This window comes from Photobacterium kishitanii, from assembly GCF_003026355.1.
In the GTDB taxonomy this organism is placed as follows: Bacteria; Pseudomonadota; Gammaproteobacteria; order Enterobacterales; family Vibrionaceae; genus Photobacterium; species Photobacterium kishitanii.
In genome coordinates, this window is record NZ_PYON01000010.1 from 1 (window position 1) to 115343 (window position 115343).

Annotated in this window: 114 protein-coding genes and 1 pseudogene (1 of these 115 running past the window's edge); 55 read left to right on the forward strand and 60 right to left on the reverse strand. The window is 42.0% G+C overall.

Going from position 1 to position 115343, the window contains the following annotated elements; translation table 11 throughout:
* The 9 genes from C0W29_RS12485 to fkpA form a co-directional block, all read right to left on the reverse strand.
* Positions 1–719: GTP-binding protein (locus C0W29_RS12485; protein WP_146145933.1), on the reverse strand; the 719-nt coding region annotated here is incomplete at its 3' end.
* A gap of 100 nt (positions 720–819) precedes the next feature.
* Complete coding sequence (fusA, locus tag C0W29_RS12490) at positions 820–2925, reverse strand: elongation factor G (protein ID WP_036789570.1); 2106 nt, start codon at positions 2923–2925, stop codon at positions 820–822.
* Positions 2926–3014: 89 nt separating this feature from the next.
* On the reverse strand, positions 3015–3485 hold the full coding sequence (gene rpsG, locus C0W29_RS12495; RefSeq protein ID WP_005371760.1) for a 30S ribosomal protein S7: 471 nt from the start codon (positions 3483–3485) through the stop codon (positions 3015–3017).
* Between the two features lie 95 nt (positions 3486–3580).
* A complete protein-coding gene (gene rpsL, locus C0W29_RS12500) occupies positions 3581–3955 on the reverse strand; it encodes a 30S ribosomal protein S12 (protein WP_004399892.1) in 375 nt (124 codons plus the stop codon).
* A 176-nt stretch (positions 3956–4131) separates the two neighbouring features.
* Positions 4132–4425, reverse strand: a complete 294-nt coding sequence (gene tusB / locus C0W29_RS12505) for a sulfurtransferase complex subunit TusB (RefSeq protein WP_036789563.1) — start codon at positions 4423–4425, stop codon at positions 4132–4134.
* Between the two features lie 7 nt (positions 4426–4432).
* A complete protein-coding gene (gene tusC / locus C0W29_RS12510; RefSeq protein ID WP_045045811.1) occupies positions 4433–4789 on the reverse strand; it encodes a sulfurtransferase complex subunit TusC in 357 nt (118 codons plus the stop codon).
* A gap of 10 nt (positions 4790–4799) precedes the next feature.
* Positions 4800–5192 (reverse strand): sulfurtransferase complex subunit TusD, encoded by a 393-nt coding sequence (gene tusD / locus C0W29_RS12515; RefSeq protein ID WP_036789557.1) that lies wholly within the window; start codon positions 5190–5192, stop codon positions 4800–4802.
* Complete coding sequence (locus C0W29_RS12520; protein WP_045042411.1) at positions 5189–5911, reverse strand: helix-turn-helix transcriptional regulator; 723 nt, start codon at positions 5909–5911, stop codon at positions 5189–5191. The genes tusD and C0W29_RS12520 overlap by 4 nt, the downstream gene beginning before the upstream one ends.
* Before the next feature lie 188 nt (positions 5912–6099).
* Complete coding sequence (gene fkpA, locus C0W29_RS12525; RefSeq protein ID WP_045045812.1) at positions 6100–6963, reverse strand: FKBP-type peptidyl-prolyl cis-trans isomerase; 864 nt, start codon at positions 6961–6963, stop codon at positions 6100–6102.
* 191 nt (positions 6964–7154) lie between these two features.
* Between fkpA and C0W29_RS12530 the strand changes: the two genes are divergently transcribed.
* Positions 7155–8132 carry a WD40 repeat domain-containing protein gene (locus C0W29_RS12530; protein WP_045045813.1) on the forward strand — a complete coding sequence of 326 codons (978 nt, stop codon included), beginning with the start codon at positions 7155–7157 and terminating at the stop codon, positions 8130–8132.
* Positions 8133–8142: 10 nt separating this feature from the next.
* A complete protein-coding gene (locus C0W29_RS12535) occupies positions 8143–8364 on the forward strand; it encodes a SlyX family protein (RefSeq protein ID WP_036789545.1) in 222 nt (73 codons plus the stop codon).
* 142 nt (positions 8365–8506) lie between these two features.
* Here the strand turns inward: C0W29_RS12535 and slyD are convergent, their stop codons facing one another.
* The 4 genes from slyD to kefG form a co-directional block, all read right to left on the reverse strand.
* A complete protein-coding gene (gene slyD / locus C0W29_RS12540) occupies positions 8507–9103 on the reverse strand; it encodes a peptidylprolyl isomerase (protein ID WP_036789535.1) in 597 nt (198 codons plus the stop codon).
* A gap of 83 nt (positions 9104–9186) precedes the next feature.
* Complete coding sequence (locus tag C0W29_RS12545; protein WP_036789533.1) at positions 9187–9396, reverse strand: YheV family putative zinc ribbon protein; 210 nt, start codon at positions 9394–9396, stop codon at positions 9187–9189.
* A gap of 16 nt (positions 9397–9412) precedes the next feature.
* A complete protein-coding gene (kefB, locus tag C0W29_RS12550; protein ID WP_107174184.1) occupies positions 9413–11218 on the reverse strand; it encodes a glutathione-regulated potassium-efflux system protein KefB in 1806 nt (601 codons plus the stop codon).
* Positions 11211–11786, reverse strand: a complete 576-nt coding sequence (gene kefG, locus C0W29_RS12555) for a glutathione-regulated potassium-efflux system ancillary protein KefG (protein ID WP_036789527.1) — start codon at positions 11784–11786, stop codon at positions 11211–11213. Before kefG ends, kefB begins: the two co-directional genes overlap by 8 nt.
* Positions 11787–12046: 260 nt before the next feature.
* On the opposite strand from kefG, the gene C0W29_RS12560 reads away from it, so the two are divergent.
* From C0W29_RS12560 to C0W29_RS12575, 4 genes are all read left to right on the forward strand, one after another.
* Positions 12047–13969 (forward strand): ABC transporter ATP-binding protein, encoded by a 1923-nt coding sequence (locus tag C0W29_RS12560; RefSeq protein WP_036789525.1) that lies wholly within the window; start codon positions 12047–12049, stop codon positions 13967–13969.
* 64 nt (positions 13970–14033) lie between these two features.
* Positions 14034–15029, forward strand: a complete 996-nt coding sequence (locus C0W29_RS12565; protein WP_045045814.1) for a hydrolase — start codon at positions 14034–14036, stop codon at positions 15027–15029.
* Between the two features lie 66 nt (positions 15030–15095).
* A complete protein-coding gene (locus C0W29_RS12570) occupies positions 15096–15308 on the forward strand; it encodes a YheU family protein (protein WP_036789521.1) in 213 nt (70 codons plus the stop codon).
* Between the two features lie 143 nt (positions 15309–15451).
* Positions 15452–16321, forward strand: a complete 870-nt coding sequence (locus C0W29_RS12575) for a phosphoribulokinase (protein WP_036789518.1) — start codon at positions 15452–15454, stop codon at positions 16319–16321.
* 57 nt (positions 16322–16378) lie between these two features.
* On the opposite strand, the gene C0W29_RS12580 is transcribed toward C0W29_RS12575, so the two are convergent.
* Positions 16379–16783, reverse strand: a complete 405-nt coding sequence (locus C0W29_RS12580; protein ID WP_045042327.1) for an OsmC family protein — start codon at positions 16781–16783, stop codon at positions 16379–16381.
* 382 nt (positions 16784–17165) lie between these two features.
* On the opposite strand from C0W29_RS12580, the gene crp reads away from it, so the two are divergent.
* Positions 17166–17798, forward strand: a complete 633-nt coding sequence (crp, locus tag C0W29_RS12585; protein ID WP_036789513.1) for a cAMP-activated global transcriptional regulator CRP — start codon at positions 17166–17168, stop codon at positions 17796–17798.
* Between the two features lie 182 nt (positions 17799–17980).
* On the forward strand, positions 17981–18175 hold the full coding sequence (locus C0W29_RS12590) for a hypothetical protein (protein ID WP_230850438.1): 195 nt from the start codon (positions 17981–17983) through the stop codon (positions 18173–18175).
* A gap of 70 nt (positions 18176–18245) precedes the next feature.
* Here C0W29_RS12590 and C0W29_RS12595 read toward each other — a convergent pair whose 3' ends face one another.
* The 8 genes from C0W29_RS12595 to rpe all read right to left on the reverse strand — a co-directional run bounded on the left by C0W29_RS12595 (position 18246) and on the right by rpe (position 26414).
* The gene (locus C0W29_RS12595) at positions 18246–19040 is read right to left on the reverse strand and encodes a DUF1338 domain-containing protein (protein WP_045045815.1); all 795 of its coding nucleotides are present in this window, start codon (positions 19038–19040) and stop codon (positions 18246–18248) included.
* Positions 19041–19080: 40 nt separating this feature from the next.
* Complete coding sequence (astD, locus tag C0W29_RS12600) at positions 19081–20541, reverse strand: succinylglutamate-semialdehyde dehydrogenase (RefSeq protein WP_045045816.1); 1461 nt, start codon at positions 20539–20541, stop codon at positions 19081–19083.
* A gap of 13 nt (positions 20542–20554) precedes the next feature.
* Positions 20555–21571, reverse strand: a complete 1017-nt coding sequence (gene astA / locus C0W29_RS12605; RefSeq protein ID WP_045045817.1) for an arginine N-succinyltransferase — start codon at positions 21569–21571, stop codon at positions 20555–20557.
* A gap of 95 nt (positions 21572–21666) precedes the next feature.
* Positions 21667–22890, reverse strand: coding sequence for an aspartate aminotransferase family protein (locus C0W29_RS12610; RefSeq protein WP_045042331.1), 1224 nt, complete (start codon positions 22888–22890; stop codon positions 21667–21669).
* 348 nt (positions 22891–23238) lie between these two features.
* Positions 23239–23814, reverse strand: coding sequence for an aminodeoxychorismate/anthranilate synthase component II (locus tag C0W29_RS12615; RefSeq protein ID WP_045042332.1), 576 nt, complete (start codon positions 23812–23814; stop codon positions 23239–23241).
* Between the two features lie 104 nt (positions 23815–23918).
* Positions 23919–24938, reverse strand: a complete 1020-nt coding sequence (gene trpS, locus C0W29_RS12620) for a tryptophan--tRNA ligase (protein ID WP_036789501.1) — start codon at positions 24936–24938, stop codon at positions 23919–23921.
* A gap of 103 nt (positions 24939–25041) precedes the next feature.
* Entirely contained in the window at positions 25042–25740 is a 699-nt protein-coding gene (locus C0W29_RS12625; RefSeq protein ID WP_036789499.1) for a phosphoglycolate phosphatase, read from the reverse strand.
* The gene (gene rpe, locus C0W29_RS12630) at positions 25740–26414 is read right to left on the reverse strand and encodes a ribulose-phosphate 3-epimerase (RefSeq protein WP_036789497.1); all 675 of its coding nucleotides are present in this window, start codon (positions 26412–26414) and stop codon (positions 25740–25742) included. Before rpe ends, C0W29_RS12625 begins: the two co-directional genes overlap by 1 nt.
* Positions 26415–26615: 201 nt before the next feature.
* On the opposite strand from rpe, the gene C0W29_RS12635 reads away from it, so the two are divergent.
* Positions 26616–26813, forward strand: a complete 198-nt coding sequence (locus C0W29_RS12635) for a DUF2970 domain-containing protein (protein ID WP_045045818.1) — start codon at positions 26616–26618, stop codon at positions 26811–26813.
* Positions 26814–26822: 9 nt separating this feature from the next.
* Here the strand turns inward: C0W29_RS12635 and dam are convergent, their stop codons facing one another.
* The 9 genes from dam to pilM form a co-directional block, all read right to left on the reverse strand.
* Complete coding sequence (gene dam, locus C0W29_RS12640) at positions 26823–27659, reverse strand: adenine-specific DNA-methyltransferase (protein WP_036789494.1); 837 nt, start codon at positions 27657–27659, stop codon at positions 26823–26825.
* A gap of 108 nt (positions 27660–27767) precedes the next feature.
* Positions 27768–29267, reverse strand: coding sequence for an SPOR domain-containing protein (locus C0W29_RS12645; protein ID WP_158260025.1), 1500 nt, complete (start codon positions 29265–29267; stop codon positions 27768–27770).
* A gap of 23 nt (positions 29268–29290) precedes the next feature.
* A complete protein-coding gene (gene aroB / locus C0W29_RS12650) occupies positions 29291–30370 on the reverse strand; it encodes a 3-dehydroquinate synthase (RefSeq protein ID WP_045042338.1) in 1080 nt (359 codons plus the stop codon).
* Between the two features lie 23 nt (positions 30371–30393).
* Entirely contained in the window at positions 30394–30912 is a 519-nt protein-coding gene (gene aroK / locus C0W29_RS12655) for a shikimate kinase AroK (protein ID WP_036789489.1), read from the reverse strand.
* Positions 30913–31298: 386 nt separating this feature from the next.
* Positions 31299–33020, reverse strand: a complete 1722-nt coding sequence (locus C0W29_RS12660; protein WP_080895402.1) for a type IV pilus secretin PilQ — start codon at positions 33018–33020, stop codon at positions 31299–31301.
* 13 nt (positions 33021–33033) lie between these two features.
* Positions 33034–33549, reverse strand: a complete 516-nt coding sequence (locus C0W29_RS12665; protein WP_045042339.1) for a pilus assembly protein PilP — start codon at positions 33547–33549, stop codon at positions 33034–33036.
* 7 nt (positions 33550–33556) lie between these two features.
* Positions 33557–34144 carry a type IV pilus inner membrane component PilO gene (locus C0W29_RS12670; RefSeq protein WP_045042340.1) on the reverse strand — a complete coding sequence of 196 codons (588 nt, stop codon included), beginning with the start codon at positions 34142–34144 and terminating at the stop codon, positions 33557–33559.
* On the reverse strand, positions 34141–34749 hold the full coding sequence (locus C0W29_RS12675) for a PilN domain-containing protein (protein WP_045042341.1): 609 nt from the start codon (positions 34747–34749) through the stop codon (positions 34141–34143). Before C0W29_RS12675 ends, C0W29_RS12670 begins: the two co-directional genes overlap by 4 nt.
* Positions 34746–35726 carry a type IV pilus biogenesis protein PilM gene (pilM, locus tag C0W29_RS12680; RefSeq protein WP_045042342.1) on the reverse strand — a complete coding sequence of 327 codons (981 nt, stop codon included), beginning with the start codon at positions 35724–35726 and terminating at the stop codon, positions 34746–34748. Before pilM ends, C0W29_RS12675 begins: the two co-directional genes overlap by 4 nt.
* Before the next feature lie 148 nt (positions 35727–35874).
* Here pilM and C0W29_RS12685 point away from each other — a divergent pair, with 148 nt between their 5' ends.
* Positions 35875–38478 (forward strand): penicillin-binding protein 1A, encoded by a 2604-nt coding sequence (locus tag C0W29_RS12685; protein WP_045045182.1) that lies wholly within the window; start codon positions 35875–35877, stop codon positions 38476–38478.
* Positions 38479–38558: 80 nt separating this feature from the next.
* On the opposite strand, the gene oxyR is transcribed toward C0W29_RS12685, so the two are convergent.
* Positions 38559–39470 carry a DNA-binding transcriptional regulator OxyR gene (gene oxyR, locus C0W29_RS12690; protein ID WP_036789471.1) on the reverse strand — a complete coding sequence of 304 codons (912 nt, stop codon included), beginning with the start codon at positions 39468–39470 and terminating at the stop codon, positions 38559–38561.
* A gap of 159 nt (positions 39471–39629) precedes the next feature.
* On the opposite strand from oxyR, the gene C0W29_RS12695 reads away from it, so the two are divergent.
* Positions 39630–40358 carry a glutathione peroxidase gene (locus C0W29_RS12695; RefSeq protein ID WP_045042344.1) on the forward strand — a complete coding sequence of 243 codons (729 nt, stop codon included), beginning with the start codon at positions 39630–39632 and terminating at the stop codon, positions 40356–40358.
* Positions 40359–40446: 88 nt separating this feature from the next.
* Here C0W29_RS12695 and argH read toward each other — a convergent pair whose 3' ends face one another.
* The 4 genes from argH to argC all read right to left on the reverse strand — a co-directional run bounded on the left by argH (position 40447) and on the right by argC (position 45565).
* A complete protein-coding gene (gene argH, locus C0W29_RS12700; protein WP_045045183.1) occupies positions 40447–42324 on the reverse strand; it encodes an argininosuccinate lyase in 1878 nt (625 codons plus the stop codon).
* 98 nt (positions 42325–42422) lie between these two features.
* The gene (locus tag C0W29_RS12705; RefSeq protein ID WP_045045184.1) at positions 42423–43628 is read right to left on the reverse strand and encodes an argininosuccinate synthase; all 1206 of its coding nucleotides are present in this window, start codon (positions 43626–43628) and stop codon (positions 42423–42425) included.
* Positions 43629–43761: 133 nt separating this feature from the next.
* Complete coding sequence (gene argB, locus C0W29_RS12710) at positions 43762–44541, reverse strand: acetylglutamate kinase (protein ID WP_045045185.1); 780 nt, start codon at positions 44539–44541, stop codon at positions 43762–43764.
* A gap of 10 nt (positions 44542–44551) precedes the next feature.
* Entirely contained in the window at positions 44552–45565 is a 1014-nt protein-coding gene (argC, locus tag C0W29_RS12715) for an N-acetyl-gamma-glutamyl-phosphate reductase (protein WP_045045186.1), read from the reverse strand.
* 627 nt (positions 45566–46192) lie between these two features.
* Here argC and ppc point away from each other — a divergent pair.
* The gene (gene ppc / locus C0W29_RS12720; protein ID WP_045045187.1) at positions 46193–48823 is read left to right on the forward strand and encodes a phosphoenolpyruvate carboxylase; all 2631 of its coding nucleotides are present in this window, start codon (positions 46193–46195) and stop codon (positions 48821–48823) included.
* Positions 48824–49235: 412 nt separating this feature from the next.
* Positions 49236–49802, forward strand: a complete 567-nt coding sequence (locus tag C0W29_RS12725) for a PadR family transcriptional regulator (protein ID WP_036789459.1) — start codon at positions 49236–49238, stop codon at positions 49800–49802.
* Positions 49803–49902: 100 nt separating this feature from the next.
* Here C0W29_RS12725 and C0W29_RS12730 read toward each other — a convergent pair whose 3' ends face one another.
* Positions 49903–52317 carry a bifunctional aspartate kinase/homoserine dehydrogenase II gene (locus C0W29_RS12730; protein ID WP_045045188.1) on the reverse strand — a complete coding sequence of 805 codons (2415 nt, stop codon included), beginning with the start codon at positions 52315–52317 and terminating at the stop codon, positions 49903–49905.
* The gene (locus C0W29_RS12735; protein ID WP_045045189.1) at positions 52317–53483 is read right to left on the reverse strand and encodes an O-succinylhomoserine (thiol)-lyase; all 1167 of its coding nucleotides are present in this window, start codon (positions 53481–53483) and stop codon (positions 52317–52319) included. Before C0W29_RS12735 ends, C0W29_RS12730 begins: the two co-directional genes overlap by 1 nt.
* Before the next feature lie 308 nt (positions 53484–53791).
* Between C0W29_RS12735 and metJ the strand changes: the two genes are divergently transcribed.
* On the forward strand, positions 53792–54109 hold the full coding sequence (gene metJ, locus C0W29_RS12740) for a met regulon transcriptional regulator MetJ (protein WP_036789456.1): 318 nt from the start codon (positions 53792–53794) through the stop codon (positions 54107–54109).
* Between the two features lie 119 nt (positions 54110–54228).
* Here metJ and rpmE read toward each other — a convergent pair whose 3' ends face one another.
* Positions 54229–54441 (reverse strand): 50S ribosomal protein L31, encoded by a 213-nt coding sequence (rpmE, locus tag C0W29_RS12745; RefSeq protein ID WP_045042350.1) that lies wholly within the window; start codon positions 54439–54441, stop codon positions 54229–54231.
* 265 nt (positions 54442–54706) lie between these two features.
* Between rpmE and priA the strand changes: the two genes are divergently transcribed.
* The 7 genes from priA (at position 54707) to rraA (ending at position 62568) form a co-directional block, all read left to right on the forward strand.
* On the forward strand, positions 54707–56908 hold the full coding sequence (priA, locus tag C0W29_RS12750) for a primosomal protein N' (RefSeq protein WP_045045190.1): 2202 nt from the start codon (positions 54707–54709) through the stop codon (positions 56906–56908).
* Between the two features lie 156 nt (positions 56909–57064).
* Positions 57065–58114 carry a DNA-binding transcriptional regulator CytR gene (gene cytR / locus C0W29_RS12755; protein WP_258179295.1) on the forward strand — a complete coding sequence of 350 codons (1050 nt, stop codon included), beginning with the start codon at positions 57065–57067 and terminating at the stop codon, positions 58112–58114.
* Positions 58115–58282: 168 nt separating this feature from the next.
* Positions 58283–58882, forward strand: coding sequence for an SPOR domain-containing protein (locus C0W29_RS12760; RefSeq protein ID WP_045042352.1), 600 nt, complete (start codon positions 58283–58285; stop codon positions 58880–58882).
* Positions 58883–59065: 183 nt separating this feature from the next.
* Entirely contained in the window at positions 59066–59593 is a 528-nt protein-coding gene (hslV, locus tag C0W29_RS12765; RefSeq protein WP_036789451.1) for an ATP-dependent protease subunit HslV, read from the forward strand.
* A 10-nt stretch (positions 59594–59603) separates the two neighbouring features.
* Positions 59604–60935 carry an HslU--HslV peptidase ATPase subunit gene (gene hslU / locus C0W29_RS12770; protein WP_045042353.1) on the forward strand — a complete coding sequence of 444 codons (1332 nt, stop codon included), beginning with the start codon at positions 59604–59606 and terminating at the stop codon, positions 60933–60935.
* 150 nt (positions 60936–61085) lie between these two features.
* Positions 61086–61994, forward strand: a complete 909-nt coding sequence (locus tag C0W29_RS12775) for a 1,4-dihydroxy-2-naphthoate polyprenyltransferase (RefSeq protein ID WP_036789449.1) — start codon at positions 61086–61088, stop codon at positions 61992–61994.
* 88 nt (positions 61995–62082) lie between these two features.
* Positions 62083–62568: a ribonuclease E activity regulator RraA gene (gene rraA / locus C0W29_RS12780; protein ID WP_036789448.1), complete on the forward strand. Its 486-nt coding sequence runs from the start codon at positions 62083–62085 to the stop codon at positions 62566–62568.
* Positions 62569–62667: 99 nt separating this feature from the next.
* Here the strand turns inward: rraA and zapB are convergent, their stop codons facing one another.
* The gene (zapB, locus tag C0W29_RS12785) at positions 62668–62910 is read right to left on the reverse strand and encodes a cell division protein ZapB (RefSeq protein WP_036789682.1); all 243 of its coding nucleotides are present in this window, start codon (positions 62908–62910) and stop codon (positions 62668–62670) included.
* 601 nt (positions 62911–63511) lie between these two features.
* On the opposite strand from zapB, the gene C0W29_RS12790 reads away from it, so the two are divergent.
* The 7 genes from C0W29_RS12790 to tpiA all read left to right on the forward strand — a co-directional run bounded on the left by C0W29_RS12790 (position 63512) and on the right by tpiA (position 70200).
* Positions 63512–64363: an MIP/aquaporin family protein gene (locus C0W29_RS12790; protein ID WP_045042355.1), complete on the forward strand. Its 852-nt coding sequence runs from the start codon at positions 63512–63514 to the stop codon at positions 64361–64363.
* Positions 64364–64461: 98 nt separating this feature from the next.
* The gene (gene glpK / locus C0W29_RS12795) at positions 64462–65985 is read left to right on the forward strand and encodes a glycerol kinase GlpK (RefSeq protein WP_045045191.1); all 1524 of its coding nucleotides are present in this window, start codon (positions 64462–64464) and stop codon (positions 65983–65985) included.
* Between the two features lie 204 nt (positions 65986–66189).
* Positions 66190–67197, forward strand: coding sequence for a class II fructose-bisphosphatase (glpX, locus tag C0W29_RS12800; RefSeq protein WP_045042357.1), 1008 nt, complete (start codon positions 66190–66192; stop codon positions 67195–67197).
* A 206-nt stretch (positions 67198–67403) separates the two neighbouring features.
* Positions 67404–68021 carry a helix-turn-helix transcriptional regulator gene (locus C0W29_RS12805; RefSeq protein WP_045042358.1) on the forward strand — a complete coding sequence of 206 codons (618 nt, stop codon included), beginning with the start codon at positions 67404–67406 and terminating at the stop codon, positions 68019–68021.
* A gap of 13 nt (positions 68022–68034) precedes the next feature.
* On the forward strand, positions 68035–68778 hold the full coding sequence (locus tag C0W29_RS12810) for a ferredoxin--NADP reductase (RefSeq protein ID WP_036789435.1): 744 nt from the start codon (positions 68035–68037) through the stop codon (positions 68776–68778).
* 132 nt (positions 68779–68910) lie between these two features.
* Entirely contained in the window at positions 68911–69207 is a 297-nt protein-coding gene (locus C0W29_RS12815) for a DUF3135 domain-containing protein (RefSeq protein WP_045042359.1), read from the forward strand.
* A 222-nt stretch (positions 69208–69429) separates the two neighbouring features.
* A complete protein-coding gene (tpiA, locus tag C0W29_RS12820) occupies positions 69430–70200 on the forward strand; it encodes a triose-phosphate isomerase (RefSeq protein WP_036789417.1) in 771 nt (256 codons plus the stop codon).
* 141 nt (positions 70201–70341) lie between these two features.
* On the opposite strand, the gene pfkA is transcribed toward tpiA, so the two are convergent.
* Together pfkA and C0W29_RS12830 are read right to left on the reverse strand one after the other, a co-directional pair.
* Positions 70342–71304 (reverse strand): 6-phosphofructokinase, encoded by a 963-nt coding sequence (gene pfkA / locus C0W29_RS12825; protein ID WP_036789415.1) that lies wholly within the window; start codon positions 71302–71304, stop codon positions 70342–70344.
* A 508-nt stretch (positions 71305–71812) separates the two neighbouring features.
* Complete coding sequence (locus C0W29_RS12830; RefSeq protein WP_045042360.1) at positions 71813–72286, reverse strand: CpxP family protein; 474 nt, start codon at positions 72284–72286, stop codon at positions 71813–71815.
* Positions 72287–72486: 200 nt separating this feature from the next.
* Between C0W29_RS12830 and C0W29_RS12835 the strand changes: the two genes are divergently transcribed.
* The 3 genes from C0W29_RS12835 to C0W29_RS12845 all read left to right on the forward strand — a co-directional run bounded on the left by C0W29_RS12835 (position 72487) and on the right by C0W29_RS12845 (position 75112).
* On the forward strand, positions 72487–73179 hold the full coding sequence (locus C0W29_RS12835; RefSeq protein WP_045045192.1) for a response regulator: 693 nt from the start codon (positions 72487–72489) through the stop codon (positions 73177–73179).
* Positions 73179–74552: an envelope stress sensor histidine kinase CpxA gene (gene cpxA, locus C0W29_RS12840; protein ID WP_045042362.1), complete on the forward strand. Its 1374-nt coding sequence runs from the start codon at positions 73179–73181 to the stop codon at positions 74550–74552. The genes C0W29_RS12835 and cpxA overlap by 1 nt, the downstream gene beginning before the upstream one ends.
* A gap of 95 nt (positions 74553–74647) precedes the next feature.
* Positions 74648–75112, forward strand: a complete 465-nt coding sequence (locus C0W29_RS12845; RefSeq protein ID WP_036789404.1) for a tRNA (cytidine(34)-2'-O)-methyltransferase — start codon at positions 74648–74650, stop codon at positions 75110–75112.
* 79 nt (positions 75113–75191) lie between these two features.
* On the opposite strand, the gene cysE is transcribed toward C0W29_RS12845, so the two are convergent.
* The 4 genes from cysE to C0W29_RS12865 all read right to left on the reverse strand — a co-directional run bounded on the left by cysE (position 75192) and on the right by C0W29_RS12865 (position 78254).
* Positions 75192–76028, reverse strand: coding sequence for a serine O-acetyltransferase (gene cysE, locus C0W29_RS12850; RefSeq protein ID WP_373455694.1), 837 nt, complete (start codon positions 76026–76028; stop codon positions 75192–75194).
* Between the two features lie 154 nt (positions 76029–76182).
* Positions 76183–77196 carry an NAD(P)H-dependent glycerol-3-phosphate dehydrogenase gene (gpsA, locus tag C0W29_RS12855; RefSeq protein ID WP_036789400.1) on the reverse strand — a complete coding sequence of 338 codons (1014 nt, stop codon included), beginning with the start codon at positions 77194–77196 and terminating at the stop codon, positions 76183–76185.
* An 18-nt stretch (positions 77197–77214) separates the two neighbouring features.
* Complete coding sequence (gene secB / locus C0W29_RS12860) at positions 77215–77685, reverse strand: protein-export chaperone SecB (protein ID WP_036789397.1); 471 nt, start codon at positions 77683–77685, stop codon at positions 77215–77217.
* Positions 77686–77816: 131 nt separating this feature from the next.
* Entirely contained in the window at positions 77817–78254 is a 438-nt protein-coding gene (locus C0W29_RS12865) for a rhodanese-like domain-containing protein (protein ID WP_036789395.1), read from the reverse strand.
* Between the two features lie 373 nt (positions 78255–78627).
* Here C0W29_RS12865 and gpmM point away from each other — a divergent pair, with 373 nt between their 5' ends.
* The gene (gpmM, locus tag C0W29_RS12870; RefSeq protein WP_036789394.1) at positions 78628–80169 is read left to right on the forward strand and encodes a 2,3-bisphosphoglycerate-independent phosphoglycerate mutase; all 1542 of its coding nucleotides are present in this window, start codon (positions 78628–78630) and stop codon (positions 80167–80169) included.
* Between the two features lie 82 nt (positions 80170–80251).
* Entirely contained in the window at positions 80252–81469 is a 1218-nt protein-coding gene (envC, locus tag C0W29_RS12875; RefSeq protein WP_235869020.1) for a murein hydrolase activator EnvC, read from the forward strand.
* A 49-nt stretch (positions 81470–81518) separates the two neighbouring features.
* Here the strand turns inward: envC and C0W29_RS12880 are convergent, their stop codons facing one another.
* Entirely contained in the window at positions 81519–82202 is a 684-nt protein-coding gene (locus tag C0W29_RS12880) for a TetR/AcrR family transcriptional regulator (protein WP_045045193.1), read from the reverse strand.
* Between the two features lie 305 nt (positions 82203–82507).
* On the opposite strand from C0W29_RS12880, the gene lpxM reads away from it, so the two are divergent.
* Both lpxM and C0W29_RS12890 read left to right on the forward strand, forming a co-directional pair.
* Entirely contained in the window at positions 82508–83461 is a 954-nt protein-coding gene (gene lpxM, locus C0W29_RS12885) for a lauroyl-Kdo(2)-lipid IV(A) myristoyltransferase (RefSeq protein WP_045042366.1), read from the forward strand.
* Positions 83448–84635 (forward strand): O-antigen ligase family protein, encoded by a 1188-nt coding sequence (locus tag C0W29_RS12890; RefSeq protein WP_158260026.1) that lies wholly within the window; start codon positions 83448–83450, stop codon positions 84633–84635. The genes lpxM and C0W29_RS12890 overlap by 14 nt, the downstream gene beginning before the upstream one ends.
* Positions 84636–84669: 34 nt before the next feature.
* Here the strand turns inward: C0W29_RS12890 and C0W29_RS12895 are convergent, their stop codons facing one another.
* From C0W29_RS12895 to C0W29_RS12905, 3 genes are all read right to left on the reverse strand, one after another.
* Positions 84670–85758, reverse strand: a complete 1089-nt coding sequence (locus C0W29_RS12895) for a glycosyltransferase (protein WP_045045196.1) — start codon at positions 85756–85758, stop codon at positions 84670–84672.
* Positions 85755–86852 carry a glycosyltransferase family 9 protein gene (locus C0W29_RS12900; RefSeq protein WP_045045197.1) on the reverse strand — a complete coding sequence of 366 codons (1098 nt, stop codon included), beginning with the start codon at positions 86850–86852 and terminating at the stop codon, positions 85755–85757. The genes C0W29_RS12895 and C0W29_RS12900 overlap by 4 nt, the downstream gene beginning before the upstream one ends.
* Before the next feature lie 89 nt (positions 86853–86941).
* Positions 86942–87658 carry a glycosyltransferase family 25 protein gene (locus tag C0W29_RS12905; RefSeq protein WP_045045198.1) on the reverse strand — a complete coding sequence of 239 codons (717 nt, stop codon included), beginning with the start codon at positions 87656–87658 and terminating at the stop codon, positions 86942–86944.
* Between the two features lie 169 nt (positions 87659–87827).
* On the opposite strand from C0W29_RS12905, the gene C0W29_RS12910 reads away from it, so the two are divergent.
* Positions 87828–88919, forward strand: coding sequence for a glycosyltransferase family 4 protein (locus C0W29_RS12910; RefSeq protein ID WP_045042370.1), 1092 nt, complete (start codon positions 87828–87830; stop codon positions 88917–88919).
* A 49-nt stretch (positions 88920–88968) separates the two neighbouring features.
* Here the strand turns inward: C0W29_RS12910 and C0W29_RS12915 are convergent, their stop codons facing one another.
* Positions 88969–89988, reverse strand: a complete 1020-nt coding sequence (locus tag C0W29_RS12915) for a WavE lipopolysaccharide synthesis family protein (protein ID WP_045042371.1) — start codon at positions 89986–89988, stop codon at positions 88969–88971.
* A gap of 247 nt (positions 89989–90235) precedes the next feature.
* Here C0W29_RS12915 and C0W29_RS12920 point away from each other — a divergent pair, with 247 nt between their 5' ends.
* From C0W29_RS12920 to waaA, 5 genes are read left to right on the forward strand one after another with little or no spacing between them, the layout of a single operon-like run.
* Positions 90236–90619 carry an HAD-IIIC family phosphatase gene (locus C0W29_RS12920; RefSeq protein ID WP_045042372.1) on the forward strand — a complete coding sequence of 128 codons (384 nt, stop codon included), beginning with the start codon at positions 90236–90238 and terminating at the stop codon, positions 90617–90619.
* Positions 90610–92196: a hypothetical protein gene (locus C0W29_RS12925; RefSeq protein ID WP_045045199.1), complete on the forward strand. Its 1587-nt coding sequence runs from the start codon at positions 90610–90612 to the stop codon at positions 92194–92196. The genes C0W29_RS12920 and C0W29_RS12925 overlap by 10 nt, the downstream gene beginning before the upstream one ends.
* A complete protein-coding gene (locus C0W29_RS12930) occupies positions 92193–92912 on the forward strand; it encodes a glycosyltransferase family 2 protein (protein ID WP_045045200.1) in 720 nt (239 codons plus the stop codon). Before C0W29_RS12925 ends, C0W29_RS12930 begins: the two co-directional genes overlap by 4 nt.
* Before the next feature lie 51 nt (positions 92913–92963).
* Complete coding sequence (gene waaF, locus C0W29_RS12935) at positions 92964–93998, forward strand: lipopolysaccharide heptosyltransferase II (protein ID WP_045042375.1); 1035 nt, start codon at positions 92964–92966, stop codon at positions 93996–93998.
* Positions 93992–95275, forward strand: a complete 1284-nt coding sequence (gene waaA, locus C0W29_RS12940) for a lipid IV(A) 3-deoxy-D-manno-octulosonic acid transferase (protein WP_045045201.1) — start codon at positions 93992–93994, stop codon at positions 95273–95275. Before waaF ends, waaA begins: the two co-directional genes overlap by 7 nt.
* On the opposite strand, the gene C0W29_RS12945 is transcribed toward waaA, so the two are convergent.
* On the reverse strand, positions 95272–96000 hold the full coding sequence (locus tag C0W29_RS12945) for a 3-deoxy-D-manno-octulosonic acid kinase (RefSeq protein WP_045045225.1): 729 nt from the start codon (positions 95998–96000) through the stop codon (positions 95272–95274). The genes waaA and C0W29_RS12945 overlap by 4 nt on opposite strands.
* A gap of 89 nt (positions 96001–96089) precedes the next feature.
* Here C0W29_RS12945 and C0W29_RS12950 point away from each other — a divergent pair, with 89 nt between their 5' ends.
* From C0W29_RS12950 to coaD, 3 genes are read left to right on the forward strand one after another with little or no spacing between them, the layout of a single operon-like run.
* On the forward strand, positions 96090–97157 hold the full coding sequence (locus C0W29_RS12950; RefSeq protein ID WP_045045202.1) for a glycosyltransferase family 9 protein: 1068 nt from the start codon (positions 96090–96092) through the stop codon (positions 97155–97157).
* Entirely contained in the window at positions 97154–97930 is a 777-nt protein-coding gene (locus tag C0W29_RS12955) for a glycosyltransferase family 2 protein (RefSeq protein ID WP_045045203.1), read from the forward strand. The genes C0W29_RS12950 and C0W29_RS12955 overlap by 4 nt, the downstream gene beginning before the upstream one ends.
* Before the next feature lie 6 nt (positions 97931–97936).
* The gene (gene coaD, locus C0W29_RS12960; protein ID WP_045042378.1) at positions 97937–98419 is read left to right on the forward strand and encodes a pantetheine-phosphate adenylyltransferase; all 483 of its coding nucleotides are present in this window, start codon (positions 97937–97939) and stop codon (positions 98417–98419) included.
* Positions 98420–98471: 52 nt separating this feature from the next.
* Here coaD and C0W29_RS12965 read toward each other — a convergent pair whose 3' ends face one another.
* From C0W29_RS12965 to radC, 6 genes are all read right to left on the reverse strand, one after another.
* Positions 98472–99476, reverse strand: coding sequence for an NAD-dependent epimerase (locus C0W29_RS12965; RefSeq protein WP_045045204.1), 1005 nt, complete (start codon positions 99474–99476; stop codon positions 98472–98474).
* Between the two features lie 134 nt (positions 99477–99610).
* The gene (gene mutM / locus C0W29_RS12970) at positions 99611–100420 is read right to left on the reverse strand and encodes a bifunctional DNA-formamidopyrimidine glycosylase/DNA-(apurinic or apyrimidinic site) lyase (protein ID WP_045045205.1); all 810 of its coding nucleotides are present in this window, start codon (positions 100418–100420) and stop codon (positions 99611–99613) included.
* A 22-nt stretch (positions 100421–100442) separates the two neighbouring features.
* On the reverse strand, positions 100443–100940 hold the full coding sequence (locus tag C0W29_RS21565) for a hypothetical protein (protein WP_045045206.1): 498 nt from the start codon (positions 100938–100940) through the stop codon (positions 100443–100445).
* Between the two features lie 252 nt (positions 100941–101192).
* On the reverse strand, positions 101193–101360 hold the full coding sequence (gene rpmG, locus C0W29_RS12985) for a 50S ribosomal protein L33 (RefSeq protein ID WP_005371942.1): 168 nt from the start codon (positions 101358–101360) through the stop codon (positions 101193–101195).
* 13 nt (positions 101361–101373) lie between these two features.
* Complete coding sequence (gene rpmB, locus C0W29_RS12990; RefSeq protein ID WP_036789338.1) at positions 101374–101610, reverse strand: 50S ribosomal protein L28; 237 nt, start codon at positions 101608–101610, stop codon at positions 101374–101376.
* Positions 101611–101781: 171 nt separating this feature from the next.
* Complete coding sequence (gene radC, locus C0W29_RS12995) at positions 101782–102456, reverse strand: RadC family protein (protein ID WP_036789337.1); 675 nt, start codon at positions 102454–102456, stop codon at positions 101782–101784.
* 237 nt (positions 102457–102693) lie between these two features.
* Between radC and coaBC the strand changes: the two genes are divergently transcribed.
* From coaBC to slmA, 3 genes are all read left to right on the forward strand, one after another.
* Positions 102694–103908 carry a bifunctional phosphopantothenoylcysteine decarboxylase/phosphopantothenate--cysteine ligase CoaBC gene (coaBC, locus tag C0W29_RS13000; RefSeq protein ID WP_045042383.1) on the forward strand — a complete coding sequence of 405 codons (1215 nt, stop codon included), beginning with the start codon at positions 102694–102696 and terminating at the stop codon, positions 103906–103908.
* A gap of 9 nt (positions 103909–103917) precedes the next feature.
* Entirely contained in the window at positions 103918–104376 is a 459-nt protein-coding gene (gene dut / locus C0W29_RS13005; RefSeq protein ID WP_045042384.1) for a dUTP diphosphatase, read from the forward strand.
* A 233-nt stretch (positions 104377–104609) separates the two neighbouring features.
* Positions 104610–105200 carry a nucleoid occlusion factor SlmA gene (gene slmA, locus C0W29_RS13010; protein WP_036789332.1) on the forward strand — a complete coding sequence of 197 codons (591 nt, stop codon included), beginning with the start codon at positions 104610–104612 and terminating at the stop codon, positions 105198–105200.
* Positions 105201–105293: 93 nt separating this feature from the next.
* Here slmA and pyrE read toward each other — a convergent pair whose 3' ends face one another.
* The gene (gene pyrE / locus C0W29_RS13015; protein WP_045042385.1) at positions 105294–105935 is read right to left on the reverse strand and encodes an orotate phosphoribosyltransferase; all 642 of its coding nucleotides are present in this window, start codon (positions 105933–105935) and stop codon (positions 105294–105296) included.
* Positions 105936–106093: 158 nt separating this feature from the next.
* Positions 106094–106810 (reverse strand): ribonuclease PH, encoded by a 717-nt coding sequence (gene rph, locus C0W29_RS13020; RefSeq protein WP_036789329.1) that lies wholly within the window; start codon positions 106808–106810, stop codon positions 106094–106096.
* A 257-nt stretch (positions 106811–107067) separates the two neighbouring features.
* On the opposite strand from rph, the gene C0W29_RS13025 reads away from it, so the two are divergent.
* The 8 genes and pseudogenes from C0W29_RS13025 to C0W29_RS13055 all read left to right on the forward strand — a co-directional run.
* Complete coding sequence (locus tag C0W29_RS13025; protein WP_036789327.1) at positions 107068–107931, forward strand: YicC/YloC family endoribonuclease; 864 nt, start codon at positions 107068–107070, stop codon at positions 107929–107931.
* A 211-nt stretch (positions 107932–108142) separates the two neighbouring features.
* Positions 108143–108769 (forward strand): guanylate kinase, encoded by a 627-nt coding sequence (gmk, locus tag C0W29_RS13030; protein ID WP_036789325.1) that lies wholly within the window; start codon positions 108143–108145, stop codon positions 108767–108769.
* A 51-nt stretch (positions 108770–108820) separates the two neighbouring features.
* Positions 108821–109099 (forward strand): DNA-directed RNA polymerase subunit omega, encoded by a 279-nt coding sequence (rpoZ, locus tag C0W29_RS13035; protein WP_036789323.1) that lies wholly within the window; start codon positions 108821–108823, stop codon positions 109097–109099.
* An 80-nt stretch (positions 109100–109179) separates the two neighbouring features.
* Positions 109180–110090 (forward strand): annotated as a pseudogene (locus C0W29_RS22010) (RelA/SpoT family protein); the annotation flags it as partial.
* Between the two features lie 12 nt (positions 110091–110102).
* The gene (locus C0W29_RS22015) at positions 110103–111218 is read left to right on the forward strand and encodes a TGS domain-containing protein (RefSeq protein WP_412973448.1); all 1116 of its coding nucleotides are present in this window, start codon (positions 110103–110105) and stop codon (positions 111216–111218) included.
* A gap of 124 nt (positions 111219–111342) precedes the next feature.
* Entirely contained in the window at positions 111343–112071 is a 729-nt protein-coding gene (gene trmH, locus C0W29_RS13045) for a tRNA (guanosine(18)-2'-O)-methyltransferase TrmH (protein WP_036789319.1), read from the forward strand.
* 2 nt (positions 112072–112073) lie between these two features.
* A complete protein-coding gene (recG, locus tag C0W29_RS13050; protein WP_045045207.1) occupies positions 112074–114155 on the forward strand; it encodes an ATP-dependent DNA helicase RecG in 2082 nt (693 codons plus the stop codon).
* A gap of 273 nt (positions 114156–114428) precedes the next feature.
* On the forward strand, positions 114429–115343 hold the 5' portion of the coding sequence (locus tag C0W29_RS13055; RefSeq protein ID WP_045042387.1) for a uracil-xanthine permease family protein. It continues 495 nt past the right edge of the window; 915 of the gene's 1410 nt are visible here — the first part of the coding sequence; the start codon lies at positions 114429–114431; the stop codon falls past the right edge of the window.

Genomic DNA, 115343 nt, shown 5'->3' on the forward strand with positions numbered 1-115343 from the left:
CCAACTTTAACGATACCTTGCTCAATACGACCAGTTACAACAGTACCACGGCCTTGGATTGAGAAAACATCTTCGATTGGAAGGATGAATGGTAGATCGATAGCACGCTCTGGCTCTGGAATGTAAGAATCTAGCGCTTCAGCTAGTTCAACAATCTTCTCTTCCCACTGAGCTTCGCCGTTTAGCGCGCCTAGTGCAGAACCCATGATTACTGGGCAATCATCACCTGGGAAATCGTACTCAGAAAGAAGTTCACGAACTTCCATCTCTACTAGCTCAAGTAGTTCTTCATCATCAACCATGTCACACTTGTTCATGAATACGATGATGTAAGGAATACCAACTTGACGACCAAGTAGGATGTGCTCACGTGTTTGTGGCATAGGACCGTCAGTTGCAGCAACAACTAGGATACCACCATCCATTTGAGCAGCACCAGTGATCATGTTTTTAACATAATCGGCGTGTCCAGGACAGTCTACGTGTGCGTAGTGACGAGTAGGAGTATCGTACTCAACGTGAGAAGTTGAGATTGTGATACCACGCTCGCGCTCTTCTGGAGCGTTATCGATAGATGCGAAGTCTTTAGCAACACCACCGTACACTTTTGCAAGTGTAGTACAGATAGCAGCTGTTAGAGTTGTTTTACCGTGGTCAACGTGACCGATTGTACCAACGTTAACATGCGGTTTTAGACGTTCAAATTTTTCTTTAGACACGATTGTGTTCCTTCCTAGTTAAGATACGCCCCCTACTAGGTCGGGGACGGCTCTGAAGTTTGTATTTTATGCGCCAATAGCCATTGACGCAATAATGAAATTAAATACGTTCAGCAATAATTTTATCAGTAACGTTCTTTGGCATTTCAGCGTACTCGCTAAATTCCATCGAATAAGACGCACGGCCTTGTGTTGCTGATCGTAAATCAGTTGCGTATCCGAACATTGCTGATAGTGGAACTTGCGCACGAATAATTTTAATACCCGCGTTGCCTTCTTCCATACCTTCGATCATACCGCGGCGACGGTTAAGGTCACCAACGACATCACCCATCCAATCTTCTGGCGTGGTAATTTCAACTTTCATCATTGGCTCAAGCAAAACTGGAGTTGCATCTAGTGCACCTTGTCGTAATGCCATTGAACCTGCGATTTTAAATGCTATTTCGCTTGAATCAGTGTCGTGGTAAGAACCATCAACTAACGTCGCTTTAACGTCAATCATTGGGTAGCCTGCTAACACGCCACTCTTCATTTGTTCTTCGAGACCTGTAGCAACCGCACTAATATATTCTTTAGGTACGCTGCCACCAACAATTTCATCTACGAATACGAAACCTTCACCTGGCTCTGATGGTTCAAGATTCAGCCACACATGACCATATTGGCCACGGCCGCCGGTTTCACCAGCCTGACGAATAAATTTACCTTCAACTTTAGTCTTACCACGAATGGTTTCACGATAAGCAACCTGAGGTTTACCTACGTTACAGTTGACGTTAAATTCACGTTTCATACGATCGACGATGATATCAAGGTGAAGCTCACCCATGCCAGAAATTAAAATCTGACCTGATTCAGCATCGGTTTCGACGCGGAAAGATGGATCTTCTGCTGCTAATTTATCTAGCGCGATTGTCATCTTATCTTGGTCGGCTACAGAGCGTGGTTCAACCACAATCTGAATAACGGGTTCAGGGAATTCCATGCGCTCAAGAATCACTTTATGATTTTGATCACACAAGGTATCGCCTGTTGTCGCAAATTTAAGACCAATGGCTGCAGCGATATCGCCAGCGCGCACTTCTTTGATCTCTTCACGTTTATTGGCATGCATCTGAACGATACGGCCTAAACGCTCGCGTTTTTCTTTAATCACGTTGTAAACAGTATCACCTGAATTAACAACGCCAGAGTATACGCGCATGAAAGTCAATGTACCTACGAACGGGTCGGTTGCGATTTTGAACGCTAGTGCTGAGAATGGTTCGTCATCACTTGAATGACGCTCAACAGGGTTACCATGTTCGTCTTCACCTGTAATTGCTTTTACTTCAGTTGGTGAAGGTAGATAATCAACAACGGCATCTAGTACGGCTTGAACACCTTTGTTCTTAAATGCAGAACCACAAGTTGCCAATACGATTTCGTTGTTTAGGGTACGTTGACGAAGACCTGCCTTAATTTCAACTTCAGACAGTTCACCTTCTTCAAGGTATTTATCCATTAGTTCATCATTAGCTTCTGCTGCTGATTCAACTAAGTTCATGCGCCACTCATCTGCTAACTCTTGCATGTCAGCAGGAATATCTTCATAGGTAAAACTAGTACCTTGATCAGCATCAGACCAGTTAATGGCCTTCATCTTGATCAGGTCAATTACACCTTTAAATTCATCTTCAGTACCAATATTTAATTGCAGTGGCACTGGTGTTGCACCAAGACGGTGTTTGATCTGCTCGATAACGCGGAAAAAATCTGCGCCCGTGCGATCCATCTTGTTGATAAAAACGATACGCGGAACTTCATATCGATCGGCTTGACGCCATACAGTCTCAGACTGAGGCTCTACACCTGAAGCACCACAGAACACAACTACAGCACCATCTAACACACGTAATGAACGTTCAACTTCAATGGTGAAGTCTACGTGTCCAGGAGTATCAATGATGTTGATTCGGTGCTCGTCGAACTGCTTGTCCATACCGCGCCAAAAGGTGGTCGTTGCAGCAGAGGTGATCGTGATACCACGTTCTTGCTCCTGCTCCATCCAATCCATAGTAGCAGCGCCGTCGTGTACTTCACCAATCTTATGAGATAGGCCTGTATAAAACAGGATGCGCTCAGTAGTGGTTGTTTTACCGGCGTCAACGTGAGCACAAATACCGATATTACGGTAGCGCTCGATGGGCGTTTTGCGAGCCACGATTGTATCCTCTTACTAAGGTGAACCTTAGAAAATGGTTTAGGCACAGCAGGATAACCTGCTGTGCCCAAGCGGTATTACCAGCTATATTACCAGCGGTAATGTGCGAACGCTTTGTTCGCATCTGCCATACGGTGAACGTCTTCACGTTTCTTAACAGCAGAACCTTTGTTGTCAGCCGCATCAAGCATTTCGCCTGCAAGACGCTGAGCCATAGATTTTTCACCACGCTTACGCGCAGCTTCAACCAACCAACGCATAGCTAGTGCATTACGACGTACTGGACGTACTTCTACAGGCACCTGGTAAGTTGAACCACCCACACGGCGAGATTTAACTTCTACCGCTGGACGTACATTTTCAAGAGCTTTTTCGAATACAGCTAGGTGTTCTTCACCAGAACGCTCAGCCATAGTTTCTAGCGCAGAGTAAACAATTTTTTCTGCAGTAGATTTCTTTCCGTCAACCATTAGGATGTTAACGAATTTTGCCAGCAATTCTGATTTGAATTTAGGATCTGGAAGGATCTTACGCTGACCGATTACGCGACGACGTGGCATGGATTATCTCCGTTGTCTTCTTCAGGTTATCCAAAACTTTTCAGTTTCTTCAAAATTAAATAATTTTAGTGTTTGGCCTTACTTAACGGAATCCATTAAGACTTAGGACGCTTCACACCGTACTTAGAACGACCTTGTTTACGGTCATTAACGCCTGCACAGTCAAGTGCACCACGAACAGTGTGGTAACGAACACCCGGTAAGTCTTTAACACGACCACCGCGGATTAGAACAACTGAGTGCTCCTGAAGGTTGTGACCTTCACCGCCGATGTATGATGTTACTTCAAAACCGTTTGTTAGACGAACACGACATACTTTACGTAATGCTGAGTTCGGTTTTTTAGGTGTAGTAGTGTAAACACGAGTACATACACCACGTTTCTGTGGGCACGCTTCTAGTGCTGGCACGTTGCTTTTTACAACTTGCTTAGCACGTGGCTTACGTACCAACTGGTTAATAGTTGCCATTAAATAGCTCCTGATTGTTACTTTCGTAAGGTGAAAAATCTGCCTCCCAACAACAGGAGGACGCGAAATTTTAGGCATCGCACCTAAAGGTGTCAAGATCTAACCAACGATCAATTAAGTGATCATTTCTTAAACAGTCACTTTTTTGTTCATATATCGTTACTAATAATGGCTTTTCATGCCCATTTCATATGCTTGTCATGTCGTTCAGTCAACAAAACAAAACCTTTATAATCAATAACATCTAGATCTTTATCACATTTATCCTGCAAACCACGCGCAATAATATCGGCTTCCAGTAAATAAATTTTTACGCCAATATTTTTTATTAAATCAAAGTAAATATTTTCGCTCATGGCGACAATTACAGCGTCTTCGAGCAATAAGATCTCATCACCAGGGCAAATAAACTGTAAACATTGTGCCAATGAGTGGCTTTGAAATGGTGAACGGGTCACGGTATGTAACATCGGCACCTCAAAAAGTTAGAATTTGACGACAACGATGTAATGCTGCCACCAACTCGATATGAGGGCTAACAATGACATCAATTAATAAGTCTTCACGACATAATCCACGCTCGACTAATGACTGTTGGCAAACATAAATATTTTCGATGTCATACAGTGGCAGCATTTTAAAGGTCGCAATATAATTACGACTCAAAATAACATCTGGTTGCTGATTACGAACCAACTGCATAACACCATCACCAATAAAAAATACGCTTAATGCTTCGGTATATGCAGAAGCGGCTAATAGTGCATCGAGCCCTTCACGACCACAGGTCGTGCCATGAGGTGGCTGACGAAAAACAAATCCTAAGTCACTCACTCACTTAACCTCAAAATTGAATAACGCGATCAGCACTGAGTAAAACTTCAGTAAGACCACCTAACCCTGCCTGCTCAAAGCCTGACGCTAAATTATGGCTTGGTAATTGATTTTGTTGTGCTTCTTGTTCACCAATAATGCCACGACGTAACGCTGCTGCTACGCAAGTATGTAATTCGATCTGATGTGTCTGGGCTAATTGTTGCCATGCGGCCACAAGATCAAATTCATCTGATGCTGGTGCTGTGAGTGCATTACCATTTAAAACACCATCTTGGTAAAAAAATACCCGTGTTAATGTATGACCGAGCTCAATAAGTGTAGATGAAAATTGATAAGCAGAGCGTGCGGCTTGAGTACCATAAGCAGGGCCATTAACAACAATGGCATAAGTTAAACTCACTTGTCACCATCCTCTGTTTTTCGCTGACGAATATAAAGATATACGGTATGTTTAGAAATATTCAACCGATCAGCAACACGATTAATCGCATCTTTAATGTCAAAAATACCTTTATCAAACAGCTCCATCACTATCTGACGATTTTTAGCATTATTAGAAACATTTTTATCGGCATTAATTTCTTCGATAGTGCGTTCAACCGTTTGATCCACCAATTCATCAACATCACTGGCAAAGTTTACTTTTGATGCCGCTTGCTTGGCTTCATCAGTTGGCATAAACGATTGCAGAATCTGAGTAAATGGCACGTCAAGATTAACGTTAATACATAGCAAACCAATCACTTTGTTATCGCCATTACGAATCGCGATAGTGATTGATTTCATTAAATCCCCCCCTTTAGCGCGGGTGAAATAAGCACGAGAAAAATTACGCTCTGAATTTTGAATATCACGTAACGAACGCAATGCAAGATCAGTAATCGGTGATCCCACCTTACGGCCAGTATTTTGTCCATTCGCTATTTTGATTGCCGAGGTATTTAAATCTGCTAAGGAATGCAGAACAATTTCGCAAAATGGCCCAATCAATGCGGCTAAGCCATCAACAACGGCTTCATATGCACGCAGAATATTTTCGTCGTGTTCAGAAAAAATGCGTCTGTCAACGATGTCACTATCAACAATTATCTCTGTTCCAAAATTATCTACTGAAATCACGATACCACCTTCCATTTTGCTGCTTATCTACAATGCGATCGCCCTGATCTATCACCACAAGCATTCAATATAATTGATAAAATTTAAAATCTTCTAAGTAAGTTTATCAGATAATTGAACAAAAAAGACCCGACATATGCCGGGTCTGGATCAACTGTTACGCTGTTTTGTCATTAAAAAGTGACAATTTACTGCGCTTTAGTCGCTGTCGTTGATGCTTTTACTGCGTCAACGGCAGGTTGCTGAGCTTGCTTACCACCTTTAATGCTTAATAATTCTACTTGGAAAACTAAAGTAGAGTTAGCAGGAATGCTTGGGTTAGCTTGCGCGCCGTAAGCAAGTTGTGGTGGAATAACAAATTCAAATTTAGAACCAACAGGCATTAATTGCACACCTTCAGTCCAACCAGGGATCACTTGGTTTAGTGGGAACGTTGCTGGTTGATTACGTTGGTATGAGCTATCAAAAACAGTGCCATCAGTTAGCATGCCTTTGTACTGAACTTCAACGGTATCAGTTGCAGCAGGTTTTGCACCTGTACCTTCTTTCTCGATTTTGTACATTAAGCCAGATTTAGTGGTAATAACACCGGCTTCTTTAGCAAATTTAGCGCGGTACTCGTCACCTACTTTAATGTTCTTTTCAGCTTCAGCTTTCGCTTTCTGCTCTACAATCTTAGCAACACGTTGATCAAGTGATTGTAGTGCTTGCTGAGTTTGCTCTTGTGTCATGCGACTTTTGCCTGCAAACACGTCTTCAACACCCGCAAGTACATCTTGGCGATTAAGATTTAGACCTAACTCTTTTTGTTGATCAAGGTTAGCTGATAAGTATTGCGCCAGTGATGCACCAATTGCATAAGCTGCTTTTTGATCTTCAGTTTTAAATTCAACTTTAGCAGCATCTGTTGTTGCCACAGCAGCTGAAGCCGTTGTTTGCTCAACTTTTGCAGGTTCAACGGGCTTGTTGGTGTCTGCTTTATTATCGTCCTGACAACCCACAGCAAGGAAGATTGTTGCTGCTAATACAGACATCTTTAAAATAGGCTTCATGTATTTCTCCATCAGTCATTGAGGCCATGCCTCACTTTTAAACTGTGTTTATTAGTATGAGTATGAAAACAAAATTATATCAATATACTACTACCACTCTGATTAAGTAACTGTAAAAACTAGCACTGCAATTATTTAATCAGATTCATTTCTCTTATCTAGTTACCCTAAGCAAGCGGAACCAGAGCTTAATGTACAAGAAATTTTTGTCAGTTAGTCTATTTTTCTCTACTTTTGCCTTAAGCAGTTGTTTTTTCTTTGATTCAGAAATCCAACGTTGGCATCTTGCTCAACAAGGTAGTACTAGTTTTAGCCTTAGCCGTGATGGCCGTTTTGCACTTGTTAGCACCAAGCTACAAGGTATCGCGCTATGGGATTTACAGCAAAACAAAAAGTTAGCAGATTTTGGTTCTCAAGATCAATATCACAATAGTGTGATAACCAGCCAAATATCAGATAACAATCGCTATGCAATAACCGCAACAACTCAAAATTTTGCAGTATGGGATCTGGGATGGTCACAGGCCCATGGTTTATGGTCAATTGATGATGCTGCCATTCAAGATGTTGCCATTGCCAATAATGGTACTGAAGTGCTATTGGCATTAACGAATGGTAAAGCGCTGTTTATTGATCTGACTGATGGCCGGCGGCTCGAATTTTTAGCTCACCGTGACAAGGTCAATAGTGTGGCACTTTCTGGCAATGGCCGTTACGCACTTTCTGGCGGTAATGATCATCAAGCTTATTTATGGGATACCCACAGTGGCCAAATCATTTATTCATTTAAGCATAGCAGCCGCGTCAGCCAAGTTGCACTTCAGCGGGATGGAAAATTAGCCTTTTCCACTACAGCTAATAATGACAGCATTATTTGGGATTTAACTACTGGTAAGAAAATCACTCAATTAGCAACCAAATTACGCTACCAAACCCTCTCAAGTGTACGATTTTCGGATAATGGGCAATTGTTAGTGACGGGAACGCCCTCACGCCGAGTAGAATTATGGCGCACAGATAACGGCAAAAATATTGGTTCTTGGCGAGCAGAAGTACAACCAGGGGCTCGACCCGCTACGGCAGTGGTGTATGATGTTGCTATTAGCCCTACAGGTAATGTCGTCGCTGGCTCATCAGCTGGTTACGCTCAAACCTGGTCAACCGACTGAAAGATATCCCATGAATGAGATACAACAACTGCAAAGCCGTCTTGATGAACTTGAGATGAAACTCGCTTTTCAAGAGCAAACCATTGATGAATTAAACGAAGCGCTAACTAAGCAGCAATTTATGATTGATCGAATGGAAGTACAACTGAAATTTATGGTCGGTAAAGTTAAAGGTATGCAAACCTCTAATATGGCCAGTGAGTCGGAAGAAACACCACCACCACATTATTAAGTAAAGGTTCGAGGTTCGAGGTTCGAGGTTCGAGGTTCGAGGTTCGAGGTTCGAGGTTCGAGGTTCGAGGTTCGAGGTTCGACAAGATAAAAAACAAAAAAGGAAGCCGAGGCTTCCTTTTTTATGATCGCGATAAACGCGATTAGTGAGAACAGCCGCAGCCGCCCTTACCTTCACCACAACCTTCTGCTTTAGCGTGATCGTGATCACCACCACCACAGCAATCATCATCGCCGTGATCGCCACAACCACCTTCACCACCACAACAACCGCCACCTTGGTGTAGATGACCGTGTTCGATTTCTTCTTCAGTTGCAGCACGTACAGCAACAACTTCAACGTCAAAACCTAATGTTTGACCAGCTAACATGTGGTTGCCATCAACAACAACTTCGTCGCCGTCAACTTCAGTTACTTCTACAGGGATTGGACCTTGATCAGTATCAGCCAAGAAACGCATACCAACAGTAATTTCATCAACACCTTGGAATACATTTGCAGGAACACGCTGAACCATTTCGTCCATGTGCTCACCGTAAGCCTCTTCAGGAGCAACAGTTATCTCAAACTTGTCGCCTGCCACATGGCCTTCAAGCGCTTTTTCCAGACCAGGAATAAGGTTGTTATGACCGTGTAGGTAATCAAGAGGTACTTCAACTGTTGATTGATCGACAACGATACCTTCTTCAGTTTTCACTTGGTAAGCTAAGCTTACTACTGTGTCTTTAGCGACTTTCATGTTTACTCCAAAATTTAAGCTTGGGGTGATAGTTTTTGTCCCCGTATCATACAGGATAATACCATTGAGATGCCATTATCACATTAGTCTGGTTTAAAAATCCCTATCACTTGGTGTTTAGTTGTTGAAGAAAGCTGTTCACTCTCTTGCACTGATTGCGGTAAACGGGTGTCGATATGCTGACATTCGACACATTCAATATGCTCAACATCATTTTGTTGCCACCAGCGTAAAGTATCCTGTGCTTGGCAATTAGGACATATAGCACCAGCAATAAATCGTTTTTTGATCATCCTAACCACTCCTTGATTAATCCCAACCTTGATGGCGTTGCTGCTCACCACGCATTTCTCGATCAAAAATATCTTCGAGCTCTTTGCGGGCCTCTTTTTGACGTGATGCTAAATTAACCTCTTCACTATGTTGAGGCAGCAGATCCCGTAATGCTTGGCTATCTATTCTTCGAAAATGAGCTTGGGCACGGTTGGCTTTATAAGGATGCATGCCTAAAGATATAAGGGCTTGGCGACCTAAATCAAGGGCACCTTCAAATGTTTCACGAGAAAAGCACTCAACCCCATGACTCAATAATTGGTGCGCTTCTACACGACTTCGAGCACGTGCCATTAATTTCAATTGCGGAAAATGTTGTTGGCAAAGTGTCACAACCTCCATCACTTCAGAGGGGTCATCGGTACAGATAACCAAAGCTTCAGCATTATCAGCCCCAGCCGAGCGTAATAAATCTAATTGGGTTGCATCACCGTAATAAACTTTATAGCCAAACTTACGTAAAAACTGAATTTGACTAGGATCTCGCTCTAAAACTGTCACTCGAATTTTATTAGCAAACAGTAATCGCCCCACAACCTGCCCAAAACGACCAAAACCGGTAATTATCACTCGAGGTTGGCGATCAATGACATCCGATGGCGGTTGATGATTATCTTCAGCTTTAAAACTACGCACATACCAACGTTTTTGTAATTGCAAAATGAGCGGGGTGGTCATCATAGAAAGACTGACAACCACTAATAATAACGGCGCTAATTCACCACCTAATAAGCCACCAGCTTTAGCGGCGGTAAACAACACAAACGCAAATTCTCCACCTTGACTCAAAATAGCCGCCATTTGACTGCGAGATTTTTCCCCTACGCCAAATAAACGTGCGAGCAGATACAACACCCCAGCTTTAATCGTCACTAATGCAATAACAACGGCTAAAATTTGTAATGGGTACTGCCATAGCAATCCGAGGTTAACTGCCATACCAACCGAAATAAAAAACAGTCCCAGTAATAACCCTTTAAACGGTTCAATCGCAATTTCAAGCTCATGTCGATATTCACTTTCTGCCAATAATACCCCAGCAAGAAAAGCGCCTAATGCCATTGATAAACCTATCATCTGCATAATCAGTGCAATACCAACCACCAGCAATAAAGCCGCGACATTAAACAATTCACGGACACCACTCATCACCACATAACGAAATAACGGTCGCAATAAAAAATGTCCGGCAACGAGAAAAGTACCAATTCCACCCAGCATCCAGATGCCATCAAGCCAATTACCGCCCGCATTACCCGCCAGTAACGGTAATAGTGCTAACATTGGAATCACCGCAATATCTTGAAATAACAACACTGCAAATCCTGATTGACCAGTTTCGCTGCCGCTTAATTGTTGTTCGTCTATCACTCGTAATGCAATCGCAGTTGACGATAATGCCAACCCCATGCCAATCACAATCGCATCACGCCAACCAAGAGCTGGAAAAAAACGACTACAGCCCAAAGCAATTATTGCGATTACTACCGTAGTAATAACCACTTGGCTGCCACCCAAGCCTAAAATCGGTTTACGCATTTGCCATAGTTTTTTGGGGTTAAGCTCTAAACCAATTAGAAACAGTAATAACACCACCCCAAATTCAGAGAAGTGTAAAATGGCATCCACATCAGAAATTAATCCTAACCCCCACGGGCCAATGCCTATTCCTGCAATTAAATATCCGAGTACCGACCCTAGCCCCAATCGTTGTGCCAGTGGTACCGCAATAATCGCCGCCCCTAAAAAAACCACCATTACCAACAAAAAGTCATTATCCATGGTTAACTCCTGCTGCTAACGGTAATTGGGGCGCATATTGATGAGGATTAACTAACCACTGGTGGTACATTTTTGCATGCTGCTGCCGTTCAGCCTCAGGAATGCGCCGCGCCCAATGCAACACTAACGGCGATAACCACTGCATACGACAAAGATCAGCACATAACGCAAATGGTTTTAAAATGTCATCAATACTGCAACGATTATAACCATCAGGACTATAAGCCTCTGCCGCTCCCCCCGTGGTGATCACTGAGCGCCAGTATTTACCCGTCGTCGCTTTCCCCTCTCCATGGGCAAAGCCTTTACTTAATACGCGATCAAGCCACTCTTTGAGTAATGCTGGGCAAGAGTACATATATAATGGATGCTGAAAAATAATCACATCGTGCGCCATCACTAACGCTCGCTCAGCAACTTCATCAATAAAAAAGTCAGGATAAGTCGCATATAGATCATGCACTGTGACATGCGGTAAATGTTTTATTTCATTTAATAGCGTCTGATTCGCAACGGATTCTTGAGGATCAGGATGCGCAAAGATAATTAATATTTTTAAATCGGTCATACTGTCCTTATACGTGTAGTTTAATAAGGCGAGTAACGCCAACCTAAACTATAACCACCATAAATTGTTAACCATCATACCTAATTGTTACTTAATATGGGTGTTTAGTTGATATTTCTATTTTAGTCTGACTTCCATCACGACCATGCCAACGTGGTGTTAACTTGGCGTCAGGTTAGCCACTGGTTCAAGTTTGAGTTAGACTCCTGAGCATGATTCTTGTTTAATTTTGTGGAGCGGGCACGTCCCCGGCGCTATCGATGATTATCTTTTCAGATATCCAACTTCTACGTGGTGGTAAAGTTCTGCTTGAAAATGCCACAGCGACTATTAACCCAGGGGACAAAGTTGGTCTTGTGGGTAAAAATGGTTGTGGTAAATCAACCCTGTTTGCATTACTCAAAAATGAACTTAGTTTAGATGGCGGCAACTGTCAGTTTCCAAGTAACTGGGAGTTAGCATGGGTAGCTCAAGAAACGCCCGCCCTTGAACGCGCAGCAATTGAATATGTGATTGATGGCGATCGTGAATATCGTGAACTAGAGCGCCAATTAATTGCAGCAGAACTCGCAGATGACGGTAATAAAGTCGCTGAGTTACATGGCAAGATCGATACTATTGGTGGCTATAGCATTAATGCCCGTGCTGCAGAATTATTGAATGGTTTAGGTTTTTCACAGCATCAAATGCAGTGGAACTTAACTCAGTTTTCTGGTGGTTGGCGCATGCGTTTAAACCTTGCCCAAGCACTACTCTGCCGCTCTGACCTATTATTACTCGATGAGCCAACTAACCACTTAGATCTTGATGCCGTAATGTGGTTGGAGAAATGGCTCCAAAGCTATCGCGGTACCTTAGTACTGATTTCTCATGACCGTGATTTCTTAGATCCCGTCATCAACCGTATTATTCACGTTGAAAACCAAACCATGAACAGTTACACCGGTAACTACTCATCATTTGAAGTCCAACGTGCTGAGAAATTAGTATTACAACAAGCGATGTTCCAAAAGCAGCAGAAACAAATGACGCACATGCAGTCATATATCGAGCGCTTCCGTTACAAAGCCAGTAAAGCACGCCAAGCCCAAAGCCGTATTAAAGCCCTTGAACGAATGGAAAAAGTGCTACCCGCGCAACTTGATAATCCATTTAGTTTTGAATTCCGTGAACCAAGCGCACTGCCTAATCCTATTTTAATGATGGATCATGTGGCTGCCGGTTATGATGACTTATTGATACTAGAAAAAATTCGTTTAAACCTCGTCCCTGGAAGTCGAATTGGCTTACTGGGTCGTAATGGTGCGGGTAAATCCACCTTAATTAAAATGTTAGCTGGCGATTTACCCGCCAAAGCCGGTGATATGGCTTATTCACAAGGGGTTAAAATTGGTTACTTTGCCCAGCATCAATTAGAGACCTTGTATCTTGATGATACGCCGGTTCAACATATGGCACGTATTGCGCCTAACTCAACTGAACAGCAGTTACGTGATTACTTAGGTAGCTTTGGCTTTATTGGCGACAAAGCCCTTGAAAAAGTAGGACCATTTTCTGGTGGTGAAAAAGCACGCTTGGTATTAGCGTTAATTGTATGGCAACGCCCAAACCTATTACTGCTCGATGAGCCGACTAACCACCTTGATTTGGATATGCGTCAGGCATTAACCTTTGCGTTGCAATCTTATGAAGGGGCAATGGTAATTGTAAGTCACGACCGTTACTTACTGCGTGCCACGACTGATGACTTATATCTAGTTCATGATCGTCAAGTGGTGCCATTTGATGGTGATTTAAATGATTACCATAAATGGCTTACTGAGCAGCAACGCAATGAACGCCGTGAACAACAAGCAGCAAAACCTGAAACCAGTAAAGATAATAGCGCTGCTTCACGTAAAGAACAAAAGCGTTTAGACGCGGAATTCCGCAAGCTGACAGCACCAATTCGTAAAGAAATCACCAAGCTCGAAAAGCAAATGGATAAGCTTAATGAGGTCATTACTGCCGCAGAAACGGCATTAAGTGACAGCACGATTTATGAACCAGAAAATAAAGCGCAGATGAATGAACAACTCAAACTTCAAGGCAATGCAAAATCCGATCTTGAAGATATAGAAGTCGCATGGATGGAACTGCAGGAACAATTAGAAGAAATGGAAAGCCAGCTTAACGCTGAGTGATCATTTAACGCCGTAGCAATGATGTTATTACTACGGCGTTTTTATTTGAAGAAAGGACATTGACATGCAGCCATTTACTGCCGCAATTGGATTGCGCAATCCCCACCTGCAAACCTTATTGCCTCGATTTATTCGTCGCCAACCATTATTCACGCCAACGACGCAACGACTTGAAATGCCTGATGGTGATTTTGTTGATCTCGCTTGGACAGAGCAACCTAATCTTAATAATCACCACCAACCGCTGATGATTCTATTACACGGTTTAGAAGGTAGTTTTAACAGTCCTTATGCTAATGGCTTATTGATGGCAGCTAAGCAGCAAGGTTGGCTCGGAGTGATGATGCATTTTCGAGGTTGCAGTGGTGAATTAAATCGCCATCCGCAAAGCTATCATTCTGGTGAAACCAACGACGTCCATTTTTTTATTCAATGGCTACGCCAACAATTTCCGCAACGACCGTTTATCGCTGTCGGCGTTTCCCTTGGTGGTAATGTCCTGATTAATTATCTTGCGACCTACCCCAACAACGAACTAATTGCAGCCCAAGCGATCTCACCACCGTTGAATCTAGCCTCATGCTCTGATCGTATTCAACAAGGGTTCTCGCGTATTTATCAACGCTACTTACTCACATCGCTCAAACGAACCATAGCCAAAAAAATTGACCGTCAACCTCACACGATGCCAGTTAACCGGCAACAGTTAGCCTCAATTAGCAGTGTGTGGCAATTTGACCAAGCCATTACGGCACCACTACACGGCTTTAAAGATGCTGATGACTACTACCACCACTGTAGTGGTTTGCGTCTGCTGGCCAATATCTTGCAACCCTTACGAATTATTCATGCTGCAGATGATCCATTTATGTGTCGTGATGTGATTCCTGCACAACCATTGCCAGCTAATATTCGTTATGATTTATCGGCAACAGGGGGACATGTTGGTTTTATTGGTGGCAGTTTGCTTAAACCACAGTTTTGGCTAGAGCACACCGTACCAGAGTGGTTTCAATACCAATTAACGCAACACCAATCAACATCAGCTTATAATGACTGAGTTTGTTTCAATCACGTTTAAGAATATACTGCAGCTATTATTTTATTAATCATTTAAGAAGTTGTAATGATTATTCCTTGGCAAGACATCGCTCCTGAAACCCTAACCAATCTCATCGAACAATTTATTTTGCGCGAAGGTACCGATTATGGTGAAGTAGAAATCAGCCTTAGTGATAAGGTCGCTTATGTTCGCCGTCAACTGCAGACTGGTGATGCGGTTATTGTTTTCTCTGAATTACATGAGTCAGTCGATATTAAACTTCGCAATCAAATGTAAAAAAAAACAATATTTATCATTATAAAAATTCGCCCTCGCCAGCACTTTTATCACTTAAAACCGACATTTACGCAAAGCTGTAGTAACATTTATTATTGTTCTTTTTTTGTTATTAACATGTAGTAATCACAACAAGGTGAGTTATGTCGGTAAAACACCCTATTATTGCAGTCACTGGTTCATCAGGTGCTGGAACGACCACAACATCTGAAGCCTTTCGCAAGATGTTTAATATGATGGACATCAACGCTGCATGGCTAGAGGGTGATAGCTTCCACCGCTTTACTCGCCCTGAAATGGATTGTGAAATCCGCAAAGCGAAAGAACAAGGTCGTCATATCAGCTACTTTGGTGCAGAAGCCAATGACTTTGAACAATTAGCTCACTTTTTCAAACAATACTCTCAAGATGGTAGCGGCAAGTTTCGCCGTTATCTGCATACCTTTGATGAAGCCGTACCTTATAATCAAATGCCCGGTACTTTTACCCCGTGGCAACAATTGGCTGAAAATACGGATGTGTTGTTTTATGAAGGTCTACATGGGGGGGTGGTTGATGGCGATATCAATGTGGCTCAACATGTTGATCTACTTATCGGCATGGTACCGATTGTTAACTTAGAATGGATTCAAAAAATTATTCGCGACACCCGTGATCGGGGCCATTCTCGTGAAGCAGTAATGGAATCAATTGTGCGCTCAATGGATGACTATCTTAATTACATCACGCCGCAATTTTCTCGTACTCATATTAACTTTCAACGGGTACCAACTGTTGATACCTCAAATCCTGTCAGTGCCAAAGGGATTCCAAGTTTAGATGAAAGCTTTGTGGTGATCCGCTTTCGTGGCTTAAAGAATGTCGACTTTCCGCATTTATTAGCAATGATTCAAGGTTCATTTATGTCACGCCATAATACTCTAGTTGTCCCAGGCGGCAAAATGAGCTTTGCGATGGAGCTAATTATGCGGCCTTTACTTGAACAACTGATTGAAAATGGCCAGATCGGCTAATCGTTACTTGCGTAATTAACGGTCACTAGTATCAGTAACCGTTAATAATGATAGTGTTTACGCCACAACAATCTCATAGCTGTGGCTCAGCTCGACCCCTTTACCTAACATTAAACACACTGAGCAATATTTTTCGAGTGAGTCAGCAACCACTTTACTGACTAATTGAGGCTCTAAATCATGGCCACTAACCACGAAGTGTAAATTTGCATGAGTAAAAATACGTGGCGCTTGCTCACGACGCTCAGCAGAGATATTCACTTCACAGCCAGTGATCTGCTGTTGTAAATCTTGTAATCCACTCACAACATCAACCGAGCTACAACCACCAGCGGCCATTAACACTAATTCCATCGGACTTGGTGCTTTATCACCACCATTACCATCTAAAACAACACTATGGCCTGATGATGACTGACCAACAAAAGTCATATTTTCAACCCACTTTACTCGTGACTGCATCTCTATCTCCTTTCGCTATATTATTCAGATATTAACTCTATTTTTGTTGATAATCTCATCAATGTAAACGCTATTTATTCCGGCTAATGCTAATTACGTTGCATATTTAAACCACCCAAATTAACTAACAAACCCACATTAAAACTATGCTTTTGGTGACTAACTCACAACGATGTGATCATGTGCACACTTATCTCTCATAAATGAGCGAGTCAGCTAGATCAATATCAAGAAAAAACCCTAAAAAAAGGATACAATCTTAACAAGTTCAAGTTAGCTTGCAGCCCAGCAGCTGAGTGAATAACCCCGCCAGCAAACAGTTTTGTTGAGTTATCTTCACAGAACATATTGTTGGGCAACATATGCAGAGGAAGTTAGTAATATGGTTCCAGGTAAACCGCAGACAGATCCAACTTTAGAGTGGTTTCTTTCCCATTGTCACATTCACAAATATCCATCAAAGAGCACGTTAATTCACGCTGGTGAAAAAGCAGAAACTTTGTATTACATCGTGAAGGGTTCTGTTGCTGTATTAATCAAGGATGAAGAAGGTAAGGAAATGATCCTTTCTTACCTAAATCAGGGTGACTTTATTGGTGAACTCGGCTTGTTCGAAGAAGACCAAGAGCGTACCGCTTGGGTTCGTGCCAAAAGCCCTTGTGAAGTTGCAGAAATTTCATTTAAGAAATTCCGTCAGTTAATTCAAGTTAATCCAGATATTCTAATGCGTCTATCTGCTCAAATGGCATGTCGTTTACAAGTGACAAGTCAAAAAGTAGGTGATCTTGCATTCCTTGATGTAACAGGTCGTATTGCACAGACGTTACTTAATCTTGCAAAACAACCCGATGCAATGACACACCCAGATGGCATGCAAATTAAGATCACTCGTCAAGAAATTGGCCAGATCGTAGGTTGTTCTCGCGAAACAGTGGGTCGTATTTTAAAAATGCTTGAAGAGCAAAATCTTATTTCTGCTCACGGCAAAACAATCGTGGTTTACGGTACACGCTAATTATTAGTCGTACCTTAATCGCCGATGAAACCGCAGCTTATACCTGCGGTTTTTTTTGATCTCAACGCTCTCTAAATAGCACCATAAAACAAACATTGACGGAGTTAGTATTACGGTTAAATTTTAATTTGTAATCACATTCATTCATGCTACATTTCGATTACAAATGGATTTCTTAATCAATGATGGTCAATATGGATATTGAACGCTTTTCTACTAACAGTTTCACCACCGTACCAGGGGTGTTAACTAACCAGCCCACAACCATTGAAATGACAGGGTTTAGCGATAGCCGTTGCTACCTTGAACAACAAACAGGATTACGTCGCTGCCCAGCGGATGAATCAGGCGTTTGGGGTTCACCACTAGATAACTAGCTAGCAATAACAGCACTGATTTAACTAAGTGCTGTTGTTATTACTGCCATTTTCACTATCAAGTACTCAGTTAACTATTGGTACTTTCAAATATTTTATCTGCCGAGGCTGTAACAAAGCCGCTATACAATTCACCATTCGGTTGTGGATAGCGTTTAGCAAACTCGTAAAATCCACCAGGGATCTTATAAACCCCATCTCGAAAACTAACCCCAACCTCATCAGCCATCGTTGCCGATTGCTCTAACATTACCGTCGCATCACCTTTTATGTCTCCGCCTGTCTGATTAATCACAAACTGGTTATGACGCAATAAATGGTTTACCTCTTCTAAACAAGTAAATTGCTCGAGCTGATTAATACTTACCGTAAAATGATTAGCACCAAAACCGTGCGCCGCAACCCAAGCTGCATACTCACTTTCAGCCGCTAAAAATTGATAGGTTGAAAAATCAAGTTGCCATGGACGACCGCCATAAACAAAATCAGGCTGGCGAAAATAATCATCATCGACCTGATCTAATAAACCGCGCACTGCAAGTTGTAATTCGGCCGAACAGCCGCCCAACTGCAATTCACTAATAAAAACTTTGGGTAGTAAAGGGTTTTGGTGAGCAAAATATTCGGCATACAGCTTTTTAGCACTAAAATGATATTTAGCTTGCGGTTGATAACCTAAAGCAATAAACGGAGCAGCAACAACCGCTAAACCACACTTAGGTAATCCAAAGCTACGTAACGCGATATGATCATTTAATAATGCGACATCTTCGGTTAATAATCGCTGTATTTGCACCGCTGATGGACATAATCGCTGACTATAATCGTGCCACAAGCTATCAAAAAGTTGCGTAATCGATTCCATAACCTACCCGCTTATTTAAAGCATAATTACTTTATAGATATTAGTTCAAGCTCACACCAGGCGCTAATTGCGATGGTAATTGTAATTGTTCCCCTTCAACAGATGCCATTGGATAAGCACAGTAATCCGCAGCATAATAAGCACTTGGACGCAGGTTACCTGATGCACCAGGACCACCAAAAGGAGCATCGCCACTGGCGCCAGTTAAAGGCCGATTACGATTAACGATCCCGGCTCGAATATGTTCAATAAAATAATACCATTGTTGGACATCGGTTGATATTAACCCTGCGGCGAGCCCATAACGCGTTTGATTAGCACTCACCACCGCTTGGGTAAAATCATGGTAACGACTGACCTGTAATAGCGGCCCAAAATACTCTTCATCCATCAGCTCCGTAATAGCACTGACATCAATAATAGCCGGTGTAACTAACGCACCTTGCCCTCGTGTTGCGGCTAACAAAGCAACGCCACCCGCGTTTATTAATTGCTGCTGATTGACAATAATTTGATCGGCAGCCACATTTGATATCAATGGCCCCATAAAAGGTGCCGGTGTTGCTAATGGATCCCCCACTATCAATTGCGACGCGACTGTCACCAACCGCGCTAACAATTCATCCCCCGCTTTTCCTGCCGCTATATATAATCGCCGCGCACAAGTACAGCGCTGTCCCGCACTTAAAAAAGCTGACTGGATGATGGTATACACTGCCGCATCAATTGCGCCATATTGTGGGCCAACAACCAATGGATTATTACCCCCCATTTCTAAAGCCAACATTTTTTGAGGCTGCCCTGCAAATTGCTGATGCAATAAATGTCCAGTGTGAGCACTACCAGTAAACAATACTCCAGCAACCCCTGTTGCCGCAGCCAAAGCCATTCCTGTTGAACGTCCACCTTGCACTAAATTAATCACCCCAGCAGGGATACCCGCCTGCTGCCACAACTCACACATCAGTTGTGCCGTTTTTGGCGTCAGTTCAGACGGTTTAAACACCACTGTATTCCCTGCCAGAAGTGCTGGAATAATATGGCCGTTGGGTAAGTGAGCTGGAAAGTTATAGGGGCCAAATACCGCCATGACACCCAAAGGACGATGGCGGACAATCATGGTTGTATCGGCTTGTTGCCGTTGGCGCGTACCAGTACGCTCATGGTAAGCCTGAAGTGATAATGCTACCTTAGCAATCATGGCTGCCACCTCAGTGGTACTTTCCCATAACGGCTTACCTGTTTCAGTGGCAATAGTACGAGCAAGTTGTGGCTGATGTTGCTGCACTAATTGAGCAAAGCATTCTATTACCGCCAATCGCTCACTAAGAGTGGTATTACGCCAAGTTAAAAACGCAGTTTCTGCGGTGGTAACAGCGACTTCAACTTGCACTGTCGTTGCAGCCTTACCTTGCCAAACCACACTACCATCATAAGGATTGAGTGATTGAAATTGCTCACCAGCGCCTGCTAGCCATTGGTTATTAATCCATAAGCTCATTCGTCTCTCCTTATTATGATAGTGCAACTAACCGCACTTCATCACCAATAGCGATATTAAGTGCGGTAGCAACATCTGCAGCCATCGTCACTTGCCCTTGTGAATTAACCAACAACGGTGCAGCTACCGCTCGAAACCCGGCTAACTCACAATTGGAGACTAAATAATATTGCTCACTCGAGTGCTCGCCAATATTCACTCGACACCGCTGCGAGTGACGAACTGTTTCTATATTACGCACATCACATTCAACACTCGGACCTGCGTCAAAAATATCGACATAACCACGACAGCAAAATCCCTCTTGTTCTAATAGTTGTAATGCTGGGCGAGTATCGACATGGACTTGCCCTATCACCGCTTGCGCTTCTTTACTAAGTAAATTGACATAAATCGGTAATTTCGGCATTAAATCAGCAATAAATCCTTTGCGTCCAATCCCAGTAAGATAATCAGCATAGGTAAAATCAATCGAAAAGAAACTGTCTTTAAGCCATTGCCAAAAAGGAGAATTACCCTGTTCATCAGACACACCACGCATTTCAGCAAACGCAATCTCAGCAAACCGTTGCCGATGTTCAGCCATTAATAAAAATCGTGATTTAGACAATAAACGGCCGTTGATGCCTTGGCGCCACTCAGGTAATAAAAATAAACTACAGAGTTCAGTCTCTCCCGTATATTGGCTCCCCAACGTCAGTACCTTCACCGTGTTGTGTACCCCTAAGCGGCGTGAAGCATGGGTGACAGTACTTAAGTGATAATTATAAAAAGGCGCATCAAGACCCACTGTTGCCTCAATCGCGGTAGTACCCACTATTTGGCCACTGACACTATCAACAGCAACCAATAAATAGCTTTCTTGTCCGGGTGAAGTCACTGTCGCGTTAAAGCTTGCTTGAGAATGGTTAATTCGAGCACGGAGTATAGTTTCATTAATAGGTAGGGAGGTAAAACCATGACCCGATGCTTCAGCACATAGCATCAGCGCAGGATAATCAGCAGCAGTAATAGGACGAATAATGAGCATTACATTTCCTCCTGATGCAGGCAATGACAACAGCCATTGCCTGGGTATAAATTGGTATCAAGGTTGCTATTTATCACCTAAGCAACCCATCACAATTAAGTCGTCGCGTGATATAACTTCGCAATCGCAGTTTCTAAACGCAGCATTCCTTCATCAATATCGGTTTTATCAATCACTAACGAAGGGGTGAAACGTACGACATCGGTGCCAGCGACTAAGACCATTACGCCTTCATTGCCCGCTGCAACCAAAATATCTCGTGCTCGACCCTGCCACTCTGGGGTTAGCACCGCACCCAGTAATAAGCCTTTACCTCGAATTTCACTAAAAATAGGATAACGTCGATTAATTCGTATCAATGCCTCACGAAACCACTGCTCGCGCTGTTTAACCCCCGCTAATACTGCTGGTTGGCTGATTTCATTGATTACCGCCTCAGCAACAGCACAGGCCAGTGGGTTACCGCCATAGGTCGAGCCATGAGTACCCACTTTTAAATGAGATCCGAGTGCTGTTGTCGTCAGCATTGCCGCCACAGGAAAACCGCCACCTAAGGATTTAGCAGTGGTAAGAATATCAGGGGTGATACCTAAACCTTGATAAGCAAACAACTCGCCAGTACGACCATTTCCGGTTTGGACTTCATCAAAAATCAGCAGCGCATGGTGTTGATCACACAACTGACGTACCCGCTGCACAAACTCCAGACTTGGGCTAATCACTCCCCCCTCACCTTGCAAAGGCTCCATCATCACGGCACAGGTTTTATCAGAAATTAACTCAGCAATCGCAGCTAAATCATTATAAGGAATATGAGTCACTGCTTGTGGTTTAGGTCCAAAGCCATCGGAATAACTACTTTGACCACCAACAGTAACGGTAAAAAATGTCCGGCCATGAAAGCCGTGATGGAAGGCAATAATTTGATTTTTCTCAGCACTAAAATTATCAACCGCATAACGACGGGCTAATTTTAATGCTGCTTCATTCGCTTCTGCGCCAGAATTGGCAAAAAAGACTTTTTCAGCAAAGGTTAATTGGGTCAGTTTATCAGCGAGTCGCAGTGCTGGCTCATTGGTCATGACATTACTTAAATGCCACAACTGTTGTGCTTGCTCGGTCAATGCCGCCACCATCAGTGGATGACAATGACCTAAACAACTCACCGCAATCCCGCCAGCAAAATCAATATACTCACGTTGCTGTTGATCCCACAACCGCGAACCTTGACCTCGAACAGGAATAATATCCATTGGCGCATAGCAAGGTACCATTACCTTATCAAACAACGATCGTTGTAGTTTATATTCAGTTGCCATCACACTATCCTTCTGTGCTTGATGCCTTATTATTAGTATTTACATTTTATTAACCTTTGCCAACAATGACAGCTGTTTTTATTCACACCAAAGTGTTAACTAATAAATACACTACAGATAGTTATGCATTATTTACGCTAGATTATTAACCCGCATTGATGACCAACACCCTTTCCTAAGCGGAAATAGTTGTCACCACTCGCATAAAGTTGCAATCGAGACAGCACAGCAGCTGTCTTATAAATAAGTAATATCGATAACTAATAAGAAGTTCAATGACAAAATCATTGATAACAAGAAGAGTAACGTACTTACTACTACCGTAATAAGCACGTAAAAATAGCAGTATTAGCGTTGCAGAAAGTTAGCCAATAACGCATGGCCTTGCTCAGTCAAAATACTTTCAGGATGAAATTGTACTCCTTCCAGTGCTAAGGTCTTATGCCGAATACCCATGATTTCATCAAATTCACCATTTAATTCAGTCCATGCGGTGATCTCAAAACAGTCAGGTAAAGTCGCAGCCTTAACCACTAACGAATGATAGCGCGTAACGGTTAAGGGATTATTAAGCCCCTCAAATACACCGCAATCAGTATGGTAAATCGGTGAAGTTTTGCCATGCATCACTTGCCGTGCCCGTACCACATCACCGCCAAAGACTTGCGCTAACGACTGATGGCCAAGACAAACCCCAAGGATTGGTAATTTACCCGCAAAATACTCAATCGCTCGCAATGAAACCCCCGCCTCATTGGGTGTACATGGCCCTGGCGAAATCACTAAATGGGTGGGCGCTAAAGCTTCAATGGCCGCGATATCAATCTCATCATTGCGGGCAACAACAACCTCTGCCCCCAATTCACTGAAGTATTGATAGAGGTTGTAAGTAAATGAATCATAGTTATCAATAATTAACAGCATACTACAACTAAGCTCTTATTTTTAACTGTCGGCGACAGCTATTAACTAGCGACAAAAAAGCAGAGCCTAAGCCCTGCTTTTTTAATAATTGTTATTACTAACGCTTATGGGCGAGCAACAAAACCAACGGCATGGTAAGCTTTTTTCAATACTTCAGCAGCGCGTGCTGATGCTTTATCTGCACCGGCTTTCATCACGCTATCAAGGTAAGCACGATCATGACGAATACGTTGGTATTCCGCTTGTACAGGCTCTAGCATTGCAACTAACGCCTCACCCACATCTTTCTTAAATGGACCGTACATATCAACACCAGCATACTGAGCTTCAATCTCAGCAAATGTTTTGCCAGTAGCACCAGAATACAGACCCATTAGATTTGAAATACCTGCTTTTTGCTCAATATCATGAGCAATACGTGGTGGCATTTCTGCATCCGTTTGCGCTTTATTGATTTTCTTTAAAATTGACTTAGGATCTTCAAGTAAAGTAATAACGTTCTTACGGTTATCATCTGACTTCGACATTTTCTTGGTCGCATCTTGTAAGCTCATCACGCGCGCACCAACCGTTGGAATATACGGTTCTGGTACTTGGAAAATTGGGCTTTCAGGAGTGCTGTAAAGATTATTAAAACGGGTCGCTATATCACGCGCTAGCTCTAAATGTTGCTTCTGATCGCTACCTACTGGCACTTGATGAGCACCATACAATAGAATATCTGCAGCCATTAGCACTGGGTAACCAAATAAACCCGCATTAACATCATTCGCATGACGAGCTGATTTATCTTTAAACTGTGTCATACGGCTTAGTTCACCCATTTGGGTATAGCAATTTAATAACCAACCAAGTTGCGCATGCTCAGGAACATGAGATTGTACAAACAACGTACTTTTTTGCGGATCAACACCAACAGCTAAACAGATAGACAAAGCATCTAAAGTTGCTTCGTGTAAAGCTTTAGGATCTTGACGTACTGTGATGGCATGTAAATCAACCACACAGTACTGGCAATCATAATCATCCTGCATCTGTTCCCACTGACGCAGCGCACCAAGGTAGTTGCCGATACTCAATTCACCAGAAGGCTGTACGCCACTTAATACAATGGGTTTACTCATGATCAGGCTGTCCTGTTAATATCTTTAATTGTATTGACGAAAGGTACTAATAACGCCGTTATCAGTACCTAATGTTATTGTTTTTAGTGTACACCGTAATGTACTAGCAGCCTAGTTTAACCACATCAAGTAATTGCTTGAAGTGATCACAAACAACATCTGGCTGACTATCACTGATTGGCTGACCATAGTTATAGCCATAAGTCAGTCCTAATGAACGGCAGCTAGCGGCTTGTGCGGCAAGAATATCGTTACGCGAATCGCCGACCATCAGTAGTTGAGTCGCAGCAATATGGTGTTTCTCCATTAGCCAATGTAGCGCAAAAGGATCTGGCTTTCTCAATGGGAAAGTATCACCGCCAATCACATCCACAAAATACTCACTCAAACCATGTTCTTCAAGCAAATGCGGTACAAATTGTGAAGGCTTATTGGTTACGATAGCCATAGCAACACCCGCTTGATGTAAGCTGGCTAACGTCGTTTTTACATCGGCATACAAGGCACTTTTTTGGTGGCCACCAGCAGCATAATAATGATCAAATAACTCACGCGCTTGACGCTGTAATTGCGGGTCAATTTGAGGGTCAATATCAACACTACGGCTTAATGCTCGGCCAATCAAAATATCAGCACCATTGCCAATCCAAGTTGTCACTTGTTCAACAGTGACACCTTTGCGACCAAGGTGACGCATGGTCAAATCAGCAGCATCGGCTAAATCAGGTACGCTATCAAGTAAAGTACCGTCTAAATCAAACGCAATAAATTTAATATTTTCAATCATGTTTTCAGGGATCATTAACGCTTAGCCTCAGCTAACTGTGCACGCATTTTATCAATCGCGACTTTATAATCAGGTTCATTAAAAATGGCAGAGCCAGCAACAAACATATCAGCACCAGCGGCAGCGATTTCACCAATATTATCAACGTTAACACCACCATCAACTTCTAGGCGAATATCACGACCTGAAGCATCAATACGCTGACGTACTTGACGTAATTTATCTAAAGTACTTGGAATAAATGACTGGCCGCCAAAGCCTGGGTTAACCGACATAATCAAAATCATGTCAACTTTATCCATAATATAATCAAGATGATGTAATGGCGTTGCTGGATTAAATACCACCCCAGCTTTACAACCATGTTCTTTAATCAGTTGCAGAGTACGATCAATATGATCGGTCGCTTCTACATGAAAAGTGATCATCGTTGCGCCAGCTTTGGCAAAATCAGGAATAATACGATCGACAGGTTTTACCATTAAATGGACATCAATCGGTGCCGTAATCCCGTAGTCGCGTAATGCTTTACAGATCGGCGCACCAAACGACAGGTTTGGCACAAAGTGATTATCCATAACATCAAAATGGATAACATCAGCACCCGCAGCCAATACCTTTACTACATCTTCACCTAAACGGGCGAAATCAGCAGACAAAATAGATGGAGCGATCAAAAAGTCCTTCATGTTTAGCCTCTCTACACTAGCGATAAAAACAACAGGCTCGGTTTACCAAGCTTTCAAATTGCTGTCAGTCTACCCGATCCCCTAGGTGTTGTCTTACTGGATTTATTTATTGCTGCAGTTAGCCATAGTTATCACTGTGACCAGCGACAGAGGCACTACAATCAACAATAACGTCAGCAGAAAAATGAGGAAAGGAAGTTTATGATTCAGAACGCTGGCACAATATGGAGCATAATAAAAAGTGTTCTAGCAGCATTATTTGGAGTGCAATCCCAACAACAACGCCACCAAGACTTTAATCATTCAAGTCCATGGCCATTTATTATTATTGGTGGGATCATTATCGCGATATTGGTAATCGTATTAATTGCTATTGCCCATCAGGCAACAGCATTATAAATCAAGCATTTATTCGTTATCGGTGGTAACTGGTGTTTTAAATAATGCCAACAATTCATCGACTTTATTGCGACCACTACCATTACGACTAATGGTGCGTTTAACCCTTACCACAGACAAATCAGCCCCGGTATATAAACGGCGGGTTAATGGCGTATCATGATTAGAAATCAATACCGCAATATCACGCTCAGTCGCGGCTTTCTCTGCGACATTGGCTAGGGTTGCCTGATCATCCAAACTAAAACCATTACCAGAATAAGAAGTAAAATTAGCCGTAGTAGATAATGGCGCATACGGTGGATCACAATAAATCACACTGCCTTTGCGAGCCCGTGAAAATGTTTGGCTATAGCCTTCACACACAAAAGTCGCACGTTTGGCTTTTTCAGAAAAATAATACATTTCAGCTTCTGGAAAATACGGTTTTTTGTACGATCCAAAAGGTACATTAAACCCGCCTTTTTTATTATAACGGCATAAGCCATTAAAACCGTGGCGATTTAAATATAAGAAATAAATTGAACGCTGATAAGGATCAGTGCTGTTATTAAACTCTTCTCGAATACTTAGGTACGCTGCTTTAGTATTATATTCAGGCGTGAATAATCGGCGTACATCTTCAATGTAACGCTCAGGTTCTTGCTTAATTATATTATATAAATTAATCAGATCTGGGTTGATATCCGCTAATAGGTACTGCTCATAATCAGTATTTAAAAATACCGAGCCAGCCCCCACAAAAGGCTCAACCAATTTACGCGCGGGCGGTAGGTGTCGTTTAATATCCTCGACTAGAGAGTACTTACCCCCAGCCCACTTCAGGAATGCACGATGCTTTTTCATTAAGCTGACCCACCACCACTTACAAGAATGTCACGAAAGGTCGCGGATTGTACCTCATTTACACCCTATGCTGATACCAATTAGCATAAATAACTACCATTAATGGCTTTATTTTAAGCGATTCATTTCTTGTTGAATATGTCGGTAAGGTTTCAGCCACGGTTTTAGCTGCTGTAATGATGTTGGCAATTGTGTTTTTGCAGTGCGAGCTTGCTGAGCCGTGGCATAATTACCCGTCACGACAATGAACCACGACTGCTGATTACGTTCAGTTTGGTAGATCATTGCAGCTGCCACATTATGGGTCATTATAAACTCTGCTGCAGCGGCAAGACTGCGAGTCGCTGCAAGTTGTAATGCATAATGATCTGGCTTTACTGCTGCCAATTGCTGCTCATTAGCGGCTAATTTAAGCGACCAATCTAACTTAGAGGCTGGTGCCGATATTACAGCGGCAGACAATGGCTGCGTGTCAATAATCGCTGGCGTACTTTCAGCTTCTGTAGCTTCTGTAGCTTCTGTAGCTTCTGTAGCTTCTGTAGCTTCTGTAGCTTCTGTAGCTTCTGTAGCTTCTGTAGCTTCTGTAGCTTCTGTAGCTTCTGTAGCTTCTGTAGCTTCTGTAGCTTCAGAATGACCTTTCAAAGCATGATCGTCAATCATGGCATCAATTTGTTGTTCAGAGATTACTATCCGTTCATGAACAGTCTCTTCTTGGCGACCAACGGTTAAACCTTGCGTATTCACTTGTGGTGGTAATGGCTCTTTATCAATCGTCACAACAGCCGCGGCTGATACAGGAGCATTCGAAGCAACAGTAGTTGAAGACTGACTATCTACCGAGCGAGGAGCCATGAACCAATAACCAATAGCAATTAAAACAATAAGTACAATAACGATCGCTAACGGTAATAATAATCTTTTTTTGGAATTCAAACTCATGCTTATACCTTCAGCTTGAGAGGGACGTTGCAACACAACTGATCGTGGAAGCAGCATTAATAACCGCTGTTTTAACGTTGGTCGAGAAGGTGTATCTGACTCATCGTTAGCAACCAATATTTCGCTAAATAAAGCCACTTCTTGATGACTAAAATCATCAATCTCCAACTCTAGCGGAATAATATCAGAATCATGGCTAACATGAGCTAAAGTTTGGTTTAACTCGCCACGATTAGCAAATAATATGATATTAAGTTGTAGTTGTGGATGTGGATTGGCATACAGTGATAATGCCCATAATTCAGCAATTAAGCCGTCACTAAGTAAATGTGCATCATCGATCACTACCATCAGTTTATGTTGATGGTGAGCTAATAAATGCTCCGCACTTTGGCATAATGAATCATGTTCATTAAACATAGCTTGGCTAACAAATTGCTGTAACAATAAGGTTCGATGTTGAGCATCAGTATACCCAGGCTGGCACATCAATAATATTTGACGACAGTCAGTGGCATAATGTTCAAGGAAAGAGTGTGCAAGCCAAGTTTTACCTGAGCCTTGTGCACCAGAGAGGTGAATAAGATGAGAGCCAAACCGAGTCAGAAACCGTACTCGAGTCAGCAACTGGATCTGACTATCCAGATCCAGTTTTTTTGCTTTCGTCATGCTGGTCATCAACGTGCTACAACTTAACGGCCAATAACATCCTGAAGCACATCAAAAGGTACATCAGCCACAACTTCTGCACTACCAATCGCCGTCGGTAATACTAAGCGTAGCTGACCTGACAATACTTTTTTATCTCGCATCATATGCTTAATAAAATCGTCAAAAACCATAGTTTCAGGCGCAACAACGGGCAAGTTTGCTCGCTGATGCAATGCAATAATCCGCATCACATCGGCATCACTGATCAATCCCTGCTTTGCTGCAGTATGTGCTGCGAGAACTGTACCTGCTGACACCGCTTCGCCATGCAGCCAGTTACCGTAACCCATTTCTGCTTCAATAGCGTGACCAAAAGTATGGCCAAGATTGAGTAACGCCCTTACGCCTGATTCTTTTTCATCGGCAGCAACAACATCAGCTTTAATTTGACAGCAACGGCTAATGGCGTAAGACAACGCATCATTATCCAATGCATGTAAGCGCTCAATGTTATTTTCTAACCAAACAAAAAAATCATAATCGGCAATAATGCCGTATTTGATAACCTCAGCCAACCCTGCAGCTAACTCTCGTTGCGGCAATGTATGTAAACAATGATTATCAATAATCACCGCTTTAGGTTGGTAGAAAGCACCAATCATGTTTTTACCCAAACGGTGATTAACCGCAGTTTTTCCACCGACAGATGAATCCACTTGTGCTAACAATGTTGTTGGCACCTGAATAAAATCAACCCCTCGCTGATAACTTGCCGCAGCAAAGCCAACAATGTCACCAATTACGCCGCCACCTAAGGCAACTAAAATCACATCACGGCCATAATTACCTTCCAGTAAAAATGTCATAATACAATTGAACGTATCGAGGGTTTTGTACTGTTCACCATCAGGCAGAGAAAGTAGTGCCACTTGGCACGATAATGAACTGATGGTAGCCATTACCTGATCCGCATATAACGGGGCAATAGTGTCATTGCTGACCACAACTACTCGTTTACCTGCAGATATCGCAGATGCAAACAACGCCGAGTTGTCGAACAACTCGGCGCCAATTGAAATAGGGTAGCTTCTGTCATCTAGATTGACATTGATCCGTTCCATGGTCAGCTTCTCTTTTTAATTAATTAACGCTCTTCCAGCATCTTGATGATTTGGTTAGCAACTACTTTCGCACTTTGATCATCAGTACGAACAACGTAGTCAGCAACCTCTTCATACAATGGGTTACGCTCTGCTGCTAGCTCTTCAAGCACTTCACGAGGCGTGTCGGTTTGAAGTAATGGGCGTTTTTTATCACGTTGAGTACGAGCTAATTGCTTTTCAATAGTCGTCTCTAGATAAACAACAATACCACGAGCAGACAGGCGATTACGGTTCTCTTTATTAATAACAGAGCCGCCACCCGTTGCAAGAACAATACCTTGCTCTTGTGTTAGGTCATCAATCACAGTTTCTTCGCGAACACGGAAGCCGTCTTCGCCTTCAACATCAAACACCCAACTAATATCAGCGCCAGTACGTTCTTCTATCACGGTATCTGAATCAAAGAATTCCATATGCAGCTGTTGTGCAAGGTGTCTACCAATTGTGCTTTTGCCGGCACCCATAGGGCCAACCAAGAAAATATTTCGTTTTTCAGCCATTTTTAGCAATTTACGCGCGGTTAATAAAACGACACCACCCGCAGGCTCTATTAAAATAAGCCCGAGGCGCCAAGTTCCTCACATATATTTCGTGATAAGACAGAAAATTATCTCAGGACTGACTACTATTTTGCAATAGCTAGTCGACATCAATCGATATTTTATTAAGCCTGTCTTACCCACAGAGGTTGCCATAATGGCTTACCCGAGGTCTGAGGTCAATCGTATTAAGCTCGTAAATATCCTAATAATAGCTCAACAACACTCTTAACACCCAAGCAAGCTAAAAGCATAACTCAATGAAAAAAAACAACTTTAACACACAACCACCCTGCTACAACATTGATTAGAACGGTTGTCAGTAAAATGGTTCGATAAGTGAAAAATTATTGCATCACAATTTTTGGCGTCACAAAAATCAATAATTCACGTTTTCCAAGTTCTTCCATTTTATGCCTAAATAATGCACCAAGCACTGGAATATCACCAAGAATAGGCACTTTACGAACACTATTGTTAACCTGATTTTGATAAATACCGCCCAATACAACCGTTTCACCATTATTGACTAACACTTGGGTACCAATACGCTGAGTTTTAATTGCCACCGCAGTACCAACTCCTGTTGGAACTTCCTCACCTTTACTGTCTTGAGTTACTTCCAAATCCAATACCAGCTTATTATCTGGAGTGATCTGAGGCGTCACCATCAGGCTTAAAACTGCCTTTTTAAAATCAACCGACACAGCGCCACTTGAGGACGCTTCTAGATACGGAATCTCGGTGCCTTGTTCTATATAAGCGGTTTTTTTATTAGTCGTCATTAACCGTGGACTAGAAATAATTTCGGCTTTACGCTCTGACTGCAAGGCTGATAATTCTAAATCTAACAGTACATTACCCAATTTTGCCACTTGAAAGGCGATACTTGCAGCCCCCCCTTGGGTTGCACCTAAATTAACATTAAGAAAATCATCAACCGTAGTATCATCTAGCAAGCCAGAACTACCTAGGTTGCCTTCAATGGAACCACCGATGGCCGTATCGCCATCGATACTTGATACACCCCAGCGAACACCTAATTCATCAATATTACCTTCATCAATAGTGACAATACGTGCTTCAATTTGAACCTGCTTCACGGGAATATCGAGGGCCACTACTATCTCTTTAATGCTGGTGATACTTTCAGGAGTATCTTTAATTATCAATGCATTAGTTCGTTCATCAACATGTAACGAACCACGTTCAGACAGCATTCCAATCCCATCACTAGCGCCCCGCAATAATTCTGCAATATCAGTCGCTTTCGCGTAGTTAATCTGAATCAGCTTCGAGCGTAAGCTAGCTAATTGTTGCTGTTTACGAGCAGTTTCCATCACTTGATGATCATTGGCGGCTAATTCTGTTTTAGGTGCGACCAATAATACTGAGCCACGAACACGTTTATCTAACCCTTTGGCTTGGAGGATAATATCCAGCACTTGCGGCCATGGCACGTTATCTAAACGCAACGTCACATTACCACTGACGGTATCTGCCACCACTAAATTAAAATCGTTATAGTCGGCAATTAACTGTAATACGTTACGGACAGGAATATCTTGAAAGTTAATTGAAATGGGCTTGCCCTGATAAGAAACCTTAGTTTGAGCTGCCGTTGATGTCGATTTGGGTTGTACTCGCTGAGTTATAGTAACCTCTAAATTATTTCCTCGAAGACGATAATCATAATCGTAGCCCGCTGCTAAATGAAACACCAACCGTGCACCACGAGGGATGTTACTGGTATCAATGCTATTAACAACCGTCGCGAAATCAACCACATCTAAAGTATGTATTTGTTCATTGGTCAACTGAGTATCAAATATATCCAGTTGTAACTGCTTGCCTTGACGACGAAAATCAACCAATGATTGAGGCCGTTGTAACTTGAGAGTTAATACACCTCGACCTTTACCATCACGACGAAAGTCAATCTTTTGAACTTGATTAGTGATGCCACTTATAGGCGCTGCTGTCACACTGGTGATGGTAACTCCCCCCCAGCACATTAACCATACACTGACGAAAATCTGGCGGCTAAGCCCCCATCTATTCCCTTTCATAACTCATCCTTGATTAATGCTGAACTAACGCCAGCTTTGCAGGCCGTGTTAACCAACAACCTTTGCCATCGGGTAATGTTTCTTCTATTTCAATGACGTCATTCGTCACTTTTATTACTTTGCCCCGATTAAGCCCAACAAACTGTCCCGGCTTAATTCTGACCAACTCTCCTTTAGGAGTGTAAATCAACCCCCACAGTTGCCGTTGATGACCAATAACCCCTTTCATTACCAGTTGCTCTAACGGAAATATTTCGAGTGCTGTTGGTTGAGGGTTAATGGGTGGCTGCCAGCAACTACTATCCGTTTGTTTCGCTAATAGTAACTCTGGCTTAGGTCGTAAAAACGGTACCCGCTTGCTGGTCATCACAAATGACTCTGCAACAAAAAGATAAGGAGCGGCTAATGGCTTCACTTTAGCTTTGGCATTAGTGTGAGTTTTAGCAATAAATTGCTCGACTGAATCGGTATTGGCCTGACACCCCATTAACAACAACCCTAACGGTAGTAGCAATAATAGTATTCTCATAGAATCCTCATGATTGCGGGGTTTTAAAGCGGTATGTGGTAGCTGATACTGTCAATGACAATAACTCTTCTAGGCCTTGGCTATCAACGCGCGCTAATTCAACATTACGTAAATTAACAATTCGAGGTAAACGTGCAATTGCCTCTGCAAACTGACCAATCTGTTGATAAGAACCCGTTAATTGCATATTGAGTGGTAATTCGTAATAAAGATCATGTTCAATCCGTGACGCCCACTTAATCGACTGAAAAATCAAGCCATTTTCAATACCAATATCATTGATACTCGCAAGTAAACTCGCTAATTCTTGCTCTTCAGGTAATTGTTGAATTACTTCTTGATAGCGACGGTTAAGCTCAATCACTTGCTCTTTAACCCGTGGTAATGCTGCCACCTGGGCTGCTCGACTCACTAACTGCTCACGTAAGGTTATTTCCTGCTGCTTTTGCTGATCTAAAACAGCGGTTAATGGCGTCAACCAATACCAGTAACCAAACACCGATAGCAATAATGTCATCACGACCGCAATGAGACACTGGGGTAATAATGGCCACTCAGTGATTTCATCTAATTCTAATTCACGCCAGTCAATCACGGTCGCTTCTCCACTATTGCCGTCGCATAAGTTGTCTTAAGTGACGGCTTATTAATGGTTGGCGCAGTTAAATCAAACGATGCATTAAATTGTGATTTTTGTTGTTTATCACGACGTTCCGTCGTGACTAAGGAGTGCATTTCAATATTATTAAACCATGGTGATTGCTCAGCTTTACCAAGTAACGCTGCTAAATGACCATTAGTATCTCCAAAGCCATCTACTTTTACGCGTTGCGAGGCTAAATTTACCCCATCAAGATACACGCCAGCAGGCACTACTTCCGGTAATTGATTAAGCAGTTGGGTAACCCGATTACGTGATAACTGAATATCAACAATTACTTTTAATCGCTGTTCAATCGCCTCACGCTGTTTATCCAACTTCGGTAAATAAGCCAAGCGTTGATCTAAGCTGGTTAATTCCTGCTGCAGTTGATGATTACGGTTCTGCTGTTGTTGGTGCTGGGTTTCTATATATTTCGCAATAGCGCCATTACCCGCAATGGCCACAACAACACTTGTCGCCAGTAATCCTAAGAAACGTTGTTTGTGCTGCTTACGTCGCAGCTCACGCCACGGCAATAAATTGAGTTTATCGATCATGCTAGCCCTCGCAACGCTAACCCTGTCGCAACCGCATACTGACTCGACATCATGCGAGGTAATTCAACTTTCTTGGCACAACTAAAATGCTGAAATGGGCTAACCCAGACCGCATCCAGACCAATTAAGCGTTGTAGCAATGATGCCGAAACCAAATCTTGACCACCACCACCGAGCCATAAGCCTTTGATACCGCTACGAGGATGAGTAGAGTTATACAATTGAATTTGACGCTTTAGCTGTTCTGCTAACTGCTTAGTAAATTGTTCGGCATGATTACCACCAAACTGCGTTACGCCATCCAGACTGTCAAACATGCTAGTACCAAATCGAATTTCACGATGATAAACAGCGCTGCCTTGTGGTTTCATACAAAATTCCGTATGCCGCTTGCCAACATCAACCACCCCCCATTGATTATAATGGCTGCCCATTTCAGCAAAATGTTCAGCCAACCATAATAAGGCATGAGTTTGTAATTCCATCACTTTTGGTTTAAAACCAAGTTTAAGCAATGCATTAACACGGTTATCTATCGTTTCTCGACGCGAAGCAAACACTTGAAACGGGGTTGTCGCAGCAACATCGCTAAAACGGTCACTGATTAATGGGAAATAATCAAACCACAGCTCTTCAACTGGAAACGGCGACGCGGCCCCTAAGGCTTGTGTGATAGCGAACTCTGCCTCTTCTTCACTGAGGTTGCTGCCGAGTTGAACAACTTTACTGATCACTGCACTATCAGGTAGCGCTAAGGTAACGACTTTAGCTTGCCACGGTAATTGCTTTTTAATTTGACGCATTGCTGACAACAGTTCAGCATTATTCACGCTATGCTGATCGTTTATAACAGTTTTAGTCAACTCAACCTCAGTAAATGCAACTAACTCAAACTGCTCTTTTTTTTGTTGTAAAACCACAGCTTTGATACTGTGATTGCCAATATCTACCCCAACACTTAATGGGTTCCGAAACATCCGTGTTATGCTCCCATGTGGCGAAAAAACAAACTATTTCGAATAAACACCATCAACGGCATTAATTAATTTTTTGTTATCTTTATACTTGAAGGTAAAAGATAATGGATAATGACCGCCAGAACGATGGCGTAACGGGAAATCTCAAGTGAAGTTCATAAAGCGATTACTAATACTTGCATTAATTTGCATCATTCTTGGAGTGGGTACTATTTTTGGTTTTTATTTATACCTAAAACCAGACCTTCCTGATGTTGCTAAATTAAAAGATGTCGAGCTCCAAACACCACTCAGGGTGTACAGTGCTGATGGCGAACTGATCTCACAATTTGGTGAGAAACGTCGTATACCATTAACACTCAAACAAATACCACCACTGTTGGTCGATGGTTTTATTGCGACCGAAGACAGTCGTTTTTATGAACATCATGGCGTTGATCCAATTGGTATCGCACGTGCAGCTTTTGTGATGTTAACCACTGGTCATGCACGTCAAGGCGCGAGTACTATCACTCAGCAACTTGCACGAAACTTCTTCCTCTCAAATAAAAAAACCTTCTCACGTAAAATTCGAGAGGCGTTTATTGCGATACATATCGAGCAAATTCTAACTAAAGATCAAATACTCGATCTTTACCTCAATAAGATTTATCTCGGTTATCGTGCTTATGGTGTCGGTGCCGCTGCACAAGTTTACTTTGGTAAAACTGTTGACCAGCTAACCTTGAGTGAAATGGCGGTGATTGCAGGCCTACCAAAAGCACCATCAACCATGAACCCTATTTATTCGATTGACCGTGCGACAACCCGTCGAAATGTGGTGTTAGATCGAATGTACAAAGAAGGTTACATTACCGAAGCACAAATGGATCAAGCTCGTTCAGAGCCAATTGTCTCCCATTACCACCGCGCTGAAATTCAACTTTATGCACCATACGTTGCTGAACGCGCGCGTGCATGGATGGTTAACCGTTACGGTGAAGATGCTTACACTAAAGGCATGGATGTTTACACCACCATTAACGCTAAGTTGCAGCATGCAGCCCAGCAATCAGCGGTTGATAACTTGCTAACTTACGATGAACGTCACGGTTATCGTGGCGCAACGGCAGTGTTATGGAAGCCAGGCCAAACACCACTTAATGCCAACCAAATCGTTGAAAAATTGAGCAGCCAACCGACTTATGGTGAGTTAATCCCGGCAGTAGTCACTCAAGTTAACCAACAAACAGCAACTGTGGTTACTAAGCAAGGTCAAACCGTCACCTTACATTGGGATGGTATGAAATGGGCACGTAAGTTCCTAACCAACAAAGCCCAAGGGCCAGCACCAACAACAGCAGCGGAAATTCTAACTGCAGGTCAACAAATCTGGGTTCAGAATAAAGCGACCACAGTGGCAGCAACAGCAGACACTGCAGCAGTAACGACTAGCCACTGGGTATTAAGCCAAGTGCCAGGTGCGAATACCTCTTTTGTTGCGATGTCGCCAGACAATGGCGCGATATTGGCTATGGTCGGTGGTTTTAACTATACCCAAAGTAAGTTTAACCGTGCCACTCAGTCGATTCGTCAAGTAGGTTCTGGTATTAAACCCTTTATTTACTCAGCAGCGATTCAAAAAGGGCTCACATTAGCAACCCTTATTAATGATGCGCCAATCACCAAGTGGGACAAATGGCAAGGTACCGCATGGCGACCAAAGAATGCTGATGGCCGTTATGGTGGTCCAACTCGTGCACGTATTGGTTTAGCACGTTCAATCAACGTCATGGCTATTCGTGTGCTACGCATGGCAGGTTTAGATTACACCATTAACTATCTGACTCGTTTTGGTTTTAAACGTGCCGATCTTCCCCATGCAGAACCACTAGCATTAGGTGCGGGTAGTTTAACTCCACTAGAACTCGTGCAGGGTTATTCGGTATTTGCCAACGGTGGTTATGCGGTAAAACCATTCTTAATCAATAAAGTTGATAATAGTAATGGTGAGTTGATCTACAGCGCGAATCCAAAAATTGTCTGTAATGATGTTTGTCAGAGCCAAAACCCACAGGCGAAAATACAAGTAGCATTGGCAACAGCAGCAGCAACGGCGGCGGAAAATGCTCCTGCAGATCAAAAACCCGTCACTCCTGTCACTGAAAAGCCAACTATAGCCCAACTAGAGCAAGTGATTACACCGCCAGCGGTACGCTATGCTCCAGAAGTGATCAGCGAGCAAAATGCGTTCCTTGTCCGTCAAATGTTATACAGTAACATTTGGGGCGAGCCAGGCCATCTTTACGGTACAGGCTTTAGAGCTCGCGTACTGGGCCGACATGATATTGGCGGTAAAACAGGTACGACCAATGACTCGAAAGATGCTTGGTATACCGGTTTTGGGCCAAATATCGTCGCCACAACTTGGGTGGGTTTTGATGATCATCGCCATACACTAGGACGTACGAGCTTTAATAAAAACCTCGGTAAAAATCAAATTACTGGTGGCGAATATGGCGGTAATGCGGCGCAACCTGCATGGATCAACTTCATGCGTACAGCATTGAAAAATACGCCTGAACAGCCGTTACAAATTCCAGCCGATATCGTCAAAGTACGTATTGACCGCGCAACGGGTAAACTGTCAGATCGTGATGATGCAAGCTCAATGTATGAGTACTTCATCAAGGGTACAGAACCGACTCAATCTGCAAGCCAAGTCAATTCAGAACAGAAATTTGATGCGGAAACTGCGGAAGAGCTATTCTAAATTTAATTTTTAAATACAAAGAGCGCTAATCAGCGCTCTTTTTTTTGGTTAAAATTTCACTTCACCCTCAGTGCGAAATACTATTTCTGCACATGGTTGGCAAAAATCTGTGGCATTTTAGACTTAATGACTTCAGCTAATTTCTCATAACGCGACTTTAATGGTGAGCCAGGGCGGTAGGCTAATGTAATTAAACGAGTCGGTTGTGGGTGCTCGGCAGCAATATAACAAACCCCATCACGACAATGTTCTTTTGGTGTCGCTAGTTGTGGTAATAACGTGATACCACTTCCTGCAGCAACCATATTACGCAGTGTTTCAAGGCTCGTTGCTTTAAAACGACCATCATCACGGGCGCCAGCAGCGAAACAAAAACCTAAGGCTTGATTACGTAAACAGTGGCCATCTTCTAGCATTAATAATGTCTCACCATGCAGACGCGACATATCAATTTCTTTTTCTTGTGCCCAACGATGCGTTTCAGGCACCGCTAGCATCATCGGCTCGTCATATAACGGTAATTCAATAAAAGGTTCACTTTCTTTTACTGATGCTAAAATCATGCAATCTAACTTGCCCTCTTCAAGTTGTTGCACTAATTGATGCGTTTGCGCTTCATGTAAAAATAACTCTAAATCAGGAAAAGCTTCTTTTAAGGTGGGAATGATTTGCGGTAATAAATATGGACCTACAGTAGGAATAAAGCCAATATGTAACGGTCCGGCCATGCTTTCTCCTTGTAAACTAGCAAGTTCGGTCAATATCTTGACCTCAAGCAACACTTTCTGCGCTTGGGCGACTAAACTCAATCCCGCATCGGTAAAAAGTACGCGACGACTGGTTCGTTCTAATAGCGACACCCCAAGTTCATCTTCTAATTTACGAATTTGACCACTGAGGGTTGGCTGACTGACATAACAGGCTTCAGCCGCTTTACGAAAATGTTTATGTTCAGATAGGGCGACAAGGTACTCAAGATCTCGAATATTCATTAGCTAGGGTTACCAATAGGAATCAACTATCAAAACCATAGCAGTAAACGATTAGAACTATCAAGAGTAAAATCGCATAATTACTTCATCAATATGGAGAACATATTTACGAAGCTCCGATTGCATTAAATTAATTTATATTTTTTAAGGAATCACATTATGTTCGCATCTAAAGAAGGTCAGCCAGTACCTCAAGTTACTTTCCACACCCGTAAAGGTGATCAATGGGTAGATGTAACAACAAACGAGTTATTTGCTAATAAAACTGTGGTTGTATTTAGCCTACCAGGCGCATTTACACCAACATGTTCTTCTAGCCACCTACCTCGTTACAACGAGTTAGCATCAGTATTTGCTGATAACGGCGTTGACGACATTCTATGTGTATCGGTTAACGATACGTTCGTAATGAATGCATGGAAAGCAGATCAAGAAGCAGAAAACATTACCTTCATTCCTGATGGTAACGGTGAATTCACTAATGGCATGGGCATGCTAGTTGAAAAAGATGACCTAGGTTTCGGTGCGCGTTCATGGCGTTACAGCATGCTAGTGAAAAACGGCATCGTTGAGAAAATGTTTGTTGAAAACGAAGAACCTGGCGACCCGTTCAAAGTTTCAGATGCAGATACTATGCTGAACTACATTGCTCCAGAGCAAAAGTTACAAGAATCAATTACTGTATTCTCTAAGCCTGGCTGTCCTTTCTGTGTGAAAGCGAAACAGAATCTGATCGACAAAGGCCTACAGTATGAAGAAATCATTCTAGGTAAAGATGCGACAACGGTATCTTTACGTGCCATTACTGGCCGTAGTACTGTTCCTCAAGTATTCATTGGTGGTAAGCACATTGGTGGTAGCGAAGAATTAGAAATTTTCTTAGGCTAATACTCCACGATTAAAGCGTTAACAAAAGCCCTCACTTCGCGAGAACTGAGGGCTTTTGCTATTTTTAAACAGCTTCAATTGCTACCGATCAAGCGACATTCGTCGTGGCAATCCGTTGTGCTTGATCAAGCCACACCTCTAACGCAACCTCATCACAAGCATGCTGACGAGGACAACGATCACAATCTTTCATGACTTTTTCAGGTAGTAATGCTTTTGAGGTTGGGGTAAAGCCACGCTTCATAAAGAACTCTGGCACACGGGTTAGTACAAACACTTTTTTAATCGCCATTTGAGCGGCTTTCTCAAGTAAGTGATCGACAATCGCTTTACCCTGCCCTTGTTGCTGCCAACCAGCCTCAACCCCTAATGAACGAATTTCTGCCAATCCAGAATCATAAACATACAATGAAGCGCATCCGGTAACAACGCCATGATTTTCAGCAACGGCAAATGAACCAATATCCCGCACTAATTCATTACGATTACGCGGTAAATTCTCACCGAGCCCAGCCCAATACACCACCATTCCCTCAATGGCATCCAGATCCGTTAACCGTGCACCGCGGACTTTTACATCGGGTGAATAACGCTTATCAAGCCGCTTTTCAGCTTGCCCAATCGCGTAATCAACTTGATTTGGTGCAACACCACCGAGCGCGCACCGCTTCTCTAAACACGACTCAATCGTTAAAATGGGATAGACATCAGCTTCAATCACTGTTGAAAATTGTTTCATTTCAGCCAATGATAGCTCTTCCAATGCGCAACCTTTGGCGATTGCAGCGACTACCGCAACCCCAACAATATGGTGTGCTTCACGGAATGGAATGCCTTTAGCAACCAAATAATCCGCTAACTCAGTCGCATTAGAGTAACCTTGCATCGCGGCTTCTAAAGTTCGATCTTGATTAACTTTGATGCCATCAAAACATAGTGCTGCCATTTCCATGCAATCATGCCAGCTATCTAATGCGTCAAAGAGTCCTTCTTTATCTTCTTGCATATCTTTGTTGTAAGCCAATGGTAATGCTTTTACCGTCATCATCATCGCAGTCATAGCACCATAAACGCGGCCACATTTACCACGAATAAGCTCTAGTGCATCTGGGTTTTTCTTTTGTGGCATCAACGACGAGCCAGAAGTGACGGCATCATCAAGTTCTATAAAGTTTGATTCACCAGAGTTATAGAAAATTAAATCTTCAGCCATACGGGATAAATGCAGCATTGAAATCGATGCCGTTGATAATAACTCCATCACATGATCACGATCAGACACTGAATCAAGACTATTACGGGTGGCGCGATGAAAGCCAAGACTATGTGCTAATACTTCACGATCAATCGGATAAGCGGTACCTGCTAGTGCACCAGAGCCAAGCGGACAAGTATCTAACCGCGCCATGGCGTCATTTAAGCGCGAGTGATCACGCTCTAGCATTTCTACATAAGCTAAACACCAATGGGCAAATGTTACTGGCTGAGCCCGTTGCAGATGCGTATAGCCAGGCAGTACTGTCGCTTGGTGTTGACGAGCGACAGTGACTAATTGTTGTTGCAGTTTATCGAGCATTAATAATAGTTGCTGACCTTGCTGACGGCACCAAAGTTTAAGATCCGTTGCCACCTGATCATTACGTGAACGACCGGTATGAAGTTTTTTACCAAGATCACCCACTTTCGCAATCAGTTGCTGCTCAACCCAACTATGAATATCTTCGGCGTCTGAAGTCAAAATCTGCTCAGGATCTTCCATCACCGCTAACTTAAGTTCGTTTAAAGCCAATTCAAGTTGTTGTTGCTCTTGTTCGGTCAACACATTCACTTGGCGCAGGGCTTTTGACCAAGCTATTGAACCGACAATATCTTGCTCTGCGAGTCGATAGTCAAAACGCAGCGAATCATTAAATTGTTTGAATCTGATGTCAGCTGCCTGACTAAACCGTCCGCCCCATAATGCCATGGTGAATCTCCTTTACTGTCCAAGTCTAATGATATCGATAAGCTTAATGTTGCAGTGAGCGATACACTCGCTGCAACGTAGTCACAATATTGGGTTAATTATTTTTGCTTATTAAGCGCACGAATTCGACTCGCCAGAGAATACAAACGAATAAAACCACCAGCATGACTGTGATCATAAACATCATCTTCGCCAAAAGTAGCGAACTCTTCTGAATACAAACTATTGAGTGAACGCTTCTGAATAACGGTTGCTTGACCTTTATAAAGTTGAATGACTACTTCGCCCGTCACATCTTGCGCTAACGTATCAGCAGCAGCTAATAACGATTGGCACAGCGGGGTAAACCAACGGCCATCATAGATAAGGTGCGAGGCTTTAAGCCCAATGGTTTGACGAAACTCAAATGACTCTTTATCTAGCACTAATTGTTCAACCGCCCGCAGTGCTTCCATCATAATGGTGCCACCAGGCGTTTCGTAACAGCCACGAGATTTAATGCCGACTAAACGGTTTTCAACAATATCAATTCGGCCAACGCCATGCTCAGCGCCTTTTTGATTGAGGTAATTAAGCGCGTTATAAGGTGTCATTGGCTCGCCATTAACCGCAACCACTTCACCTTTTTCAACTAAAACGGATACTGTTTCTGCCTCATCAGGCGCTTGCTGAGGATCTTGTGTCCACACCCAACATAAATCATTCGGCGCGTTCCAAGTATCTTCAAGCACCCCGCCTTCAGTTGATACATGCCATGCATTAGCATCTCGTGAATAAATTTTTTCTAATGATGCGCTACAAGGAATATTACGTTCAGCTAAGTAATCAAGCAGCGCTTCACGGCTACGTAAATTCCACTCACGCCATGGTGCTATCACTGTTAGTTGCGGTGCAAGTGCAGCAAATGCACCTTCAAACCGTACCTGATCATTACCTTTACCGGTACAACCGTGGCACAAAGCATCAGCACCAACCTCTAATGCACACTCTACTTGTGCTTTGGCAATAATTGGCCGTGCCATTGAAGTGCCCAGTAAGTATTTACCCTCGTAAATTGCCCCGGTTTTCAATGATGGATAAATATAATCCTTAACCATCTCTTCTTTTAAATCGGCGATATAACATGACGATGCACCTGACGCGATAGCTTTTTCTTCAATCCCAACCAGCTCTTCTTCGCCTTGACCAACATCAGCCACAAACGCAACCACTTCACAATCGTAATTTTCTTTTAACCACGGAATAATCGCCGAGGTATCTAAACCACCTGAATAGGCCAATACTACTTTGTTAATCTTACTCATCTGCTGCGCTCCTTTCAGCCTTGTCGCGGTCATCCCGTTCAGGCACTTTTTTCAAAAATATTAATTGGTCGTCATAAATCAATGCGACTTAACAAACATAACCTTCGTAAACATTACGTTAATAAACATACTATTAAGGCTTGAATTTGGTGCCAACACTATCGCCCGCTAACAGTGCATTCAACTTTTCGGGATAACGCCAACTAGCAACTTCAATCGAACGTCCTAATGCATTAGCTGCTGAAAATGCAGCGCGAACTTTGACGATCATGCCGTCAGTGATCACCGCTTGAGCAATTAATTCTTCGGCCTCGGTCTCAGTCAGTTGCTCAATTAAATGACCTTTACCATCAAGCACACCGCTCACATCTGATAGTAAAACCAACTCACCATCAATAGCTGCTGCAACGGCTACCGCCGCTTGATCGGCATTAACATTCATCATCTCGCCATTACTATCAAGCCCAATTGAACTGATGATTGGTACAAATCCGAGCTGCATCATTTGGCTCACCAAAGCACCATCATTAGGCTCAGCATGACCCACGGCACCTAACTCAGGATCTAATTGAGTCACGCGACACAAACCACCATCAGCTAAACTCAAGCCGACAGCTGCGACTCCCGCTTTTAATGCCTGTCCCTGTAACATTTTATTGGCTGTACCTGCTAATGCGCCGGTAATCAAACCGATTTGATCACTCGGTGTAACTCGTAATCCTTGCTTTTTTATGGTTGGCAATTGCAGTTTTGTCATTAGCTCATCAACTAAATAACCACCACCATGAACAAATAAAATAGGTCGCTGTGAGTTCGCCTGATAAGCATTGATGGTGGAAAATAACCGTTCTAAAGTGAGCTTAGATTCTAATGCAGCGCCACCTAACTTAATCACCAGAGGGACTTGATTCATCGTGTTACTCCTACACCAACGCAGTTAATTGAGAAAAGCCATTTCGAATATTTATGCATTGCATTGCTTGCGATGCTGCACCTTTCAATAAATTATCGATCGCGGCTGTCAAAATAATATGCTCCCCCTGCACCTGCCAGCCAATATCACAAAAACAGCTACCGACAACATCGTCAAGTTGAGCCGTTTTATTACCAAGTAAACGCACTGCATGTTGATCGCCAGTCTTTAAATATGCCGACTCCAGCACTGCTGTAACATCATCAGCTGTCACACCAGAGGCTAATTTAGCGGTAATAGTGGCTAAGATCCCACGCTTAAAATTGCCTAAATGAGGGGTAAAAATAACGTCGCAGTTAAGATGGTGGGAGATTTCAGGTTGGTGGCGATGAGTAAACAAACCATAAGCATGCAAACTCACTTCACAAAAACTATTGGTCATGGTGGCTTTACGGCCAGCACCAGAAACACCACTAACCGCATTAATAACTGGCCACTGCTGACGATCAAGCAGATCAGCTACCACTAATGGTTTTAGAGCTAATTGTGATGCGGTGGGATAACACCCAGGAACGGCAATCAACTGAGCTTGACGAATAGCGTCATCATTCCATTCAGCTAACCCATAAGCAGCATTATCTAACCACTCGCTATGCTGATGTTCAAAGCCATAATATTGCTGATAAAAATCATCAGCTTTAACTCTGAACGCGCCCGACAAGTCAAATACCTGACAGCCAGCATCAAGAAATGTCGTCGCAATATCATGGCTAACTTCATGCGCAGTTGCTAACAGCACAATATCTGCCGCGGCTGCCGTTGTTTTGATATCCGTTAAGGGCAATAACGGTAAATCGACTATTCCTTTTAATTGACCATGAAGATCACTCAATGGTTTACCAGCATCAAGGCTATTAGCTGAAACATATAACCCACTGAGTATTAACTGTGGATGACGGCTAACCATTTTTGACAATTCTGCGCCGGTATAACCACTGGCGCCAATAATAACAGTGTTTAACATCGCTAATTCCATCTGTAGTGATTGTCATCAAGCCGTAATTAAAACAATCGGGACTATGGTATAAAAATATGGGTGTCATAACGGCTAATGAAGGTGTGCTGTAACCAGCAGAGATGAGGCACGTAAAAGTACCTAAAGCAGAAGACTTAGCGTCGTCGAAGGGAGATAACGAGAGGTGTGTGTGTTTGGTTCATGATAATAACTTCCTGCATTTAACTATTAACCCTGAGCTATCCTTGCTCTGAGACAAATAAACAACCGTTGCTGTATATTCATTAATCTGAATTAATATGTTTACTGGTTAAATTACGTACTGTCAATGATTATGTAATAAAAAAATATATTTAATTATCTTCTCGTTAACCTTTACAACATTTAACCGTAACAGAAACCAACTATTAAAAGGCTTTTTTTTACTCTATCTAATTAATAACAAACAAAAATGTGCGTTGAAGATGGTAATAATGTAAAAAGATTACAAAATACAATCAATAGTATGACTAAAATCAATATCACCAGTTTTTATCAGCGATAAATATAATCTCTGTTGACCTATTACTAGATTCGCGGCTAGATTGTGGGGTAAAGGTTAAATTGGATGTAACAAAATTACGGAATGGATACGATATGAACGAGAAATACAGCGCGTTAACAAGTAATGTCAGTATGCTTGGCCATTTGCTAGGCAATACCATCAAAACAGCTTGCGGTGATGAGCTATTAGAAAAAGTTGAAACGATTCGTAAACTTTCTAAGTCAGCTGGTACTGGTAATCAAGATGACCGCGAAAAGCTAATTGATGAATTACAAAACCTACCCGATGATCAATTACTTCCTGTTGCTCGAGCTTTTAGTCAATTCCTTAATCTCACCAATATTGCTGAGCAATACCATACCATTTCACGCCAACGCGAAACCACTCTCTGTAGCCCAGATGCGCTCGATGAGTTGTTTACTAAATTAGTTGATAATGACGTTAATCCTGCTGACTCTTTAGCTGCCGTCAATGAGTTAAATATTGATCTGGTATTAACTGCTCACCCAACGGAAATTGCTCGTCGTACCATGATCCATAAATTGGTACAGATTAATAAGTGCCTATCGCAATTAGAATTAAGTGAACTATCAACAGCAGAACGAGCACGAGTTGAACAACGATTAGAACAACTGATTGCCCAAGCATGGTATTCTGATGTTATTCGCCAGCAACGCCCAACTCCAATTGATGAAGCGAAATGGGGTTATGCAGTTGTTGAGAACTCTCTCTGGCAAGCCGTACCTGAGTTCGTACGTCTGTTTGATGAAAAACTACAACAACATTTAGGTCAAAAATTACCTCTTGATGCAACGCCAGTTACCTTCTCATCATGGATGGGTGGTGACCGTGATGGTAACCCATTTGTAACCTCAAATATTACCCGTGAAGTATTACGCCTTTCACGCTGGAAAGCGGCTGAACTTTACCTTGGTGATGTACAAGAATTAATCAATGAATTATCAATGATTCAATGTAATGAGCAACTACGTGAGCTCGCCGGTGAAGAACATGAACCTTACCGTGCAATTTTAAAGCAATTACGTACTAAGCTCATTCTTACTCGTGATAGTTTAGAGGCTCAAATTAACGGCCAAACACCATTATCAACAGCCATTATTAATGATGTTTCTGAGCTATGGGATCCGCTATTTGCGTGCTATCAATCACTGCACCAATGCGGCATGGCAATCATTGCCGATGGCTTACTACTTGATACGCTACGCCGCGTGAAATGTTTCGGGGTTCACTTAGTACGACTTGATATTCGCCAAGAAAGCACCCGCCATGAAAATGTTATTTCAGAGCTTACTCGTCACCTTGGTTTAGGCGATTACAGCCAATGGTGTGAACAGGATAAAATTGCGTTTTTAGTCCGCGAACTATCATCTAAACGCCCATTACTACCACGTAATTGGGAACCATCAGCTGAAGTCAAAGAAGTATTAGAAACCTGTAAAGCCATTGCCGAACAACCTCGTGAAGCATTAGGCGCTTATGTAATTTCAATGGCTCGTACCGCATCAGATGTCTTGGCCGTACACTTATTACTGCAAGAAGCTGGTTGTCCATTCCGGATGGATGTCTGCCCATTATTTGAAACTCTAGACGACTTGAATAATGGTGCTGATGTTATTGAACAATTACTTAATATTGATTGGTACCGTGGCTTTATTCAAAACCATCAAATGGTAATGATTGGTTATTCTGATTCAGCCAAAGATGCTGGTGTGATGTCAGCGGGTTGGGCACAATACAGTGCGATGGAAAAACTGGTTGCTGTGTGTGAGCAAGCTGATGTTGAAATCACTTTATTCCACGGTCGTGGCGGTAGTATTGGTCGTGGTGGTGCACCAGCGCACGCTGCACTATTATCTCAGCCACCACGAAGCCTAAAAGGTGGTTTACGAGTGACTGAGCAAGGCGAAATGATCCGCTTCAAACTTGGTTTACCTGAGGTCGCGATTAATAGCTTAAGTCTTTATGCTAGTGCGACCTTAGAAGCAAATTTATTACCGCCACCAGCACCGAAGCAAGAATGGCGTCATGTGATGGATGAACTTTCTAGCGTATCGTGTGAATCATACCGTAACGTCGTGCGTAATAACCCGGAGTTTGTGCCTTATTTCCGCGCTGCAACACCTGAATTAGAGCTCGGTAAATTACCTCTAGGCTCACGTCCAGCAAAACGTAACCCTAATGGTGGCGTTGAAAGCTTACGTGCAATTCCATGGATTTTTGCGTGGAGTCAAAACCGTTTATTGTTACCGGCATGGCTAGGCGCTGGTGAAGCAATTCAGTATTCAATCGATAATGGTAATGCATTATTATTAGAAGACATGTGCCGTGAATGGCCATTTTTCTCAACACGTTTGGGTATGCTTGAAATGGTATACAGTAAAACCAACCTTGGTATCGCTGAATACTATGATCAGCGTTTAACCGCTGAAGCCTTATGGCCACTGGGTAAACAATTGCGCTCACAATTACAGCAAGATATTAAAGCTGTGCTGACTGTTGAAAATAATGATCACTTGATGCAACAAGATCCATGGGGCGCAGAATCTATTCGCCTACGTAATATTTATGTTGAGCCACTCAATATGCTTCAAGCCGAATTACTTTACCGTACTCGTCAACAAGAAGAGCTACCTAAAGAGCTTGAAGAAGCACTAATGGTTACGATTGCAGGTATTGCTACAGGTATGCGTAATACTGGTTAATCGACTTATTCTCATAAAAAGGCTATCTTTTGATAGCCTTTTTTTTTGAGTTGTTATTTACAACTTTGTTAAAAAAGATCGTAAAGTCTCACTTTTGATACAGCACTATATTGCCTATAAGGTCTAAGATAGATAAAGTGCAAATATGAGAAAAGATGAATAGATTTCAATCAGGTTGGTATTTTTTAGGGCTAAATTAACTTAGCGCAAGTTCACAAGATAATGAATTGAAACGCCTCATTAACAGATAATTCAACTAGAAGTATCGATATTGAGTCAATTAATGATATTCTATGCAACCGCAATTAGGCAGTGCAATAGCACGATTATAAATTAAAAACGTCGCTTGAAACGTTACATAATCTAAGCCCTATTGTGTTTTTTTATTTTATATATTTAACGGATAGAAGAGATGTCACTACCACATGTAATTTTAACAGTGCTTAGCTCCCGCGAAGCAACTGGTTACGATATAACCAAAGAATTTTCACACAGTATTGGTTATTTTTGGAAGGCGAGTCACCAACAGGTGTATCGTGAACTAAATAAAATGGCAACTAACGATCAAGTAACCTGTCGTCTTGAGCCTCAAGATGGCAAGCCAGATCGTAAAGTCTATTCTATTACCGATCTTGGCCGACAGGCTTTATTTGAGTGGTTCCAAGAGCCAGCACGTAATCCCACTACTCGCGATGAATTTTCTGCGAAGTTACTGATTTGTGGTATCCACAATTCATTACCAATGCAGCAGCAACTTGAAGCTTTAATTGATGAATCACATATTCTGATTGGTCATTATCAAGAGCTAGAGCAAATTCATTTTGGTGATTACAAAAATATGGATCGTCAACAACGTCTCGACCGTTTAACCTTGCGCCGTGGTCTGCATAACCGCCAAGCTTGGATATTATGGGCTGAAGAAGTATTAGCTGAACTTAAAGATATGGACAATGAAAATAGCGCAATCGCTATCAACTAAGCCATTATCAAATAAAAAAGCCGCAGTTTAACACTGCGGCTTTTTATTTCGATTCAATATCATCATTAATACATCAACGTATAAGTGATAACACTACTCTCTACAGCATAGTTGCTAACCGATTAATATCAGAGATTAACGCGCCAGCGGTGACATCACGCCCAGCTCCAGGGCCACGAATCACTAATGGATTTTCTCGATACCACTGACTTTCAATTGCAAAAATATTATCGCACGGTAATAAATTAGCCAGTGCATGTTCACTCGGTAGCGCTTCTAATCCTACATACGCCTTACCATGACGATCTAACCGCGCCACATAACGTAATACTTTATCTTCACTAACAGCACGGGCTAATTTTTCAGCCAACAATATATCAAGCTCTGTGGCTTGTTCAAAAAACGCATCAACACTTAACGCTTGTAAACTCAATGGTACTAATGACTCCACTTGCACCTGCTGTGGCTCAATCTCAAACCCAGATTCACGCGCTAAAATAATCAACTTACGCATCACATCACTGCCATCAAGATCATGGCGAGGGTCGGGTTCAGTTAGTCCTTGTTGCCATGCTTGTTCTAGCAATTCAGAAAAAGGTTGGCTACCATCAAATTGCTGGAATAACCACGATAACGTTCCAGAAAAAATGCCCGATATCGCTAAAATACAATCCCCACTTTCACGGAGATCGCGTACGGTATGGTTGATTGGTAAGCCAGCACCAACAGTGGCGTTATATAACCAATAACGGCTACTCTTGGCAAATGCATCGATGACCATCTGATACTCAGTCGTCGCCGCAGATCCAGCGATTTTATTGGCAGAGATCAGATGTAGCCCACTTAACGCAATTTGTGGATATAACGCCGCCAGCTGATGACTAGCAGTAACATCCACCATCACCACATCATCATAATCAACAGCTGCAAGTTGAGATAATAGCTGCGGCAGCTGATAATCAACCGCATGCTGTGGAAATTGCTCCAGTGCCGTTTGAGGTTCAATCCCCTGACTATTGAGCCAACACTGCTGTTGCCCAACAATACCAATTAAGCTAAAACGCATTCCATGTCGCAGTTCAAGAGCGGCTTTTTCACGGCTAAACAAACTCAGCCAATGACTACCAATATTGCCTTTACCACACAATACAATCCCAATACTTTTTTGAGCTTGAAATAGCGCTTGGTGAATAGCGTTAACTAACTTATCAGTTTCAACATCACGCAATACCGCCACTAAACTTAACCCTGATTCTGCCTCTGTCATAAATTCAACCGGCAATCCTTTTAATTGCTGATAAAAACCATGACAATGATTAGGGTTGTTCAATACTCCAGCGCCAACGGCTGCTACCATTGAAAAACCTTCACGTAAACGCAATTCAGCAGCAACGCCACTGTCTTGTAATAAACTCAAGACACTGTTTACCACTTCTTGGGTATACGCCAAAATAATCCGTCGTTTACCTTGATCGACCTTTTTAGCCAGGGGTTGTAATTGCGCCCGATCGAGCAGCTGCTGCACATCATGCTGTATCGACGCCAGCGCCATACCTTGCGGAACACCAAGCTCAATCAAACAGACATCATCTAATGATGAAATAATTTTAGCACCACGCCCAGAAGCTAATACACGTTCAACCCGAGTTGAACCTGATTCTGGCTGATGGCTACAACGTAAAGTTAAATCAATCGCACTTTGTGCAACAGGTTGTAATGTACGACTATGCAATACAGGTGCAGCAAGACGAGCGAGTTCATTGGCTTCATCTAACCGTAATAAAGGTAACAAACATGCATTGGTCACTTTACGCGGATCGGCACTATATACGCCTGCAACATCACTCCAAATAGTCACCCGTTCAACCGCAGCTAAAGCCCCTATCATAGTGGCAGAGTAATCAGAACCATTACGTCCCAAAAGTACGGTTTGTTGATATTGATTAGCAGCCATAAAACCCGTGATCACTAATCGTTGTTGAGGATGCTGCACTAATAACTGCTGTAATAATGGTTGTGATAAAACCTTATCCACTTCAGGCTGAATGGCATGATCGGCACGTAAAAATAACCGCGAATCTATTGCGACGGCCGCTAATTGATACTGATTAAGTAACGCTGCTAATAATCGCGCTGACCATAATTCACCATGGCCTAAAACCGCATTTTTAACCTCAGTCGTCAATGGTGACTCACCCCACTTAGCGATTAAGGCTAACTCAGCATATAGCTGCTGCTGTAATGATTGTGCTTGCTCTGGCTCTAATAATTCAGTGATTAACTGCTGTTGAAAAGTCCGAATTGATAATAAAGTGGCATGGGCTAAACGACCATCAGTAACCAATTGTTCTAGCCACAATAACAGTTGATTAGTGGTTTTACCTGCTGCCGAAACCACCACCAAATCATGGTTCTTAGAATAAGCGTCTAAAATCTCAGCGACTCGCCGATAACACTGTGAATCGGCAAGGCTACTCCCTCCAAACTTATGCAGCTGGCGCAGATCTTTTTTCATCAACATAGCTCCTCTGCAACGGCGAACGCTTGAGTGAGATCAGCAATTAAATCACGAGGATCTTCGAGACCAACGGATAAGCGCAGTAAAGCAGTTGAAATTCCCGCTGCACGTTGAGCTTCATCAGTCATTGCTCGATGAGTCATTGAAGCGGGATGAGCAATTAAACTTTCCGTGCCCCCCAACGACTCAGCCAATGAAAATAATTGCAGCGTTTTCACAAATAATTCAAGTTGCTGATAGCTACCGGCAAATTCAAAACTCATCATTGAGCCAAAACCACGCTGCTGGCGCTTAGCAATCTCATGTCCAGGATGGGTGGGTAAACTAGGATGATAAATAGTGCCAACCAGAGATTGTTGCTGCAAATAGGCTAATACGGCGGCACCATTTTCTTCATGCATTCGCATTCTAGGCGCTAAAGTGCGTAGGCCTCGCAGGGTTAAATAAGCATCAAACGGTGCCCCAGTCGCGCCAATACAGTTTGCCCACCAACTTAGATCTTCAGCAGCGGCTTGCTGCTTGGCAATAACCACCCCACCGACAACATCAGAATGGCCATTAATATATTTAGTGGTTGAATGCACCACAAAATCAGCCCCAAGAGACAACGGTTGCTGTAATAACGGCGATAGAAAAGTGTTATCAACCGCGACTTGGCAGCCAACAGCCTGTGCTTGCTGACTAATCGCCTTAATATCAATCACCCGTACCAATGGGTTAGACGGTGTTTCAAGCCATAACAAGGTTGGTTTTTGTGCTAAAGCAGCGGCCAATGCATCGGGATCAGATTGATCAATAAACAACACTTTAAAGTCCCCTTTGTGAGCGCGAGTACTGAATAACCGATAACTACCACCATAACAATCATGCGGAGCAACGAGCAGATCATTGGGGCCGAGCAACGCAGACACTAATAAATTCATTGCCGCAGTGCCACAACTGGTCACCACCCCACCAGCTCCCCCTTCCATGTCACTCAAAGCATCTGCTAATGTGTTACGGGTTGGGTTACCCGAACGTGAGTAATCGTACTGCGGTAGCTCACCGAGTGCTGGAAAGCTATAAGTCGAAGTTAAATAGATTGGGGGGACTACAGCATTGTATTGTGAGTCAACATCAATACCGGTACGGACTGCAATTGTCGCAAGCTGCTTGTCACTCATGATAACGTTCCTTGTTATAAAAAGGGGCTGATCCCTAAAAATAGATAATAGTGGCTACACAACCTTAACCACATCAAAACAAGACGTCAACACTTCTAGACGTCCATATGTCTTTGCTTATAGCAGTAAATCCCGCTAAAATTCAGTTATTGAAAAAAATAGTCGTGATCTAGCAACAGTTGTATACCGCGATAGAGGACAAACTAACGATGTTCACGTAATATCGCCGCCTATCATGACTATGTACTAACAACCGTCATCGCGACATTGTTATCATCATTAATTAAACATCGCTGAGAAGGTAAAACATGGCAAAGTGGAATGGCGAATATATTAGCCCTTATGCAGAACACGGTAAGAAAAATGAACAAGTAAAAAAAATTACAGTGTCTATTCCATTAAAGGTTCTCAAAATTCTTACTGATGAACGTACCCGTCGTCAGGTCAATAACCTGCGCCACGCGACCAACAGTGAACTCCTTTGTGAAGCTTTCTTGCACGCTTACACGGGCCAACCGCTACCGACTGATGATGATATTCGTAAAGATCACCCCGATGATCTACCTGCCGAAGCCAAAGCATTGATGGAAGCGATGGGAATAAGCTACGAAGACATTAATGAATAATACGTACATGCGATAGCAAAAAACCAGCTTTATGCTGGTTTTTTTAGATCTGGTAAATTTATGCCATAAAAAAAGGGATGCTTGCGCATCCCTTTTTTTTAAATTCAGTTGGCAAGTAATTACTTGCTACCAAGCGCACCAAAACGCTTGTTGAATTTGTCCACACGACCGCCTGAGCTAACTTGACGTTGCTTACCAGTGTAGAATGGGTGACACTTATCGCATACATCAAGGTTGATGTCTTTGCTCATAGTAGAGTTAAATACGAAAGTGTTGCCACAAGAACAACGTGCGTTTACTTCTTTGTATTCTGGGTGGATACCTTGTTTCATGGGGAAACCTCAAGTTAAGGCCGTGTCGCTCTCCCGATCCAAAGCCGGGCACCACACGTGGTTAATAAAATAGTCTGTCGTAGATTTACGACAAATCAGGCGGCGTATAGTAATCAATCATTCCCCATAGATCAACTCAGACATTGTTTTTATCGTTCTTTTATTCACAACTAAAACAGTAAATAATAGTCGTTAAATTGCAGTACTTATCCAATATCACTCGATCTGTTACTATTTAGTACAAGCTCAATTAAAGCGATAACATATGACCCACCCAATAGCACGCGTTGCTTTACCTGTCCCATTAGACAAAAACTTTGATTATTTAATCAAACCTAACACTACCCCCGTCATTGGTGGGCGCGTACTGGTACCTTTTGGTCGACAGCGATTGGTGGGGATCGTAATTGCTATTGGTAATGATTCTGATTTCCCAATTCAACAATTAAAACCCATTCAACAAGTATTGGATAATCAGCCATTATGGCAACCAGCATTATTTGAACTGCTAAAATGGGCCAGCAGTTATTATCAGTATCCGTTAGGTGATGCTTTAGCCAATGCGATGCCAGCATTACTGCGTAAAGGTCGAGAAGCTTCCGCAGCGACATTAAAATATTGGCAGCTCACTGATACAGGCCGTGAACAACCGCTCAATGGTTTAAAGCGCGCGCCTAAACAAGCTCAAATTCTAAATCTATTGCGCAATGGCCCACTTAGTCATGATAGTTTACTTAGCCATGATGTTAGCAGTGCGACTTTAAAAGCCGTGATGCAAAAAGGCTGGATCAGCGAACAACAACATCAGCCAAAGCAACTACAGTGGCAACCGCAGTTTGCTATTACCGAACAGAAACCACGTTTAAATGAAGAACAAGCATTAGCTATCGCCACCGTTAACAGCAACCCCCATTTTGGTTGTTATCTGTTAGATGGTGTAACGGGCTCAGGTAAAACCGAAGTTTATCTCAATCTGCTCGAGCCTATTTTAGCTGCGGGTAAACAAGCACTTATTTTAGTACCTGAAATCGGCTTAACGCCGCAAACCATTAACCGTTTTAAGCGCCGCTTTAATGTTCCTTTAGAAACCGTGCACTCTGGTTTAAATGATAGTGAACGCATGACAGCATGGCTTGCTGGACGTGATAACCAAGCTGGGATCATTATCGGTACTCGTTCGGCACTGTTTACTCCCTTTGCTAACCTTGGGATTATTATTGTTGATGAGGAGCATGATGCCTCTTATAAACAACAAGACAGTCTGCGTTATCACGCTCGAGATCTGGCAGTAATGCGCGCTAACAAAGAAAATATTCCCATTATATTAGGCTCTGCAACACCAGCACTTGAAACCTTACATAATGCGCAAACGGGTAAATACCATTATTTAACCCTCTCAAAGCGAGCGGGTAATGCGAGTGCAGCACGTCATGGGGTAATTGATGTCAAAGGCTTGTATTTAAACGCAGGTTTATCTGCACCACTGATAGCTGAAATGCGCAAACACCTCAATGCGGGTAATCAGGTAATGCTGTTTCTTAATCGGCGTGGCTTTTCGCCTGCAATGATGTGTCATGAATGTGGCTGGATCGCTGAGTGTAATCGTTGTGACGCTTATTACACCCTTCACCAACAATCTGGTGAATTGCGCTGCCATCACTGTGCTACTCAGCGACCAATTATGCACCAATGCCAACAATGCGGCTCAACCCAACTGCTACCGGTTGGTGTCGGCACCGAGCAACTTGAAGCACAACTGGCAGAGTTATTTCCTGAATTTAAAACGGTACGTATTGATCGTGATAGCACCCGTCGTAAAGGCTCACTAGAAAACTATTTAGAAGCGATTAAAAACAATGAGTATCAAATTTTAATCGGCACCCAAATGCTAGCCAAAGGTCATCACTTTCCGAATGTCACTTTAGTAGCACTCATTGATGTTGATAGTGCTTTATTCAGCAATGACTTTCGCGCTTCAGAACGATTAGCGCAGTTATTTATTCAAGTTGCAGGTCGTGCAGGACGCGCCAGTAAACCCGGTGCGGTATTATTGCAGACCCATCATCCTGAGCATCAGCTGCTACAATCATTGCTGCACAAAGGCTATGGTGTTTTTTCTCAGGCAGCATTAACTGAACGTCGCCAAGCATTATTACCGCCATTTACTCACTTAGTGTTACTGCGCGCCGAAGCCAATGACAGTGATTTAGTGTGTCAATTTTTACAACAAATTCGCGCCATTTTTGAAGCAAGTCCAGTTTACGACCAAGATTGTTGTGTTTTAGGACCTAACCCAGCCCCTCTTGCTCGACGTGCAGGACGGTTTCGATGGCAACTCATTTTACAAATACCCAATCGCAAGAAACTGCAACAGATGCTTACTATTGCTAAGCCTGCGATCCAACTTTTACCTTTAGCCAAAAAAATTCGCTGGTCAATTGATGTCGAACCGCAAGATTTAACTTAAACTAGACAATGCGATGCAGTTCACATAGCGAATGTAATTTATGCTATTGGAAGCAAGTTTCAGCTTCTGGATCCATTCTACAATATGAATATGAATTGACTGTTTTCAGTCGGTTACGATTAGCTGGTGAGTATATCTGAATATTTTTTGTCACAGATAACCAGCTCTACACTAGAGAGATATAGCAAAGAGGAAAGCACTATGGCGACAATGAAGGACGTTGCCCAGCTAGCCGGGGTATCAACCGCGACGGTTTCGCGCGCGCTAATGAACCCGGAAAAAGTATCGGCATCAACTAGGAAAAAGGTTGAGCAAGCCGTAATGGAAGCTGGATATTCACCAAACTCACTTGCACGTAACCTACGCCGCAATGAATCGAAAACCATCGTGACTATTGTGCCGGATATCTGTGATCCTTATTTCACTGAAATTATTCGTGGAATTGAAGAAGCGGCGATGGAAAATGGTTATTTAGTGTTACTGGGTGACAGCGGCCAACAACAACGTCGAGAAAACTCATTTGCTAATTTAGTGTTTACTAAGCAAGCAGATGGCATGTTGTTATTAGGTAATAACTTACCATTTGACGTCAGTAAACCTGAACAAAAAAACCTGCCACCATTAGTAATGGCATGTGAATATGCACCAGAACTTGAATTGCCAACGGTCCATATTGATAATCTCACCGCCGCTTTTGATGCAGTCAATTATCTCACTCAGATGGGCCATAAACGGATCGCTCAAATCACAGGCCCAGATAAAGCAGCCCTATCTCAGTTCCGCCAACAAGGCTACCAACAGGCATTGCGTCGTGCAGGGATCACTCTAAATCCAGCCTACACCATTAAAGGTGATTTCAGCTTTGCAGCAGGCGCGCGCGCTATTACCGCATTACTTGCGTTACCAGAACCACCAACGGCATTATTTTGTCATTCAGATGTAATGGCTATTGGCGCGATGCAACAAGCTAAACGCCTTGGTTTACGAGTACCCCATGATATTTCTATTGTTGGTTTCGATGATATTCAATTTGCAGAATATTGCGATCCACCGTTAACGACAGTTTCACAGCCGCGTTATGAAATAGGTCGTCAGGCAATGTTAATGTTACTTGAATTGCTCAAAGGTAAAGATGTTCAGGCAGGTTCACGATTACTGGATGCAAAACTAGTCATTCGTGAAAGTGCAGCGCCACCAAGTCGCTAATTGATCCTCCCCATATTTGACGCGTTACCGTACCGAGATCATAAAACCGATCATCTTTGTCGTAATATGGGGTTAATTATCAGCGAAACCGCGATAATAACTGGTCAGGATCAATCCAACTTTGTAACATAGAGTACTGTCTATCTTCCCAACTAATTTGTCGATATTGTGGCTACTAAAGATTATGTGAAACGCGGGCGCTCAGCAAAACCAGCGCCAATAAAGGCAAAAGCCAACCCTAAAGGCAAAAAGGCACCGACAACTGGTTTTTCAACCAAGTGGGCTGCTTTGGCTGTTATATTAGTGTGTGGGCTGATTGCGGGTTTATTTTTCCTTTCAGGCACTGATGTTCCTGAAACAGCACCAGTCACACCTGCGGCCATTATTGCAAAACCGCAACCAGCGAAAACCAATACCAACGCCTTACCGCCAAAACCTGAAGAAAAATGGCGCTATATTCAGGAGTTGGAAAATAAAAAGGTTATTGTGCCAGTATTAACGCCTAAGCAAGTTATTGCTGAGGATAAGCCAACTAAACCTTATCTACTACAATGTGGTGCTTACCATAGCCAAGCCCAAGCTAATGAACGCCGAGCAACCATTGCGTTTCAAGGCTTAAACAGTCAAATAAAAGTCTCAACTAACGACAAAGGAACGTGGTTCCGAGTTGTTCTTGGGCCTTATAAAGATAAACGTCTAGCAATGGATGATCAGAATAAATTACAACAACACGGCATTAGCCCTTGTGCAATTTGGTTCTGGGAATAATCATAACCACGATAGATAACAATCAAGGATGCCTTAGTGGCATCCTTTTTTATCAATGCTATTGTTAACCTTCGACACTAAGCAATTGTCACACCGCACCTTGAAAAGCCACATTACTATCCCCAGATCTATTACCATTAACGATGCCGGCTAACGTCGGAGCTAAATCAAAGAGGATTTAACGTGACAACTATTGTATCTGTTCGTCGTAACGACAAAGTCGTAATTGCTGGTGATGGTCAAGTGTCACTTGGCAATACCGTAATGAAAGGCAACGCTCGCAAAGTTCGTCGTCTTTATAACGATAAAGTACTCGCTGGTTTTGCTGGCGGCACCGCTGATGCCTTTACTTTATTTGAGCGTTTTGAACGTAAGTTAGAGATGCACCAAGGCCACTTATTAAAATCTGCGGTTGAATTAGCTAAAGATTGGCGTACCGATCGTGCTCTACGTAAGCTAGAAGCATTATTAGTCGTCGCTGATGAAACGGGTTCATTAATCATTACTGGTAATGGTGATGTAGTGCAACCAGAGCATGATTTAGTTGCGATTGGTTCTGGCGGTAACTTTGCCCAAGCCGCTGCCATTGCATTATTAGAAAACACTGATCTTAGCGCGCGTGAAATTGCTGAAAAAGCGCTGAATATTGCTGGTGATATTTGTGTGTTTACCAACCACAATCACACTATTGAAGAACTAGAAACTAAGTAAGGAAGTTGCAATGTCTGATATGACTCCTCGCGAAATCGTTCATGAGCTTGACCGCCATATCATCGGTCAAGACAAAGCCAAGCGAGCAGTTGCGATTGCACTGCGTAACCGCTGGCGTCGTATGCAGCTTCCTGAAGAGCTGCGAGTAGAAGTAACCCCTAAAAATATTCTGATGATTGGTCCTACCGGTGTAGGTAAAACTGAAATAGCGCGCCGATTAGCGAAACTGGCTAATGCACCGTTCATTAAAGTTGAAGCCACTAAATTTACTGAAGTCGGTTATGTGGGTAAGGAAGTCGAAACCATTATTCGCGATCTTACCGATGTGGCAGTAAAAATGACCCATCAACAAGCCACTGAAAAAGTACGCTTCCATGCTGAAGAATTAGCAGAAGAACGTATTCTTGATGTGCTATTACCACCAGCACGTGATGCTTGGGGTAAAAACGAAGAAGCGCCAGCCGAATCAACCACTCGTCAATCTTTCCGTAAGAAATTGCGTGAAGGCAAACTTGATGATAAAGAAATAGAAATCGATGTTGCAGCGCCACAAATGGGCGTTGAAATCATGGCGCCTCCTGGTATGGAAGAAATGACCAACCAGTTGCAAGGTATGTTCCAAAATCTTGCTGGCAACACCAGTAAAAAACGCAAAATGAAAATCAAAGATGCGTTAAAAGCAGCAACTGAAGAAGAAGCCGCTAAACTGGTTAATCAAGAAGAACTTAAAGAACAAGCTATTTTTGCTGTTGAAAATAACGGCATCGTTTTTATTGATGAAATCGATAAGATTTGTAAGCGTGGCGAATCATCAGGTCCTGACGTTTCTCGCGAAGGTGTACAACGTGATCTATTACCATTAGTCGAAGGCAGCACGGTTTCAACTAAACATGGTATGGTTAAAACCGATCATATTTTATTTATCGCATCAGGTGCATTCCAAGTTGCTAAACCATCAGATTTAATTCCAGAACTACAAGGTCGTTTACCGATTCGAGTTGAACTAGAAGCGCTGACTAGCCATGACTTTAAACGTATCCTTACTGAACCAAAAGCATCGCTAACACAACAATACGTAGCGCTAATGGCAACTGAGTCTGTTGATATCGAATTTACCACTGATGGTGTCGACAGCTTGGCTGAAGCGGCATGGCAGGTAAATGAGCGCACCGAAAACATTGGTGCACGTCGTTTATACACTGTGATGGAACGCTTAATGGAAGAAATTTCTTATGATGCTAGCGAAAAATCTGGTGAGAAATTCCTGATCGATGATGCTTATGTACAAACACGCCTAGGCGAATTTGTTGCTGATGAAGATCTTAGTCGCTTCATCCTATAATCAAACTAAAGACAGTTATTAACTCTAAAAACGGTGCGTTCTATCGCACCGTTTTTTTTTGTTCTTTAACAAACATTGATGGGATAAATTTGCGCATGACCAAATTTACGCCATAATACCTTTTCAATATTCACTTTAAGTATCTAATTTATGAACTCACCCTCTTCACTGACAATTTGGTTAGATGCCGCAAGACCAAAAACCTTACCCCTCGCCATCGCATCAATTGTATGCGGCAGCGCGGTGGCAGAATGGCACGGCAGTTTTTCTGCTAGCATTGCAGCGCTCGCTTTATTAACCGCCCTTTTGTTGCAAATACTATCTAACCTTGCCAATGATTATGGCGATGCCGTTAAGGGCACTGATAACGATGATCGTTTAGGTCCTCAACGAGCAATACAATCAGGTTTAGTCTCTGCAGCGACAATGCGCAAGGCGATGATTATTAACATCATCCTCACCGCAATCAGTGGCTTAACATTAATATTAATCTCATGTAAAAACCCGCATGACATCGTTGGATTTCTCGTACTCGGATTGCTAGCGATTGCCGCTTCCATTGCGTATACCGTGGGAAATAAACCCTATGGTTACCGTGGCCTTGGTGATCTATCAGTACTGATCTTTTTCGGATGGCTTGGTGTTGCTGGCACTTATTATTTACAAGCAGGACAAATTGATTCATTAATTATGCTACCAGCAACTGCGTGCGGTTTATTAGCTGTTGGCGTATTAAATATCAATAACCTGCGTGATATTGATAATGATAAGGCCTGCGGTAAACAAACATTAGTGGTACGTATGGGGCCACAATGGGGACGTAAATATCACTTGGTATTACTCACTGCAAGTGTGGTGTGTTTTTGTTTATTTGCGCTGTTAGAAGTCAAATCCATCTTTGGATGGTTATTTATTCTAAGTTTACCATTACTGATTAATCATGGTCGCCAAGTGTACTATTCTACCGATGGTGCAGCTCTCAGACCCATGATGGCAACAATGGTAAAATGTGCTTTAATCACCAACCTTTTGTTTGCAGTTGGTATGATGCTAGCCTAATAGTGAATACGAATTGCAATGCGATATCAACTGGTTATAATTTAAGCAAATCACTTTTTGTTTTCAGCTACCAATAAGAAGCCTGCTCATGGAATATAATACGTCTGAACTTTGTGATATCTATCTCGATCAAGTTGATGTGGTTGAACCTATGTTCAGCTCTTACGGTGGCCGCAGTTCATTTAGCGGTCAAATTACGACTGTGAAGTGTTTTGAAGATAATGGCGTTATTCATGACGTTTTATCTCAAGCAGGCACTGGGCGAGTATTATTAGTTGATGGCGGTGGTTCATTACGCCGCGCTTTAATTGATATCGATTTAGCGCAATTGGCAGTTGAAAACCAATGGGAAGGATTAATCATTTATGGCAGCGTGCGCCATGTTGATGAGCTTGATGAACTCGATTTAGGCATTCAGGCATTAGCCGCAATTCCTGTTGGTGCAGACCAACAAGTCATTGGTGAAATTGATGTCGCAGTAAACTTTGGTGGGGTAACATTTTTACCTGAAGATCATATTTATGCTGATAATACTGGTGTGATTTTATCTCCAGAAGCATTAGATCTTGATTAATCTATAGCTATATAACCACTCAATAAAATATCAGCTCGACATAGCGCCCTATTCAAGATGCTATACCGAGCTGATAATCATATTAAACTAAAGATGCGCTTATTCTACGCTATCCATTTTACCTAGTAGCGTACGTACGCGATCTTGCCATACGTTATGCTCACCACGTAGTTTTTCGTTATCTTGAACAAGACTCTCACGACCAGAGCGTAGTTCTTGTGCTTCCATAGCTAGGCTATCATTTTTTTCTTTTAGTTCATCAATTTCCATTTGTAGCAAAGAAATTGAATCCACAGCCATTTGAACTTTGGCTTCCAATTTTTCCAACATTTCTAGAGACATATTGTTCACCTGATCTATGCCCATATATTTACCTTAACAATTGAAGGTAATCTCTACGAGCAGGGTTATATATATTTACTTACCCGCTATTCTAGCGAGGCAATGACCCGCTGACATCTACATTTCCATTGCATTAGCGCAAATGAATAAAAATCATACAAGTCTGATGTGATTTTTGCAAAGTAAGCTGATATCAACCTAATTTAGCAGCTAAAAACAGCTAAATTCAACGACCTTAAGCACGATTTATAACGCTTCAATACCTTCAATACTGCGTTCCACATCCAGCCAGCAATAATGCGATATCTGCGAACTTTCTCAAATTCTATACCACATTACCATGATAATTTAGCGCCGCGATTTTATCTTCCATCGTTGTCACTAAAACCAACAGCTCTAGCGCATTATTAATGTCACGATCAATGATCTCACCCTCTCAAAATGACAATAAAAAGCCACCAAACGCTCACTTTAGAAAATAATAAGCGCTCGAACGCACATTTCTGAGCCATTATTATTTTAAAAAAAAGTAACTCTTGTAAATTATCGAGCATAAAAATAACGAAATACCCTACATCACCCATCAAAAGGACTGACAATAATGACAAGTTCCAAACCTAATGCGCTCGTCGGAGAATGTTTTGCGGAATTTATCGGTACTGGATTACTGATATTTTTTGGTGTTGGCTGTGTCGCAGCGATGAAATTAACTGGCGCGGACTTTGGTCAGTGGGAAATAAGTATCATGTGGGGACTTGGTGTTGCCATTGCTATTTATGTCACCGCTGGCGTTTCTGGTGCCCATTTAAACCCCGCAGTGACCATTGCACTTGCTAGTTTCCATGGTTTTAATAAACGTAAAGTGTTGCCGTATATTATGGCGCAACTATTAGGTGCTTTCGCGGCAGCAGCATTAGTTTACGGTTTATACAGCAACCTCTTTCATGATTATGAAACCAGTCATAATATTATTCGTGGCGCAGCTGCTAGTCTTGATACCGCCTCTATTTTTTCAACTTTTCCTCACCCTTCTTTAAGTTTTGGCGGTGCATTTGCAGTTGAATTCACCATTACAGCAGTCTTAATGTTTGCCATTTTAGCCATTGGTGATGATAAAAATGGCGCTCCTCGTGGCGCAATGGGTCCATTGTTGATTGGCTTATTAATTGCCGTGATTGGTGGCTCTCTGGGTCCATTAACTGGTTTTGCGATGAATCCAGCACGTGATTTTGGCCCGAAACTACTGACTTTCTTTGCCGGTTGGGACAGCATTGCCCTGACAGGTGGTAAAGATATTCCTTACTTTATCGTACCGATTCTCGCGCCAATTTGTGGTGCACTTTTTGGTAGCTGGGCTTACCCTAAATTTGTCGGACTTTACCTGCCTGGCAACAAATGTACTCTACCTAATAAATGCGAAGGTAATACTGATACACCCAAAGTTGAAGCATAATATTTTATCCAACAATAAGGTCTAGGGGCCAGTAACTACTGCGCCCTTAGCCAATACCTACTCTACATACATATAATAAAGATAACGAGGAACTCATCATGACTACTGAACGAAAATATATTGTCGCGCTAGATCAAGGAACAACCAGTTCTCGCGCAGTGGTGCTCGATCACAATGCCAATATCGTTTGTTCGTCACAACGCGAATTCACTCAAATCTACCCTAAAGCAGGTTGGGTTGAGCATGATCCTCTTGAAATTTACGCGACTCAAAGCTCCACCATGGTAGAGGCACTCGCTAAAGCAGGCATTCGTAGTGATCAAGTAGCAGCCATTGGTATCACTAACCAACGCGAAACCACTATTGTTTGGAATAAAAAAACCGGTAAACCCGTTTATAACGCTATCGTATGGCAGTGTCGCCGTACCGCTGATATGTGTGAAGAATTAAAACAACAGGGCTTAACTGATTATATTCGTGAAACGACAGGGTTAGTGGTTGACCCGTATTTCTCTGGTACCAAAGTTAAATGGATCCTTGATAACGTTGAAGGGGCTCGTGAGCAAGCTGAGGCGGGTGAATTATTATTTGGCACTGTTGATACTTGGTTAATTTGGAAAATGACCCAAGGCCGTGTTTTTGTTACCGATTACACCAATGCCTCTCGCACCATGTTATTTAATATCAACAGCTTACAATGGGATGAGAAATTACTCGCCGCCCTTAATATCCCCCTATCAATGATGCCAGAAGTCAAAGCTTCATCGGAAGTGTATGGCCAAACTAACATCGGTGGTAAAGGTGGTACTCGAATCCCAATTGCAGGTATTGCTGGCGACCAACAAGCGGCCTTATTTGGCCAAATGTGTGTCTCGGCAGGACAAGCTAAAAATACTTATGGTACTGGCTGTTTCTTACTAATGAACACCGGTAAAGAAAAAGTCACCTCGCATAACGGTCTATTAACTACCCTCGCTTGTGGTCCTAAAGGCGATGTCGCCTACGCGCTTGAGGGGGCGGTATTTATGGGCGGAGCGTCAATTCAATGGCTGCGCGATGAGGTTAAATTACTCAGTGATGCCAACGATTCAGAATACTTCGCAGAGAAAGTTGGTAGTGCTAACGGCGTTTATGTCGTTCCAGCCTTTACGGGTTTAGGTGCACCTTATTGGGACCCATATGCACGTGGAGCGATTGTGGGTTTAACCCGTGGCGTTAACTCTAATCACATTATTCGTGCCACCCTTGAGAGTGTCGCTTACCAAACCCGTGATGTACTGGATGCAATGCAAGCTGACTCTGGCATTAAACTCGATATATTACGTGTTGATGGTGGTGCCGTTGCTAATAACTTCTTAATGCAATTCCAAGCCGATATTTTAGCAACTGAAGTTCATCGCCCAGTCGTTACTGAAGTTACCGCACTTGGCGCCGCTTACTTAGCCGGTCTCGCGATTGGTTTTTGGGACAGTATTGATGAGCTCAAACATAAATCACAATTAGATCGTAGTTTCCTCCCTTGTAGCGACGACAAGAAACGTAATCGTCGTTACCGTGGTTGGCAACGTGCCGTTGAGTGTGCCAAAGGTTGGGCATTTGACGAAGAAGATGACGACGAGTAATAGTATTTAATTCCATTGCAGGCCTGCTCGTTATAGCAGGCCTTTTTATTTACTCTCAACATATAATGCTGATTCTGTTGCGTTAGATCATCAACCGCCAACGTTGACAATCTAATTTCCCACCGTGTTGATAACTCAATTATGCTAGAATTTACACTAAATTTTTAAACCCTTGCACCACCAATTTCTATATCTGGAGTTATCATGAAAGGCGATTTAGCAATAGCATTTGCTCGTGTTACCGAAGGCGCAGCCCTTGCTGGCCATAAATGGTTAGGCCGTGGCGATAAAATGGCGGCTGACAATGCTGCGGTAGAAGTAATGCGAACCCTACTCAACCACACCAATATTAATGGTGAGATTGTTATTGGTGAAGGTGAAATCGACGAAGCTCCAATGCTTTATATTGGTGAGCACGTTGGCTGTGGTGGCTGTGCAGTTGATATCGCTGTCGATCCAATTGAAGGTACCCGCATGACGGCAATGGGACAAAATAATGCCCTCGCCGTACTCGCTGCAGGCGAAAAAGGTAGCCTGTTAAAAGCACCAGATATGTACATGGAAAAACTGGTTGTAGGCCCGCAAGCCAAAGGGGTTATCGATCTTGATAAGCCATTAGCAGATAACTTTGCCGCCATTGCTAAAGCACTTAATAAGCCACTGAGTGAACTCGTCGTAACTATTCTTGCTAAGCCTCGCCATGATCAATTAATCACTGAAATGCACGCGATGGGAGTACGAGTCTTTGCTTTCCCTGATGGTGATGTCGCAGCGTCAATTCTCACTTGTATGCCAGAGAGCGATGTTGATGTCATGTATTGCATTGGTGGCGCACCAGAAGGCGTGGTTTCTGCTGCCGCTATCCGCGCATTAGGTGGTGACATGCAAGGTCGTTTACTGCCACGTCACCATGTAAAAGGTGATACTGAAGAAAATCGCCGTTTAGGTGAAATGGAAATCCGTCGTTGTGCTGAAATGGGGATTGAACCTAACAAATTACTTCGTCTTGAAGATATGGCTCATAGTGATGATGTTATTTTTGCAGGTACCGGTATCACTAAAGGTGATTTAGTTGAAGGCATTCAACGCCAAGGTAATATTGCGACCACTGAAACTCTGCTGATTAGTGGTCAATGCGGCACAATGCGTCGTATCAAATCCAGCTACGACTTAACCCGTCAGGATGATGCCGTTAAGCAACATACGTTATAACGCTTCCAACGTTACGCATAGAAAATGCACTGCGGTGCATTTTTTATGCCTACTACCCACTGATTTAGCCCTACTTTAGTAACCACTGTTATTCCATTCTTAAACCTTAGAAGTCCTATTTTTAACTCATTATTATATTGTAAAGATATTGCTTTATTTAATAAGCTGATCCCATAATATAATAAGAGCAGCAATGATGACTGATTATGAAAACTATTGAAAAAATTCTCTATCACATCAAATGTGATGGCCCTGTTACCGCTAAAGTGTTAGCCGACAAATTCCAATTAACCACCATGGGGGTTCGTCAACATTTACAAGCGATGGAAGAACAAGGGTTAGTCGATTCTTATGATGTAAAAGTCAAAGTTGGACGCCCAACGCGCCATTGGCAGCTAACATCTCAAGGCCACCACCGTTTTAGTGATCACCATAGCGAACTTGCGGTACAAACACTCGATGCGGTAAATGATTTATTTGGTCAGCAAGGGTTACAAGCAATCATCGCTAAACGTGAACAACAGACTTTACATCACTATCAGGCCGCTATCGCTGATTGCCATGATTTAAAAAGTAAGCTGGTCACCCTGACAGAGCTACGCCAGCATGATGGCTATATGGCTGAACTTATTTGTGATGATAATGGCTTTTTATTAATTGAAAATCATTGCCCTATTTGTCTTGCCGCTAGCCACTGTCCATCTCTTTGTCAGTCTGAGCTGGCTATTTTTCAACAATTATTAGGCAACAGCACACTCATCCAACGTCAAGAGCATATCATTACAGGTCAAAGACGCTGTGCTTATCGAATAACATCCAAATAACGAGGAGGCCACTATGGCTGATTGGATCCCTGCACAAGTTATTGCGAACCGTCACTGGAACCAAGATTTATTCAGTTTATCGCTACGCGCGAACATTGAACCGTTTAAAGCGGGGCAATTTACTAAACTTGGCATAATGATTGGTGATAACTTGATCCAACGCGCCTACTCGTTTGTTAATCCGCCCCAACAAGCTGATATCGAGATTTATGCCACTCGCGTCGCTGATGGTTTGCTATCACCACGGCTACATGCCTTACAAGCTGGTGACACCGTCCAAATATCAGCTCGAGCTAGCGGTTTTTTCACCCTTGAAGAGATTGCCAATAGTCAACATTTATGGCTATTTGCAACGGGTACTGCCATTGGGCCGTATCTGTCTATTTTAGGCCAGAAAGAAGTCTGGCATAAATATCGCAAAATTATTCTCATTCATGCGGTGCGCTATGCAGCAGATCTGAGTTACCAAGCTGAAATCAGTGCCCTCAAGCAACAATATGGTGATCAATTAATTGTGCAGCCATTTGTTAGTCGTGAACCAGCGCCATTATGTTTAACGGGCCGTATTCCACAAGCAATTGCTGATGGCCTCTTAGAGCGCCATGTCGGCTTATATCTCAGCGCTGAACACAGCCAAGTTATGCTATGCGGTAATCCGCAAATGGTGCGTGACACTAAAGCGGTTCTAGAAGCAAAAGGATTAACCAAAAACCTCCGTCGAACACCGGGGCAAATTACCATGGAGCATTATTGGTAATTTAACTGCCCTATAATAAAGCGTGTAACTGAGCCTGACTCATCAGGCTCATTCTCAGCAGCGATACTTACGCTACCTTTCACCATCGACTATCGTTATAGATTAAGGATCTGAGTAAGGGAGAACGAGCGAATGCAATCACTGCCTAATTTTGACCAACTGGTGCACCTCGCAGCGACAGATCCACAACAGTTCACATTATTACGCCAGCGGCTAATTGAACAAACCATCAATCAAGCCAGCCCCGCGATGCAACCGCGATTACGAGCTCAACAAAGTCATATAGATCGAGTCATTAGCCACGCAAAAAACCCCCTCCATACCAACATTCTGTTACAACAAGAGTTACTACGTCAATTACAGCGTTTCAGCCAAGTACTCCAATCACAATCACCGCAACAACAGGCAAAAATACTGCCATTAAAATGATAAAATCATGAGTCACCCAAGGCGGGTGATCCAGCCAAAACGTTACAAAAAAGCGACAAAAAAACGAATATATTGCAATATTCTTCTATTTGTAGTTCACTTTTTGTCTCGAAAAGGGTACAACCGAGCACATTAATGATTTTGGACAGTAAAAATTCAGTTACGGCTGGTATATTTTTACGCAGTTAAGTTAATTACATCATTTAAATTTGGAGAAAAGCTATGCGCCATCCTGTGGTTATGGGTAACTGGAAGCTAAACGGTAGCAAGGAAATGGTCTCTGGCCTGATTAAAGGTCTTGATGCTGCACTTAACGGTGTTGAAGGTGTTGATGTTGCAATCGCACCACCTGTAATGTTCTTAGATCTAGCACAGCAGCTATTAAGCAAAGCTGATAGCAAAATCATTCTTGGTGCTCAAAACGTTGATCTACACAACAGCGGTGCATTCACTGGTGATATCTCACCAGAAATGCTAAAAGAATTCGGCGCAAGCCACATCATCATCGGTCACTCAGAGCGTCGTGAATACCACCACGAGTCTGATGCGTTCGTTGCTGAGAAATTCGCATTCCTAAAAGAAAACGGCCTAACTCCTGTACTATGTATTGGTGAGTCAGAAGCACAAAACGAAGCTGGTGAAACAGTAGCAGTTTGTGCTCGTCAACTTGACGCAGTTATCAACACTCAAGGTGTTGAAGCGCTAAACGGTGCAATCATCGCTTACGAACCAATCTGGGCTATCGGTACTGGTAAAGCAGCAACAGCTGATGATGCACAACGCATCCACGCAGCAATCCGCGCACACATTGCCGCTAAGAGCGAAGATGTTGCGAAGAACGTTGTTATCCAGTACGGCGGTTCTGTTAAGCCTGAAAATGCTGCGGCATACTTTGCACAACCAGACATCGATGGTGCGCTAGTTGGTGGTGCAGCACTTGACGCTGAAAGCTTTGCAGCAATCGCAAAAGCAGCGGCTGAAGCAAAAAAATAATCTCTCTTCATGATTGATTAGATCAAGGCTACCTACGGGTGGCCTTTTTATTAACGCTAATCACAGCTTCAATAAAAAGTCATAAAAAAAGGCCGATATCAATATCGACCTTAGTGATTTCAGTAGCTTAATAACGTAATTTTAGAACAGCTTTTCAGCCAATTCGTATAAATCGTTACGTACTGGACGACGCATATTTTCAATCGCATCAATAATATCGTGATGAACCAGTTTTTCACACTGAATACCAACACAACGACCGCCTTCACCTTGCTGTAACAGCTCAACGGCATAAGCACCCATACGTGATGCTAATACACGGTCAAACGCTGTTGGCTGACCGCCACGTTGGATATGACCTAATACGGTAGCACGTGTTTCACGACCCGTTTCAGCTTCAATGAATTTAGCCAGCGCGTTAACATCTGTCATTAACTCAGTGATCGCGATAATAGCGTGCTTCTTACCTTTAGCGATACCTTCATTGATGTGAGTGATCAACTTATCTTTATCAAGACCCGTTTCAGGTGTAATGATGTACTCACAACCGCCAGCAATCGCTGACATTAGGGTTAGATCACCACAATGGCGACCCATAACTTCAACAATCGAAATACGCTGGTGAGAAGATGACGTATCACGCAAACGGTCAATAGCATCAATAACGGTATTCATTGCCGTCATGTAACCGATTGTGTAATCAGTACCCGCAACATCGTTATCAATTGTTCCTGGAATACCAATACAAGGGTAACCCATTTCAGTTAACTTCTTCGCGCCCATGTATGAGCCATCGCCACCGATAACAACTAATGCATCAATACCGTGCAACTTTAGGTTCTCAATCGCTTTTTCACGAACTTCTACTTCACGGAATTCAGGAAAACGTGCTGAACCTAAAAATGTACCGCCTTTGTTAATCACATCGGAGACACTTTGACGATCAAGCTGTTTAATACAGTTGTTATATAGACCTTGGTAGCCATCATAAATACCGTAAACTTCTAGACCTTCTGTCAACGCTGCACGAACTACGCCGCGAACCGCTGCATTCATACCAGGTGCGTCACCACCACTGGTCAAAACACCAATCTTCTTAATCATGGTTACCCTCTGACTTTGGGAATTGAAAAATCAAATCCAGCACGATATACCGAGGTTCCCCCACTCGGTATCACAGTTGATAACTATCATCCTGTGTTCGTGAAAACTGAAACTTTTCTACTTATGTAGAAGTATTACAATTTTAATGAAATAGTTTGTTGATTCATATCACGCTAGCTCGTCACTTCCCCGTCGGCCAATACTCATAATCCGTCATCATGATTATTTTTATAATTTTTTGAATAAACCTATAATAACTAATAATAGGTGACGGCATTAATGATTGAGGAAATGAAGGCGATAATTAATATCACGCAGTATAGCTGTTTTATAATAAAAATTAATAACAAAACCTATCATAAAAATACAATTACTGCCTTGTTCTCATACTATTTCAGAGCAAAGATCTAAAAAAAACCATCAAATAATAAACTTAATATCAAAAACAAAAAAAGCCATAGTAGAGACTATGGCTAATGAACACTGCATAACACTTAACACACCCTAATTAGTGATGTTGTTTAGCTTCCAAACGCATAAAATGTTTTTCTGACTGCTGTTGCTTAAGCTCAACATACTTTTGCTTTTGCTCTGGGGTTAGAATATTCAGCATTTTATGGCGCTGCTCTAACATCGCAACTCGACGTTCAACTTGCTGCTGCGACATTTTCTCGGCCACAGCACGTACCGCTGACTCATCAAAATTACTCGCTAAAACTAGCTTTTCAAGTTGTTGCTGCTCAGCTCGCATCACTTTATGATTTTCAGCGCGCAGTGCTTTGTACTCACTACGATTGGCTTGACGCAGCGTTTTCATTTCTTGTTTTTGGGTGGCCGTAAGATCTAACTGACTAAAAAGCTTACCGCCATGATGACCTTTCTTCATCCCGTCATGATGATCTTGACCCGCAAAGGCTGACATAGAACCCAACGCTAATGGTAATGCCATCGCGATAACAATTGTTTTATTAAATATTTTCATTGTGGTTTCTCCAGCATTATTATTTGATAAATCGCCGTATTGTATGGCTTGATGATTATCATAGCGTGTGGAAGGTAAAACGCTGTCTAGCAAACGTAAACTAGCGTAAAGCTAAGACAACTTAACTTGGCGTACAGACAAAGATTAGCGATACTAAAGCCACTTAATTGGATGATCGCATTACATTTTAGGACTTCACGATGGCAAAAATTCTCTTAGTCGATGACGATATAGAACTGACCGCACTCCTCAAAGATATTCTCGAGTTAGAAGGCTTTGAGGTTGAAGAAGCTAACAATGGTATTGAAGGCTTAGAAAAAATCGATAACAGTATTGATTTGATCTTGCTTGATGTAATGATGCCAAAAATGAATGGTACTGAAATGTTACGCCGCTTGCGAGAGAAACATACCACGCCAGTAATGATGCTAACCGCCAAAGGTGATGAAATTGATCGGGTGCTTGGACTCGAACTTGGCGCCGATGACTATTTACCTAAACCTTTTAGCGATCGTGAGTTGCTCGCTCGTATGCGCGCGGTACTACGGCGCACCCAAGCAAACACTGATACCAAAGCCAGTAATAGCGAGTGCCTTGTTTATCAAGATCTAACGATTTACCCCGGTCGACAAGAAGTTCTATGTAATCAGCAACCGATTGAAATGACAGGTACCGAGTTAGCCCTGCTGAGCTATTTTGTGCAACACCCTGGTAAAATTATTGCCAAGGAAGAACTCAGTCTTGAAGTGCTTGGAAAGCGTCTCGCCCAATTTGATCGCGCGATTGATATGCATGTCTCAAACTTACGCAAAAAATTACCGGTGCGCAGTGACGGCAAACCACTGATAAAAACTCTGCGCGGCAAAGGCTATTTATTGGTTGAGGCAATGTAATGAGAGTGCCCGGCTTTACACACCTTTACGGGCGTATCTTTGCTATTTTCTGGACCACACTCTTAGTGGTTGTGGTCACACTCGTACTGATGTTTCAATACGATCCCCGCTCAGTACAACCAATCCCCGATCATCAATTACAACGGCTACAATCACAAGCATTACAGGTTAATCAACGCTTAGACAACCATCACTCACTCAGCTATGCCAAACTCATCACACGCGTGAAAGCACTGACAAAACGCCGAGATAGCCATAATAGTCAGCTCTACTTCACTACTGTCGAGGGCGATATTATTGCGCCTCAAAAACACACTAAAGCACTGCGGAATTTTATCACTATCGCAGATAACCCAGACAAGCCTCAACAACGGCTTTATGGCCGTTGGCTAATTGCTGGTCCGTTTGTGATCACGACCGAGCAACAACCGCTATTTATGTATAGTGGTCAAGTTTGGCGTGGCGCACCGCCATTTTTCGTCCAAATAATGGATAAGCCATTTAAACTATTACTGGTTACGATGCTAGTCAGCACCCCGTTCCTATTATGGCTAGCATGGGCAGTAACGCGTCCTGCACGACGGCTACAGCAAGCAGCTGAGCGAGTTGCCCGCGGTGAATTTGCGGCGGATCCAACCTTAGAGCAAGGGCCGGAAGAATTTAAGCAAGCAGGGGCAAGCTTTAATCAAATGGTCGATGCACTTAATAACATTATTAGTGGCCAGCAGCGGTTATTATCAGATATTTCACATGAATTACGCTCACCATTAACTAGGCTTCGTATGGCAACAGCTCTGGCACAACGCAAGCAAGGCCAAAGTAGCGAACTATCACGAATAGATACCGAAGCTGAACGGCTAGAGAAGATGATCGGTGAATTATTAGAATTGTCACGGATGCAAGTTAATAGCCATCAACAGCAACAAATAGTTGATAGCCATAGCCTCTGGTATGAAATGTTAGAAGATGCCCGCTTTGAAGCTGAACAGCACCATAAGACCTTAACCTATAATCATCTCCAAGATTGGCAACTCAAAGGCAATCCTAACTTATTGATCAGTGCACTAGAGAATGTGATCCGTAATGCCATTAAATATGGTGATGACGTCATTGAGGTTACATTTACCCACCAGCCACAACAATTATTAATCACTATCGATGACAATGGTGAAGGAGTACCAAATGATGAACTTGATGACATTTTCAGGCCATTTTATCGCGTTTCAACCGCTCGAGATCGTAGTAGTGGTGGAACGGGATTAGGGCTGGCGATAACAGAAAGTGCACTCCGCCAGCATAGTGGTAGCATCAAAGCGACCTCAAGCCCACTCGGTGGATTACGGATCAGCATGACATTACCTCTCACTCGTTAAGCACTAAGGTTTAGCTTACAGACAAAGATGATTGCTTGTTGACGTTACGCTTGTCACAATATGGCTTCTTTGGCACCAAATAAAGCAGAATAACTATGTTTGATATTGCGTTATACGAACCCGAAATCGCCCCCAACACTGGCAATATTATTCGCCTTAGTGCTAATTGTGGTGCTAATTTACATTTGATTGAGCCACTAGGGTTTGATTTAGAAGAAAAGAAATTGCGCCGTGCTGGCTTAGATTATCACGACCTGACCCATGTTTATCGCCATAAAAACTTCGAGGCTTTTATGGAAGCAATGGCGGGACGTCGAATTTTTGCGTGTACCACTAAAACCACTAACTATCATGTTAATGCAACGTTTGCTGAAGGTGATGTGTTGTTGTTTGGCCCAGAAACTCGCGGTTTACCGGCTGAGTTTATTGCCAGCTTACCGTTAGAGCAACGATTACGGATTCCAATGCAACCCGATAGCCGCAGTTTAAACCTCTCAAATGCGGTAGCAATTATTGCTTTTGAAGCCTGGCGTCAATTAGATTTTGGTGGCGCTATTTAGTTAGTATTACCCATCTATATCTATCAAAAAGGCGATCTTGTGATCGCCTTTTTAGATCGCGCTACTAATAGTTTGCTCTTTAATCTATACGATTAAACACTTCGTTAGTACCATTAAATTGTTGATCCATTTCTGTCGCAGGTTTGGCAGTCTTCGGTCGGCCAACCACAATTGCAGGAACACCAGCAACCGTTGTATGGGGTGGCACCGCTTCTAATACCACCGAGCAAGCGCCAATTTTAGCTCCAGCACCAACTTCAATATTACCAAGCACCTTGGCACCCGCACCTATCATCACCCCTTGGCGAATTTTAGGGTGGCGATCACCACTTTCTTTACCGGTACCGCCTAAGGTAACATCTTGTAGAATAGAAACTTCATCTTCAATAACTGCCGTTTCACCAATAACAATCCCAGTGGCATGGTCAAACATAATCCCACAACCTATCTTAGCTGCAGGGTGAACATCCACCTGACATGCCACTGATATTTGATTTTGTAAATAAACGGCTAGCGCTCTACGATTTTGCTTCCATAACCAATTAGCAACTCGATAACCTTGCAGTGCATGACAGCCTTTAAGGTAAAGTAATGGAATAGAATAAGCATCAATCGCGGGATCACGCTCAACAACCGCGCGAATATCACAGGCTGCAGCCTCAACAATATTACTATCACTAACGAAAGCTTCTTCTATTACTTCACGTACCGCCATCGCAGGCATTGATGGTGTTGCCAGTTTATTGGCTAAGATATAACTCAATGCTGATGCTAAGTTTTCATGCTTAATTATGGTGGCATGATAAAAACTCGCAAGCATGGGTTCTTGTTCGGCTTGCAGTCGTGCTTCCTGCTCGATCGCTTGCCATAATTGATATTGCTGACATTCCTTCACGAGTCCCTCTGCCTCACTCATTATTTTAATAATTAGTTAATTGGTGACACTTGTAGAATAACTATCACAACCAGAAAACTGAACTTTATTGTATTTTAGTACAGTTATAAAAAATAACGCGAGCCTAAGCTCGCGTTATCTAATAGATACCAGTTATCACCCTCAACAAGCAACTTTATTCGTACTTTTTCTCACGTGCGAGTAAATCTTTCGCTGCTTCTCGAGCATCTTTACCAAGATACAGTACTTGATAAATTTGTTCAGTAATTGGCATTTCAACTTGATGTCGTTGGGCCAATAACCACACTTCTTTAGTATTGCGATAACCTTCAACAATTTGACCAATATCCTGCTGAGCTTGCTCAACACTACAACCATGACCAAGTGCTAACCCAAAACGGCGGTTACGCGATTGATTATCGGTACATGTCAGTACCAAATCGCCAAGACCCGCCATTCCCATAAAGGTTTCTGGTTGTGCACCAAGCGCAGCACCTAGACGACACATCTCAGCCAGACCACGGGTGATCAAAGCTGTGCGAGCATTAGCACCAAAGCCAATACCGTCCGACATACCAGCGCCAATCGCGATCACATTTTTAACCGCACCACCAAGCTGCATCCCAATAAAATCACTGTTGCTATAAACACGGAATGTCTTATCGCAATGGATTTTTTGTTGCAGATCAGCGACAAACTCACTATCAGGTGAAGAAACCGCAATTGCTGTTGGCATACCCGCCGCGAGCTCTTTAGCAAACGTCGGCCCAGACAACACCGCTAACGGTATATGTTCACCCAAAACTTCAACTGCAACATCTTTAAGTAAACGCCCAGTGTCAGGTTCAAGTCCTTTGGTTGCCCAGCAGATACGAGAGTCTGGACGTAAAAAAGGTTTCATTTGCGCAAGTACTCCACCAAAAACATGGCTTGGTACTACCACCAACACATCACGACTACCTTCGACAGCAGCTTGTAAGTCTGAAGTTAAAATCAGCGAATCAGGAAAACTCACCCCAGGAAGAAACGCTTCATTGGCACGATCGATTTCCAATTGCGCCATATGTTGAGGCTCATGGCCCCACAAAATGACATTGGCACCATTTCTGGATAATGCAATTGCTAATGCTGTACCGTAAGATCCAGCGCCTAACACTGCCATCGAAATCGTATTATTAACGTTCATCATATTGGTCACTTTTACAAATTAAGCTTCTGAATTAGCAGTATTTGCTTCAGCTTGGTTTTCTAGGTAGTTCATGAATAAAGCATCAAAGTTTACTGGTGCTAAGTTCAATTGTGGGAACGTACCTTTAACCACTAGGCTAGAAATTGTTTCACGCGCGTATGGGAACAAAATGTTCGGGCAGAATGCGCCTAGGCAATGTGCTAGTTGTGGTGCTTCCATACCTGCAACTGTGAAAATACCAGCTTGCTGTACTTCACATAAGAACGCATTTTCTTCTTCGTTCTTCACTGTTACGGTTAGACGAAGTACTACTTCATATACGCCTTCAGCTAATTCACGGCTTTGAGTATCAAGATCCAATTTCACATCTGGATTCCATTCTTTTTGGAATACGTCAGGTGAGTTTGGCGCTTCAAAAGACACATCTTTTAGGAATACGCGTTGAATTTGGAAGTTTTGTTGTGCTTCGGTATTTGCTGCTTCAGCCATTTTTGGAGTCCTTTATAAATACTCGCTACCACGAGCTATTAATTACACTAGCAACTGTGTATTCCACAGGCTGCATTAATTTAGATCGTTATTTCACACCCAATAAGGCTGCAAAACCACCTTGAATAAGATTATTTTTTCTTACTTGCAACAAGCGGTAAGTTTGCTTCATTCCAAGCAATAAGACCGTCTTTTAAAACATTGACGTTAGTAAAACCATCTTTGCTAAGCTGGTTTGCTGTCTCTTGTGCCGTCTGACCTGTCTTACATACAACAATAATTGGGGCAGCTTTGTGTTTTTCAAGCTCTGGGGTGTTTTGACGTTGAATTTGGCTTGGTAAAATGTGAACTGAGCCGACAATATGACCTTTACGGAAGTCATCGCGATTACGAATATCAAGAAAAATACCCTCTTCAGAATTCACTAAAGTGGTCGCTTCATTAATACTAATCGTTTTGTATTTAGCATTTTTCTCTTTTACCATCATGCTAATCAGTGCAATTACGATACCAATCCAAGCTAATGATAAAACAGGGTTACTAGTTAAAAATTCAATATATTGATGCATTTACTTTACTCTATTGTCATGATTCACTATTGCAAGCCATGATATTACGGTCTAAAAAAATGAGTGTGAGTATACCTAGGTTGCTGATCTTGTAACAGCATCCTTGAGTATAAAAGCTTATTGACTGATGACCTATCAATGAAATAGAAAAAAACTGTGATCTAGGGCTTACACTTTGATCAATAAATGCCTATATTCGACTGACAGTATAAACTCACTAGCGATGATTTAGTTGTATCTAACCCTACTGCTTTAATGTGCTTTTGTAGTAAAATCATGATAATTATTATATCAATTACCTTAAAGGGTGCTTAATACAGTGCGCCTATTAAGGTAATTCATGTATTTTTATTAATTCGAAGAGGGACAGGATATGTCTGCCAAGAAACCACTTGCACTTGTTATTCTAGATGGCTGGGGCTACCGCGAAGATAACGCTAATAACGCGATTGCAAACGCTAACACACCCGTAATGGATGAGTTAATGGCGAACAATCCTAATACGCTTATTGCCGCATCAGGTCTAGAAGTCGGCCTACCTGAAGGTCAAATGGGTAACTCTGAAGTTGGCCATACTAATATCGGTGCAGGCCGTGTGGTATATCAAGATCTTACTCGTATTACGAAAGCAATTGGTGATGGTGAGTTTTTTGAAAACGAAGCATTAGTTAATGCAATTGATAAAGCAGTAAATACTGGTAAAGCGGTTCATATTCTAGGTCTAGTTTCTCCTGGTGGCGTACACAGCCACGAAGACCATATTGCAGCTGCTATTGAAATGGCAGCAAAGCGTGGCGCAGAGAAAATTTACCTGCATGCTTTCCTTGATGGCCGTGATACACCACCACGTAGCGCACAACACTCACTTGAGCGTTTTGATGCCCTATTTGCAAAACTAGGTAAAGGTCGTACAGCCTCTCTAGTTGGTCGTTACTACGCAATGGATCGTGATAATAACTGGGATCGCGTTGAAGTAGCTTACAACCTACTTACTGCTGCTAAGGGTGAATTTACGTTCGCTAATGCAACAGAAGGTCTAGCGGCAGCTTACGAGCGTAGCGAAAACGATGAGTTCGTTAAAGCAACAGAACTACGTGCTGAAGGCCAAGAAGCTGCTATTATGGCTGATGGCGATAGCGTTATCTTCATGAACTATCGTGCTGACCGTGCGCGTGAAATTACCCGTACGTTTGAGCCTAACTTCACTAGCTTTGCGCGCGCGCAATTCCCACAATTAGCTGACTTTGTGATGTTAACTCAATACGCAGCAGATATTGAACTAACCACTGCTTTTGCACCGGCTAGCCTAGAAAACACATTAGGTGAGTGGCTATCGAAGAAAGGCAAAAAACAGCTACGTATTTCTGAAACTGAAAAATACGCTCACGTTACTTTCTTCTTTAACGGTGGTAAAGAAGACGAGTTTGATGGTGAGTCACGTTCACTGGTTGCATCACCAAAAGTAGCGACTTACGATCTTCAACCAGAAATGAGCTCACCAGAGCTAACTGAAAAATTAGTTGCTGCAATTAAGAGTGGCGAATTTGACGTTATTATCTGTAACTACCCTAACGGTGACATGGTTGGTCACACTGGCGTTTATGATGCTGCCGTTAAAGCTTGTGAAGCACTCGATAGCTGTATTGGTCAAGTTGTTGCTGCAATCAAAGAAATGGATGGCCAGTTATTAATTACTGCCGATCATGGTAACGCTGAAATGATGGTTAACCCTGAAACGGGTGGCATTCATACTGCACACACTAACTTACCAGTACCATTAATTTACGTAGGTAATAAAAACCTCGATCTTAAGTCTGGCGGTAAGCTTTCTGATCTAGCGCCAACAATGCTATCGCTAACAGATATCGAAATCCCTGCAGAGATGTCTGGTCAGGTGCTATACAATCTGAAATAATTATCCCATGCGGGATATTATCAATAGACACCTCAACCTAAAAATCCGCGCCAGTGCTTTATGCACTGGCGCTTTTCTATGCGTGGTATTTGCAGCCCCATGTGCAGCATCCAGTCAAAAACAGCTTGATGGCGTAAAACAGGAAATATCACGCCAAAAAAATCAGCTCGATAGTAAGCAGCAAACCTATGCGGCCTTACAAAAACAACTTAAACAACACGAACTGGATATCGCTCAAACTGCTAATAAAATCCACCAAACTAATGACTTGTTAACAACAATAACACAGTCAATTACTCAGCTCGAACAACAACAACAGCAGCTACAACAACAGCAACAACAGCAACTTGGCGTCCTAAAAACCCTGATAAACGCACAATATCGCCAAGGTAATAACAGTGATATCGCTAACCTTCTCAGTGGCGAAAACTCGGCCAAATTAGATCGAATGACAACCTATGCTGAGTATGTCAGTAAAGCGCGTGCCAGTGCTATTGATGCACTCGATGCGACCAAAACCGAATTACAGCTTAAAATCCATACTCTTGCTGAACAAAAAACAGAGCAACAACAGGCGCTCACTGAGCTTAATCAGCAGAAACAGCAGCTTGATGACCAACAACAATCGCGCCAATTGACGCTCAATAAAATAAAATCGCAAATCCAAACCAGCACTGAAGCATTAGCCGACTTACGTGCAGATGAACAAAACATGTTAGCTGCAATAGCAAAAGCGAAAGCAGAAGCTGAAGCACGCGCAAAAGCAGAAGCCGCTGCACGAGCGAGAGCAGAAGCAGAAGCGCAAGCTCGAATAGCCGCAGCTAAAGAAGCAAAAGCTAAAGCCATTGCAGAAGCGCAAGCCAGACAGCTCAATGCACGCTACGCTAAAATGCAAGTACCGATGGATGGACTCGCGAGTCACAAAGGCAAGCTAATATGGCCACTGCGAGGACCAATTATTCATAATTATGGTGCGCCATTACAACGTGAGTTGCATTGGAAAGGAATGGTGATCAGTCAACCTATTGGGAGCCAAGTAAAAGCCATTTACTCAGGTAAAGTGGTCTTTGCTGATTGGCTGCGAGGTTATGGCCTGATGATCGCGATTGATCATGGCAAAGGTGATATGAGCTTCTATGGTTACAACCAGACGCTACTTAAGAAAATTGGCGACACCGTGCAAGCAGGTGAACCAATAGCCTTAGTTGGTGACAGTGGTGGCCAAGAGCAACCTGGATTGTACTTCCAGATCCGCCGTAAAGGCACTCCAGTTGATCCGCGTCCATGGCTACAACGTTAATATAGCCACTACAACGAAAAAGGTTGGTCATAAGACCAACCTTTTGCAGTTATAACTCACCTGTCATCATTTTTTGTTCTTGCTCTAAATACTTTTGTTCTTGTTCTAAATAATGGTGCTGCAATATCGCTACCCGCTGTTGACCTAGCTCGGTTGCTAATGGGCGCACTATATTCAACATTTGTTGCACACCGTGGTAAATCACTGTTTGAGTTATTTTAGCGCCCGCTACTTGAGTTGTTTGATAACTGATCCATGATGAAGCCACCAATTTCAACGTATCAGCCAATACTTTAAGATCAACATCCGCTAATGCAATCAGACCTGCATCACGAAAATTAATCATAATTTGACTAATATTAACCTGAAGTTGCGTTTGCACCGCCAGATATTTAGCTTGTAAAGCAGCATCTCGGCGTAAGATATCAGGCAAATTGGCATAGAAAAAACGGTAACGCCACATCAATAGAAACACCGCATCGAGATAACGCAGCAAACTATCTTCTATTGCTTCAATTTCAGCGACATCAACGGGCTCAAAACTGATGGTTAAATCAATAGCGTATTGATCAAAAATACAATGAATAATTTGTTCTTTATTGCGAAAATGATAATACAAATTACCAGGGCTGATCCCTAAATCGGCAGCAATATGGTTAGTGGTTACATTGGGTTCACCATGGTCATTAAACAACGCCAATGCTGCATGAATAATTCGATCGCGGGTTTTCATTTTATTATCATCCTTCGCCCTTGCACTATATATAATGTTATCATAATTTAGTATTTATCATCTTAGTAGGAACAATAAAATCCATGCCTTATCTAACCCAATGAATGGCATTAATCGTTATCAAATAAATGACTACTGAGATTAATATGTAAAGCAAATGATTAAGTTAATTGTCATTTAGCTACTATTTAATACTGGTCGAATATCACTAAACGGCCATAATAACGACTAAGTCATACGTACCCAAATACACTGTGGCATGGTATTCGCCAACACTATAACTTCGTGAGATAGACGTAATTTATATGACTAAAAACCATTACGACAAGCAAGCCTATAACCCTCAGTTTGAGTGGTCTTTTGTGCATCCTCGCTATTGGGGAACATGGCTCGCAGTGATGATTGCTTCACTATTGAGTTTACTGCCCCATAACGTACGCCGTTCACTGGCGACCGTTTTTGCCAAACAAGCCATTAAACTAAAAAGTGGTGCTAATCATCGTGCTCGAGTTAACCTTAAAATGTGCTTCCCTGAAAAATCAGAAGCAGAGCGAGAACAAATTTTATTGCAAAATTTGATCACCGCAGGCAGCTTTCTATCTGGTTTCGCAGCACTATCGGTACGCAATAAAACTTGGCTTGAGCAACATACCATTATTCGCGGCATGGAAAATCTCACCAGCCTAACAGAGCAACAACAAAGTGTTATTCTATTAGTTCCGCATACGTGGGCGATTGATATTCCTGCGGTACTGCTTGCCTCACGTGGGTTACCTGTATCAGCGATGGCAAAAAAGCAAAAAAACCCAGTATCAGATTGGTTGATGCATCGCCAACGGGTGCAATACGGCGGCCGTGTCTATGAACGTAGTGGCGGCATCAAACCTTTTATTAAATCGGTGCGTGAAGGCTACTTAGGCTATTACCTACCCGATGAAGATTTAGGGCCAGAGCACAGTGTGTTTGTGGATTTTTTTGGTACCACTAAAGCCACAATGGCTGGCTTAGGTCGACTATCAAAATTAAGCCGTGCCAAAATTGTACCGCTGTTTGCGATGTATAATAGCGAAACAGGAATGTATGAATTGGATTTTTATCCAGCGCTACCCTTCCCAGCAGAAACAGAAGAGCAAGATGCACGAATGATGAACCAATGTATTGAGCAATATGTTAATCAGCGTCCAGAACAATATATGTGGATTCTACGCTTATTAAAAACCCGTCAGAACAGTGATGAGAATCCCTATGCTAAAAGATAAATTAGCACTATTTTTAATTATTTTTCCTTTTACATGGATGGTAAGCGGTCAGTTTGTTTTTGAAAACGGTGATAAAATACTTGTCATTGTCACGCTTATCGCTCTTGTAACGATACTGTTAAAATATGGTTTTGCTCCATTTAAAAATAATCTTAAAAATAATTATTATATATACCTACTAATTGCTTTTTCATTTATATCTATTATTTATAATTATTTCTATAATTCAGACATTATTAATATTCGCTCTGCATTATGTGTCATCCTTTATTTCCTCTTTATTCCACTAAATGTAATTTCTACTCGAGTAATAGCATACAGTACTTTTATTGGTAGTATCGGCGCTGCCAGTTTTGCATTTTGGCAAAAAAACATTCTACATTTAGACCGAGCAGCATGGCAATTAAACGCCATCCCATATGCCACATGCTGTTTAATACTAATGATCTCAGCTATAATGTTTAGCATTATATATAAAGACAAAAAAGAAACACTGATAATCTCTATATTATCTGGCGTTATATCTTTTTATGCTATTATTTTAACTGATAGTCGTGGTGTTTTAATTGCGGCATTCGCTATTTTTTTATGTCTACTTTTATATGTTTTAACCACAAAGATATCTTTGAAAATAAAAATAACGACGATTACTATTTTAGTCGTTATAACAACACTTGGTATATATACCACCAAAGACCGCCTTATCCATGAAACACGACAAGGATTATCCCAATACGAACAAGGTAATTATCTCTCAAATACAGCCTCCAGGTTAGCAATGTGGAAAGCCGCTCTATTACTTATCCCTCAAAAACCAATAACCGGATTTGGTGATGAGTTTGAGCCCGCGATAGAAAAACTGTACCAAGAAAAGAAAATTAGCTCACAACTTTATAACTTAAAACTTCCACACTTTCATAATCAATTTATCGATATAACTGTAAAGCATGGAGTAATAGGTCTAGTGTTATTACTATTATTTTTATTATTCCCTTATTATATTTTACAAAAAACACAATGCTCAAAAGAGACTAAATTTGCTATATTGCTATTAACAATTGGTATAGTTGTAAGTGGTTTAACCGATGTACCGCTTGAATTTAAACAAGTATTTACTTTATTTACCGTCTTTACCTATATATTCTTAAAAAATAAATCGCCAACATCAGTGTAACAAGTAAAGGTCCCGTCTATATGGGACCTTTATCTTAATTATTAATCTCATCAATTATATTGATATACTGCTTTGCAATATTCGTTGCATCAAATTTAATATATGTATTATCAAAATCAAATACTATATTATCAGATAATAAGCGGTCAATTTTATCAGCTACAGCTATAGGCTTAGTCTTTTTAACTAAAAAATCACTTAACTCTCCAGACATAATTTCTGCAGGGCCTGAATAACAATCAACGCTAACAATTGGTGTATGACAAATTAACGCTTCAACTAAAACATTACCAAAACCTTCATGATTAGATGTTAGAACTAAAGCTTTCGCATTACGCATTATTGCATAAGGATTTAAGCAAAATGGAAAAAACAACACTTTATGGTTAATCCCAAGATCTATAGCTTGTTGTTTTAAATCAGCTTCTAAACTACCCTCACCAATTATTACTAAAGGTATATTAGTCGTCATGTTACTAATACTTTCCAATAACAACGGGATATTTTTTTGTTCTTCTAATCGACCAACAAATAAAATATATTCTTGAGGTAATTGATATATCGGTTCCTCAAATGATAATTGTTTTATTTTTTCAATATCAAATGGGTTATAAATAGTAGTAACGGATAAAGCACAACCATCAGTCTTTGCTTTTACAAAATCTCGAATACCATTCGATACACAAACAACATGTTTGTTTTTAATTTTTGTGGATAGTTTTCTTTTAAATTTTATTTTATTAAACCAATTTTTATTATTATAGGTATACTCGTCTGAATTATGAATACAATGAATCAACTTAGGATTATCTATATATGAGATAATATCATTAGTTTCACCATGAACAGAGAAAATAGCATCAAACGGATCACTGTTATGCTCTAATTTATTAAGACAAGATAAAAATTGCTCAACATACTGCTTTGATTTTTTAAAACTGACTCTTTTTTCAATATCAAGGCTATGATGTAAAATTCCTGAAGCCAACTCTAACTCTTGAGCACGATTTAATGTTATTAGCTCACACTGATGCCCCATCTTAACTAACGTTTCTGCTAATCGAAGAGTAACAACTTGCACGCCTTCGATTTTCAAATCTCGCAAAAAAAAACCGATTCTCATACTAATGCCTTTAAAATAGTTGCACGCACTGATACTAATTGCTGCCAATCAAATTCATGTATATGAACACTATCATTATCACAGAAAGGTTTACGATTAAGTAACCGCTGTGAATGCTTTCCGAGAGGCTTCCATTCTTCGTAATTTTGCATATTGTGGCGGTAAATACCAATAACGGGCTTATTGAGTGCCGATGCCATATGTACTACCGCAGTATCAGGAGTAAAGGTAAAATCAGCAACATCTATGATCGCCAATGACATCTCAAAACAGGCAGGAGACTGAGGTAAAATAATCATCTCATCCTTTACTGCCGCCACTAAAGCCTCAATAAACTTATCCTCTCCTGGCGTGGGTATAATGACTAACAAATCATCAGGAAACTGTTGGCGCCATTTACAGATTAACGTCTTCGCGCGCTCAAACGAAAAACGACGATATTTACTCGAACCAAACAAATTAACACCAACCACATGTTTAAATTTTTGTTGTGATTGACTTATCAATTGCTGTAAAGCGACTCGTTGCTGACTAAATTCTGGAATAGGTAACAGACATTGGTCATCAATCGGTTGAGATATAAGTTGTTGTGCAGCGGCAATATATCTATTTTTAAAATGGACATGTTGCGATGCAACTTCGACATCAAATAAATTATATTGCTGCTTATTAAAACCTAGATAATGGCGAGCTTTAAATTGAGACGATAAATACAAATCTTTATGGTTATAATGTGTACCAAGATCGATAAACAAATCAAACTTACCAATATTATCAGTAATTATTTGCTTTCTATTAGCCTTACTATACAGAATATAGTTATCAGCAGGAGCGGCTTTATCCAACCATAATTTGGTCGTTGCACCCGTTAAGACTGTAATCTGAATATCAGGTCGATATTGGCGCAGCAGTTTGATAAAACCACCACACATGATGGCATCACCTAACTTGTTATCCCAGCGTAAGAGCAGAACTGATTTGATCTTCGATGGCTCAAAATCTATCTGCTGTACACGTTTATCGTATATTTTTCGATAGATATTAAGTTTTAATGCTTTCACCTTATTACGGATTAAGCGCCATCTCGCCTTCATTTTTCTTACACAATCCATATAAAGTTCAACCATCGTAAATATATAATATGAATAATTACACTTAAAAACATCAGCTTAAAATATAATACCTAACGGGAAATTACATTAACAAATGCACATCGTGTAGCAGAATATACTCTTATAACTGCTTTTTTTATTTTTATTACTGGATTTTTTATTTTTTGCTTGCGACAACCTATTGTTGAGTTTTCATCACCTCCTAAATAAACCACACTTGGTTGTACACCGTAAATCGCTTGTTTATGCAAATACGTATAACGCATAAAAACATCCACTGGTAGCATAATCTTATCACTGGCATTAATAAAAGCTTTAGCACACTTTGGTGTAATAATATAACCAGTAGCACATTGTGGTACTTTTAAGAATTTTACTAAAGTTACCTCACATTTATTTTCTACTGTGTAAAATAATTTCGTTCGCCATGGTTCCAATCGAATAAAGTGACGTTTAACGGTCCAGTCTTTTATTATTGAAATAACATATTGAAAATTAGCATCTAAAATAAAATCATCTTCAAGTACTATAATCGGTTGATTGTACTCAATTGCTTTCTCCCATGCCAGCATATGACTTGCGTAGCAACCTAACTCGCCAGCAAGAGCTTTACGACCTCGATGCAAGATAAATTTTTCTTCATCATAACGTTGTAATAAAGAGTGCTCACCTAAACGACCATCTACAGCATCTATAATTTCATAATCCAACCCTTGCTCATTCAATAATTGAACTGCACGTTGCCTTCTGTATTTTTTTGTCTTAAGACTAATTAAAAAAACTTTCATGATATCCTTAAAAAAAATTTATTTATAAATACGATTATTTGGATGAGACTCTTTTTCTTTACGCTATAAAAATTCAGACCAATATTTCATAATGTTTTCGTGTATTGTAACCTATAAAAATGTCTACAAGTGCTTATCAACTTCTTCTTGCTAAATATTGAGATCTACAATGAAAATAATGGTATTCAGTTCATACATGGATGCATGGAACAGCGTTAGACCTGAAGCTGAAATGATCATTGCAATGGCAAAACAAGGCCATCAAGTGACTGTTGTGACCCAAGGTAATGCCGACTATGTGGCTCGTTTTCGCGAACAAGGCATAAAAGTCATTGATGGGTACCCAACCAAAAAAATATGCTGCAATACTATTAAACTTCTTCGCCATGAACTCAAACAAAGCCCATACGATATCGTTTATGCGACCAACTCACGAACCATTCCAAATGCTGCCTTTGCTTGTATCGGTTTCCCTGCAACAAAACTCGTCACTTACCGAGGTACCGTTGGTGGTTTATATCGCCATGATCCCAGCGCATATTTAACCCACCTTCATCCTCGAGTGAATGGTGTTTCATGTGTAGCAGATAAAGTACGTGAGGATGTTGCTAAGCAGGTGTGGACAAATAAAGACAATGTGGTTGCGATTCACAAAGGCCACGATCTATCTTGGTACCAAACTCAAGCGGCCGATTTGAGTACTCTCAATATTACAGCTAATGACTTCGTTATTATTTGTGTTGCTAACGCGCGCCCAAGTAAAGGGGTACATGTATTATTAGAAGCGATGCAACATCTAGTAAATGAGCCGAATATTCATTTATTACTGGCAGGACGTGGAATTGATACTGTCGCTAATCAACAACTTGCCCAACAAGCGCCTTATCCAAATAATATTCACTTTCTAGGCTACCGGACTGATGTCCCGGAATTAATGGCTGCAGCTGACGTACAGATTCAACCCTCAGTAAGCGGTGAAGGTCTACCCAAAACGGTTATTGAAGCGATGGCAATGGCCGTGCCTTCGATTGTTACAACTACTGGTGGTAATGCTGAAATCGTAGAAGATGGCATTTCTGGATTTGTGGTTGAAACCAATAATGCCCGCGCAATTGCCGATAAAATAAACTATCTTTACCATCATAGAGTTGAAGCTAAAAGCATGGGGCTAAAAGCTCAACAGTATATTGCAACGACGCTTTCTGTTGAAAATACTGCACAGCAACATCTGGCGTTTTTTGAACGCTTATTAAAGCAATAATCTCATACTTATTAATAAATAATAATCCTGTCGTTTGTAACTGGCAGGATTATTTATTAAGTAGTGCTTTTTTCTGACGTTGCTGTAAACGACGTTTATTTTCCAGACGAGCAGGGAAAACATACAAACATCGCTGCAAAAATAGCTTACATTGAGCGACCATAGAATATTTAAGATCAAAATTAGGATCACAATACTTTTTGTAAAGTTGTTGCCACTCTTTAAACTGCCAATGCGCAACCTTGCCTTTCGTTCGAGAAACACGTGCTTTTACTGCAAATTTACGACACAAACCAACACCAACTTGTTGCGGATCAGCAATCACAAAGTTATTAGCAAAACAACGATCAGACAATATTTGCTTATCTATCTGATAATCCAGCAAACCATTTAAAGTAAATGCAGGATCAAATTTTTGCATCGCTCGAATAAATAGCATTTGGGTACAATCAATCGAATAGTCAGGAAAACCTATATTATAGGGCTCTTTTTTAGTCGCGATAAAATCGTCGACCAATGGCATATCCCAACAAGCAATAACATCTTCTGTGCGACCAAAATAAAAGAAATCACTCATATGAAATGCAACAGGTAAGCCTTTTGCATAACGACGGGTAAAAGTGTTAACAACAACAACTCTTTCCTTGAAAAACTGATCTTCATTACATCGGTTTGGAAAAGCTTGCTGCAAATGGATAAAGGCATCGGAGATCAAATAATTGTCGCTACGTAATTTCATTGCATAAGGCGTAGTTACATGATGTAACCCACTCAATGTCGAAACAATCTGCCGATTATTATTAAACGTTTGTGGTGTTCCATCTAAATTATAAGCACGAATATTAGTTCCAGGATCATCGCACAACACTAACTGATCATAATCTAAATCAGTAAGATCTTGATTATGCCAAGTTGATAAAATTATCTTAGCGCCTGGTAAAAATTGACGTATAGAATTCAAGCACTTTTGCGTGATCCCAGGTTCTTGCTCACGATCACTAAAAGTTTGAACTGGCCCTTGAACCACAACGGTTATATCTTTCGAGCTTATCTGATGTTTGTTATTCATTGCCAATCCACTGTTTGATACTCTTTAATGAGTCACTACGTATTAAATATCTCGATCTATAGTGATTTGCATTTTAACTGATAACAACTGGGTATCCTAGTTAACATTACTATCTTTAGTTATTATAATTAGCTCTTATCTAAATGATTATAAAACTAAAAAATCACAGTCATAATGTTTCAAAAACTTTAGTACTGCTATTAACAATAAATAAAATAATGCTTATTAAAAAGGAACTTAACACATCATGAAAAAATTGGTTATCGATCTAGATGGAACACTTACAACAGCGAATACCACTGATTATCGACTTGTTGCACCTAATAATGATGTCATAAACAAACTAAAAGAATATCAACAACAAGGATTCAGTATCACTATTTTTACTGCTCGTAATATGCGCACCTATGAAGGCAATATCGGAAAAATAAACATTCATACTCTACCAATTATTGTAGAATGGCTTGAGAAACATAACGTACCTTATGATGAAATCATCGTTGGTAAACCATGGTGTGGCCATGACGGTTTCTACATTGACGATCGTGCGATTCGCCCTTCTGAATTTGCCTCACTTTCAGTAGAGGAAATCAACAGCTTACTTAATAAGGAAAAAATGAAGTGTTCTTAGTTATGTCAGCAGCATATGTTGATCAGGATTTAAAATCTGAATTTGGCAATATACCACCAAGTTTATTACCACTTGGAAACCGCCGCTTATTTCAACATCAAATCGCTGCGGCGCCCAAAGGAAAAGCACTTTATCTAAGTCTACCTGAATCTTATGACTTACCAGAAATTGATGCCAAATGGCTTCAACAGCGTAACGTTACTGTGCTCGCGATTCCAGAAAATATATCACTAGGGGCTTCACTGGTTATTGCATTAAATCTCATCGATAAACCAATCGATACCAGCCTTGAAGTATTATTTGGCGATACGCTAATTTCACCGCTACCTACCATTGAAGACTCAATTACGGTTTCTGAAGTAGAGGACAGCTACAATTGGTCGGCAGTAACAAATAGCAAGCATCATTGGATTCAGAACGTTGATAACGATCTTGACCATACTAAAAACAATGTTGTCAGTGGCTATTTTCACTTCAGCCAACCTCGTCAACTTATTCGTTGTATTACCCAAAGCCATTGGGACTTTCTTGAAGGCTTAAATCGCTATAATCAACTGGTTGGTTTAACGACTGTCCGTACAACTAACTGGCTCGATTTTGGCCATGTAAACACTTATTATCGTTCAAAAGCCAAATTCACCACTCAACGTGCTTTTAACCAATTAAAAATATCACCCGAGTGGTGTGAAAAAAGCAGTATCAACGGCTTAAAAATTCAAGCAGAAGCCAATTGGTTTAAACACCTACCGCCAATGATGCGTAATTATATTCCGCAATATATGGGTCACTATGAAGAGCAAGGCATTTTCAGCTATCGGCTCGAGTACCTTCATCACACCGCCCTGAATGAACTGTTCGTTTTTGCTAATTTGCCTTCGATTATATGGCGCCAAATCATCAATAGTAGTTTATCTTTTTTAACTACATGCCAGCAGCACTTACAACCTAACGATCAACCCGCGGCGTCATTAGAGCAATTATTTGGTGAAAAAACATCACAGCGGCTTAATGATTTTTGTCAAGAACGTGATATTTCTTTAACTACAACTTGGTGCTATAACAACCAATATCATATTTCGCTACAACAATTAGTCACTGACAGCCATCAATATCTACCCGAACCAGCAGCAGTTGCCACTATCATGCATGGTGATTTTTGTTTCAGTAATATTTTATATGACTTTAGAACCAATCGTATAAAAACCATTGATCCTCGAGGAATGACACCTGACGGCACCATGACTTTATTTGGCGATATTCGCTATGATTTAGCCAAATTAAGCCACTCAATTCTAGGTTTATATGACTGGATTATTGCTGGCTATTACCATGTCGATATTACTGATAATACGATAATTTTCAATGTCGCAGGCATTGACAAGCATCAAGAAAATCAACAGATTTTTATTGATTTAGTGAATGATAAATTTAACTTATCAGCTGTAAATTTATATGCGATGCAAATTCAATTATTTCTGTCAATGTTGCCTCTCCATGCCGATGACCCTCATCGTCAAGATGCCTTGATGGCAAATGCATTCCGCCTTCACCAACTAATGGTAGAACATACTTTATGATCGTTATCCCAATGGCAGGATTAAGCTCTCGTTTTTTCAATGCTGGCTATACTCAACCTAAATATATGCTAGAAGCTCACAATGAAAGCTTATTTGATCATGCAGTAAAAAGCTTTGCCGCGTTATTTGAAACTGAGTTATTTGTCTTTATCATTCGAGATGTTTACCACACTCGTCAATTTGTTGAAGCGCGCGTTCATGCGCTTGGTATCAAGCACTTCCATATCACGGTGCTTAATCAAGAAACTCGCGGACAGGCGGAAACAGTAGCATTAGGACTTGCCGAGGTTAACTATCAAGGCCCAATGACTATTTTTAATATTGATACCTTCCGCCCACACTTTAACTATCCAGATCTGACGTTATTAGGTGATGGTTACTTAGAAGTTTTTGAGGGTAGTGGCGATAATTGGTCATTTGCCAAACCTGCGAAAATTGGTTCAACACAAGTTATAGAAACTGCAGAAAAAAGACCAATATCAAACCTTTGCTGTACAGGTCTTTATTACTTTGCAGATATCAATGACTTTCATTATGCCTATAATAATTATATTTCTCGACCAATAACTGAATGGGAAAAAGGCGAGCTTTATGTCGCTCCGCTGTACAATATTCTAATCAGCGCAGGTAAAGAAATCCATTATCATCAGATAGATCGCCAGCAAGTGATTTTTTGTGGTGTTCCCCAAGAATATCTCGATTTTTTAAATCAGTAATTAACTCACAACCATCACTCGGTCTGAGAACCTAAACTCGGTAAATTATTTATGACTAAAATTTTAATCATCGGTCCATCATGGATTGGCGACATGGTGATGTCGCAGTGCTTATATATTGAATTAAAAAAACAACACCCTAACTGTATCATTGATGTAATGGCGCCTGGCTGGTGTAAAACAGTATTAGCACGTATGCCCGAAATAAATAAGACCATTGAAATGCCTCTTGGCCATGGTGACTTCAATTTCTTTGCTCGCTACCAATTAGGTAAAATATTACGTGATGACAACTACGATCATGCTTATATTCTGCCAAATTCAGCCAAATCAGCACTTATCCCATTTTTTGCGAGCATACCAACCCGTACTGGCTGGAAAGGCGAAATGCGTTACGGGCTACTTAATGATTTACGTAACAACAAAAAATCGTTTAATTTAATGATTGAACGTTACATTGCTTTGGCTCATCCCGCTTCAGCAATGACAGGTTCTGGTTGCCTAACGGATATGCCTTTCCCTGCTCTAACTATTGACGCTCAAAATCAACAGCAAGTGCTTGAAAAATTCAACGTCAACCAAACTCGTACTTCAATTGCACTCTGTCCAGGAGCTGCTTACGGTCCAGCCAAATGCTGGCCAATTGATCATTATGCATCGGTCGCTAAAACCCTTATTGAAGCTGGCTGTAATATTTTATTATTTGGCTCAGACAATGAAAAAACATTAACCGATCAAATCGAAAAATCTTTATCGAATAGCGCCCAACAGTACTGTCATAATTTAGCGGGTAAAACATCACTTACCGATGTGATTGACTTGCTAGCATCATGTTCAACAGTTATTGGTAATGATTCTGGCTTAATGCATGTTGCAGCCGCTGTACAGTGCAATGTTGTTGCACTTTATGGACCAACAACACCAAATTACACCCCACCGCTCACGCATAAAAAAGCCATTTTACACACCGATATTGAATGTCGACCTTGCTTTAAGCGTGAATGTCCTTTGAAGCATAATAAATGCATGACAGAGATTTCACCACAGCAAGTCATCACTGCCATTAACAATTTACAAGCATTATGATTCGAACTCTATATACCCTATTACTAGCTCTAGTAGCCCCTATATTATTATGGGGGCTTTACCGTACCAAACCTGGAAAACCAGCCTTTGGTGCTCGTTGGAAAGAGCATTTTGGTTTTACGCCACCATTGCTTACAGCAGAACAACCTCTTTGGATTCATGCCGCCTCAGTCGGTGAAGCAATTGCTATTGTACCGGTAATAAAGGCACTCAAAAAAGCTCACCCTAAGCAAACTATTGTAGTAACCACCACTACCAGCACAGGTGCTGAACAAGTAGCAAAATTGGGCGATTTAGTTGAACACCGCTACATGCCAATTGATTTTGCGTGGTGTGTACGTGGATTTCTAAAAGCTATCAAGCCAAAATTATTTCTTATCGTTGAAAAAGAATTATGGCTCAATACCTTAAGCTGTGCTCATCATCAAAAAATTCCAACGATCATTGTTAATGCACGCTTATCAGAACGCTCTGCAAAGCGCTACCAATCGTTTGGCTTTTTCACTCATAAATTGTTAACCAAAATAGATAAAATCTTATGTTTACATGATGATGACGCCCAACGGTTTATTGCCATTGGCGCTAATAAAAATCAAGTCGCAGTGACAGGTTCAATCAAATATGACATCAGTATTGCTGACAGTGTTTTTGAACAAGCCCATGATCTTCGTCAGCAACTTGGCGCCCAACGGCCTATTTTCGTTGCTGCGAGCACCCATCAAGGTGAAGATCAACAAGTACTTGATGCTTACCAAATAGTGCAACAACACTATCCTGATGCGATGGTGATTATTGTGCCGCGTCATCCTGAAAGATTCGATAGTGTTGCTCAATTAGCTGCAGAGCAATATGGGTTAACGGTTCATCGTCGTACAGATAACACACCAATTTCAGTCACCACTCAGCTCTACCTCGCTGATACTATGGGAGAAATGTTGGTAATGTTAGCCACTGCCGATGTAACGTTTATGGGGGGGAGTTTAGTGGGTGAAAAGGTCGGCGGGCATAATCTATTAGAGCCAGCAGCTGTCGCTAAACCCGCAATAACAGGCCCAAGTTTTTATAATTTTGAAGATATCACCCAGCAATTATTAGCCGCTGGCGCGATTGAAATCTGTCAAAATAGTCACCAACTTGCAGAGCAACTGATCATTTTATTTAATGACCCGCAACGCCAACAACAAATGGGCGCACAGGGCCAAAAAATAGTGATTGAAAACCAAGGCGCGGTTAAGAAAACCATCACTAATATTAATCATTACTTAGATGATAATTAACCAATAGTTATACGAAGATTACTTTTATGGGCATAACCATCGCACAATGCTGTCCAATTATCTTCATGCCATTTAATCGCACGTTTATCGACTTCTTTCATAAAAGAGCGCTTTAAACGTGCGAGATTATCCACCTTCCAATCATCACCATCGCGACAATCACATTTATCAAAATCAATCAGCCATGGTTGCTGCTGAGCATCAACTAAAATATTGTGGGCATTCAAATCCGTGTGACAGACTTGCAAATCATGCATTTTACCAATCATTTCACCAATATCACGCCACACTGCCGTGGCTAATGGTTGGGTTTGAAGTAATGCGACTAAATCATTACTGTTGGCAATTTTCTCAACCAAAATATCTGCTTTATAAACCACGCCTTTTTTAACCGCACGAGCAGCAATTGGTCGCGGTACATTTACGCCACCATCGCGTAATAATTTTAATAATGCTAACTCAGCCCCACTACGGGTTTTATTCCACTCTGTAAACCAATAACTGTCATTATTCACTTTAGCAAACAGCCCGCCACGGTGATAATGTCGTAATGCCATCTCTAATTTTTCATCGGCAACAAACCAAGTCGTGCCACGCCCTTCTGCTGAGCCGATAACTGCATCACGCTGACGCCAATACTCAATATCAAAGCAACCATGCGGATCTGCACTTAGATAATCGCTATCAAACCAAATGGCCTGGTTGTTACTGATAATTTCCTGCACTACAGCCTCTCTCGCATTTATTGTTGAATATTTTACAATTTCAATGGCTAGCGGCATAATTCACTAACCACTTTTAATAAGGTAACTCCATGGCTCTGTTCTCAACGCCACCACGTTCAATTTGTATCTTACGTTTGTCTGCTATTGGTGACGTTTGCCATGCGATTGCTGTTGTTCAAGCTATCCAACGCCACTGGCCAACGACTGAAATTACTTGGGTTGTTGGCAAGGTTGAAGCACAATTAGTGAATGCGTTACCCAATATTAACGTGATCAGTTTTGATAAAAAAGCCGGCTGGCATGGCATTAAATGTGTTTGGCAACAACTGAAATCACACCGTTTTGATGCGCTATTGGATATGCAAGTTGCCTTACGTGCAAGTGTACTATCTTTAGGTATTAAAGCTAAGTATCGTGTTGGATTTAGTAAAAACAGAACTAAAGAAGGGCAATGGCTGTTTACTAATAAACACTTACCCAATACTGACAGCATACATGTACTCGATAATATGGCGGATTTTGCACGTTACATTGGCGTGCCATTTACGACCCCAGTATGGAATATTCCGCTTACAGCGGAGGATAATAGTGTCGCTGAACAATATATCCACCAGCCAACATTAGTCATATCACCAGCAGCCAGTAAAGATGAACGTAACTGGTTAGCTGAACATTATGCCGCAATAGCTGATTACGCTGTGACTAAAGGTTTAGCGGTAATATTATGTGGCTCGCCAAGTAAGCGTGAACAACAATTAGGCCAACAAATTAGCAGCTATAGTCAAACGCCGATCACCAACTTGATCGGTAAGACAACCCTATTACAGCTCACCGCATTATTGCGTGCGGCGACAGTGGTCATTGCACCAGATTCAGGGCCGGCACATCTAGCCACGACCCAAAACACGCCAGTGATTGGATTATATGGCCACAGTAATCCGGCCCGTACAGGACCTTATTTATCGCAACCCTATACCGTTAGTGTTTATCAACAAGTCGCCGAACAGCATTACGGCAAATCATTAGGTGAGTTACCATGGGGAGCACGCGTAAAAGGTAGCGATATCATGCCGCAAATTAGTGTTGCCATGGTAAAGGAAAAACTTGATCTCATCCTATCTTCGTCGATGTCATTAGCTTCCAAGGAAAAGTCATGAACACACCAACAGATAAACCGACACTTAGTGCTGTACTGATTGTTAAAAATGAAGCTAAACATCTTGCTGCATGTCTAGATACAGTTAAAGACTGGGTCGACGAAATTATTATTTTGGACTCAGGCAGTACTGATGAGACAGAAACCATTGCTCGTCGCTATACAGACAAATTTTATGTCAATACGCAGTGGCCAGGATTCGGTCAACAACGTCAACTAGCCCAACAGTATGTCAACAGTGATTATGTTTTATGGCTCGATGCTGATGAACGCGTCACACCTCAATTAAAACAATCGATTCAAAATGTACTCCAAACCAATCAACGTAATGTGGTTTATAGCGTTAATCGTCTCAGTACTGCATTTGGTAAGTTTATTCGCCATTCTGGCTGGCACCCTGATTGGATCGTGCGTTTATACCGTCCACAAGACACCCACTATAATGATGTTCAAGTACATGAATCTGTCATTGTTCCTCCAAATTACAACATTGTAAAAATAGACGGTAATTTAGAACATTATACATTTGACGATTTTTTTGAATTCCAGAAAAAACAATCTCAATATGCTGAGTTATGGGCTCAAGAAAAACACTCTAAAGGAAAAAAGACCTCCATCAGCTCAGCAATTGGACATGCTCTTTTCAGCTTTATACGTAGTTATTTTATTAAATGTGGCTTTCTAGATGGTAAACATGGCTTTATTATTGCCTGCATTAATATGCAATATGTATTAAATAAGTACCTTGGTCTTTACCTTAAACAAAATAAGTAACCCATTATGACGACACGCGTTATCTATCCTGGCACTTTTGATCCAATCACTAATGGCCACCTTGATTTAATTGAACGAGCTGCAGCTATGTTTGATCATGTGATTGTTGGTGTTGCTTTCAATCCGAGCAAAAAGCCACTGTTCTCTTTAGACGAACGGGTTGAACTTGCCCAACAGATCACCGCCCATTTAACCAATGTTGAGATTGTTGGTTTCTCAGGACTGCTGGTAACTTTTGCCAAAGAGCATAATGCTAATATTTTAGTCCGTGGTTTGCGGGCGGTATCTGATTTTGAATATGAATTTCAACTTGCGAATATGAATCGCCGTTTAATGCCTGAACTTGAAACGGTATTTTTAACGCCCGCAGAAGAGAATTCATTTATTTCTTCAACGATAGTCAAAGAAGTCGCGTTGCATAAAGGCGATGTTAGTCAGTTTGTTGATCCGTTGATCACCAAAGCGTTACTCGCTAAGTTTATAAAGTGATGATCAAAAAAGGGAGCATATAAGCTCCCTTTTCTATTATTCTAAACCGTAATTACTTATTGTAATACTCACGGTACCAATCAACAAAGGCCTGCACACCCTCTTTGACTTTAACTTCAGGCTTATAACCCGTTGCAGCAAATAAATCATCGGTATCAGCATAAGTCATATACACATCACCCGGCTGCATTGGCATAAAGTTCTTCTTGGCCTCAACGCCTAATGATGCTTCCAGAGCTTCAACATAATCCATTAATTTAACTGGGCTGCCATGGCCAATGTTATAAATACGATACGGTGCAGAGCTGGTTGCAGGTGAGCCCGTTTCGACAGTCCAATCAGGATTAGGCTGTGGAATCACATCCTGAATTCGAATAACACCTTCAACAATATCATCGATATAGGTGAAATCACGGCTCATATCACCATTGTTATAAATATCAATTTCTTTGCCTTCCATAATTGCATTGGTAAATTTAAACAATGCCATGTCTGGACGACCCCACGGGCCATAAACAGTAAAGAAACGTAGGCCTGTGGTGGGAACACCGTAAAGATGCGAATAACTGTGGGCCATAAGTTCATTGGCTTTTTTAGCCGCCGCATATAATGACACCGGATGATCAACACTATCTGCGGTATCAAACGGCATCTTTTGGTTTAAGCCATAAACTGAACTTGAAGAGGCATACACTAAATGCTCAACATTGGTATGGCGGCAACCTTCAAGAATAGTCAAATAGCCAATTAAATTACTATCACCATATGCCATTGGATTATCAATTGAATAGCGCACACCAGCTTGACCCGCTAAATGGATCACTCGATTAAATTTTTGCTCAGCAAACAAATTGGCAATCGCTTCTCGATCCGCAAGATCCATTTCAATAAAACTAAAGTTTTTATGTTCAATACGATCTAAACGCGCATGTTTAAGTGCCACTTCATAATAATCATTAAGATTATCAATACCAACCACTTGATGACCTTGTGCGCATAAGCGTTCTGTTACAGCACTACCAATAAAACCAGCAACGCCAGTCACTAAGTATTTCATTATTCAGCCCTTAATGTGTTTATAAAACACTATCTATCTTTTATAAATTATCTCAGCATGGTATCAATATTTATGGCTTTTATTGCTCAAAAAAAATGAACCCATGATTAATAAAAATCGAATAAACAACTCACTCAATGCTGACAATTAGCACAAAAAACCGTCGCTCGTTGACCAAGTTTAATTTCAATTAAAACTTCACCACAGCGAGGACATGGTTGACCGCCCTTGCCGTAGACCTGTAATTCTTGCGCAAAATAGCCGGGTTTACCGTCAGCATTTTTAAAATCTTTTAATGTGGTGCCGCCTTGAGCAATCGCTTTTTTAAGCACCGCTTTAATTTCACTGACTAACAACTGTAATTTTTGGGACGAGACTTTTCCAGCGGGGCATTGGGGATCAATACCAGCGGCAAATAATGATTCATTGGCATAAATATTACCCACACCAACCACAACATGATTATCCATAATCAGTAATTTAATCGCTTTACGTTTGCCCGTCGCTTTCGCCACTAAATAATCACTATTAAAATCGTCGCTAAGCGGCTCTGGACCCATTTTATCAAGCACACTATGGCTCTCACCTGCCTGTTGCCATAACCACGCTCCAAAGCGGCGAGGATCGTTATAACGTAAGATTTCACCACTGGCTAACACCACATCAACATGATCATGTTTTTCAACCACCGCACCTGCGGGTAAAATACGTAAACTACCAGACATACCAAGATGAACAATTGCGTAACCGATATCCGTTTCTAATAATAAATATTTTGCGCGGCGAACAACATTGCGAATCACCTGCCCTTCAATATTTTTAATCGCATCAGGAATGGGCCAGCGTAATCTTGAATTACGAATAACGATTTTAGTCACCGTTTGCCCGACGACATGTGGTGTGATCCCCATTCTAGTCACTTCAACTTCAGGTAATTCAGGCATTTTTATCTTACTCCAATAACGATTATAATTTTGCAACTAACGATGGAAATAAAAAATCACTCGCTACCGTCACGGCCAACCACTCTCCAGCACCATTATTAAACAACCAAAAATGAGATAATTGATAAGCAGTGATCCGTTGCGGCTGAGAATGACCAACAAACCACGCCTCAACCGTGTTTGGAACAAGTAATTGGTTTTTTAATCCTAACAACTGCTGTTCAGTAACTTTTGTGCCCTTCAATGTTTGCCAGCGAGCAATAAAAGTTGCGATATCAAACGCCACCGATGGTTGGCTATTCCATCCCGTTAGTGAGTGCTGAAAAGTCATCTTAGGTAACAACAACTGCTGAATCACACGATCAGGGGAGAATAATGGTATGACGGTCGACGACGGTGCTACTGACGTTGTTGTCGTTGCTAAACGAGCTCGAAGAAGCTCTGGTAGCTGTATCACAGCGATAAAAGCCAAAACCCCAATGATGATTACGTTATTCCATCCTCGTCGCGTTAACCGCATTCTCAGGCGCTCCTATGCGCATTTATTAATACTGATTAAGATAGCACTGCTACGATCAACAGCAATAGCCAATTACACCTTGCGCAATGACAACCAATCACTTAACCAAGTTACAGAATATTTAGAAAGCAAAAAAGCAGGAAAGAAGGAAAGAAGGAAAGAAGGAAAGAAGGAAAGAAGGAAAATAATGCGGAATTTTGAATATAAAAAAACCCAGCTAGGCTGGGTTTTTATCAAAGAGTGAAAAATCAATTACTTGATTTTAGCTTCTTTGTAAAGCACGTGCTGGCGAACTACTGGATCAAATTTCTTGATCTCAAATTTGCCTGGCATGTTGCGCTTGTTCTTGTCGGTAGTGTAGAAGTGGCCTGTACCAGCTGATGATACTAGACGGATCTTCTCACGAATGCCTTTAGCCATTGTTCAAATTCCTCTAAACGTTCTCGCCGCGGACACGCATCTCTGCAAGAACGACATCAATGCCTTTCTTATCAATGATACGCATACCTTTAGCAGTAAGACGTAGTTTAACGAAGCGTTTTTCGCTTTCTACCCAGAAACGATGAGTTTGCAGGTTCGGCAGAAAACGACGCTTGGTGGCATTACGTGCATGTGAACGGTTGTTACCCGTTACAGGACGCTTACCAGTTACTTGGCATACTCGGGACATTACTGTCTTCTCCAAATCGTTTCGCTCGATATCTACCATGGAAATTTAATGTAAAATTCAATTTTACATATAACCACAGCTATCAAAGGTCGCGCATTATACTAAGTCAAAACCAGTTGCTCAAGTCCCGAGCAGATCCTTTCTCACTTTTTTTACCGAAAATTGTCTATTTTATAGCCAACCGCGCTCGGCAAAGGAAATAACATCCCCTTCACCGACAACAAAATGATCCAGAACACGAATACCCACTAAAGCCAGCGAATCACTGATCTTGCGGGTTATTCGATGGTCAGCTTGACTAGGTTCAGCAACGCCTGATGGGTGATTATGCGCTAAAATTAACGCCGCTGCATTAAGTTCTAACGATCTTTTTACAACTTCACGTGGATAAACGCTCGCACAATCAAGTGTTCCTTCAAATAATATCTCCCCGGTAATGACTCGGTGCTGATTGTCTAGGAATAGGATATAAAAGGCTTCGCGCTGTTTATGACGCAATTTTTTGACTAGATATTGACGAGTATTTTGTGGGTTTGTAAGCGCGCTATCTTTTTTTAAAATTTCTTCTAAATATCGCTCTCCCATGGCTAAAACAGCCTGTAAAAGTGCAAATTTTGCCGGACCTAAACCTTTTACCTGACAAAATGTTTCTTTATCTGCCCCAAGCAAGGCACGCAATGAACCAAATTCTTGTAATAAATACGTCGCCAGTTCCAACGCATTCATTCCTTTAATCCCAGTACGTAAAAAAATGGCTAATAATTCAGCATCAGTGAGTGCTTCACTACCATGAGAGAGTAACTTTTCTCGCGGACGCGATGCTAATGGCAATTGCTTAAGCGACATATTGTCTCCTTGTTTGTATACCACTAGCAAAACAGTCGTCACTTTTTACACAACCAACACGAGGTTATTTTTTGAAAACATCGACATTTTTTGTGTTTGAAATTGCTGTTTACAATAATAAAACCTCGACACGATCACTGATAAATGCCCTTAACATTCATTGCAGCCAATGACCGTTTATACGTTTGATGCTATCGTGTCAGCAAAATTTATTGGCTTCTAGACACAGGCAAAACCATGCAAACACTGGCAGGAAAAAAAATCCTTCTCGGCATTAGTGGCGGTATCGCTGCCTATAAATGCGCAGAACTTACTCGTCGTTTAATTGAACGTGGCGCACAAGTCCAAGTCGTAATGACCACTGCAGCACAAGAATTTATTACGCCATTAACCATGCAGGCTGTATCAGGCAATCCCGTTTCAAGTAGCCTATTAGACCCTTCTGCAGAAGCATCAATGGGTCATATTGAATTAGCTAAATGGGCAGATCTGGTTTTATTAGCCCCAGCAACGGCAGATTTAATTGCCCGTATCAGTGCTGGAATGGGGAATGATTTACTTACGACACTGTGTTTAGCTACTAATGCACCAATTGCCGTCGCGCCAGCAATGAATCAACAGATGTACCGCAATATTGCAACTCAAGAAAACCTTGCCACTCTACAACGTCGAGGATTCACCTTATGGGGACCGGCAAGCGGTGAGCAAGCATGTGGCGATGTTGGTCCAGGACGAATGCTGGAACCAATGCAGTTAGTCCACCATTGTGAAGATTTTTTTCAAACGCCAGATCTTAGTGATCTAAATATTATGGTCACCGCCGGACCTACCCGTGAGGCAATTGATCCTGTGCGCTATTTAAGTAATTACAGCTCAGGAAAAATGGGCTTTGCGATTGCAGCAGCGGCGGCTAAACGTGGCGCTAAGGTGACTTTAATCAGTGGTCCGGTTAATCTTGCCACTCCTGCAGGCGTGACCCGAATTGATATTAATAGTGCTATCGAAATGCAACAAGCAGCGTTAACTCACGCGGTAAAGAATCAGATATTTATCGCTTGTGCCGCAGTGGCTGATTTTCGTCCAGCACAAATCGCTGCACAAAAAATGAAAAAACAGCCCGGTAATGAAGAGATGGCAATTCAATTGGTAAAAAACCCTGATATTGTCGCCAATGTTGCGGCACTAACCGATAAGCGCCCATTCACGGTTGGCTTTGCTGCTGAAACTCAAAACGTAGAGCATTATGCACGTGGTAAACTCGCCGCTAAAAATCTTGACCTTATTTGTGCTAATGACGTCTCAGTACAAGGGCAAGGCTTTAATAGCGACACTAACGCACTGCATTTATACTGGCCTAATGGCGATAAAGCATTACCATTAACCACTAAAGCCGATCTTGGTCAGCAGTTAGTTACCGAAATTGTTGCCCTTTATCAACATGCCACGCACTAGAGCATTATTATGAATACTATCGATCTTAAAATTCTTGACCCCCGTGTTGGAACAGAGTTCCCATTACCCGCTTATGCAACCACAGGTTCGGCAGGGCTTGATTTACGTGCGTGTCTTGATCAAGCATTAACCGTTGCGCCGGGGGAAACTCATCTCGTACCCACAGGCTTAGCAATTCATATTGGTGATCCTAATCTGGCAGCAACTATTTTACCGCGCTCAGGTCTTGGTCATAAACATGGGATTGTCTTAGGTAACCTTGTCGGTTTAATCGATTCAGATTACCAAGGACAATTGATGGTATCAGTATGGAACCGTGGCGATAGCACCTTTACTATCGAACCGGGTGATCGTATTGCCCAGTTAGTTTTCTTACCGGTCGTACAAGCGCAATTTAATATTGTGACTGATTTTGATGATGCTAGTCATCGTGGTGAAGGTGGTTTTGGCCACTCAGGTCGTCAATAAGTTTATTATTATTGATAAATACAGTTTATGCTTTTGGCGTATGAATTTATTTTGATGCTAAAATAACCGATAACGATCAAACACAAAGCGCAACTATTAAGGGTTGCGCTTTTTTTACTGATAAACTGCATACATTTATCATCCAGCGCTTTTCACGACGCAATGGCATCGCTAAGATAAGCGGGTTTCATGCTGTCCATGGACAGTCTCATTTTGCAAAGGAACGATAATTCATGGCTGGCACCAAAAAAAGCAATCGCCGCGAAGAGATACTCCAGTGTCTTGCTCATATGTTGGAATCAAATCAAGGAAGCCAACGTATTACCACCAAAATGCTGGCGGCTAATGTTGGGGTCTCGGAAGCCGCACTCTATCGCCACTTCCCGAGTAAAGCACGGATGTTTGAAGGCCTGATTGAATTTATCGAAGATTCAATTACTACCCGTATTAACCGTATTCTTGATGATGAAAAAGATACCCTTACACGCCTGCGGATGGTGCTACAACTCATTTTAATGTTTGGTGAACGTAATCCTGGTCTGAGTCGCATCATGACAGGTCACGCGCTAATGTTTGAACAAGATCGCTTACAGTCTCGCATTAATCAGTTATTTGAGCGTATCGAATCGCAATTACGTCAAATCCTTAAAGAGCGAAAATTGCGTGAAGGTAAAGGCTTTCCTGTTGATGAATCTATTTTAGCCGCGCAATTACTCGGTCAAGTTGAAGGCAGCTTAAGCCGTTATGTTCGCTCAAGCTTTAAATATAAGCCTACTGAAAATTTTGATGATTATTGGCAACTGCTTAGCGGTCAGTTAGGTTAACCACACCGATACCCAAAGCAGCATAAAAAGACCAAAAAAAGCGAGTGCCAATTGACGCTCGCTTTTTATTATCACTTACTCGTTAAACGACAATTACACGCCGTATTGAGCACGATACGCAGTTACAGCCGCTAAATGTTGTTCCATATCAGCTTGCTCGCTTAAATAGGTCACAACATCACCTAGCGAGACAATTGAAATCACTGCACAACCAAAATCACGTTCAACTTCTTGAATTGCTGATAACTCACTTTGGCCTTTTTCTTGACGATCAATTGCCACTAGTACGCCCGCTAAATCGGCACCGTTAGCTTTAATAATTTCCATTGACTCACGAATTGCAGTGCCAGCGGTGATCACATCATCAACCAACATGATGCGTCCTTCAAGTTCACTACCAACTAAGTTGCCACCCTCACCGTGATTTTTAGCTTCTTTACGGTTAAAGCAGTATGGCGTATCAATATCATGGTGATCAGCCAGTGCTACTGCGGTCGTGGTTGCAATAGGAATCCCTTTATATGCAGGGCCAAACAACACATCAAACTCAATCTTAGCGTCTACCAATGCAGCAGCATAAAAGCGGCCTAGACGCGCAAGATCGCGACCAGTATTAAATAATCCCGCGTTAAAGAAATACGGGCTGATACGGCCAGATTTCAATGTAAACTCACCAAATTTCAAAACGCCTTTCTCTAGGGCAAATTCGATGAACTGACGCTGATATGCTTTCATTGTGGCTCCTTAAACGACTATCGTGTTTTACAATGTTGAAATGGAAGCAACCTTTACCAATAACGTCGGTAAAACTGTTGCTGCTGAAATTAATGATTATCCCTCTAACCAATAAATTTCAGATAAAAAAAAGCGGCTCCAATAGGAACCGCTAACAATTAATTTTCTAAGGCTTGTTTCTGCATCGAAATAATATCGGTTATGCCGTCTTTCGCCAGCGCTAGCATTGCTAACAACTCTTCATGACTGAATGCCTCACCTTCAGCAGTACCTTGAATCTCAATCATCTTGCCGTCTTCAGTCATCACTACATTCATATCGGTTTCAGCGGCTGAATCTTCAAGATACTCGAGATCGCAAATTGGCTCGCCTTTATAGATACCAACAGATACTGCAGCAACCATGCCTTTAAGCGGGCTTTTCTTAATCATACCTTTTTCAAGCATATAATTAATCGCATCGACCAATGCCACCATTGCACCCGTGATTGACGCTGTACGTGTGCCGCCATCGGCTTGAATAACATCACAGTCAACCGTGATCATTTGCTCACCAAGCACTTTCAAATCAACTGCTGCGCGTAAACTACGGGCAATCAGACGTTGAATTTCCATGGTACGGCCGCCTTGCTTACCACTGGCAGCTTCACGACGATTGCGAGTATGCGTTGCACGTGGCAACATGCCATATTCTGCAGTCACCCAACCTTGGCCTTTACCTTTAAGCCAACGCGGCACATTTTCTTCAACACTAGCAGTACAAATTACTTTGGTGTTGCCAAATTCAACCAATACTGAACCTTCAGCGTGGGCTGTATAGTTACGAGTAATAGTGATTGGACGTACCTGAGTGGCACTTCTTCCGCTTGGACGCATCGGGATTTCCCTTTGGCTGGATGATATTAACCGGCGATTATAACGACATCTCAATCCCAGTGCACGAGAAAACCTGCGTTTAAACGATAGATTCAACCTTGTTTTGCATTTACAGCAGTAGCCCACAATGCGTGATCTCGCATATAATGATAGAACTCGGTTACGACGCACCTCTATCGTTATTAAAAGACCAGACTTACCGTTGAATACGCTAAGTTTAGCCGTCGCAACCATCATAACAAAAGGGCCACAAGCCAATGATCCATAGTATGACTGCTTATGCCCGTCGCGAAATAAAAGGCGACTGGGGCACTGCTGTGTGGGAAATCCGCTCAGTAAACCAACGTTATCTTGAAACTTATATTCGTATGCCAGAGCAATTCCGTAGCCTTGAGCCGGTATTGCGTGAGCGTTTCCGTAAACGTCTAGCACGCGGTAAAGTCGAATGTAATCTTCGCTATGAAGCTAACATTGCTGGCAATACTGAATTAACCATCAATGAAGCATTAGCAAAACAAGTCATTCATGCAGCACGCTGGGTAACAGAAACTGCCGGTGAAGGTAATATTGGTCCATTCCAAGTGCTTAACTGGCCTGGCGTAATGGAAGCACCCGAACAAGATTTAGATGTGATAAATAAAGATCTATTAACTGGCTTTGAGCTGGCAATGGATGATTTTATTGCAGCACGTGCTAGCGAAGGCGACAACATGAAACAGTTGATCGACCAGCGTTTAGCGGCAATTTCAACAGAAGCCATCAAAGTACGTACCCTAATGCCACAAATTATGGTTTGGCAACGTGAGCGCATCATGTCACGTCTTGATGAAGCAAAAGTTGATCTTGATAACAACCGTCTTGAGCAAGAGCTGATCATGTTGGCACAAAAAAGTGATGTTGCCGAAGAACTTGATCGTCTAGATTCTCATGTAAAAGAAACTAATAAAATTCTAGCTAAAGGTGGCGCATGTGGTCGTCGTCTTGATTTTATGATGCAAGAATTTAACCGTGAATCAAATACATTAGCATCAAAATCAATCAATACTGAAGTCACTGCATCAGCGGTTGAACTGAAAGTATTAATTGAACAAATGCGTGAACAGATTCAAAACATCGAGTAAATAATCTTTACTTAATCTTTCCAAGGTGACGTTATTCACCTTGGAAAATTGTTTGCAAATTTAACCTTATTATGAAATATCATCAAAGCCAACTAGGCTTAAGTTATATTGACTCCGTAAAAAAGATGAATTTTCAAGCAATCAGCTAATTTCAATTATGCGCAGATCGTGATAATCTTCGCGCCCTTCTATCACTGAGTGAAAATAGGCAATGAGCAAAGGTACTCTATACATCGTGTCGGCCCCAAGTGGTGCTGGTAAATCAAGTTTGATTAATGCCCTTCTTGAAACTAACCCGACCTATGACATGAAAGTATCCGTGTCCCATACGACTCGTGGCATGCGCCCGGGCGAGGAAAACGGCGTTCATTACAATTTCGTTAGCGTGGAAGAATTTACCGACTTGGTAGAACAAGGTGCATTCCTTGAGCATGCCGAAGTGTTTAGCAATTACTATGGTACTTCTCGTCCTTGGATTGAGCAGCAATTGAATAAAGGCATTGATGTCTTTTTAGATATCGATTGGCAAGGTGCGCGTCAAATTCGCAAACTGATGCCAGCCGCCAAAAGCTTATTTATCCTACCTCCGTCAAAAGAGGAACTGGAGCGTCGACTTAATACCCGTGGTCAAGACAGCGAAGCCGTTATTGCCCGTCGTATGGAAGAAGCACGTTCAGAGATCTCACACTATAACGAATACGATTATGTAATCGTTAATGACGATTTTGATGTCGCATTAATTGACTTTAAAGCAATTATTCGCGCAGAACGATTGAAGCAAGACAAGCAAACTGCTAAATATAGAAGCATGTTGACTGCGCTACTAGCAGATCAGTAAGTTATTTTGTACAATTTTCTATTCCTAATTTAATAACCACTGGAGTCCTCCATGGCACGCGTAACCGTTCAAGACGCTGTTGATAAAATTGGCAACCGTTTCGATCTGATCCAAATTGCTGCTCGCCGCGCACGTCAAATGCAAACCGGCGGTAAGGATCCATTGGTTCCTGAAGAAAACGACAAATACACAGTAATTGCACTTCGTGAAATCGAAGAAGGCCTAATTACTAAAGATATCCTAGATGCTCGTGAGCGTCAGGAACTGCAAGAGCAAGAAGCAGCTGAATTAGCTGCGGTAAGTGCTATTGCTGGCGACCATCACCGTTAATCAGGGAACCAGGCGAATTGTATCTTTTTGATAGCCTGAAAGAAGTCGCAACCAAGTACCTGTCGGAGCCTCAAATTGAGGTGCTTCGGCAGGCTTATCTTGTTGCTCGCGACGCCCATGAAGGCCAAACTCGTTCAACAGGCGAGCCTTATATAATCCATCCAGTTGCGGTTGCCCGTATTCTGGCAGAAATGCGTCTTGATATTGAAACACTGATGGCAGCACTGCTGCATGATGTGATTGAAGATACCGAGGTCACTAAAGAGGATTTAGCCTGCCGTTTTGGCGATACAGTTGCCGAATTGGTTGATGGCGTCTCTAAACTTGATAAACTGAAATTCCGCGATCGCAAAGAAGCCCAAGCCGAGAATTTCCGTAAAATGATCATGGCCATGGCGCACGATATTCGCGTTATCCTGATTAAACTTGCCGATCGTACTCACAACATGCGCACGTTAGGTGCTTTACGCCCTGATAAACGTCGCCGCATTGCGCGTGAAACCCTTGAAATATTCTCTCCGCTTGCCCACCGTCTTGGTATTCATAACATCAAATCTGAACTTGAAGAGCTTGGTTTTGAAGCGTTATATCCCAACCGCTACCGCGTCCTAAAACAAGTCGTCGCAGCAGCCCGTGGCAATCGCAAAGAAATGATTAATAAAATTCACGCTGAAATTGAGGGTCGCCTTAATGATGCGGGAATAACAGCAGAAGTATCTGGTCGCGAAAAGAATTTATACTCCATCTATAACAAGATGAAGAACAAAGAACAACGCTTCCATTCGATCATGGATATCTACGCTTTTCGCGTATTAGTTAATGATCTTGATACTTGCTACCGCGTATTGGGTCAGGTACATAACCTGTATAAACCCCGCCCAAGCCGTATGAAAGATTATATCGCTATTCCAAAAGCCAATGGCTATCAGTCGCTACATACTTCCCTAGTTGGCCCTCACGGGGTGCCTGTCAAGTACAAATTCGCACTGAAGACATGGATCAAATGGCAGATAAAGGTGTCGCAGCCCATTGGACTTACAAAGACGGTGAAACCCCAGGGACCACCGCCCAAGTTAAAGCTCAACGTTGGATGCAAAGCCTATTAGAACTTCAACAAAGTGCCGGTAGCTCATTTGAGTTTATCGAAAACGTTAAATCTGATCTTTTCCCTGATGAAATTTACGTTTTCACCCCTAAAGGTCGTATTGTTGAACTGCCCGTTGGCGCTACCGCGGTTGATTTTGCCTATGCCGTTCATACGGATATCGGTAATACTTGTGTCGGTTCTCGTGTCGATCGCCAGCCTTACCCATTAAGTAAGCCACTGAAAAATGGACAAACCATCGACATTATCAGCGCCCCAGGTGCTCGACCTAATGCCGCATGGCTTAACTATGTAGTCACTTCACGCGCCCGTACTAAAATTCGTCAAGTATTAAAAACCATGCGCCGTGATGAATCGATTACCCTTGGCCGTCGGTTACTGAATCATGCCTTAGGCAGTGTCAGTATGCAGACCATCGCTGCCGAAAACATCGCTAAAGTACTCAGTGATCTTAAACTTGAAACCGTCGATGATTTACTGACGGAAATTGGTTTGGGTGAACTAATGAGTGTAGTTATTGCACGTCGATTATTAGGTAGCACTGACGAACTAACGACTAAAAACGGTGATCGCCGCTTACCGATTCAAGGTGCTGATGGTATTTTGCTAACCTTTGCTAATTGCTGTCATCCGATTCATGGTGATCCGATTGTGGCTCATGTCAGTCCGGGCAAAGGCTTAGTTATTCACCGTGAGGAATGTGCCAATATTCGTGGTTACCGTAAGGAGCCCGATAAGTACATGGCGGTTGAATGGAGTGAAGACATTGAGCAAGAGTTTGTGACTAATCTCAAAGTCGACATGCAAAATCACCAAGGCGCATTAGCTGATTTAACCAACACTATTGCTGCGACAGGCTCTAATATTCAAGGTTTAGCGACCGAAGAAAAAGATGGCCGTCTGTATACTATTACCGTACGCCTGACCACCAAGAGCCGTGTGCACTTGGCCAATATCATGCGTCGTATTCGTATCATGCCAGATGTAGTGCGGGTTGCTCGCCAGAAAAATTAACACTATTCGCTTAATGTAGTGCTAATAATCTTAATAAAACGCCCGCTTGCGGGCGTTTTGTGTATTTGGCTGCCAATCCATATTATTATGGGGTTATTCTTATTATCGCAAATAGCATAACAGTATGACTCCTGATCGCTTTCAACGTATTCATCAAGTATTAGCCACCCGCCAGCCCGATCTCACCGTCTGTATGGAAGAAGTTCACAAACCGAATAATGTCTCCGCTATTATTCGTACCGCAGATGCAGTTGGTGTCCATAAAGTGCATGCGGTGTGGCCCAAAGAGGCGATGAAAGTACTGAGTCATACTTCAGCTGGTGCCCGTAACTGGGTCGAACTTGAGACTCACGACACCATGGTTGAGGCTATCAGTGCCCTAAAAGCGCAAGGCATGCAGGTACTCGCAACTAATTTATCAGCCTCTGCGGTTGATTTTCGTGAGGTCGATTACACCAAACCAACGGCAATTATTCTCGGTGGTGAAAAAAATGGTATCACCGCTGAAGCATTAGCGCTCGCAGATCAAGATATCATTATTCCAATGGTTGGCATGGTGCAATCTCTCAATGTTTCTGTCGCCAGTGCATTAATTCTCTACGAAGCCCAACGCCAACGTCAAAATGCAGGTATGTATGATCGCACCACGACCTTACTTGATGATACTGTGGTAAATCGAATTCTATTTGAACGTGGGCATCCGGTATTAGCCAATGTAGCTAAACAAAAAAATTTACCGTACCCGCAATTAGATGATCAAGGCCAGATTGTTGCCGACGAGCAATGGTGGGCAGCGATGCAAGCTAAAAAAATCAAACGCCCTGTCGCGACTAGCGTAATTAACAAGGACTAACCATGAGCGGACAACTCCTCAACACTATCGCCCTCACTGAACTTGCCGGTGTTGGCGCCAAAATGGCAGAAAAATTGCGTAAAATTGGACTTAATAACGTTCAAGATGTGCTGTTTCATTTGCCACTTCGTTATGAGGATCGCACCCGCATTTGGCCAATTAATCGCGTTGCTCCTGGTCAATTTCTAACGGTTCAAGGTGAAGTCAGCCATTGCAGCATTCAATTTGGCAAACGCAAAATGCTGACGGTAAAAATTGGTGATACCACCGGCTCAGTTACGCTGAAGTTTTTTAACTTTAATGCTGCCATGAAAAATAATTTCAGTAACGGCAAACAAGTAAAAGCCTATGGAGAGATCAAAGGCAGCCAATTTGGATTAGAAATTATTCATCCCGATTACCGCATTTTTTCTGAACCAACTGAACTTAGCGTTGAAGAAACACTGACCCCGGTTTACCCCACCACTGATGGTTTACGCCAAGCAACATTGCGTAATTTGACCGATCAGGCCTTGAACTTACTTGAAAAATCAGCCGTTACTGAGTTACTACCAACAGGGCTCTATGATCAACAAATGACCCTCGCGCAAGCCTTGCAAGTTATGCACCGTCCGACAGCCGATATTTCATTAGAACAATTTGACGCCGGTAAACATCCAGCCCAAAAACGTCTCATTTTAGAAGAATTATTAGCCCAAAATTTATCAATGCTGGCGCTACGCAGTAAAGGTCAACAGCACCAAAGTTGGTCATTAGCTCCCCAAGATAGTCTCAAGCAGCAACTCCTCACAAGCTTACCGTTTACCCCTACTGGTGCTCAGCAACGGGTGGTAGCTGATATTGAAGCTGATCTTGCTAAATCGCAGCCTATGATGCGTTTAGTACAAGGGGATGTTGGCTCAGGTAAAACCTTAGTGGCAGCGCTTGCCGCCTTACGTGCAATTGAGCATGGTTATCAAGTGGCATTAATGGCACCTACAGAATTACTGGCGGAACAACATGCGCTTAACTTTGCTCAGTGGCTCAACCCAATGGGCATTGAGGTCGGCTGGATGGCAGGGAAACTTAAAGGTAAAGCGCGCGAAAAAGAACTGATCCGGATTGCTAATGGTGATGCCAAAATGGTGGTAGGCACTCATGCCTTGTTTCAAGACCTGGTGGTATTTAATAACCTTGCCCTGATTATTATCGACGAACAACACCGTTTTGGTGTTCATCAACGGCTTGATCTACGTGAAAAAGGGGCTGCTAGTGGCTATTATCCACATCAGTTAGTGATGACCGCAACCCCGATTCCTCGCACCTTAGCCATGACAGCTTATGCTGATATGGATACTTCAGTGATCGATGAACTACCACCAGGTCGAACACCTATTCAAACCGTTGCGCTACCTGATAGCCGTCGCCCACAAATTATTGAACGCATTCGTGCAGCATGTCAGCAAGAAGGTCGCCAAACCTATTGGGTATGTACACTGATTGATGAATCAGAAGTGCTTGAAGCACAAGCTGCATCAGATACAGCTGATGAGTTAACGCGCTTATTACCAGAGCTTAGCGTTGGTTTAGTTCATGGCCGCATGAAGCCCAAAGAGAAACAAGCCATTATGGCAAGCTTCAAAGCCGGTGAAATTGACTTACTGGTAGCAACCACAGTAATTGAAGTCGGGGTTGATGTCCCCAATGCCAGTTTAATGGTGATTGAAAACCCAGAGCGGCTTGGATTGGCTCAATTACACCAGTTACGGGGTCGAGTCGGTCGTGGCGAAATCGCTAGTCATTGTGTATTGCTCTATCATGCGCCGCTAACTAAAACCGCCCAGAAACGCTTAGCGGTATTACGTGAAAGCAGCGATGGTTTTGTGATAGCCCAGCGGGATCTTGAGATTCGAGGTCCAGGTGAATTACTGGGTACTAAGCAAACCGGTATTGCTGATTTTAAAGTTGCTGATTTAATTCGCGATCAATACTTAATTCCTCAAGTCCAAAAATTAGCCCGTTATATTCACGATCAATATCCAGATAACGCAACCGCTATTATCGATCGCTGGATAGGCCAACGAGAAAATTACTCTAACGCCTAACTCTGGTTTGATTACGTTTATTGGCACCTAAGACAATAAACGTAATGGCTACCGAGGTTAAATAAACCCACTATCAATAAATACCTCAAAAATAAAGCAAACGATTGCTATTTATAAAAAGATAACTACAATAGCGGCAAATTTTCGCCACTTTAATCTCTGCCAGTGTTGATTTGGTTCTGAGTAACAGCAATCACAGAGCATCGCCAACCACACAATCATTCGCCCACTCAGCGCGAATAATGGATTCCAGAGAGTCGGTTAGGATCATCTATGACCCAGCATCACACTAACGCAACGCCAAAAAACTCTGATCTTATTTATCGCTTAGATGATAGACCACCACTACCACAAACCTTATTTGCAGCGACCCAACATTTATTGGCAATGTTTGTCGCGGTAATTACGCCATCACTGATTATTTGCCAATCACTGGGCTTACCCGCAAGTGATACTAATACCATTGTCAGTATGTCACTACTGGCATCTGGCATCGCTTCATTTATCCAAATTAGAACCTTTGGTCCAATTGGCTCAGGCTTACTGTCTATTCAAGGCACCAGTTTTAACTTCTTAGGCCCAATTATTGGTGCAGGCTTAGCCCTCAAAGCTGGCGGTGCTGATATTCAAACCATGATGGCGGCTATTTTTGGCACCATTATTTTTGCCGCTTTCACAGAAGTGTTTATTTCCCGTATTTTGCAACATGCGCAACGTATTATTACTCCACTAGTGTCAGGAATTGTGGTGACATTAATCGGTTTGACCTTAATTCAAATTGGCCTGACATCCATTGGTGGTGGCTATAGTGCCATTGCCGACGGTAGCTTTGGCAGCCTCGATAATTTGCTGCTTGCAGGTACTGTATTAGGGTTTATTGTATTGCTTAACCGCGTTAAAAATCCTTATTTACGAGTATCATCAATTGTTATCGCCATGGCAGCAGGTACATTGCTAGCATGGTTGCTAGGGATGCTAAATACCGACATTGCCCGCTCTAATGCATTAATTGCGATTCCGATGCCTATGCAATATGGGCTGAGTTTTGATTGGGGCTTATTAGTGCCATTAATGATAGTGTTTGCTGTGACCTCATTGGAAGCTATTGGCGATATTACTGCGACCTCTGAGACCTCCGAACAACCCGTCAAAGGGCCGTTATACATGAAGCGCATTAAGGGGGGCGTG

Coding starts and splice junctions, on each gene's coding strand:
- gpmM (WP_036789394.1), top strand. CDS start 78,628: ATGTCTGCCAAGAAACCACTTGCACTTGTTATTCTAGATGGCTGGGGC.
- C0W29_RS12915 (WP_045042371.1), bottom strand. CDS start 89,988: ATGAATAACAAACATCAGATAAGCTCGAAAGATATAACCGTTGTGGTT.
- C0W29_RS12865 (WP_036789395.1), bottom strand. CDS start 78,254: ATGCATCAATATATTGAATTTTTAACTAGTAACCCTGTTTTATCATTA.
- C0W29_RS12530 (WP_045045813.1), top strand. CDS start 7,155: ATGTACAAGAAATTTTTGTCAGTTAGTCTATTTTTCTCTACTTTTGCC.
- argC (WP_045045186.1), bottom strand. CDS start 45,565: ATGTTAAACACTGTTATTATTGGCGCCAGTGGTTATACCGGCGCAGAA.
- C0W29_RS12955 (WP_045045203.1), top strand. CDS start 97,154: ATGAACACACCAACAGATAAACCGACACTTAGTGCTGTACTGATTGTT.
- C0W29_RS12580 (WP_045042327.1), bottom strand. CDS start 16,783: ATGCAGTCACGAGTAAAGTGGGTTGAAAATATGACTTTTGTTGGTCAG.
- C0W29_RS12595 (WP_045045815.1), bottom strand. CDS start 19,040: ATGGAATCGATTACGCAACTTTTTGATAGCTTGTGGCACGATTATAGT.
- rpsG (WP_005371760.1), bottom strand. CDS start 3,485: ATGCCACGTCGTCGCGTAATCGGTCAGCGTAAGATCCTTCCAGATCCT.
- C0W29_RS12705 (WP_045045184.1), bottom strand. CDS start 43,628: ATGAGTAAGATTAACAAAGTAGTATTGGCCTATTCAGGTGGTTTAGAT.
- C0W29_RS12775 (WP_036789449.1), top strand. CDS start 61,086: ATGAACTCACCCTCTTCACTGACAATTTGGTTAGATGCCGCAAGACCA.
- rpsL (WP_004399892.1), bottom strand. CDS start 3,955: ATGGCAACTATTAACCAGTTGGTACGTAAGCCACGTGCTAAGCAAGTT.
- rpmB (WP_036789338.1), bottom strand. CDS start 101,610: ATGTCCCGAGTATGCCAAGTAACTGGTAAGCGTCCTGTAACGGGTAAC.
- C0W29_RS12920 (WP_045042372.1), top strand. CDS start 90,236: ATGAAAAAATTGGTTATCGATCTAGATGGAACACTTACAACAGCGAAT.
- rraA (WP_036789448.1), top strand. CDS start 62,083: ATGGAATATAATACGTCTGAACTTTGTGATATCTATCTCGATCAAGTT.
- C0W29_RS12950 (WP_045045202.1), top strand. CDS start 96,090: ATGGCTCTGTTCTCAACGCCACCACGTTCAATTTGTATCTTACGTTTG.
- rpe (WP_036789497.1), bottom strand. CDS start 26,414: ATGAAGGACTTTTTGATCGCTCCATCTATTTTGTCTGCTGATTTCGCC.
- zapB (WP_036789682.1), bottom strand. CDS start 62,910: ATGTCTCTAGAAATGTTGGAAAAATTGGAAGCCAAAGTTCAAATGGCT.
- C0W29_RS12890 (WP_158260026.1), top strand. CDS start 83,448: ATGCTAAAAGATAAATTAGCACTATTTTTAATTATTTTTCCTTTTACA.
- C0W29_RS12695 (WP_045042344.1), top strand. CDS start 39,630: ATGTTCGCATCTAAAGAAGGTCAGCCAGTACCTCAAGTTACTTTCCAC.
- C0W29_RS12930 (WP_045045200.1), top strand. CDS start 92,193: ATGATCGTTATCCCAATGGCAGGATTAAGCTCTCGTTTTTTCAATGCT.
- C0W29_RS12965 (WP_045045204.1), bottom strand. CDS start 99,476: ATGAAATACTTAGTGACTGGCGTTGCTGGTTTTATTGGTAGTGCTGTA.
- tpiA (WP_036789417.1), top strand. CDS start 69,430: ATGCGCCATCCTGTGGTTATGGGTAACTGGAAGCTAAACGGTAGCAAG.
- radC (WP_036789337.1), bottom strand. CDS start 102,456: ATGTCGCTTAAGCAATTGCCATTAGCATCGCGTCCGCGAGAAAAGTTA.
- glpX (WP_045042357.1), top strand. CDS start 66,190: ATGAAAGGCGATTTAGCAATAGCATTTGCTCGTGTTACCGAAGGCGCA.
- cpxA (WP_045042362.1), top strand. CDS start 73,179: ATGAGAGTGCCCGGCTTTACACACCTTTACGGGCGTATCTTTGCTATT.
- aroK (WP_036789489.1), bottom strand. CDS start 30,912: ATGGCTGAAAAACGAAATATTTTCTTGGTTGGCCCTATGGGTGCCGGC.
- rpoZ (WP_036789323.1), top strand. CDS start 108,821: ATGGCACGCGTAACCGTTCAAGACGCTGTTGATAAAATTGGCAACCGT.
- crp (WP_036789513.1), top strand. CDS start 17,166: ATGGTTCCAGGTAAACCGCAGACAGATCCAACTTTAGAGTGGTTTCTT.
- C0W29_RS12660 (WP_080895402.1), bottom strand. CDS start 33,020: ATGAAAGGGAATAGATGGGGGCTTAGCCGCCAGATTTTCGTCAGTGTA.
- astA (WP_045045817.1), bottom strand. CDS start 21,571: ATGCTCATTATTCGTCCTATTACTGCTGCTGATTATCCTGCGCTGATG.
- C0W29_RS12560 (WP_036789525.1), top strand. CDS start 12,047: ATGATTATCTTTTCAGATATCCAACTTCTACGTGGTGGTAAAGTTCTG.
- C0W29_RS12565 (WP_045045814.1), top strand. CDS start 14,034: ATGCAGCCATTTACTGCCGCAATTGGATTGCGCAATCCCCACCTGCAA.
- slyD (WP_036789535.1), bottom strand. CDS start 9,103: ATGAAAGTCGCTAAAGACACAGTAGTAAGCTTAGCTTACCAAGTGAAA.
- fkpA (WP_045045812.1), bottom strand. CDS start 6,963: ATGAAGCCTATTTTAAAGATGTCTGTATTAGCAGCAACAATCTTCCTT.
- C0W29_RS12735 (WP_045045189.1), bottom strand. CDS start 53,483: ATGAGTGACAAGCAGCTTGCGACAATTGCAGTCCGTACCGGTATTGAT.
- pilM (WP_045042342.1), bottom strand. CDS start 35,726: ATGTTTCGGAACCCATTAAGTGTTGGGGTAGATATTGGCAATCACAGT.
- C0W29_RS21565 (WP_045045206.1), bottom strand. CDS start 100,940: ATGCGGTTAACGCGACGAGGATGGAATAACGTAATCATCATTGGGGTT.
- C0W29_RS12845 (WP_036789404.1), top strand. CDS start 74,648: ATGTTTGATATTGCGTTATACGAACCCGAAATCGCCCCCAACACTGGC.
- glpK (WP_045045191.1), top strand. CDS start 64,462: ATGACTACTGAACGAAAATATATTGTCGCGCTAGATCAAGGAACAACC.
- C0W29_RS12610 (WP_045042331.1), bottom strand. CDS start 22,890: ATGGCAACTGAATATAAACTACAACGATCGTTGTTTGATAAGGTAATG.
- gmk (WP_036789325.1), top strand. CDS start 108,143: ATGAGCAAAGGTACTCTATACATCGTGTCGGCCCCAAGTGGTGCTGGT.
- C0W29_RS12805 (WP_045042358.1), top strand. CDS start 67,404: ATGAAAACTATTGAAAAAATTCTCTATCACATCAAATGTGATGGCCCT.
- trmH (WP_036789319.1), top strand. CDS start 111,343: ATGACTCCTGATCGCTTTCAACGTATTCATCAAGTATTAGCCACCCGC.
- tusB (WP_036789563.1), bottom strand. CDS start 4,425: ATGTTACATACCGTGACCCGTTCACCATTTCAAAGCCACTCATTGGCA.
- C0W29_RS12910 (WP_045042370.1), top strand. CDS start 87,828: ATGAAAATAATGGTATTCAGTTCATACATGGATGCATGGAACAGCGTT.
- trpS (WP_036789501.1), bottom strand. CDS start 24,938: ATGAGTAAACCCATTGTATTAAGTGGCGTACAGCCTTCTGGTGAATTG.
- priA (WP_045045190.1), top strand. CDS start 54,707: ATGACCCACCCAATAGCACGCGTTGCTTTACCTGTCCCATTAGACAAA.
- C0W29_RS12900 (WP_045045197.1), bottom strand. CDS start 86,852: ATGAAGGCGAGATGGCGCTTAATCCGTAATAAGGTGAAAGCATTAAAA.
- C0W29_RS12665 (WP_045042339.1), bottom strand. CDS start 33,549: ATGAGAATACTATTATTGCTACTACCGTTAGGGTTGTTGTTAATGGGG.
- slmA (WP_036789332.1), top strand. CDS start 104,610: ATGGCTGGCACCAAAAAAAGCAATCGCCGCGAAGAGATACTCCAGTGT.
- C0W29_RS12835 (WP_045045192.1), top strand. CDS start 72,487: ATGGCAAAAATTCTCTTAGTCGATGACGATATAGAACTGACCGCACTC.
- coaBC (WP_045042383.1), top strand. CDS start 102,694: ATGCAAACACTGGCAGGAAAAAAAATCCTTCTCGGCATTAGTGGCGGT.
- coaD (WP_045042378.1), top strand. CDS start 97,937: ATGACGACACGCGTTATCTATCCTGGCACTTTTGATCCAATCACTAAT.
- C0W29_RS12645 (WP_158260025.1), bottom strand. CDS start 29,267: ATGACGAAAGCAAAAAAACTGGATCTGGATAGTCAGATCCAGTTGCTG.
- C0W29_RS12810 (WP_036789435.1), top strand. CDS start 68,035: ATGGCTGATTGGATCCCTGCACAAGTTATTGCGAACCGTCACTGGAAC.
- rph (WP_036789329.1), bottom strand. CDS start 106,810: ATGCGTCCAAGCGGAAGAAGTGCCACTCAGGTACGTCCAATCACTATT.
- C0W29_RS12590 (WP_230850438.1), top strand. CDS start 17,981: ATGATGGTCAATATGGATATTGAACGCTTTTCTACTAACAGTTTCACC.
- C0W29_RS13025 (WP_036789327.1), top strand. CDS start 107,068: ATGATCCATAGTATGACTGCTTATGCCCGTCGCGAAATAAAAGGCGAC.
- gpsA (WP_036789400.1), bottom strand. CDS start 77,196: ATGATGAACGTTAATAATACGATTTCGATGGCAGTGTTAGGCGCTGGA.
- rpmE (WP_045042350.1), bottom strand. CDS start 54,441: ATGAAACAAGGTATCCACCCAGAATACAAAGAAGTAAACGCACGTTGT.
- ppc (WP_045045187.1), top strand. CDS start 46,193: ATGAACGAGAAATACAGCGCGTTAACAAGTAATGTCAGTATGCTTGGC.
- oxyR (WP_036789471.1), bottom strand. CDS start 39,470: ATGAATATTCGAGATCTTGAGTACCTTGTCGCCCTATCTGAACATAAA.
- C0W29_RS12545 (WP_036789533.1), bottom strand. CDS start 9,396: ATGATCAAAAAACGATTTATTGCTGGTGCTATATGTCCTAATTGCCAA.
- C0W29_RS12830 (WP_045042360.1), bottom strand. CDS start 72,286: ATGAAAATATTTAATAAAACAATTGTTATCGCGATGGCATTACCATTA.
- C0W29_RS12880 (WP_045045193.1), bottom strand. CDS start 82,202: ATGAAAACCCGCGATCGAATTATTCATGCAGCATTGGCGTTGTTTAAT.
- recG (WP_045045207.1), top strand. CDS start 112,074: ATGAGCGGACAACTCCTCAACACTATCGCCCTCACTGAACTTGCCGGT.
- hslU (WP_045042353.1), top strand. CDS start 59,604: ATGTCTGATATGACTCCTCGCGAAATCGTTCATGAGCTTGACCGCCAT.
- argH (WP_045045183.1), bottom strand. CDS start 42,324: ATGGCATTATGGGGCGGACGGTTTAGTCAGGCAGCTGACATCAGATTC.
- mutM (WP_045045205.1), bottom strand. CDS start 100,420: ATGCCTGAATTACCTGAAGTTGAAGTGACTAGAATGGGGATCACACCA.
- dut (WP_045042384.1), top strand. CDS start 103,918: ATGAATACTATCGATCTTAAAATTCTTGACCCCCGTGTTGGAACAGAG.
- C0W29_RS12905 (WP_045045198.1), bottom strand. CDS start 87,658: ATGAAAGTTTTTTTAATTAGTCTTAAGACAAAAAAATACAGAAGGCAA.
- C0W29_RS12815 (WP_045042359.1), top strand. CDS start 68,911: ATGCAATCACTGCCTAATTTTGACCAACTGGTGCACCTCGCAGCGACA.
- kefG (WP_036789527.1), bottom strand. CDS start 11,786: ATGACCGATTTAAAAATATTAATTATCTTTGCGCATCCTGATCCTCAA.
- C0W29_RS12790 (WP_045042355.1), top strand. CDS start 63,512: ATGACAAGTTCCAAACCTAATGCGCTCGTCGGAGAATGTTTTGCGGAA.
- C0W29_RS12615 (WP_045042332.1), bottom strand. CDS start 23,814: ATGCTGTTAATTATTGATAACTATGATTCATTTACTTACAACCTCTAT.
- pfkA (WP_036789415.1), bottom strand. CDS start 71,304: ATGATTAAGAAGATTGGTGTTTTGACCAGTGGTGGTGACGCACCTGGT.
- C0W29_RS12730 (WP_045045188.1), bottom strand. CDS start 52,317: ATGAAAAAAGATCTGCGCCAGCTGCATAAGTTTGGAGGGAGTAGCCTT.
- aroB (WP_045042338.1), bottom strand. CDS start 30,370: ATGGAACGGATCAATGTCAATCTAGATGACAGAAGCTACCCTATTTCA.
- C0W29_RS12635 (WP_045045818.1), top strand. CDS start 26,616: ATGATTCAGAACGCTGGCACAATATGGAGCATAATAAAAAGTGTTCTA.
- kefB (WP_107174184.1), bottom strand. CDS start 11,218: ATGGATAATGACTTTTTGTTGGTAATGGTGGTTTTTTTAGGGGCGGCG.
- astD (WP_045045816.1), bottom strand. CDS start 20,541: ATGAGCTTATGGATTAATAACCAATGGCTAGCAGGCGCTGGTGAGCAA.
- metJ (WP_036789456.1), top strand. CDS start 53,792: ATGGCAAAGTGGAATGGCGAATATATTAGCCCTTATGCAGAACACGGT.
- dam (WP_036789494.1), bottom strand. CDS start 27,659: ATGAAAAAGCATCGTGCATTCCTGAAGTGGGCTGGGGGTAAGTACTCT.
- C0W29_RS12570 (WP_036789521.1), top strand. CDS start 15,096: ATGATTATTCCTTGGCAAGACATCGCTCCTGAAACCCTAACCAATCTC.
- C0W29_RS12895 (WP_045045196.1), bottom strand. CDS start 85,758: ATGAGAATCGGTTTTTTTTTGCGAGATTTGAAAATCGAAGGCGTGCAA.
- C0W29_RS12675 (WP_045042341.1), bottom strand. CDS start 34,749: ATGATCGATAAACTCAATTTATTGCCGTGGCGTGAGCTGCGACGTAAG.
- waaF (WP_045042375.1), top strand. CDS start 92,964: ATGACTAAAATTTTAATCATCGGTCCATCATGGATTGGCGACATGGTG.
- lpxM (WP_045042366.1), top strand. CDS start 82,508: ATGACTAAAAACCATTACGACAAGCAAGCCTATAACCCTCAGTTTGAG.
- secB (WP_036789397.1), bottom strand. CDS start 77,685: ATGGCTGAAGCAGCAAATACCGAAGCACAACAAAACTTCCAAATTCAA.
- pyrE (WP_045042385.1), bottom strand. CDS start 105,935: ATGAAAGCATATCAGCGTCAGTTCATCGAATTTGCCCTAGAGAAAGGC.
- C0W29_RS12575 (WP_036789518.1), top strand. CDS start 15,452: ATGTCGGTAAAACACCCTATTATTGCAGTCACTGGTTCATCAGGTGCT.
- argB (WP_045045185.1), bottom strand. CDS start 44,541: ATGAATCAAGTCCCTCTGGTGATTAAGTTAGGTGGCGCTGCATTAGAA.
- C0W29_RS22015 (WP_412973448.1), top strand. CDS start 110,103: ATGGCAGATAAAGGTGTCGCAGCCCATTGGACTTACAAAGACGGTGAA.
- C0W29_RS12625 (WP_036789499.1), bottom strand. CDS start 25,740: ATGATCCCTGAAAACATGATTGAAAATATTAAATTTATTGCGTTTGAT.
- cysE (WP_373455694.1), bottom strand. CDS start 76,028: ATGAGTGAGGCAGAGGGACTCGTGAAGGAATGTCAGCAATATCAATTA.
- rpmG (WP_005371942.1), bottom strand. CDS start 101,360: ATGGCTAAAGGCATTCGTGAGAAGATCCGTCTAGTATCATCAGCTGGT.
- C0W29_RS12535 (WP_036789545.1), top strand. CDS start 8,143: ATGAATGAGATACAACAACTGCAAAGCCGTCTTGATGAACTTGAGATG.
- C0W29_RS12725 (WP_036789459.1), top strand. CDS start 49,236: ATGTCACTACCACATGTAATTTTAACAGTGCTTAGCTCCCGCGAAGCA.